At 63.4% G+C, this 113,750-nt stretch carries 106 protein-coding genes, 1 tRNA gene and 1 pseudogene (2 of these 108 running past the window's edge); 52 read left to right on the forward strand and 56 right to left on the reverse strand.

The genetic code is table 11. The annotated features are described in order from the left end of the window. The 3 genes from VIZ63_RS06025 to VIZ63_RS06035 form a co-directional block, all read right to left on the reverse strand. A protein-coding gene (locus tag VIZ63_RS06025; protein WP_331608627.1) for an HD domain-containing phosphohydrolase crosses the window boundary here: on the reverse strand, positions 1–1,618 show its 5' portion. It extends 716 nt beyond the left edge of the window; the window shows 1,618 of its 2,334 coding nt (coding positions 1–1,618); it begins with the start codon at positions 1,616–1,618; its stop codon lies off the left edge, out of view. Positions 1,619–2,043: 425 nt separating this feature from the next. Then, a complete protein-coding gene (locus tag VIZ63_RS06030) occupies positions 2,044–2,478 on the reverse strand; it encodes a response regulator (RefSeq protein ID WP_331608628.1) in 435 nt (144 codons plus the stop codon). After that, positions 2,475–4,625, reverse strand: coding sequence for a S9 family peptidase (locus tag VIZ63_RS06035; protein ID WP_331608629.1), 2,151 nt, complete (start codon positions 4,623–4,625; stop codon positions 2,475–2,477). The genes VIZ63_RS06030 and VIZ63_RS06035 overlap by 4 nt, the downstream gene beginning before the upstream one ends. Positions 4,626–5,103: 478 nt before the next feature. Here VIZ63_RS06035 and VIZ63_RS06040 point away from each other — a divergent pair, with 478 nt between their 5' ends. Beyond that, complete coding sequence (locus VIZ63_RS06040; RefSeq protein WP_331608630.1) at positions 5,104–7,095, forward strand: TonB family protein; 1,992 nt, start codon at positions 5,104–5,106, stop codon at positions 7,093–7,095. 287 nt (positions 7,096–7,382) lie between these two features. Here VIZ63_RS06040 and VIZ63_RS06045 read toward each other — a convergent pair whose 3' ends face one another. Further along, positions 7,383–7,733, reverse strand: a complete 351-nt coding sequence (locus tag VIZ63_RS06045) for a rhodanese-like domain-containing protein (protein ID WP_331608631.1) — start codon at positions 7,731–7,733, stop codon at positions 7,383–7,385. 182 nt (positions 7,734–7,915) lie between these two features. Here VIZ63_RS06045 and VIZ63_RS06050 point away from each other — a divergent pair, with 182 nt between their 5' ends. Next, the gene (locus VIZ63_RS06050; protein ID WP_331608632.1) at positions 7,916–8,836 is read left to right on the forward strand and encodes a LysR family transcriptional regulator; all 921 of its coding nucleotides are present in this window, start codon (positions 7,916–7,918) and stop codon (positions 8,834–8,836) included. Between the two features lie 73 nt (positions 8,837–8,909). On the opposite strand, the gene VIZ63_RS06055 is transcribed toward VIZ63_RS06050, so the two are convergent. The 7 genes from VIZ63_RS06055 to VIZ63_RS06085 form a co-directional block, all read right to left on the reverse strand. Then, positions 8,910–10,586, reverse strand: a complete 1,677-nt coding sequence (locus VIZ63_RS06055) for an MFS transporter (RefSeq protein ID WP_331608633.1) — start codon at positions 10,584–10,586, stop codon at positions 8,910–8,912. 33 nt (positions 10,587–10,619) lie between these two features. Continuing rightward, positions 10,620–11,876 (reverse strand): hypothetical protein, encoded by a 1,257-nt coding sequence (locus VIZ63_RS06060; protein WP_331608634.1) that lies wholly within the window; start codon positions 11,874–11,876, stop codon positions 10,620–10,622. Between the two features lie 203 nt (positions 11,877–12,079). Then, complete coding sequence (locus VIZ63_RS06065) at positions 12,080–12,532, reverse strand: hypothetical protein (protein WP_331608635.1); 453 nt, start codon at positions 12,530–12,532, stop codon at positions 12,080–12,082. Between the two features lie 100 nt (positions 12,533–12,632). Then, complete coding sequence (locus VIZ63_RS06070) at positions 12,633–12,944, reverse strand: hypothetical protein (RefSeq protein WP_331608636.1); 312 nt, start codon at positions 12,942–12,944, stop codon at positions 12,633–12,635. A 207-nt stretch (positions 12,945–13,151) separates the two neighbouring features. Then, positions 13,152–13,751, reverse strand: a complete 600-nt coding sequence (locus VIZ63_RS06075) for a murein L,D-transpeptidase catalytic domain family protein (protein WP_331608637.1) — start codon at positions 13,749–13,751, stop codon at positions 13,152–13,154. Positions 13,752–13,979: 228 nt separating this feature from the next. Then, positions 13,980–14,714 (reverse strand): DUF6250 domain-containing protein, encoded by a 735-nt coding sequence (locus VIZ63_RS06080; protein ID WP_331608638.1) that lies wholly within the window; start codon positions 14,712–14,714, stop codon positions 13,980–13,982. Between the two features lie 83 nt (positions 14,715–14,797). Continuing rightward, the gene (locus VIZ63_RS06085; protein ID WP_331608639.1) at positions 14,798–16,006 is read right to left on the reverse strand and encodes a tetratricopeptide repeat protein; all 1,209 of its coding nucleotides are present in this window, start codon (positions 16,004–16,006) and stop codon (positions 14,798–14,800) included. 754 nt (positions 16,007–16,760) lie between these two features. Between VIZ63_RS06085 and VIZ63_RS06090 the strand changes: the two genes are divergently transcribed. Further along, positions 16,761–17,573 carry a FadR/GntR family transcriptional regulator gene (locus VIZ63_RS06090; protein WP_331608640.1) on the forward strand — a complete coding sequence of 271 codons (813 nt, stop codon included), beginning with the start codon at positions 16,761–16,763 and terminating at the stop codon, positions 17,571–17,573. Positions 17,574–17,616: 43 nt separating this feature from the next. Here VIZ63_RS06090 and VIZ63_RS06095 read toward each other — a convergent pair whose 3' ends face one another. Continuing rightward, on the reverse strand, positions 17,617–18,066 hold the full coding sequence (locus VIZ63_RS06095; RefSeq protein ID WP_331608641.1) for a DUF411 domain-containing protein: 450 nt from the start codon (positions 18,064–18,066) through the stop codon (positions 17,617–17,619). A gap of 595 nt (positions 18,067–18,661) precedes the next feature. On the opposite strand from VIZ63_RS06095, the gene VIZ63_RS06100 reads away from it, so the two are divergent. Next, positions 18,662–20,035 carry a diguanylate cyclase gene (locus tag VIZ63_RS06100; RefSeq protein ID WP_331608642.1) on the forward strand — a complete coding sequence of 458 codons (1,374 nt, stop codon included), beginning with the start codon at positions 18,662–18,664 and terminating at the stop codon, positions 20,033–20,035. A 177-nt stretch (positions 20,036–20,212) separates the two neighbouring features. Here the strand turns inward: VIZ63_RS06100 and VIZ63_RS06105 are convergent, their stop codons facing one another. The 8 genes from VIZ63_RS06105 to VIZ63_RS06140 form a co-directional block, all read right to left on the reverse strand. Continuing rightward, positions 20,213–21,583 carry an FMN-binding glutamate synthase family protein gene (locus VIZ63_RS06105; protein ID WP_331608643.1) on the reverse strand — a complete coding sequence of 457 codons (1,371 nt, stop codon included), beginning with the start codon at positions 21,581–21,583 and terminating at the stop codon, positions 20,213–20,215. A gap of 148 nt (positions 21,584–21,731) precedes the next feature. After that, positions 21,732–22,439 carry a protein glxC gene (locus tag VIZ63_RS06110; protein WP_349261136.1) on the reverse strand — a complete coding sequence of 236 codons (708 nt, stop codon included), beginning with the start codon at positions 22,437–22,439 and terminating at the stop codon, positions 21,732–21,734. 23 nt (positions 22,440–22,462) lie between these two features. Then, positions 22,463–23,359, reverse strand: coding sequence for a glutamine amidotransferase family protein (locus VIZ63_RS06115; protein WP_331608645.1), 897 nt, complete (start codon positions 23,357–23,359; stop codon positions 22,463–22,465). Positions 23,360–23,478: 119 nt separating this feature from the next. Then, positions 23,479–24,825: a type III glutamate--ammonia ligase gene (glnT, locus tag VIZ63_RS06120; RefSeq protein WP_331608646.1), complete on the reverse strand. Its 1,347-nt coding sequence runs from the start codon at positions 24,823–24,825 to the stop codon at positions 23,479–23,481. After that, entirely contained in the window at positions 24,822–25,364 is a 543-nt protein-coding gene (locus VIZ63_RS06125; RefSeq protein ID WP_331608647.1) for a hypothetical protein, read from the reverse strand. The genes glnT and VIZ63_RS06125 overlap by 4 nt, the downstream gene beginning before the upstream one ends. Beyond that, positions 25,361–28,159 carry a glycine cleavage T C-terminal barrel domain-containing protein gene (locus tag VIZ63_RS06130; RefSeq protein ID WP_331608648.1) on the reverse strand — a complete coding sequence of 933 codons (2,799 nt, stop codon included), beginning with the start codon at positions 28,157–28,159 and terminating at the stop codon, positions 25,361–25,363. The genes VIZ63_RS06125 and VIZ63_RS06130 overlap by 4 nt, the downstream gene beginning before the upstream one ends. Further along, positions 28,156–28,428, reverse strand: coding sequence for a sarcosine oxidase subunit delta (locus VIZ63_RS06135; protein ID WP_331608649.1), 273 nt, complete (start codon positions 28,426–28,428; stop codon positions 28,156–28,158). The genes VIZ63_RS06130 and VIZ63_RS06135 overlap by 4 nt, the downstream gene beginning before the upstream one ends. 154 nt (positions 28,429–28,582) lie before the next feature. After that, a complete protein-coding gene (locus VIZ63_RS06140; protein ID WP_331608650.1) occupies positions 28,583–29,770 on the reverse strand; it encodes an FAD-dependent oxidoreductase in 1,188 nt (395 codons plus the stop codon). Positions 29,771–29,910: 140 nt separating this feature from the next. Between VIZ63_RS06140 and VIZ63_RS06145 the strand changes: the two genes are divergently transcribed. Further along, positions 29,911–30,534 carry an XRE family transcriptional regulator gene (locus VIZ63_RS06145; protein ID WP_331608651.1) on the forward strand — a complete coding sequence of 208 codons (624 nt, stop codon included), beginning with the start codon at positions 29,911–29,913 and terminating at the stop codon, positions 30,532–30,534. A gap of 3 nt (positions 30,535–30,537) precedes the next feature. Here VIZ63_RS06145 and VIZ63_RS06150 read toward each other — a convergent pair whose 3' ends face one another. Continuing rightward, positions 30,538–31,371 carry a uroporphyrinogen-III synthase gene (locus VIZ63_RS06150; protein WP_331608652.1) on the reverse strand — a complete coding sequence of 278 codons (834 nt, stop codon included), beginning with the start codon at positions 31,369–31,371 and terminating at the stop codon, positions 30,538–30,540. 539 nt (positions 31,372–31,910) lie between these two features. Here VIZ63_RS06150 and VIZ63_RS06155 point away from each other — a divergent pair. The 4 genes from VIZ63_RS06155 to VIZ63_RS06170 all read left to right on the forward strand — a co-directional run bounded on the left by VIZ63_RS06155 (position 31,911) and on the right by VIZ63_RS06170 (position 35,198). Continuing rightward, entirely contained in the window at positions 31,911–32,318 is a 408-nt protein-coding gene (locus tag VIZ63_RS06155) for a (R)-mandelonitrile lyase (protein WP_331608653.1), read from the forward strand. Positions 32,319–32,443: 125 nt separating this feature from the next. Then, positions 32,444–33,334 carry an aldo/keto reductase gene (locus tag VIZ63_RS06160; RefSeq protein ID WP_331608654.1) on the forward strand — a complete coding sequence of 297 codons (891 nt, stop codon included), beginning with the start codon at positions 32,444–32,446 and terminating at the stop codon, positions 33,332–33,334. Positions 33,335–33,446: 112 nt separating this feature from the next. Beyond that, entirely contained in the window at positions 33,447–34,382 is a 936-nt protein-coding gene (locus VIZ63_RS06165) for an NADP-dependent oxidoreductase (protein WP_331608655.1), read from the forward strand. Between the two features lie 150 nt (positions 34,383–34,532). Continuing rightward, on the forward strand, positions 34,533–35,198 hold the full coding sequence (locus VIZ63_RS06170) for a putative quinol monooxygenase (RefSeq protein WP_331608656.1): 666 nt from the start codon (positions 34,533–34,535) through the stop codon (positions 35,196–35,198). A gap of 166 nt (positions 35,199–35,364) precedes the next feature. On the opposite strand, the gene VIZ63_RS06175 is transcribed toward VIZ63_RS06170, so the two are convergent. After that, positions 35,365–35,441: transfer RNA gene (locus VIZ63_RS06175), tRNA-Arg, on the reverse strand. A gap of 194 nt (positions 35,442–35,635) precedes the next feature. Between VIZ63_RS06175 and VIZ63_RS06180 the strand changes: the two genes are divergently transcribed. Further along, positions 35,636–36,145 carry a c-type cytochrome gene (locus tag VIZ63_RS06180; RefSeq protein ID WP_331608657.1) on the forward strand — a complete coding sequence of 170 codons (510 nt, stop codon included), beginning with the start codon at positions 35,636–35,638 and terminating at the stop codon, positions 36,143–36,145. Positions 36,146–36,148: 3 nt separating this feature from the next. On the opposite strand, the gene VIZ63_RS06185 is transcribed toward VIZ63_RS06180, so the two are convergent. The 3 genes and pseudogenes from VIZ63_RS06185 to ubiK form a co-directional block, all read right to left on the reverse strand. Next, positions 36,149–37,693, reverse strand: coding sequence for a YifB family Mg chelatase-like AAA ATPase (locus VIZ63_RS06185; RefSeq protein ID WP_349261132.1), 1,545 nt, complete (start codon positions 37,691–37,693; stop codon positions 36,149–36,151). Between the two features lie 26 nt (positions 37,694–37,719). Further along, positions 37,720–38,095, reverse strand: a pseudogene (locus VIZ63_RS25370) (GxxExxY protein). A gap of 69 nt (positions 38,096–38,164) precedes the next feature. After that, positions 38,165–38,407 carry a ubiquinone biosynthesis accessory factor UbiK gene (ubiK, locus tag VIZ63_RS06190; protein WP_331608659.1) on the reverse strand — a complete coding sequence of 81 codons (243 nt, stop codon included), beginning with the start codon at positions 38,405–38,407 and terminating at the stop codon, positions 38,165–38,167. 361 nt (positions 38,408–38,768) lie between these two features. Between ubiK and VIZ63_RS06195 the strand changes: the two genes are divergently transcribed. From VIZ63_RS06195 to VIZ63_RS06220, 6 genes are all read left to right on the forward strand, one after another. Continuing rightward, positions 38,769–39,107 (forward strand): P-II family nitrogen regulator, encoded by a 339-nt coding sequence (locus tag VIZ63_RS06195; RefSeq protein WP_324314372.1) that lies wholly within the window; start codon positions 38,769–38,771, stop codon positions 39,105–39,107. A 272-nt stretch (positions 39,108–39,379) separates the two neighbouring features. Beyond that, entirely contained in the window at positions 39,380–40,600 is a 1,221-nt protein-coding gene (locus tag VIZ63_RS06200) for an ammonium transporter (protein ID WP_349261137.1), read from the forward strand. Positions 40,601–41,011: 411 nt separating this feature from the next. Then, on the forward strand, positions 41,012–41,470 hold the full coding sequence (locus tag VIZ63_RS06205; RefSeq protein WP_331608661.1) for a DUF4124 domain-containing protein: 459 nt from the start codon (positions 41,012–41,014) through the stop codon (positions 41,468–41,470). Positions 41,471–41,571: 101 nt separating this feature from the next. Further along, positions 41,572–42,495: an NAD(P)-dependent oxidoreductase gene (locus VIZ63_RS06210; protein ID WP_331608662.1), complete on the forward strand. Its 924-nt coding sequence runs from the start codon at positions 41,572–41,574 to the stop codon at positions 42,493–42,495. A gap of 12 nt (positions 42,496–42,507) precedes the next feature. After that, complete coding sequence (locus tag VIZ63_RS06215) at positions 42,508–43,596, forward strand: sensor histidine kinase (protein WP_331608663.1); 1,089 nt, start codon at positions 42,508–42,510, stop codon at positions 43,594–43,596. 168 nt (positions 43,597–43,764) lie between these two features. After that, on the forward strand, positions 43,765–44,502 hold the full coding sequence (locus tag VIZ63_RS06220) for a LytTR family DNA-binding domain-containing protein (protein ID WP_331608664.1): 738 nt from the start codon (positions 43,765–43,767) through the stop codon (positions 44,500–44,502). A 34-nt stretch (positions 44,503–44,536) separates the two neighbouring features. On the opposite strand, the gene VIZ63_RS06225 is transcribed toward VIZ63_RS06220, so the two are convergent. From VIZ63_RS06225 to VIZ63_RS06235, 3 genes are read right to left on the reverse strand one after another with little or no spacing between them, the layout of a single operon-like run. Then, positions 44,537–44,821, reverse strand: coding sequence for a YqjK family protein (locus VIZ63_RS06225; RefSeq protein ID WP_331608665.1), 285 nt, complete (start codon positions 44,819–44,821; stop codon positions 44,537–44,539). Then, a complete protein-coding gene (locus tag VIZ63_RS06230; RefSeq protein WP_331608666.1) occupies positions 44,818–45,222 on the reverse strand; it encodes a phage holin family protein in 405 nt (134 codons plus the stop codon). Before VIZ63_RS06230 ends, VIZ63_RS06225 begins: the two co-directional genes overlap by 4 nt. A gap of 39 nt (positions 45,223–45,261) precedes the next feature. Beyond that, positions 45,262–45,567, reverse strand: coding sequence for a DUF883 family protein (locus tag VIZ63_RS06235; RefSeq protein ID WP_331608667.1), 306 nt, complete (start codon positions 45,565–45,567; stop codon positions 45,262–45,264). Between the two features lie 241 nt (positions 45,568–45,808). Here VIZ63_RS06235 and VIZ63_RS06240 point away from each other — a divergent pair, with 241 nt between their 5' ends. The 6 genes from VIZ63_RS06240 (at position 45,809) to VIZ63_RS06265 (ending at position 52,207) form a co-directional block, all read left to right on the forward strand. Continuing rightward, entirely contained in the window at positions 45,809–46,978 is a 1,170-nt protein-coding gene (locus VIZ63_RS06240; RefSeq protein WP_331608668.1) for an AI-2E family transporter, read from the forward strand. Beyond that, positions 46,975–47,922, forward strand: a complete 948-nt coding sequence (hemC, locus tag VIZ63_RS06245) for a hydroxymethylbilane synthase (RefSeq protein ID WP_331608669.1) — start codon at positions 46,975–46,977, stop codon at positions 47,920–47,922. Before VIZ63_RS06240 ends, hemC begins: the two co-directional genes overlap by 4 nt. A 41-nt stretch (positions 47,923–47,963) precedes the next feature. Next, positions 47,964–48,692 carry a uroporphyrinogen-III synthase gene (locus VIZ63_RS06250; RefSeq protein ID WP_331608670.1) on the forward strand — a complete coding sequence of 243 codons (729 nt, stop codon included), beginning with the start codon at positions 47,964–47,966 and terminating at the stop codon, positions 48,690–48,692. Positions 48,693–48,774: 82 nt separating this feature from the next. After that, positions 48,775–49,827 (forward strand): uroporphyrinogen-III C-methyltransferase, encoded by a 1,053-nt coding sequence (locus tag VIZ63_RS06255; RefSeq protein WP_331608671.1) that lies wholly within the window; start codon positions 48,775–48,777, stop codon positions 49,825–49,827. After that, complete coding sequence (locus tag VIZ63_RS06260; RefSeq protein WP_331608672.1) at positions 49,824–51,065, forward strand: heme biosynthesis HemY N-terminal domain-containing protein; 1,242 nt, start codon at positions 49,824–49,826, stop codon at positions 51,063–51,065. The genes VIZ63_RS06255 and VIZ63_RS06260 overlap by 4 nt, the downstream gene beginning before the upstream one ends. Before the next feature lie 86 nt (positions 51,066–51,151). Further along, positions 51,152–52,207, forward strand: coding sequence for a 2Fe-2S iron-sulfur cluster-binding protein (locus VIZ63_RS06265; protein ID WP_331608673.1), 1,056 nt, complete (start codon positions 51,152–51,154; stop codon positions 52,205–52,207). A 14-nt stretch (positions 52,208–52,221) separates the two neighbouring features. On the opposite strand, the gene VIZ63_RS06270 is transcribed toward VIZ63_RS06265, so the two are convergent. The 3 genes from VIZ63_RS06270 to VIZ63_RS06280 form a co-directional block, all read right to left on the reverse strand. Next, positions 52,222–53,640, reverse strand: coding sequence for a TIGR01777 family oxidoreductase (locus VIZ63_RS06270; RefSeq protein ID WP_331608674.1), 1,419 nt, complete (start codon positions 53,638–53,640; stop codon positions 52,222–52,224). After that, on the reverse strand, positions 53,637–54,290 hold the full coding sequence (locus VIZ63_RS06275; protein ID WP_331608675.1) for a DUF4166 domain-containing protein: 654 nt from the start codon (positions 54,288–54,290) through the stop codon (positions 53,637–53,639). The genes VIZ63_RS06270 and VIZ63_RS06275 overlap by 4 nt, the downstream gene beginning before the upstream one ends. Positions 54,291–54,365: 75 nt before the next feature. Then, a complete protein-coding gene (locus VIZ63_RS06280; protein WP_331608676.1) occupies positions 54,366–54,887 on the reverse strand; it encodes a GbsR/MarR family transcriptional regulator in 522 nt (173 codons plus the stop codon). 102 nt (positions 54,888–54,989) lie between these two features. Between VIZ63_RS06280 and VIZ63_RS06285 the strand changes: the two genes are divergently transcribed. Continuing rightward, positions 54,990–55,934, forward strand: coding sequence for an NAD-dependent epimerase/dehydratase family protein (locus VIZ63_RS06285; RefSeq protein WP_331608677.1), 945 nt, complete (start codon positions 54,990–54,992; stop codon positions 55,932–55,934). 171 nt (positions 55,935–56,105) lie between these two features. Here the strand turns inward: VIZ63_RS06285 and VIZ63_RS06290 are convergent, their stop codons facing one another. Continuing rightward, positions 56,106–56,747 (reverse strand): AAA family ATPase, encoded by a 642-nt coding sequence (locus VIZ63_RS06290; RefSeq protein WP_331608678.1) that lies wholly within the window; start codon positions 56,745–56,747, stop codon positions 56,106–56,108. Positions 56,748–56,872: 125 nt separating this feature from the next. Between VIZ63_RS06290 and VIZ63_RS06295 the strand changes: the two genes are divergently transcribed. From VIZ63_RS06295 to VIZ63_RS06325, 7 genes are all read left to right on the forward strand, one after another. Further along, on the forward strand, positions 56,873–57,304 hold the full coding sequence (locus VIZ63_RS06295; protein WP_331608679.1) for a CoA-binding protein: 432 nt from the start codon (positions 56,873–56,875) through the stop codon (positions 57,302–57,304). A 43-nt stretch (positions 57,305–57,347) separates the two neighbouring features. After that, entirely contained in the window at positions 57,348–58,172 is an 825-nt protein-coding gene (dapF, locus tag VIZ63_RS06300; protein WP_331608680.1) for a diaminopimelate epimerase, read from the forward strand. An 18-nt stretch (positions 58,173–58,190) separates the two neighbouring features. Beyond that, positions 58,191–58,898, forward strand: a complete 708-nt coding sequence (locus VIZ63_RS06305; RefSeq protein WP_331608681.1) for a DUF484 family protein — start codon at positions 58,191–58,193, stop codon at positions 58,896–58,898. A 118-nt stretch (positions 58,899–59,016) separates the two neighbouring features. Then, positions 59,017–59,931, forward strand: coding sequence for a tyrosine recombinase XerC (xerC, locus tag VIZ63_RS06310; RefSeq protein WP_331608682.1), 915 nt, complete (start codon positions 59,017–59,019; stop codon positions 59,929–59,931). 111 nt (positions 59,932–60,042) lie between these two features. Next, positions 60,043–60,579, forward strand: coding sequence for an ATP-dependent protease subunit HslV (hslV, locus tag VIZ63_RS06315; protein ID WP_331608683.1), 537 nt, complete (start codon positions 60,043–60,045; stop codon positions 60,577–60,579). A gap of 117 nt (positions 60,580–60,696) precedes the next feature. Beyond that, positions 60,697–62,034: an ATP-dependent protease ATPase subunit HslU gene (gene hslU, locus VIZ63_RS06320; protein WP_331608684.1), complete on the forward strand. Its 1,338-nt coding sequence runs from the start codon at positions 60,697–60,699 to the stop codon at positions 62,032–62,034. A gap of 122 nt (positions 62,035–62,156) precedes the next feature. After that, complete coding sequence (locus tag VIZ63_RS06325) at positions 62,157–62,528, forward strand: DUF971 domain-containing protein (protein ID WP_331608685.1); 372 nt, start codon at positions 62,157–62,159, stop codon at positions 62,526–62,528. Between the two features lie 9 nt (positions 62,529–62,537). On the opposite strand, the gene VIZ63_RS06330 is transcribed toward VIZ63_RS06325, so the two are convergent. Next, a complete protein-coding gene (locus tag VIZ63_RS06330; protein WP_331608686.1) occupies positions 62,538–63,662 on the reverse strand; it encodes a saccharopine dehydrogenase NADP-binding domain-containing protein in 1,125 nt (374 codons plus the stop codon). Between the two features lie 22 nt (positions 63,663–63,684). Here VIZ63_RS06330 and ubiE point away from each other — a divergent pair, with 22 nt between their 5' ends. Genes ubiE through ubiB form a run of 3 tightly spaced genes read left to right on the forward strand, consistent with a single transcriptional unit; the run spans position 63,685 to position 66,728 of the window. Beyond that, positions 63,685–64,464: a bifunctional demethylmenaquinone methyltransferase/2-methoxy-6-polyprenyl-1,4-benzoquinol methylase UbiE gene (ubiE, locus tag VIZ63_RS06335; protein ID WP_414703775.1), complete on the forward strand. Its 780-nt coding sequence runs from the start codon at positions 63,685–63,687 to the stop codon at positions 64,462–64,464. 23 nt (positions 64,465–64,487) lie between these two features. After that, a complete protein-coding gene (locus tag VIZ63_RS06340) occupies positions 64,488–65,081 on the forward strand; it encodes a ubiquinone biosynthesis accessory factor UbiJ (RefSeq protein ID WP_331608688.1) in 594 nt (197 codons plus the stop codon). 9 nt (positions 65,082–65,090) lie between these two features. Beyond that, positions 65,091–66,728, forward strand: a complete 1,638-nt coding sequence (ubiB, locus tag VIZ63_RS06345; protein ID WP_331608689.1) for a ubiquinone biosynthesis regulatory protein kinase UbiB — start codon at positions 65,091–65,093, stop codon at positions 66,726–66,728. 153 nt (positions 66,729–66,881) lie between these two features. Here the strand turns inward: ubiB and VIZ63_RS06350 are convergent, their stop codons facing one another. From VIZ63_RS06350 to VIZ63_RS06360, 3 genes are all read right to left on the reverse strand, one after another. After that, entirely contained in the window at positions 66,882–67,589 is a 708-nt protein-coding gene (locus VIZ63_RS06350; RefSeq protein WP_331608690.1) for a hypothetical protein, read from the reverse strand. A gap of 3 nt (positions 67,590–67,592) precedes the next feature. Beyond that, positions 67,593–68,237: a DedA family protein gene (locus VIZ63_RS06355; protein WP_331608691.1), complete on the reverse strand. Its 645-nt coding sequence runs from the start codon at positions 68,235–68,237 to the stop codon at positions 67,593–67,595. Between the two features lie 78 nt (positions 68,238–68,315). After that, a complete protein-coding gene (locus tag VIZ63_RS06360; RefSeq protein WP_331608692.1) occupies positions 68,316–68,876 on the reverse strand; it encodes a TIGR00730 family Rossman fold protein in 561 nt (186 codons plus the stop codon). 265 nt (positions 68,877–69,141) lie between these two features. Between VIZ63_RS06360 and VIZ63_RS06365 the strand changes: the two genes are divergently transcribed. Next, the gene (locus VIZ63_RS06365; RefSeq protein WP_331608693.1) at positions 69,142–71,277 is read left to right on the forward strand and encodes a putative bifunctional diguanylate cyclase/phosphodiesterase; all 2,136 of its coding nucleotides are present in this window, start codon (positions 69,142–69,144) and stop codon (positions 71,275–71,277) included. Between the two features lie 633 nt (positions 71,278–71,910). Here the strand turns inward: VIZ63_RS06365 and trpA are convergent. The 8 genes from trpA to VIZ63_RS06405 all read right to left on the reverse strand — a co-directional run bounded on the left by trpA (position 71,911) and on the right by VIZ63_RS06405 (position 79,232). Beyond that, on the reverse strand, positions 71,911–72,681 hold the full coding sequence (trpA, locus tag VIZ63_RS06370; protein ID WP_331608694.1) for a tryptophan synthase subunit alpha: 771 nt from the start codon (positions 72,679–72,681) through the stop codon (positions 71,911–71,913). Next, positions 72,681–73,874: a tryptophan synthase subunit beta gene (gene trpB / locus VIZ63_RS06375; protein WP_331608786.1), complete on the reverse strand. Its 1,194-nt coding sequence runs from the start codon at positions 73,872–73,874 to the stop codon at positions 72,681–72,683. The genes trpA and trpB overlap by 1 nt, the downstream gene beginning before the upstream one ends. A gap of 47 nt (positions 73,875–73,921) precedes the next feature. Beyond that, positions 73,922–74,524 carry a phosphoribosylanthranilate isomerase gene (locus VIZ63_RS06380; RefSeq protein ID WP_331608695.1) on the reverse strand — a complete coding sequence of 201 codons (603 nt, stop codon included), beginning with the start codon at positions 74,522–74,524 and terminating at the stop codon, positions 73,922–73,924. 37 nt (positions 74,525–74,561) lie between these two features. Next, complete coding sequence (locus VIZ63_RS06385; protein WP_331608696.1) at positions 74,562–75,536, reverse strand: indole-3-glycerol phosphate synthase TrpC; 975 nt, start codon at positions 75,534–75,536, stop codon at positions 74,562–74,564. Continuing rightward, entirely contained in the window at positions 75,469–76,494 is a 1,026-nt protein-coding gene (trpD, locus tag VIZ63_RS06390) for an anthranilate phosphoribosyltransferase (protein ID WP_331608697.1), read from the reverse strand. Before trpD ends, VIZ63_RS06385 begins: the two co-directional genes overlap by 68 nt. After that, positions 76,491–77,093 carry an aminodeoxychorismate/anthranilate synthase component II gene (locus VIZ63_RS06395; RefSeq protein WP_331608698.1) on the reverse strand — a complete coding sequence of 201 codons (603 nt, stop codon included), beginning with the start codon at positions 77,091–77,093 and terminating at the stop codon, positions 76,491–76,493. Before VIZ63_RS06395 ends, trpD begins: the two co-directional genes overlap by 4 nt. Before the next feature lie 8 nt (positions 77,094–77,101). Then, positions 77,102–78,487 (reverse strand): anthranilate synthase component I family protein, encoded by a 1,386-nt coding sequence (locus tag VIZ63_RS06400; protein WP_331608699.1) that lies wholly within the window; start codon positions 78,485–78,487, stop codon positions 77,102–77,104. 382 nt (positions 78,488–78,869) lie between these two features. Beyond that, a complete protein-coding gene (locus VIZ63_RS06405) occupies positions 78,870–79,232 on the reverse strand; it encodes a DUF4870 domain-containing protein (RefSeq protein WP_331608700.1) in 363 nt (120 codons plus the stop codon). A gap of 68 nt (positions 79,233–79,300) precedes the next feature. Here VIZ63_RS06405 and cysB point away from each other — a divergent pair, with 68 nt between their 5' ends. After that, a complete protein-coding gene (gene cysB, locus VIZ63_RS06410) occupies positions 79,301–80,275 on the forward strand; it encodes an HTH-type transcriptional regulator CysB (RefSeq protein WP_331608701.1) in 975 nt (324 codons plus the stop codon). 122 nt (positions 80,276–80,397) lie between these two features. Here the strand turns inward: cysB and VIZ63_RS06415 are convergent, their stop codons facing one another. The 3 genes from VIZ63_RS06415 to VIZ63_RS06425 form a co-directional block, all read right to left on the reverse strand. Next, a complete protein-coding gene (locus VIZ63_RS06415) occupies positions 80,398–81,417 on the reverse strand; it encodes a sulfate ABC transporter substrate-binding protein (RefSeq protein WP_331608702.1) in 1,020 nt (339 codons plus the stop codon). 131 nt (positions 81,418–81,548) lie between these two features. Then, positions 81,549–83,960 (reverse strand): TonB-dependent receptor, encoded by a 2,412-nt coding sequence (locus VIZ63_RS06420; protein WP_331608703.1) that lies wholly within the window; start codon positions 83,958–83,960, stop codon positions 81,549–81,551. Between the two features lie 338 nt (positions 83,961–84,298). Then, positions 84,299–84,814 carry a hypothetical protein gene (locus VIZ63_RS06425; protein WP_331608704.1) on the reverse strand — a complete coding sequence of 172 codons (516 nt, stop codon included), beginning with the start codon at positions 84,812–84,814 and terminating at the stop codon, positions 84,299–84,301. Positions 84,815–84,943: 129 nt separating this feature from the next. Here VIZ63_RS06425 and VIZ63_RS06430 point away from each other — a divergent pair, with 129 nt between their 5' ends. From VIZ63_RS06430 to VIZ63_RS06450, 5 genes are all read left to right on the forward strand, one after another. After that, positions 84,944–86,791, forward strand: coding sequence for an ABC transporter ATP-binding protein (locus VIZ63_RS06430; RefSeq protein ID WP_331608705.1), 1,848 nt, complete (start codon positions 84,944–84,946; stop codon positions 86,789–86,791). Between the two features lie 82 nt (positions 86,792–86,873). Further along, complete coding sequence (locus VIZ63_RS06435; RefSeq protein ID WP_331608706.1) at positions 86,874–87,968, forward strand: PLP-dependent cysteine synthase family protein; 1,095 nt, start codon at positions 86,874–86,876, stop codon at positions 87,966–87,968. Between the two features lie 316 nt (positions 87,969–88,284). Next, complete coding sequence (locus tag VIZ63_RS06440) at positions 88,285–89,280, forward strand: RimK family alpha-L-glutamate ligase (protein ID WP_331608707.1); 996 nt, start codon at positions 88,285–88,287, stop codon at positions 89,278–89,280. 122 nt (positions 89,281–89,402) lie between these two features. Beyond that, on the forward strand, positions 89,403–90,977 hold the full coding sequence (locus tag VIZ63_RS06445) for an ATP-binding protein (protein ID WP_331608708.1): 1,575 nt from the start codon (positions 89,403–89,405) through the stop codon (positions 90,975–90,977). Positions 90,978–91,068: 91 nt separating this feature from the next. After that, positions 91,069–91,464, forward strand: a complete 396-nt coding sequence (locus VIZ63_RS06450; RefSeq protein WP_331608709.1) for a Rid family detoxifying hydrolase — start codon at positions 91,069–91,071, stop codon at positions 91,462–91,464. 64 nt (positions 91,465–91,528) lie between these two features. Here the strand turns inward: VIZ63_RS06450 and VIZ63_RS06455 are convergent, their stop codons facing one another. After that, positions 91,529–93,292 (reverse strand): DUF885 domain-containing protein, encoded by a 1,764-nt coding sequence (locus VIZ63_RS06455; protein WP_331608710.1) that lies wholly within the window; start codon positions 93,290–93,292, stop codon positions 91,529–91,531. A 311-nt stretch (positions 93,293–93,603) separates the two neighbouring features. Between VIZ63_RS06455 and ppa the strand changes: the two genes are divergently transcribed. The 8 genes from ppa to VIZ63_RS06495 all read left to right on the forward strand — a co-directional run bounded on the left by ppa (position 93,604) and on the right by VIZ63_RS06495 (position 102,389). Continuing rightward, positions 93,604–94,152: an inorganic diphosphatase gene (gene ppa, locus VIZ63_RS06460; protein ID WP_331608711.1), complete on the forward strand. Its 549-nt coding sequence runs from the start codon at positions 93,604–93,606 to the stop codon at positions 94,150–94,152. A gap of 8 nt (positions 94,153–94,160) precedes the next feature. Beyond that, the gene (locus VIZ63_RS06465) at positions 94,161–95,015 is read left to right on the forward strand and encodes an AraC family transcriptional regulator (RefSeq protein WP_331608712.1); all 855 of its coding nucleotides are present in this window, start codon (positions 94,161–94,163) and stop codon (positions 95,013–95,015) included. Positions 95,016–95,120: 105 nt separating this feature from the next. Then, positions 95,121–95,918: an ABC transporter ATP-binding protein gene (locus VIZ63_RS06470; protein WP_331608713.1), complete on the forward strand. Its 798-nt coding sequence runs from the start codon at positions 95,121–95,123 to the stop codon at positions 95,916–95,918. Beyond that, positions 95,915–97,456 (forward strand): ABC transporter permease/substrate-binding protein, encoded by a 1,542-nt coding sequence (locus tag VIZ63_RS06475; RefSeq protein ID WP_331608714.1) that lies wholly within the window; start codon positions 95,915–95,917, stop codon positions 97,454–97,456. The genes VIZ63_RS06470 and VIZ63_RS06475 overlap by 4 nt, the downstream gene beginning before the upstream one ends. Positions 97,457–97,710: 254 nt before the next feature. Continuing rightward, positions 97,711–97,965 carry a hypothetical protein gene (locus VIZ63_RS06480; RefSeq protein WP_331608715.1) on the forward strand — a complete coding sequence of 85 codons (255 nt, stop codon included), beginning with the start codon at positions 97,711–97,713 and terminating at the stop codon, positions 97,963–97,965. 95 nt (positions 97,966–98,060) lie between these two features. Further along, positions 98,061–98,996, forward strand: coding sequence for a YcjF family protein (locus tag VIZ63_RS06485; RefSeq protein WP_331608716.1), 936 nt, complete (start codon positions 98,061–98,063; stop codon positions 98,994–98,996). 78 nt (positions 98,997–99,074) lie between these two features. Continuing rightward, positions 99,075–101,438 carry an FHA domain-containing protein gene (locus tag VIZ63_RS06490; protein WP_331608717.1) on the forward strand — a complete coding sequence of 788 codons (2,364 nt, stop codon included), beginning with the start codon at positions 99,075–99,077 and terminating at the stop codon, positions 101,436–101,438. 120 nt (positions 101,439–101,558) lie between these two features. Continuing rightward, a complete protein-coding gene (locus tag VIZ63_RS06495) occupies positions 101,559–102,389 on the forward strand; it encodes a DNA ligase (RefSeq protein WP_331608718.1) in 831 nt (276 codons plus the stop codon). A 102-nt stretch (positions 102,390–102,491) separates the two neighbouring features. Here VIZ63_RS06495 and VIZ63_RS06500 read toward each other — a convergent pair whose 3' ends face one another. Further along, complete coding sequence (locus VIZ63_RS06500; protein ID WP_331608719.1) at positions 102,492–103,010, reverse strand: hypothetical protein; 519 nt, start codon at positions 103,008–103,010, stop codon at positions 102,492–102,494. A gap of 203 nt (positions 103,011–103,213) precedes the next feature. On the opposite strand from VIZ63_RS06500, the gene VIZ63_RS06505 reads away from it, so the two are divergent. The 4 genes from VIZ63_RS06505 (at position 103,214) to VIZ63_RS06520 (ending at position 107,193) form a co-directional block, all read left to right on the forward strand. After that, the gene (locus VIZ63_RS06505; protein ID WP_331608720.1) at positions 103,214–104,134 is read left to right on the forward strand and encodes an AraC family transcriptional regulator; all 921 of its coding nucleotides are present in this window, start codon (positions 103,214–103,216) and stop codon (positions 104,132–104,134) included. A gap of 127 nt (positions 104,135–104,261) precedes the next feature. Then, complete coding sequence (locus VIZ63_RS06510) at positions 104,262–104,798, forward strand: MEDS domain-containing protein (RefSeq protein ID WP_331608721.1); 537 nt, start codon at positions 104,262–104,264, stop codon at positions 104,796–104,798. 131 nt (positions 104,799–104,929) lie between these two features. Then, a complete protein-coding gene (gene purT, locus VIZ63_RS06515; RefSeq protein ID WP_349261139.1) occupies positions 104,930–106,117 on the forward strand; it encodes a formate-dependent phosphoribosylglycinamide formyltransferase in 1,188 nt (395 codons plus the stop codon). A gap of 167 nt (positions 106,118–106,284) precedes the next feature. Next, positions 106,285–107,193 carry a DMT family transporter gene (locus VIZ63_RS06520; protein WP_331608723.1) on the forward strand — a complete coding sequence of 303 codons (909 nt, stop codon included), beginning with the start codon at positions 106,285–106,287 and terminating at the stop codon, positions 107,191–107,193. Between the two features lie 157 nt (positions 107,194–107,350). Here the strand turns inward: VIZ63_RS06520 and VIZ63_RS06525 are convergent, their stop codons facing one another. The 7 genes from VIZ63_RS06525 to VIZ63_RS06555 form a co-directional block, all read right to left on the reverse strand. Then, a complete protein-coding gene (locus VIZ63_RS06525; RefSeq protein WP_331608724.1) occupies positions 107,351–108,163 on the reverse strand; it encodes an arylamine N-acetyltransferase family protein in 813 nt (270 codons plus the stop codon). A gap of 218 nt (positions 108,164–108,381) precedes the next feature. Next, positions 108,382–108,591 (reverse strand): hypothetical protein, encoded by a 210-nt coding sequence (locus VIZ63_RS06530; protein ID WP_331608725.1) that lies wholly within the window; start codon positions 108,589–108,591, stop codon positions 108,382–108,384. Positions 108,592–108,928: 337 nt separating this feature from the next. Further along, on the reverse strand, positions 108,929–109,849 hold the full coding sequence (locus tag VIZ63_RS06535; protein ID WP_331608726.1) for a S1/P1 nuclease: 921 nt from the start codon (positions 109,847–109,849) through the stop codon (positions 108,929–108,931). A gap of 103 nt (positions 109,850–109,952) precedes the next feature. Next, on the reverse strand, positions 109,953–110,660 hold the full coding sequence (locus VIZ63_RS06540) for a response regulator transcription factor (protein WP_331608727.1): 708 nt from the start codon (positions 110,658–110,660) through the stop codon (positions 109,953–109,955). Position 110,661: 1 nt separating this feature from the next. Continuing rightward, on the reverse strand, positions 110,662–112,053 hold the full coding sequence (locus VIZ63_RS06545) for an FAD/NAD(P)-binding protein (RefSeq protein WP_331608728.1): 1,392 nt from the start codon (positions 112,051–112,053) through the stop codon (positions 110,662–110,664). Positions 112,054–112,283: 230 nt separating this feature from the next. Continuing rightward, positions 112,284–112,958, reverse strand: coding sequence for a response regulator transcription factor (locus tag VIZ63_RS06550; RefSeq protein WP_331608729.1), 675 nt, complete (start codon positions 112,956–112,958; stop codon positions 112,284–112,286). 132 nt (positions 112,959–113,090) lie between these two features. Beyond that, positions 113,091–113,750, reverse strand: the end of a protein-coding gene (locus VIZ63_RS06555; protein WP_331608730.1) for a sensor histidine kinase. It continues 1,446 nt past the right edge of the window; the window shows 660 of its 2,106 coding nt (coding positions 1,447–2,106); the start codon falls outside the window, past its right edge; its stop codon occupies positions 113,091–113,093.

Consider the following 113,750-nt stretch of genomic DNA (forward strand, 5'->3'; position numbering starts at 1 on the left):
CCGCCATCGCCTGGCCGTTCTCGATCATGGGCACCGCAAGGTAGCGCTGCAGGTCCGGCAGACCATCGGGCTGCGGCTTCCAGGTCAAATCGTTGCTCGATGTCGCATGACCAGCACGCACGCATTCAGTGAAGACACTCATGCGCGCCAGCGGCCGTGGCTCCGCATTGGCCATCGATGTCCGGGCTTTGTCCTGATCGCGCCAGGCCACCAGCGACATGGTCTTGTCGACGGGCTGGACGAAGAAGAAATACGCGAGCGGACTGCCGGTCACAGCCGCCGCCTGCTCGACCACGCGGCGCACGATGGCGGATTCGTCGAACGTTTCGGCCTGGCGGAACAGGTCAATGAGGAAGTCCTGCTGCTGGCGCTCCTGGCGCTGACTTTCCAGCGCGCGCTGCCGCTGCGAGATGTCGCGGATCACGAGCAGCGTGTCGCCGCGTCCACTGCCTTCGAGCCGGCCGGCGCTGATCTCGACATCCATGAACGACCCGTCGCGGCGCTTGTGGCGCGCTTCGTAACGTCCACCGGCGGCAGGCTTTGCCTCTGCGCCCCGCTCTTCGATCTCGGCGACGGGCTTGTTGCGCAGTTCGTCGGCCGTGTAACCCGACATACCGCAGTAAGCCTGGTTGACCTCGACGATGCGGTTGTCGGCGTCGAGCAGCCAGTAGCCATCTGACAGCGCATTCACCAGCGAGCGGTTGGCCGCCAGGGTTTCGCGCTGCGCGCTTTCTGCCGCGATGCGTTCGGTCAGATCGCAGACGCTGACGACGTCGGCGCTGCGTCCGTCGAATTCGATCGGCCGGCTCGCAATCGTTGCATGGAGTTTCGAACCATCCTTGCGTCGATGCGTGACGATGTCGGTCCCCGCCTCGCCCGACGACGGGTCGAGCAGCGCGGCCGCCTTGAGCGCCAGGAATTCCGCGCGGGTGTAGCCGTAGACAGTCAGCGCCGTGTCATTGACCGCGATGAAACCGCCTGTGGCCTGATCCGCAATCCACATCGGCAGAGGATTGGCTTCGAAAATGCGCCGGAAACGTGCTTCGCCAGCGGCGAGCCGCTGATTCGTCGTTTCGAGTTCGCCGATCTGATTGCGCAGCCGCGCCTGCGCCTGCTGCGCGCGCTCGGTCGCCATCGCCAGGGCCTGCTGGGAACGTTCCAATGCTTCTGAGCGCTGCGCTGCGCCTTCATCCAGCGCCGGCAGCTTCACGGTCGGCGTTGGCCTGGGGACAGATGCTGGTGCAGGCGTCGCTGCGGCAACCAGTTCCTCCAACGCCTGCACCAGCGCATCGGGTTGTTCACTGCGAGCAAGAAAACGCTCAGCTCCCAGTTCGAGCGCGAAGCTTTCGTACTTCGGATTGTCGTGACGGCGCGTGTAGAACAGAAAAGGAATCGACTGCAGCCGCTCGTCCTGCTTCCACTTGCGACACAGCGCGAAACCATCCATGCGCGGCAGCACGATGTCACACACCACCGCATGCGGCGGTTCGCGACGGGCCGCTTCGAGGGCTTCCAGGCCATTGGAGGCGCGGATGACACGATGACCGCGTGGCGTCAGCAACTTCTCCAGCGCCAGCTGCTCGGACTCGCGCTCGTATGCAACCAGAATGAGACCCATGAGCGAAAAACCCTCAAACGGCTAACTTGGCGACTGGCCGGCTGGCCGGCTGGCTTACTGGCCGACTGGCCAACTGGCTTACTGGCCAGAACGGGCTTCTCTGGCCGGTCGGCCAGTAAGCCAGTCGGCCCGTCGATAGTAGTTATGTCAGGGCCGAAGTATGCCGACCAAGTCCTTGATTGGAACAGCCGGCGGCGGGCGCGATTGCGGAAGAGAGAAATGGAGCACAGATGGGGCGGACGCCCCGGCCAACTTGCCAACTGGTCCGCTGGCCAACTGGCCAGACAACTGGCCAGATAAGGGAACTAGAAGAAGGACGGCACGATCACTCGGGCAACGACGCAGGCCCTCCGACTCTGGCCAGCAGACCAGTTGGCCAGTAAGCCAGTTGGCCGAGTAGCCGGCTCCGCCCGGCTACTCCACAGCTACTCCATCGCCCTGTTCACCCGCATCCAGTACTGCCCCAGGATCGAGACCTGGTCGGTGAACTGCTTGAAGTCCACGGGTTTGACGATGTAGCTGTTGGCGAAGCGCTCGTAGCTGCGCAGCATGTCCGACTCCTGATCGGACGAGGACATGATGACCACGGGGATGGAGCGCAGCACCGGATCCGACTTGATGCGGACGAGCACGTCGAGGCCGTCGATCTTCGGCATGTGCAGGTCGAGCAGCATCAGGCGCGGCAGCTCGGAGGAACGTTGTGCGTACGGACCCTTGCGCAACAGAAAGTCGAGGGCCTGCTCGCCGTCCTGCACCCAGACGATGTTGCGACTGATCCCGCCGACGTCCAGCGCGTGAGTCGTCAGCTCGGCGTCGGTCGCATTGTCGTCGGCCAGGAGCACGTAACCGGAATAGATCATGAAACACCCGAAGATCCGGCAGGGGGCTGGGGGCTGGGGGCTGGAGCATGTGATTCCGCCTCTGGCACCGGCCCCCAGGCTCCGGCCGCCAGTCCCGATTTCGCCAGGGCAATCACGAATCCGTACTCACGCGCGACTTCGCGCAGTCGCTCGAAGCGTCCCGACTGTCCGCCATGGCCCGCGTCCAGGTTGGTGTGCAGCAGGATCGGATTCGTATCGGTCTTGAGATCGCGCAGCCGCGCCACCCACTTCGCAGGTTCGTAGTACTGCACCTGGCTGTCCCACAGCCCGGTGGTCACGAGCATCGGCGGATAGGCCTGGGCGCTGACGTTGTCGTAGGGCGAATACGAAAGCATGTACCGATAGAAATCTGCTTCGTTGGGATTGCCCCATTCATCGTATTCGAGCGTCGTCAGCGGAATCGATTCGTCGAGCATGGTCGTGACGATGTCGACGAACGGCACGTTCGCGACGACGCCGCCATATTTCTCCGGCGCCATGTTGATGGCTGTGCCCATGAGCAAGCCGCCGGCGCTGCCGCCGGACGCATAGATCCTGCCCGCCGAGGCGTAGCGCTGCGCGATGAGGAAATCCGTCGCGTCCAGGAAATCGTTGAACGTGTTCCACTTGTGCAGCAGACGGCCGTCGTCGTACCAGCGACGTCCCAGTTCCTGTCCGCCGCGCACGTGTGCGATGGCATAGATGAAGCCGCGGTCGAGCAGCGACAGGCGCGCCGAACTGAAGGCCGGGTCCATGCTGAGCCCGTACGACCCATAGGCGTACAGGAACAGCGGCGCCGAACCGTCCCGCGGCGTGTCCTTGCGGTAGACGACTGACACCGGAATCCGCTCGCCGTCGCGCGCCGGGGCCCAGAGAAACTCGCTGGCATAGTTCGACGAATCGAAATCGCCCAGCACCGGCTCGCGCTTCAGCAGTGTCCGCTCGCCCGAGTGGATGTCGATGTCGTACGTCGAGGCCGGCGTCGTGAGTGACGTGTAGACGTAGCGCAGCCGCGTCGCATCGATCTCTGGATTCGCTCCGAGATGCATCGTGTAGGCCGGATCGTCGGCGAGCAGCAGTTCGGCGCTCTGTCCCCAGCGCTGCACACGGATCTTGCTCAAGCCTCCCGAGCGCTCGCTCACGGCGAGAAAATCGCGGAACAGTTCGAAATCCTGCACCAGGATCTGCGGATCGTGGGCAATTACATCGACCCAGCGATCCGGCTGTCCCTGAGCCTGCCGATCCGCGACCGGTACGGCGACGATGCGGAAATTCTGCGCCTGCGAGTTGGTACGAACCAGGAAGCGATCGTCGAGATGATCGATCTGGTATTCGTGGTCGTCGGCGCGCGGCGCGAACACCGTGAAATCGAACGTCGGGTCGTTGGCGCGCGCATAGCGCCATTCCGACGATGTCGTGCTCTCGGAGCCGATGAACAGATAGTCATCGGACTTGCTGCGCTCGAGCGCGATGCCGAAGCTTTCGTCGAGCTCCTCGTAGATCAGCGCATCGGGTGCCGTCGAGCCGAGCACATGACTGCGCACGCGCCGGCCGAGCAACGTCACGGGATCCTTTTCGACGTACAGCAGCGTGCGGTTGTCATCCGCCCAGGCGAGGTCGGCCTCGGCATTCTCGATGATGTCGGGCAGCAGTTCGCCAGTTGCCAGGTCCTTGATGCGCAGCTGGAACTGCCGTCGCCCGACCGTATCGACCGCGAACGCCAGCAGCCGGTCGTCGGGACTCACCTCGTAGTTCGCGAGCTGGAAGAAGGCATGGCCCTGCGCCATGGCATTGCAGTCCAGCAGCACCACGGCGGCGGCAGGATCATCGCCGTCGCGACGGCGCAGATAGATCGGGTACTGACCGCCGGTCTCGTAATGGGTCCAGTACCAGTGGCCGCGGTAGCGCACCGGGACGGAACTGTCGTCCTGCTTGAGACGACCGACGATCTCCGTGTACAGCCCGTCGATCAGCGGCTGGACCGGCGCCAGCATCGCCGCGGTGTAATCGTTCTCCGCCCGCAGATGGGCCAACACGTCCGGGGACGTTCGTGTGTCATCGCGGAGCCAGTAGTAGGGATCCGTGCGCGAGCCATTCGGCGACTCGACTCGGTACGGGCGCTGCGCGGGTCTGGGCGGTATCGGCACATCGGTCCCCTAAAGACGGCCGACCTGCGGCTTCCATGAAATCTATATCCCCGAACTCGGTGAGGATGTTCGCGGCGTTTTATAGCTGTCGCCACCCGGGCGGTAAATCGTCATCTCCCTCAATTGTCTTGCGGGTCGCAGATGCATACGGCTCCGGACCAGGCCGGCGGCGAAAAAGTGATGCGCTCGAAGGAAACGTCCGCCGTTGATATCGCATCATCCGGACCCGTTGGACTGGCGACCGCGCCGCCGTTTGGACGGTAGCATCCGCATGTAACGCTGCGGTGCAACCAGAGTCGCGAACGTGGCACGGGCGGACCAGGGAGCGAAATATCAAGAACGAACGGGGCGTGGACCGTGCAATTTCTGGAGCCAGTTCACGCGAAATTCCGGGAGAAGCCAGATGCAGGTCTCAGTCGGCCAACTTTGCATAAGTAAGTATTAGGCCCTCAGCGTGAAAACCCCTAGGAGTGGGTCCATGGCGAATGCTCAGCACAACCGTCCGGCGGGCGGTGAGGAAGTCAATCTGGAAATCGACGACACGCAGAGTGCGCGGATTCTGGGCGAATCCGAATCGCATCAGCCGCCGATTCTGGTTCTGAGCCGCGATGCGGCACTGGTGGAGACGGTCCGCAAGGCCACGCCTCGGGGCAGCTCGGTCACCCATGCGCCGGATCTGGACCAGGTCGCCGACCGCCTGCCGAGCCTGAAGCCCGGCGTGCTGGTCGTTGACACCGCCAGTACCTCCGATGTCGCGGCGCTGGTTGCACAGCTCACGCAGCACTTCCCCGAACTGGTCGTCGTCGTCGCCGGCAAGCGCGAAGACAGCGCGTCACTCATGCAGCTCACGGCCGCGGGCCGTATTTTCCGTTTCCTGCTCACGCCTCTGTCCCACGGCCAGACCCGCCTGTCGCTCGAAGCAGCGATCGCTCAGTACAACGATCTGAGCGCGGCCAGCACCCGCCAGGCTTCCGGCGCATCGAGCGGCGGCAGCAGCAAGAATTACGTAGTGACCTACGGCGCCGTCGCCGCGGGTCTGCTGATTCTGATCGGCGGAATCTGGTTCGGTGTATCGCAGTTCACCGGCAAGGAAGCAGCGCCGGAAGTGCCGCAGGCGGCGACGCCAGGCAGCGAACCTGCCAGCCTGCCGCAGCGGCAGGATCCGGTGCAGGCCGAGATCAATCTCGCCAGGGAAGCCTTCGACCAGGGCAAATTCCTTGAGCCGGCGGGCGAAAGCGCGCTGGACTACTACCGCAGCGCCCTGGCGCTCGATCCGGAAAACCAGGCTGCGAAGAACGGCGTGCGTTCCGTGGTCGACAATATCCTGGTCCGCGCCGAAGCCGCGCTGACCGCCGAGAAGCTCGAAGACGCCGTGCGCACCATCGAGCAGGCACGCACGATCGATCCTGCGCATCCGCGCCTCGCTTTCCTCGACACGCAGATCGCCCGCGAACGCGAGCGCCTGAAACTGACGCAGGCACGCGATGTCGGTAATCGCGTCAACGCACTCGTGGCGCAGGCCAACGACCGTATGAGTAACGGCCGCCTCATCTCACCGGCCAGCGGTAACGCGCGCGATGCGCTGCTCGAAGCACGCCGGCTCGACCCGACCGATCCAACGGTCGCACAAAGCATGCGCGACCTGAGCGGCCTGCTGACTGAAGAAGCGCGCAAGTCCCTCGGCGCAGGCCGCACGGACGAAGCGCAGGCATTCGTCAACGCAGCCCGTCAGCTCGGCTCTGCCGACGCGGCACTCGCGCAGATTCAGCGCTCGATCACCGATGCCACTCGCCCCGCGGGCACGGCTGCGGCCGCATCGGCCAGCGCCGCTGCAGCAGGTGCGGCACGGCGACCCGCCACCCCGAACACCGACGGACTGGTGGCGGAGGTTCGTCAGCGCCTGAACGAAGGCAAGTTGATCGATCCAGCCGGCGCGAGCGCAAAGGACTCGCTCAACCAGCTGATCGCGCAGACACCGACCCGCCCGGAAGTCGAAGAACTCTCCCGGGCACTGTCGACCCGCCTGTTGAGCTCGAGCAAGCAGGCATTGGCCGCGAAGGCCTACGACCGCTCTGCGCAGTTGCTCGCCGGCGCCCGCGAAGTCGGCGCCCGCTACGACGCCGCCGCGATCGCACAGGCCGAAGCCGAACTCTCGGCAGCCCGCAGCCAGACGGCGCTGCAGAGCAACGTCGTGTCGGCGGCGGTGCTCAAGCGCACGCGCACCGTCAACCCCGTCTATCCGGAATCGGCCCGCAAGCGCGGCGTCGAAGGCTGGGTGGAAATGGCGTTCACGGTGACGACCGAAGGCAGAGTCGAAGACGTGGAAATCCGCAACGCGAGCCCCGCCGAAGTCTTCGATGAGGCAGCGACGCGCGCGATCCGCCAGTGGCGGTTCGAGCCGGTCGAGCGCAATGGCCAGAAAGTGTCCCAGCGCGCGATGGTGCGTCTGCGCTTCGAACAGCAGCAGTAATACGTCGAGCGGATGATGAAGGAAGGGCTCGTTCAGCGATGGACGGGCCCTTTTTCTTTGCTCAGAAACATCGCGGAAACACAGAGAGGCCGCGAAGACGCGGCAGGGGGCCGGTAGACCGGCAGGAAGGCGACTTCGCCGCAAGAGGGCCTGTCGGCAGGTCAGAGAAGAAGGCAGAGCATTGGCCCTATCTCTTCATCTTCGTCTTCATCTGACCTGCCGCGCCTCGCGGCCTTCCTGCCAGCGGCTTCCCTGCCCACGGCCCTCCTGCCGACGTCCGTCGGCCGTCACCTCACTTCGCGCTGCCACGCCTCAAAACCGCCTTCCATTTCCACGACCGGAAAGCCGGCCGAGGCCAGCTCGAACGCCGCCAGCGCACCGAGCTTGCAGGTCTGGTTGTAGCCATACAGGACGGTCGCGCGATCCTTCGACAGGCCTGCGTGGGTATGCCACTTGCCCTGCGGCAGATTGAGCGCGCCGGGAACGTGGCCGGCGCGGTAATCCTCAGCCCGGCGCACATCGACGATCGTGATTCGTTCCTTGCGCCGTATCTGCCCGTCGAGTTCACAGGGTCCGGTCGTGTACAGCAGCTTCTGGGCGAAGAACTCCCGCGCCTGCCGTGGGTCCTGGTCCAACATCACCGCCACCTCGATACCGTGATTCAGTGGCGGAAAAGATAGGCCCGCGCCGGTCAGGGATCATCGGGGCGGAGGGAATGGGATTTATTCCGAGGAGAGCACCAGGTGCTAGGTTCCAGGCACTAGCCCAGCGGAGAATGGGGAATCAGTACCCATTCCGACTAGCTCCTAGGGCCTTCCAGATGCAATCCCTCACCGACATCGCCATCTTCGTCAAGGTCGTCGAGCTTTCAAGTTTCACGGCGGCAGCGGATGCGCTCGAGATGTCGCAGCCGGTGGTCAGCAAGTCGGTCACGCGTCTCGAGGAAAAACTCGGCGCGCGATTGCTCAATCGCACCACGCGGCGACTGAGCCTCACCGAGGCCGGATCGGAGCTGTATCGCCGCAGCGTACGGGCGCTGGAAGAGATCGAGAACGCGGAGCTGGAAGTAGCGCGCTTTCAGACCGAGCCGCGCGGCACGTTGCGGGTCTCGGCGCCGATGTCGTTCAGCATCCTGCAGCTCGGCTCGAAACTGCAGACGTTTCTGGATCGCTATCCCGGCGTGCACCTGGAACTGAGCCTCGACGATCGCCAGATCGATCTCATCGAGGAAGGTTTCGATGTCGCGATCCGCATCGCCAATCTGCGTGATTCGAGCCTGGTCGCGCGCAAGATCGTGCCCTGCCGCCAGGTGCTGTGCGCATCGCCCGCGTATCTGAAGAAGCACGGCACGCCGGAACGGCCCGAGGATCTGCTCGAACACAACTGCATCCTGTACTCGTTCCTGAGTCACGCGCGCGAATGGCGGCTCGTCGATGAGCAGGGCGAGACGCATGTGGTGCCGCTCAAGGGTTCACTGCAGACCAACAATGGCCTGGTGAATCGGGCCGCGTGCGTGTCGGGCGCCGGCATCGTCATGCTGCCGACGTTCTATGTCGGCGAGCAGCTGCGCTCCGGTGAGCTCGTTCCGCTGCTCTGTAAATTCCGCCCGATCGACATTGCGATCTACGCCGTGTACCCGGAGCGCCGCAATCTCTCGCCGAAGGTGCGCGCCTTCGTGGACTTTCTGGCCGAAACGTTCGGGCCAGAACCGGAGTGGGAGAAAGGTTATCCATTGGATTGACGTGCGACGATATCTCTCACACAGCGCGTGGAGCGTCGTTCCCTGATTCAAACCTGGAACGTGTGCGCCCGGATCAGCGGCCCGGATCGATCATCGGCTCCGCGAGATCGTGTGCGGATGAATCGCTTGCCAGCGGCAGTGAGCCTGTCTGCCTTTCGATCATGCGTCGGACCACGGGCTGCTCCGGCCCCTGATGCAACGCCATCAGCCGTTGCGGGATGAGCGCGTCGTCCTTGGTCATGCGACTGTTGTGACGAACATAGTCGAGCCAGGTCGCCGTGCTGTAACGCTCCAGCCAGAGCTGCGGATCACCCAGATCGCGCAACAGCGCCCAGTTGCGCGCACCGTCGCGGCGACGAATGCGGCGGCGCTCGGCCATGGCCTGCAGGAATTCGAGGACGTCCTCTTCGCGGATGCGATATTCGATGGTGATGACCACTGGGCCGGTACGCGGCTCGACGGGCACGGCGGTCTGCGGCTGATGCAGCGGACGCAACGGATCGAGATCGATCTCCTGCGCCTGCGCGAGCGGCAGCCAGCGCCCCACAATTACACCGGCCAGCATGACGACAGCGGCGGCGACCAGCGCGACGGCGATCGAGTATTCATCGGCTATGACGCCCCACAACCAGCTGCCGCCGGCGAGCCCGGCGAAGACGAACATCTGATACAGCGACAGCGCCCTGGCCACGACCCAACGCGGCGCCGAGAGCTGCACTGCAACGTTGAAGGTCGACAGCGCGAGGATCCACGCCGCGCCGCCGAACAGCATGACGAACATCGTGAGAGCGAGACTCGGGCTCAGGCCGCTCACGGCGCCTACTGCGGCGAACGCCAGCGAACACACGCGCACGAGTTGCTCGGTCGAGAGCCGCTCGCGCAACGGCGCACTCATGAACGCCCCGCCCACTGCGCCGACACCGAACGCACCGAGCAACACGCCGTAGGTCATGGGGCCGCCGCCAACGAGGTGCTTGGCGACGAGGGGCATGAGTGCCACGACGGAACTCGATCCCAGACCGAAGATCAGGCCGCGGATCAGGACCGTGCGGATCGACGGCGACATCGCGACGTAGCGCACGCCGGCCGAGATGGCGATGCCCAACGACTCGCGCGGCAGAAGTTGCGGCGTGGTGGGCGGTCGCCAACGTCGCAGCACGACGATCAGTCCGATGTAGCTCACCGCGTTCATCGCGAATGCCGCCGCCACGCCGGCGGCGGCGACGATCGCACCGCCCAGAGCGGGCCCGAGACTGCGGGCGATGCTGAAGCCCATGGCGTTCAGCGCGACCGCGCCCGGCAGATGTGATCGCGGCACCATGTCGCCCACGGACGCCTGCCATGCCGGCGCATTGAGCGCCGTGCCGCAGCCGATGAGGAACGTGAACGTCAGCAGCAACCAGGGCGTGATCAGCTGCAGCCAGGAACAGACCGACAGGCTGACCGACACGATCAGCAGAAAGGCCTGCGCCGCCAGCATCATTCTGCGTCGATCGAAACTGTCTGCCATCGCACCGGCGATCAGCGACAACAGCACGACTGGCAGCGTCAGCGAAGCCTGCACCAGCGCCACCATGTCCACCGATGTCGCGATCGACGTCATCATCCACGCCGCGCCGACCGACTGAATCAGGCTGCCGAAATTGGAGACGAGACTGGCGAGCCAGATGGAACGGAATACCGGAAAGCTCAGCGGCGCGAGTGCCGCAAGAGGAGTCGATGCCGGCGGTGAAGCAATATCCTGCGCCATCGCCGCACTATAGACGGGTCGTGACGCGGCGCGCTATTCGATGCCGTCGTCGGACGACGTCGCTGGAAACAGCGGAATGAACTCGTCGATGAGCGAAGGCGCTGCACGCACGCCGAAGCCGAACGGACGCTTGTAGGACAGGAACACCGAGGAGCCGAAGTTATCTGCCAGCGAGTGTCCGGCGCTCATGGACAACGAGCCCCGCCCCATGTTGAGACTCTGTTGCAGGGCGATGAAGTTCATGCGCTCGCGCGACCACGTGACCTGCGTTGCGTACGCGACCGACAGACGCGCACCGTCGATGACGTTCACGCCGACGCTTGCCAGGTCGCGCTGCATGATCGGATCGTCGGTGTTCAGCGCGCCGACACTGCGGAACTCGCGGCTCTGCAAGCGCGACCGCAGCGCGATGCTGAACAGATCCCCCTGCCGCTCGAAGCCGAGTTTGGCGAACCAGCCCGTGCCGATGTCGGCCTGGCTCGAAGCGTAGGCGAGCGATGCGACGCCGAGCGATCCGAGACGGCGCGCGACGCCGATGCCGACCGCGGTCACGCTGTCCGCCAGATATTCGCCGTGCCCCTCCACCGTGAAGCCGAGCGGCAAGCCACAGGTGACGGTGGTATTGGCAAAGGTCGGTCCGTACTGATTGCTCGTGATCGCATAGTCGCGACGCACGCGTCCGGCGCCCACCGATACATCGGAACATCCCGGCTCCGCGAGACGGGTGCTCGCAATCAGCGGCGCATCGATGGCCATCGACCGGCCGAGCGCATCGCGCGCGATCAGGTCGCCGGTGCGCCACGCCCGCGTCACCGAGGGATTGTTCTGCGATAGAGACGAGCCCGGATCGCCCGTCATGAGCAGCGCGTCGGCCACGGTGGGCAGAACCGCCAGCCCCCCAGTGGCAAGATCCGGCGTCGTGATCACGTCGCTGCGGGTGGTGGTTCTGGTGCCGTACTGCATGCCGCCGTAGCGAACGGCGGAACCCCACATACCGCTGCTGCTGACGCTGTCCCCGACACGCAGCTGCTCGTGCGAATCTGCAAACCGGTAGGTGTAGGCCGACTCCAGGCGGGTCGCCATCTCCTCTGGGCGTGTCAGCGATGCACGAAAGCTCGTGTCGAGCGCACCCGCATCGCTGAGCACCTGGGCGTTGAATGAGGAATACGCAGCAGAAAACGTCCGGGTCTTGAGCGCCACGGATTCCGGTGCGCGAACCGCAGGCGCCGCACAGCCGGCAACGAGCCATGCTGCCAGGACATACCAGGGCCATCGAATCGAACCGGTCACGCGCTCACTCCCTCGGCCGGCGGCGTGCGCCGCAAGACTCGCCCATGTTCCTTACTTCGTTTTGTTCCGAACAAACGGCCGTACAGGCTAGGACAGACGATCCCCACAGGCGATCGGGCAGACCCTGTCGTCGTCTTCAGTACAACTCCGCCATCCGCCCCATACACCCGTTCAATGACGGAAGACTGCGTGAAAAATTCATCTCAGGCCGTGATCCAGCCGAACTTTCTCGCGTGCATCGCGAGCCACAGCAGTGCCGCGCCGATGGCGAAGATGACGAGCGGGAAAATCACCGCGGCCGCGGGGCCCAGCAGCCCGATCGCATCCATGACGAGAAAGGTGTATCCGAACTGGATGATGATGGCGATCAGCGACACGACGAATGCAGTCACTGCCCAACTTTTGCGCATCAGCAGTCCGATGGCCCCCGCGAGGCCACTGAAGATGGCGATGGCGTAGACGACGAAGATCCATGCGGGACGCGAACGATACAGCTGCTGCTGTACCTCACTCATCTGTGCAATCGCAGCCTCGTCGGTCATGAGATCCATCACCCAGGACATGACACCGATGAGCATCCACACCAGCGCGAGACCGGCAACGATCCGGAACCAGGTGGGTGGTTTGCCGCCGGCTGATTGTGCTTTGACATCCATGCTGCTTCCCCGGTTGTTGTCGAGACAACGATTGTGCCCGCATGAACCGTGAACGGGTAACAACGTCCGCGGAATACGGTGAGCGTGGATGGCTAATCGGCTAAACCGTACTTCCGACGTTGAAGACCGGACCGAGCGTGCCGAGCGCGAACAGCAGGACGGTCGCTGCATCGCCGATCAGCTCGAGCAAAGCCGATACCTGGGCAGCCATTTCCCGGTCACTCACGTGACGACGCACGAGCGCCTGCACCAGCAGCAACGCCAGCTGGACGAGTATCCCGGCGATCAGCAGATTGCGCGCCGAAACCAATCCGTGATCTGCGTGCGGCAGCAGGTACGCACAGGCGATCGTGCCGTATCCGATCAGTGCCGCGCGCAGTGCACCGTAGCTTCGTTGCCCCTCATCCGGCATGGCGTGGCACGCGATTGCGCCTGGCGCGCCACGGAGCATTGGTGCCAGGCAGGACGTAACCAATCATGACGCTTCCCTTTATGGTTTGTTGTCGTTGGCGCGCATTCCAGGGGCGTGTACCCGCTGAATCGCTACTGGCACCAGGAAGTCAGTGCCACTGGGCCATGATCAAAGAGCGAGAGCGCGGGCGCAGAATCCCGAGGTGGATCAGAGCTTGGTCGAGACCAGCAGGCGCCCGGGACCGAGCCGCGTGAGAATGGTGTCGAGCTCGGACTCTGCGAATGCGAAACAGCCCTGACTGCGACCGAGAACACCGCGTTCACGCACGATCAGCGGGCTGACATACCACGCACCGTGTACGACGATGGCACGCTGCTCTGCATTGCAGTTGGTTGGATCGAGGCCGACGAGCCGCATCGAGCGGCCATGCTTGCCGTAATAATGATCGCTGGTGCGGTACGCGCCTTCGGATGAGGCGTTCGAGCCCTCGAGATTCGAGAAGCGCCAGACAAAACCGCTGTGCTGCGGATCAGAGCCGCGGCCGTGCGAGACGAGATGGCTGCTGACCGCACCGCTATTCATGTTCACCAGATGGAAGCGCGGTTGGGCGGACGCCAGCGAATAGTCGGCGACACCGACGACATCATGCAGCGAAATGCTGCTGCCGAGGCGCTGCAATTCACGCCGCGCCAGGTCGAACACCGAGGTTGGGGATACGGCTGCCGCGGACGCCGGGAGCGCAGCAAGCAGCGCGCCGCCGGCTGCCGTTGCTCCGAGGAAAAGTCTGCGTGAAATAAGACGTTGCATGCTTCTTCAGTCTGCCACGAGGCGCCCACAAGCAGAATCGGACCGTCCGGATTCTGCCAAGTTCGACACGGTCGTGCGATAGGGCCGTAGAAAGACCTGCAATTTGCCTCAGGCGGAGGACGAGAACCCTGACTGGAGGTCTCCCGACCCCACCTGCCCTCAAGAGAGAGGCAGTTGCCGGAATTCCTCAAGAACTGCGGTCTGAGTTTCCGTTGCTACAGGCTCACGCTAACGCGCCGGATTGAGCGCATAGATCCGCAGGCGCGCGATCTTGAGGTGGCTCTGGGTCGTGCGGATGGCGAACCATCCTTCCCGATACGGCTCGGCATCGGCGAATTCGAACAGTCGGCGCGAATCGCGCCAGTATTCGATCTGCCTGCCGCTCGCCACCAGCGTGATGAGCTGGCTGCGATTTGCCGGAAGCTGTGCATCCGCCGTGCTGGCCTCATGCTCGGGAAGCGACGGCCGCCGTACCGGTTCGCCGTTGTAGCGCAGAAAAATCGCGCGCGTGTTCTCGTTGCCGCCGAGACTCACATAGTAAGCACGCAGCGTGTCGTATTCGTCGAAACGTCCGTTGCGCCTCCGAGAGAACACCGGCGTGGTTGCGTCGCTGTTGCTGGCCATCCAGAAGCAGTTGAGATCACTCACCCTGTCATTGCGACCGCGAGCCTTCACGGCCGTGGCCTCGAACTCGATGGCAACCGGGCTTCGCAGTGGCTGTTTGAACCAGAGCGTCGCGCCGCCCGGCACATCGATTTCCAGCACACCCATCTGCGCCGTGATTCTTCCGGGACGCTCGGATTCGATGTGCCACTGCGACAGGCCCTCGCGAAAGTCGTCCTGATAGAGCACTGCGCCGTAGCGTTCCGACGGGTGCAGCGGCGCGCCAATGGCGATCTGCGGCACACAAAGCACCGCGAGCAGCACCCGGCAAAAGCCATTCGAGTACCTGCTTGGCTTCATCGGACGCAGCAGCAACTACTTCACGGCCTGGACCCGGACGCAGCCATCAGCGGCGACGCGCAGGCAGAAAGGAGTGCCCCGTGTCATGCGACCGCCGATCCCTGGAGCTGCGCGAGCGCCACGAGTCCCTTCACGTCCTGCATGCGCTCGACACGCAGTGTTTCCAGACCCAGCTGCAACACTTCGAACCCCGCTTCCTGGAGCGACTGAGTCACATAGCTCGGCCGATGCACATAGCGCCCGTGTACTTCGAGCTTGTAAGGTTCCGCCGCGTCCTCGGGCAGCGCTTCCACGGTAAACAGGAACAGACCGCCGGGGCGCAGCGTGATGGCCGCGCTTTCGCAGACTGCCTTGAGGCTGCCGAAGTACTCGAGCGTGTCCGCGGCGACGACGGTATCGAACTGCGCCGGATGCGAGGTCATGAACGCACACAGGTCGCCGACGACCAGCTCGTCGTAGCCACCGCGTTCGCGCGCCAGATCGACCATCTTCGACGACAGATCCACGCCGATCAGCTTGCTCGCGAGCGGCCGCAGCAGCGGGCCGCACAGTCCCGTGCCGCAACCGGCATCGAGGATGTCGAGCTTCGCAGCGGGATCGACCACCGCGGACAGCATGGACGTGACCAGTTCGGGGGCGCGGTAGCCGAGCTCCCGAAGATTTACGTCGAAGTGCCGCGCATATCTGTCGAAAAGCTTCGTGACGTATTCGCCGTCGGCGCGTTCGGGCACGTCGACGCCAGAGGTGGCTGCAACCATGTGGCGGGCCATCGGGTTGTCCGGATCCAGCGCCAGCCATTGGCGATAGGCGCCCGCTGCCTGCACGAAATCGCCCAGACGATAGAACAGTTGCCCGAGGCTTTCGTAGGCGCGCACGAACGTCGGCTGCTGCTGGATCGCCATCTGCAGATGCTTCACGGCCGCCTCATAGTCTCCCGAGTCGCGCAGACTCACGCCGAGGTTGAACCATGCCTCCGCCATCCCCGGCGCGATCGCAATGACGCGCCGCCAGGCCTCGCGCGCTTCGGCGAACTTGTCCTGGAACGTAAGAATGTTGCCGAGGTTGTTCCACGCATGCGGATTGCCCGGCATGAGATCGAGCGAGCGTCCGATCAGCTTCACGGCATCGATGCCACGACCGAGCTGGAAATGCAGCATGCCGAAGAAGTGCAGCGCATCGGGGTCGTCCGGACGCTCACGCAATACCGACTCATAACCGGCGAGCGCTTCCGGGAGTCGACCGCCCTGGTGGGCAGCAATGGCTTCAGCAAGAGCGGATTCGGGAGTGGACACGTGAACTGCGCCTTTGGGACGGGCTGTTGATATCGGCACGATAGTCAGCGCTTGCCCTTAACCGGTCAACCGCCCCGCGAGGCGACCGGGTGATCGTTCAGACCACCCGTGGGCTCTGGCATCAGAACTTGTAGCCGAACGTCATCGAATAGTTCGCTGGCGCGGTGTAGCCGATTTCATGGTTCACGCCTTTGGACAGATCGAGGTAGTTGCCATTGATGTCGTGCTGTCCTGCGGCTCGTCATATCGGAGTACCTTCGACACAGTGCAACACGACTGATTACCGTGTCCAGGATGAATATTGATGCTAATAATTCTTGCTACTATCTAAAACTAATCAATCCTGCGACATTATTAAAGGTGTGGGATACGGGGACGCACCTGGGTCGGGATCGTTCCGGGCTGGCTGGAAGGGTGGACGACACATCGGTCAGTCACCAAGGCATCACAGAACTGCCGAGCCGCCGGGCCTTGCTCAATCTTGCGCAGCATCACGACCTGCGCAGGCCGACCTCACGACTGTTGCATACAGCACTGATGAAAGGTCATCGGGACCCTTTCCTCAGAAGCAGTGAGAACGCTGTTGCCTGGTTCCGTGGCGAAAGACTTCATCTGCAAGATTCCCTGCTTATGGCTGTATACAGAATTGCGTACTAACTAAGTAAACGAGGTGAATCTGGCTGGCACTGTTGAAGCGTGGCAGACTCGCCCCAGCAACGCGCTGGAAGCATCGCGCTGGAAGCATGGAGAACACATGAAAAAATCGGCGACGAGTTCGAAAGCGGTGCAGCGCGTCATCAAACCGAGCGAGCGCATTCAGGCTCCCAAGCTTTCTCACATCGTTGTGGAGCGATTGCGACGCCAGATTGCCGACGGCGAGCTGAACGCCGGCGATACGCTGCCCTCCGAAACCGAACTGCTCCACCAGTTCGGCATCTCCCGTCCCACCTTGCGCGAAGCGCTGCGCGTACTCGAGTCAGAGACGCTGATTCGGCTGGGTCGCGGCGCCCGTTCAGGCGCGACCGTGCTCGGCCCGTCGGTGGACGCCGCTGCGCGCCACAGCATCATGTACCTGGCAAGTCACGGCACCACGCTGACCGACATCCACCAGGCACGCATGCTCATCGAGCCGCCGCTCGCAGGCATGCTCGCGCGCCGGGTCAAAAAAGAACATGTCAGGGCCCTGCAACGTTACGTGACGCTGCACCAGGAAGCACTGCAGCGCAAGGACTACCAGGCGGTGCTGGCCGCTGCCAGCGAATTCCACTCCACCCTGGGTCAGTTGTCGGAGAACCACGTCCTGTCCCTGCTGCTGGGGATACTGAAGGGGATGGTGTCTAATATATTTCCGCGAATATCAGCCTCGGGCAACAGCCCGGAACGTCAGGCGGTGAGGCGTCGCATGGAACAATCGGTGGTCGCACACGCGAAAGTGCTGGACCTCATCGCGCGGAACAAGCCAGCGGATGCCGAGAAATTCTGGCGCGGCTACATGCAGGACACTGCCGTTTTTCTGACGAAATCGGGACTGGGCAAGCTGCGCGTCGAATTGCACGACAGCCCCTGACTGTCATCGCATCGGAGGATGCACATGCCTGGCGGCGACAGCGTCAGTCGCCGTACGTCGCGAATACCGACGTTCCACCTTCCTTGTTCACGAGCAGCACGTCGTAGCGATCCACTCTTCCCGACGGCACTTCCATGCCAGGCGATCCGGCAGGCATACCGGGAACGGTGAGCCCTCTGGCTCGCGGGCGCTCACTCAGCAATCGTTTGATTTCGGCAGCGGGCACGTGCCCTTCAATGAAATAGCCGTCGACCTCGGCCGTGTGACAGGAACTCAGCGACGCCGGTACGCCCAGCCGCTCCTTGATGACGGTGAGATCGTCGAAATCCTTCACCTGCGTCTGCAAGCCGGACTTCTGCAGGTGCGCGACCCATAAGCCACAGCATCCGCACGTCGGAGTCTTGTTGACTGTAATGGTCGGCAGCGACCTGGTGGCCGCCTGCGCGAACAACGGCAAGGCGCCCAGCGCCAGCAATGCGTCTCTGCGGTTCATGTGCGATGCCCCGGCAATCGAAAGGAATCGCGCAGATATACACGAATGCGAAAGGGAGTGCAGGCACCTCGGTCGGGTCGGGACCACAGTGATGCAAGCGCGTCCCCGCGCTGCATCGACCGTCGGTCGATTAATCCGAAGCGACGAGGGACCTTCTGTTGATGCATGGCAGTGAGCGCATCGCACTGCACGCGCGGTCGTCACCGTTGTCCGCAGGCAACGACCACGGCATCCATCGGGATCGCGTCATTGAACGCCGACGGCGTGACGAAGGACTTGAGATGTACCTGACTGCCCACCCATATCCAGCCGATGGCAATGAGTGCGCAACGGGGGCGCCGAGATCCAGGCTGCCGGAAGAGTTCACTGGAAACTTTGCCGAGGGCTTGCATCGGCAGCGCGCGTGCAAACTTTAGCCTCACACGCGTCTTATTCTGGATTCCGGGAATCGACACACCCGACCTGGGCATGCTGTCTGCTGCTCTCGCGCGAAGCGCTGAATGCAGACATGGAATCCTTGACGCACGACTCATCACGCGCGCGTACGACGGTGGATGATTCCGCGCATTCCCACCATCCTCTGTTGGATTGCATTGTGAAGACGGCCGTCCCCGAAGCCGACAACTGGCGCAAGAAATACTTCGCGAGCCTGAGCTCGCTCGAAAGCGAGCATCGTCAGTATCGCGCCATGGAGGCGACGCTGAAGCGTCTTGCCGGACGTCTTTGCACGGCCTCGTTCGGGCAGTCGGCGCAGCTCGATGAGCAGGTGACCAGACTGCAGATCGCGATCAGGCGCGAAGCTCCGCAGGAAGAACTCGACCGGATCACACCCGCGCTGACCGAAGCCATCCAGGCGCTCGATGGACGTATATCCATCACGCCGGTCACAGCGCACGCATCAGTGACGGCCGCCCCCACAGCCAGCGTCGTCGACGAGCGGGTTCGCGTGATTCTCTCGACGCTGCTCATCGAACTGCGTCGCGATACCGCGCTCGCCGGTCGGGCCGACGCCATCGACGCGAAACTGGGCGCGCTGCCACATGATGAACTGCCGGAAATCCTGTCCTCGCTCACCGAGATGGTCGGCCAGAGAATCCGTCGCATCGAACATGCCCGGCAGGAGCTCGAAACCCTGCTGAACCACATGGTGAGCAAACTGGACGAGGTCGGACGCTTCGTTGCCGATCAGAGCCAGACGCAGAGCCAGGCGCAGGCCAGCAGCGAAACGCTGCGCATGCAGCTCACGGGCGAGATGCAAGCCATGGGCGCAAGTGTCGAGTCCGCCGACGATCTGCAACAGATCCGCCGATTGGTTCGCAGCCGTCTGGATTCCATCGACCAGCATCTGCAGGAATTCCGGCTGCGCGAGGCAGCGCTGGCCAATGAGATGCACTCGCGCAGCGACCAGATGCATTCACGAATCGCGGCGCTGGAATCCGAAGCCAGGCTGCTGCACGGCCAGCTGCGGGACGAGCAGCGTCTCGCCACGATCGATCCGCTGACGCAGATTTCCAATCGTCTGGCCTACGACAAGCGCATCAGGGAAGAGCTCGATCGCTGCCAGCGGTTCAATCATCCGGCCTGCATTGCCGTGCTGGACGTGGATCACTTCAAACGTGTCAACGACTCCTATGGGCATCGAGCAGGCGATCGTGTGTTACGCGCCGTCGCCGAATGCCTGTCGGGCCGGGTGCGCCGCACCGACTTCGTCGCCCGCTATGGCGGCGAAGAGTTCGTCATGATCCTGTCCGGTACGAAGCTGGAGGATGCGCTGCAGGTTGTCGAGGAGATGCGTAACGCGGTCAGCCAGATCGGCTTCCATTTCCGCAGCACACCGGTCTCCATCACCATATCGAGCGGCCTGACCGCACTGCTCACGAGCGATTCCGCGGAAGCCGCATTCGATCGCGCGGACAAGGCCTTGTACAAAGCAAAGGAAGGCGGACGCAATCGCTGCGTGGGCGTCTGATCCCGCGGGGCTCTTCTTCACAAACAGTGCACCGCGTTCGCCCTGAGCCTGATTCACAGAAGAGAAGAGCACACAAAGCAGAGCCAGGAATGGTTTCTTCGAGCTGCAGACTTTGCACTCTCTTGTACCCTCCTCTTTGTGCTCCTATGTGTACCGTCTCCCTCCCACTCCTGATCCTCAGGTCCGACCCGGCACCCAGTTCGTTCCTGCCAGCGGCACATTCGCCATCGCTGCCGCCTCGACAGTCAGTGCCACCAGATCTTCGCGCTCGAGGTGATGCACGTCCTGCTTGCCGCAGGCCCGCGCGATGGTGGTCAGTTCCATGCTCATCGTCTTGAGATAGTTCTTCACGCGCTTCGCGCCGACGTCAGGCTGCAAGCGTTTCTCGAGAACCGCATCCTGGGTCGTGACACCGACCGGACACTTGCCCGTATGGCAGTGATGGCAGAAACCCGGCGCTGCGCCGATCGCGTGATAGTCCGCGACCGCAGAGAGATGGCGGCCGTCCTGGACATACGACTGGCTGTTGCAGCCCAGCGAAAACAGAATGCCCTGGCCGATGGACACCGCATCGGCTCCCATGGCGAGCGCCTTGGCAACGTCGGCTCCTGTGCGGATACCGCCTGAAATGATCAATTGCACCTTGCCGCGCATGTTCAGATCTTCGAGCGCATCGACTGCCTGGCGCAGCGCGGCGAGTGTCGGAATGCCTACGTGTTCGATGAATACGATCTGCGTGGCTGCGGTACCGCCCTGCATGCCATCGACGACGATCACATCGGCGCCGGAGTGAACGGCCAGCTTCACGTCATTGAACACGCGCGTGGCGCCGACCTTCACATAGATGGGCTTCTCCCAGTCGGTGATCTCACGCAGTTCGCGAATCTTGATCGCGAGATCGTCCGGCCCCGTCCAGTCCGGATGCCGACACGCGGAGCGTTGATCGACACCTTCGGGCAAGGTACGCATCTTCGCGACGCGCGGATTCACTTTCTGGCCGAGCAACATGCCGCCGCCGCCGGGTTTCGCACCCTGGCCGATCACGATTTCGATCGCATCGGCACGCCGCACATCGTCGGGATCGAAACCGTAGCGGGATGGCAGGCACTGATACACGAGAGTCCTGGAGGAGTCGCGCTCTTCCGACGTCATGCCGCCGTCGCCGGTCGTGGTCGATGTGCCCATCTCCGTCGCGGCGCGACCCAGCGCTTCCTTCACGTTGGCCGACAACGCACCGAAGCTCATGCCGGCCACGGTGATCGGAATCGCCAACTCGATCGGCTTGGTGGCGAAGCGTGTGCCCAGCAGCGTCCTGGTCGCGCACTTCTCCCGATAGCCTTCCAGCGGATAACGCGACAGCGACGCGCCGAGGAACACCAGATCATCGAAATGCGGCACACGACGCTTCGCACCGAGCCCCCTAATCTCATACAGGCCGGTCGCCGATGCGCGCTGCACGTAGTCGATGGTGGCGCGATCGAAGCTCGCAGACTCCTCTCGCGAGAGATTGGAGGGTTCGGCGCTCGATTCCAGGGATTCAACAGTCATGGCTTGTCACCAGAAAAGGCAAAGATGTTTCACACGGAGTTCACGGAGAACACGGAGATCAGGTCGAAGGAACTCACCCGAAGGCGCAGCAAGGAACCGGATTTCTGCAACTCCGTGCGCTCCGTGAACTCCGTATGAACCTTCCATCTCAGTATTCCTGCTCCGCATCCGCATTCCAGTGGTACAGCTTCTTCGCTGACGCCACGCGTTTGAATTCGCTCGGGTCGTGCTTGAAACCGGCAACCGAGAGCAGTTCGGCCACGGCTGCCCGATCGGCATCGGTCATCGGTTCGAACTGGGCGTCGGCGCCGATGGATTTCACTTCGCCGCGCACATAGATCACCGCTTCGTACAGCGAGTCGCCGAGCGCATCGCCGGCGTCGCCGCAGATCACCATGCGACCGGCCTGCGCCATGAAGGCGGAGAAGCTGCCGACGCTGCCGCCGACGACGATGTCACCGCCCTTGAGCGAAATGCCGCAGCGTAGCGATGCATCGCCTTCGATGATCAACACGCCGCCGCGCGCTGACGCACCGGCGCTGGTTGAGGCGAAGCCGCGAATTCGCACGAGTCCGGACATCATGTTCTCGGCCGCGCCGGGACCGGCGTTGCCGTTCACGGTCACGCGCGCGTGCTTGTTCATGCCAGCGACGTAGTAGCCGACGTGACCGTTGATCTCGATGGTGACCAGCGCATTCATGCCGGCGGCAATCGAATGTGCGCCGTCGGGGTTGGCCACGACGATGCGCGGCAGCGAATTCACCGGCAGGTCGCGATGCAGGTACTGATTCAGTTCGCGCACGGTGGTCTTCGCCAGGTCGAATTCCTTGCGCTCGCCGAACTGGCCGGTGGCCAGCCGCCAGTCGGCGATGGCCTTGGTTACACTTTCCACGTGTACACCTCCTGAGGCTTGGGTTCGAACAGCTTTGCCTTGTTGACGCCGGGCAAGTGCGCGAGCGAGCGGAACTCGGAGGCGACGGCGACGTAGTCATCCGTTTCGGCGACGATGGCTGGCTTGCAGGCAAAGGCATCGCGCACGATGGCGAGTTCCTGGTCGGTGCCCATCAGGAAGGTATAGAAGCCATCGAGTTCCTCGAAGCCGCGCTGCACCGCCGTCTTCAGATCGTCGCCTTCCCGCAATCGCCACTCGAAGTAGCGACATGCCGCCTCGGTGTCATTGTCGGTTTCGAACTCGATGCCCAGCGGTTCGAGCTTGCGCCGCACCAGATGCGGGTTCGACAGCGAACCGTTATGCACGAGACAGAAGTCGTGTCCCGCAGTGAAGGGATGCGCGTGCGCCGGCGTCACTGCCGATTCCGTCGCCATGCGCGTATGACCCACGAGGTGCGTGCCTGCGAGCTGCTCGAAGTCGTAGCGCTTGCAGATGTCGCCGGGCGTGCCGATGTCCTTGTAGAGATCGATGCTGCGACCGACCGACAGCACCGCCACCTCGGGCAACTTCTCCGCCAGCCACGCCTCGAGGATCGACGGCGATCCCGTCGTCGTCAGGATCGCGTGATTGCCCGTGGCCTCGATCTCATACCTGGCCTCGGATGCCATCCGCAGTTTCACCAGCAACGACTTCCAGTCGATGAGGTGATCACCGGTATAGAGACTGATCTTGTACGAGCCCGCTTCGACCGGCTCGGTGAACACCGCGAGCCCCGCCGAATCCGGACCGCGCTCGGTCATGCCTATCATCATCGGCACCATGAGCGCGCCGAGCTGTGGCCGCAGCGCAGGATTCTTGAGTAACAGACCGACTATGCCGCACATTGGATGCTCCGCATGGCTGACTGGCCGACTGGCTGACTGGCTGACTGGCTGACTGGCCAGAACACGTTGGACGCGGCGTTCGTGCCGGTTGGCCAGCTAGCCGGTTGGCCGGTGAGCCCTTAAAAAAACTCCAGATACCTCGTCGTCTCCCAATCCGACACGTGCCTCGCGTACTCGACCCATTCCATGCGCTTGAGCGCGATGAACTCTTTGGAGAGGTCGGGGCCGAGGGCTCCGCAGACGACTTCATCGGCTTCCAGTGCGCCGATGGCTTCGAGAAGGTTCTGCGGCAACAGGCCGATGCCCTCTTCGGCGAGTTGCGCGGGCGTGTACTCGTACAGGTTGCGGTTGTTCGGTTTGCCGGGTTCGAGTTTGCGATCGATGCCGTCGAGACCCGCAGCGAGCAGGGCTGCAGTGACGAGGTACGGATTGCAGCCGGAGTCGGGCAAGCGGAATTCGAGGCGACCGCCCGGAATGCGCACACACGCAGTGCGGTTGTTGTCGCCGTAGGCGATGTACGCGGGCGCCCAGGTCGCGCCCGAGAGCGCGCGGCCAACGACCAGACGCTTGTAGGAATTCACGGTCGGTGCGCAGATCGCAGCGAGCGCCCGTGCGTGCTGCAGAACGCCGGCGGTGAAGTGATAACCCGGTTTCGATAGTGACAGGCCGTTGCTGTCGCTCGCGTCGTAGAACAGGTTCCTGGTGTTCGCATCGCCGATGGAGATATGAAAATGTGCACCACTGCCGGTGCGATTGGAGAATGGCTTCGGCATGAAGGTCGCGATCATGCCGTGTTGCCGGGCGATCTCGCTTGCCGCCATCTTCACGAACGTGAAGTTGTCTGCCGACTTCAGTGCATCCGCATAGGTGAAGTTGATTTCAAACTGGCCGTTCGCGTCCTCGTGATCGATCTGGTAGACATCGATGCCGACGCTGCGCAGCGACGACACCATCTGATCGAGGAATGCGGTGGCACGCGAGAGACCCTTGTAGTCATAGCAGGGTTTCTCCAATCCATCGCTGGGATCCGACGGGCCCAACTTGCCGCCGGCACCGCGTGACAACAGCATGAACTCGGGCTCGATGCCGGTGTAGAGCGTCATTCCGCGTGCCGCGAGCTTGTCGAGTTGGCGTTGGAGTGCGACACGGGAGCAGTAAGGATACGGCTCGCCCTTGACCGTGCCGTTACAGACCATGCGCGCGTAACCGGGCATCCAGGGAATCACGCTCAGTGTCGTGAGATCGCCAACAGCCATGTAGTCGGGCCCGTGCGGCCCCATGCCGAAGCCCCAGAGCGCGAAGCCGGCGAATCCGGCACCATCGGTGAGAATCATGTCGAGATGTTCGACCGGCACCGCCTTGGCCTTGGCCGCGCCGTGAATGTCCACGAACTGCGCCAGCACGAAACGAATATCGTTCTTGCGCAGAAACTCTTTTGCCGCCTCTTTTGCCGCCGCCGTATTCATCGGATGCCTCCGAGATCTCTTGTTGTGTCGACCGGATCAGGCTGGACGACGTCCTGCAGCGACGACCACAGATAGTCGCCGTAGCTGGGATCGCACCAGATGCGATAGCGACGGTGGGCGGCATTGCCCTGCGGTACGACGGTGACCGCGACGCCGATCATCAAAGTCATCACAGCCTCGCGCGCTTCGGTGCGCAGGGCCGCAAAATTCACATTGCAGAGTTGCGCGAGCACCTCGTCGGCGCCCGCGCCGGACAGCAGGACGGCGCAGTCTTCGCGCAGCACGGGATAGACACCTGGGAGGTACGTTGCCAGCTCGGCGTTGAGCCTGCGCAGCACGTTGCCGTCCGTCTGTTCCAGAAAGAATTCCGCCGAGCCCAGGCGCACGCAGATGTTCTGCTCATCCTCGTTCGTGACACACCAGGAATTCGCACGCTCCGGAACGGCGATGCCCTGTTGCCGCAGCCAGGCTGCCGCGTTCGGGCCCTTCAGACCAATGCGCGCCAGGTGCGTGACCTGTTGCAGCGTCGCCGCGCTCACGCCGCTACCCCCTGCTTCTGCCGCTGATTGTCGCGATCATAGAAAGGCGTGGGGCAGACGGTAGCGGCCACCATCGATCCGTCGGTCACACGAAACTTCAGCGTCGTGCCGACGTCCGCGAGCGCCGGCTGCACCATCGCCAGGCCAATGGTCTTGCCCAGCGTGGTCGAGTACGCGACGCTGGTGACCCGGCCAGCGATCTCTCCGTCCTGAATCGCCAGATGGCATTCCTTGAGTGCGGGAACGCTTGCTGCGATTTCGAAGCCCACCAGCACCTGACGTGGATTGCGCTGCCCGAGAATCCGCAGGCTGCGCTGACCAACGAAGAATGGCTTCTGCATCCTGATGGCCCAGACCGCCCGTGCATCGAAGGGATTCGTCAGTCCGTCCGTGTCCTGACCGATGATGAAATGTCCTTTCTCCAGGCGCAGCACGCGCTGCGCTTCGACACCAAAAAGGCACAGATCGAACTTGCGACCGTACTCCAGCAACAAGTCCCAGACGTGGGCGGCGGCGGAGTACGGCACGTGAATCTCGTAACCCAGTTCGCCGACGAAGCCGACCCGCAGCAGTCGCGCGCTCGCACCGCCGACGATGCCTTCGCGAACGCCGAGGTACGGAAACGCGCCTTCGTTGAGATTGACGGACGTCATGGCGCTCAGCAGCTCGCGGCTGCGCGGTCCGGCCAGATTGAAGGCGGCGCGATGGCCCGTCACGTTCACGAGCGAGCAGTTCAGGCCCCACAGCGCATTCAATCGCAGCAGCTCGCGATACACACCGGCGGAGCCACCGGTCGTCGTCGTGAAGTAGTAGCACTGCTCATGCAACCGCGCGATCACTCCGTCATCGACGATCGTGCCGGCCTCATCGAGCAGCAGGCCATAGCGTGTGGTGCCGACCTTGAGGTCGGAGTAGCGACCCGCATAGGCGCGATCCAGGAACAGTCCCGCGTCCGGTCCATACACTTCGATCTTGCCGAGCGTACCGACATCGATCAGTCCGACAGCATTGCGAACGGCGGCTACTTCGCGGGCGATACTTTGTTCGCGCGATTCATCGGCACGCGCGTAGTACTCCGGTCGCCGCCAGTTACCCGCCAGCATCCACACCGCACCCGCGCCGCGATGCCGCTGTTCGATCGGCGTTGCGCGCTCCGGTGTGAAGCCGCGTCCGGCGAGATGCTTCATCGGCACCGGGTGGTACATCGGTCGCGCGGTCGTGAGTCCCACATCGTTCAAAGTGAGTCCGCGTTGGTGCGCGAGAATGCGTGCCGCATTGAGATTCGAGTGCTTGCCCTGCGACGGGCCCATGCCGACCGTCGTGTAGCGCTTCAGCAGCTCGATGCTGTCGAACCCTTCCTGGATGGCGTTCTCGATGTCCTTCACCTGGAGGTCTTCGTCGAAATCGATGAAGTCTTTGCCGCGAGGGTCGCAGGGAAGGAGGACGATGGGATTCAGGGCCATCTGGCCAACTGGCTTACCGGTCGGCTGGCCTGAACGGGAGCTGGCAGGGTTTGCCGCAAACGCTGCCGCTGTATTGCCAGCGACTTCACCTTCGATCCGTGCCTTCTCGTCATCGAACGTGCCATTGATCCGTCCCGCGACGAAGCAGCCTTCCGGCAATTCGGATGGCAGATGCATCTGCGTCCGCTCATCGAACGTGACTTTGCCACCCACATGCAGGAGCAGCTGCGTTGCAGCGGCCCAGCCGCCGCTCATCAGCACGGCGTCGCACTCGATACGTCGGTCGCCAATGCGAATTGCCGCGACACAGCCAGCGCTGTTCGCCTCGGCTGCAAGACTGCGAATCCCGGCGAAGCTCTTTACGCCTCGCTGTGCGATGAGATCCGCGCCGACGGGGTTTTCATTCAGGTCAACGACGTGCGTGACATCGATGCCGGCGTCGAGCAGTTCGACCGCAGCCTCGTAGCCACCGAGAGTCGAGGTGATCACGACCACCTTGCTGCCCACGGCGACTGCATGACGCCGCAGCAGCCGCTGCGCTGCCGACGCTATCAGGATGCCGGGCAGGTCATTGTCATGAAATGGAATGGGCTGTTCGATCGCACCGGTGGCGAAAACGATCGCGCCCGCGCGGACCTTCGTCATCCGGTGCGGCTCTATTACCGCAGCCCAGCGGTCCGCGTACACGCCCGCAACATACGAACCCGCCAGTACTTCCACGCGTGTGTCCAGTGACGCAACGCGTGCACTCTCATCCACCAGCAGTACCTTCGCACCCGTGTCCGCTGCCGCGTTCGCCGCACTGACGCCTGCCGACCCGCCGCCAATCACCAGCACGTCGCAGAACGCATAGCGCTTGGGCGTGCGTACGTGCGGCGCGTCGAGGGCGATTCGCCCGAGTCCGCTCATCTCGCGGATGAGTCGCTCCCAACGCGGAAAGAATCGCTTGGAATTAAAGGCCTTGTAGTAGAACCCCACCGGCAGGAAGCGCCCGAGCCGATCCATCCAGCGCGCCCGGTCGTTGCTCAGACCACCGATCGTGTTCACGGCGAGAACGTCCATCCCTGCCGCCAGCGCGGTGACATCGCCGCGGATATTCGGCACGCCGCCGATCTGGAACATCCCGTTCACGTCATGATTCGCAAACGAGAGGATGCCGCGCGGCCGGTGATACTTGAAGCTGCGCCCGAGAATCATCACTCCGGCGGCAGCAAGCGCCGAGGTGATCGTGTCACCCGCGAAGCCTTCGTGGTGCCTGCCTTCGAACGTGAACGCGATCGACTGCGTGCGATCGATCCATTCATCGTTGCGCGGCGGCAGGCGGTACATCATGCGGGACTCGCTTCACGCAGCTTCTCAATGGCGTACGTGTCGATCACGACATCACGCGCCGTGTCGCGTTCCGCAATGAACCAGTAGCCGGAGGCGATGTGGCACCACCACTCGCGTTTCACAGCCGCAACGCCGCTGCGATTGAACACGTAGTCCGTCCACTGCGCGTCCGTGCACGCGTCCGGATCGGGCATCTCACGAACTTCCCCGGCGTAAGCAAACTCGCTCACCGGTCGCACACCGTTCAGTGGGCAGCGCAGGAGTTTCATGAGCGTGGCCGGACGAGGCACGGAGTAACGGCATAGAACGCAAAGAGCGCATAGAAGGAAAATCGAGCGCTGCGAGAAGCGCCTTCAGGCCTGCCTTGTTCGTTCGCCTTCATTTGCGTTCTATGCGTTCTTTGCGGTTACTCATTGTTCTTCATCAGTGCCCCACCGAAGCCGCGCCCTTCTCGCCCGTGAGTTCGAAGCGCGAGAAGCGATCGAAGCCAAAGCCGGTGATAAGAGGATGATCGTGGCCGGTGGCGACCGTGTGGCTCATGGTCTTGCCGCACACCGGCGTTGCCTTGAATCCCCATGTGCCCCAGCCGGCATCCAGGTAGAAACCTTCGATCGGTGTCGTGCCCATGATCGGCGCGAAATCCGGTGTCATGTCGGCGAGGCCGGCCCACTGGCGCACCACCTTGACTTCGGACAGGAACGGAAACAGGTCGAGCATGTGGGCCGACAGCGACTCGGTGAAATCGAGGGTCGAGCGCGATTGATGGACTTCGTAAGGATCGAGGGTCGAACCCATGACGAGTTCGCCGCGCGCGGTCTGCGACACGTAGACGTGCAGTGACCCCGAGACGATGATCGGATCGAGCCAGGGTTTGATCGGCTCGGAAACCATGGCCTGCAGCGGATGAATGTAGATCGGCGTGCGCAGGCCGACCATGCTGAGGAGGCGCGGCGTGAATCCGGCGACCGCGCACAGCACCTTCGGCGTGCTGATGTAGCCCTGCGTCGTGCGAACACCTTTGACGCGCCCGTCGTCGACGTCGATGCCGACGACTTCGGTTTCCTGATGAATCTCGACGCCGCGCCGGTCGGCGCCGCGGCCATAGCCCCAGGCGACGGCATCGTGACGCGCGATGGCACCGGGTTCGTGATACAGCGCGCCGAGCACCGGTGCATGACCGCGGCACTCGATATCCATCATCGGCAACGCCTGCTTCACCTGGGCCGCATCGACGACTTCGGATTTGACGCCGTAATGTTTGTTGACCTCGGCGCGCCAGCGCATCGTGCGCATCGACGCATCGGTATGCGCGAGCGTGAAGTGACCGCGCTGCGAGTAGAACAGGTTGAGATCGAAGTCCGACGACAGGTCCTGCCACAACTTCACGCTCTGGTCGTAGAACTGCACGCCTTCAGGCGTGAGGTAGTTCGAACGGATGATCGTGGTGTTGCGACCGGTGTTGCCGCCGCCGATGTAGCCCTTTTCCAGTACCGCGACGTTGCGAATGCCATGATCTTTCGCGAGGTAGTACGCCGCGGCGAGTCCATGACCGCCGCCGCCGATGATCACCACGTCATAGGACTCGCGCAGCTTCGCGGGCCGGCGAAACATGCGCGGCTCGGGATAGCGTTTGGACAGGCCGATTCTGAGAAGACGCAGCAATGGGCAGTGGCGGTGCTACCAAGAGGACTGGCCGGAAAGATGCCAGAGTGATTTACTACCAGTCAAATGGTTTGCGTACAGGTTAAGTGGTGAAAAAGCAGAAATCGGCTCGGGCCGAACCAGTGCCGGCGACTGCACCGACCTCATTGGCAGCGAGTGTCGGCGCCACGATCAGACGCCTGCGCTCCGCCCAGAGCCTGACACTCGCCGATGTCGCCGAGCGCGCACAGATCAGTCAGGCCATGTTGAGCCGGCTGGAAACGGGCGCGGTCAGTCCGAGTCTCGAAACGGTTGCGGCCGTGGCAGCAGCGCTCGGAGCCGATTTGCCGACGCTGTTCCGCGGCCTGCAGGCGCAGCCGAGCGATGCGCAGCTGGTGCGCAAGGGCGAAGGGCTGGAAGTCGTACGGCGCGGCACGAAGCGCGGTCACACCTATCATCTGCTCGCATCGGATCGCGGTCCGCGCAAGACGTTCGAGCCATTCCTGGTCACGCTCAACGACAAGAGCGAGATCTTCCCGGACTTCGAGCACCCGGGGACGGAGATGATCTACATGCTCGAAGGCTCGCTGCGCTATCGGCACGGCAGCGAAAGCTATCTGTTGAAACCCGGCGACACACTGACCTTCAGCGGCGCGGTACCGCATGGTCCGCAGATGCTGATCAAACTGCCGATCCGCTTTCTGTCGACGATCGTCTACCCCGCGGATCAGTAGCGCTCAGGAGTCGCGGCGCGGACCGAGCCCGTCTTCCATGGCGCTGGTCAGCGGCTTCATGAAAAAAGAATCCTGCGGCATCAGCCGCGCGGTGACATCGTGACGCGCCAGCGCATCGGCGACGACCGGACCGACAGCGGCAATCTCGGTGCGTTCGAGCGCCCGCTTGACCAGATCGGGCGGTCCGACGGCGAATAGTCGTTCGACCTGTGGCGTGCTGGTGAATGCGATGACATCGACGTCGCCATTCGCCATCTGCGTCAGCAGCTGGCGCACGGCAACGTCATCAGCCTTGTCTGCATATATATAGGGCGCGACCGTCGCGACCGTCGCGCCTGCGTCGCGCAAAAAATTCACCAGCGGCAGATTGGGCTCCGTCCCATACAGCTGTACCCCGACGCTGCGGGCCGAAAGACTGCCAGCGGCGCGGAGCGAGGCGATAACGCCCTCCGTCGTCGGCACCTCGGCCGCGATATCCGGCTTCATCCCCAGTTCGCGCAACGCGCGTGCAGGTTTCGGCCCTCGTGTGATCTTGCGCACGCGTGTCAGCGCACGAATGAATTCGTCCCGATGATCAGGTGCGTGCAGATCGATACAGCGCAGGATCCGGCGCAGGCCTTCGCCCGTCAGCAGGATGAGATCGTGAAACGTGCCCGTGCTGAATTGGCGCACCCACTCCAGCACCGGCCGCGGATCGGGCGCATCGAGGATCGTGACCAGCGGACACCGCAGCACGGTGGCGCCGCGACGCTCGAGCATTGCCGAGAAAACGTCGAGTTCGCGCGTTTCGGGCACGGCAACCGTGCGTCCGGCGAGGGTCTGTTCTTGAGTGGACATGAGGTGGGTCAACGCGAATGGCGGCCTGATCCAGGCTGGCTCGTGGGGTCGACTTTAATCGAACATCGGTGGTCAAGGGCGGTCCGGCTACGACCGAAGGAAGTCCCGCAGGAAAGCCGGACCCACAAAAGGAGGCTGCCGGGATGCAAGCGCTTCGTTGCGAAGCGGCGGCAGCCAGCCAACTGGCTTGGCGACTCCGCGCGCCCGAGTGGGTGAAACGACCGGATGCCTTCGCGAGGCCATTTGACGTGTCGGCGCGCCGGACGAACCAGGTGACCCAATGTAGTCACTGCCCGCTCCAGTCGCGACTGCGAACGATCCGGCTCGAAGAGCCGTGTGTGAGTGGCGCCCCGCGCTGAATAAAGATAACGAATATGTATCGCCGTTCGGACTACGATCGCGCCGCCGCTGGGCCCCTGCTGCCGACGCCAGTCGTGCTGCGCCGCCGCTGACAGTTTGGCGGGCATTTATCGGCAATTACTGCCGCTCGCGCTCGCAGCGCTTGTGACTGCTCCGGCGACCCCAAGGAAGGAAGAACGATGGATATCACCCGAAAGGCAGCGATGAAGACGCTGGAAGGGGCCGCCGAGTACTTCCCCGGCAAGGTCACGGTCAGCGGTCAATTCCAGCGACCGGATCCCTCCCGCGTGAATGGCGCGATCGTCCACTTTGACCCCGGTGCGCGCTCGGCATGGCACACGCATCCGGCGGGCCAGACGCTGATCGTCACTGAGGGAGTGGGCTGGACGCAGGTGGAGGGTGGGCCGAAGCTCGAGTTCCGCGCTGGCGACATCGTGTGGTGCCCAGCCGAGCACAAGCATTGGCATGGCGCGACGCAGCATGAGGCCATGACCCACGTCGCCATTCAGGAGTCGGTGAACGGTTCGCCGGTGACCTGGATGGAGAAGGTCACCGAGCAATATCTCGCCCCGGTTGGCGGGGACTGATCCAGTGCCGCACCTGATCGTGAAACTCTGGCCCGACAAGACTCAGGCGCGGAAGCAGGCGCTTTCAGAGGCCATCGTGCGCGATGTCACCCACCTTTAAACTTTAAAATCGAAAGGCTCTAATCATGATTCTGGAAGAGACCTTCACCCTGGCCAACGGGGTTTCCATTCCGAAGCTCGGCTTCGGCACCTGGATGATCGGGGACGACGACGCGGCCCGCGCGGTACGCGACGCCATCGACATCGGATATCGGCACATCGACACCGCCCAGGCCTATGCCAACGAGCGCGGGGTTGGCGAAGGTGTGCGCAGCAGCGGCGTTCCGCGTGACCAGGTTTTCGTCACGACCAAGCTCGCGGCCGAGAGCAAGAGCTATGCCGACGCCCAGGAACGCATCGAAGGATCGCTGCGGGCCCTGGGGCTCGACCACATCGATCTCATGCTGATCCACAGTCCGCAGCCTTGGGCGGAGTTCCGGGAGGGCGAGCACTATTTCGAGGGCAATGCAGAGGCCTGGCGCGCGCTCGAAGGTGCATATCGCGCCGGCAAGCTTCGTGCGATCGGTGTCTCCAACTTCGAGCGGGCCGACATCGACAACCTGCTCGCCACCTGCAGCGTCGCACCGATGGTGAACCAGGTGCTGGCGCATGTCGGCAACACGCCCTTCGACCTTATCGACTATTCCAATTCGAAGGGCATCCTGGTCGAGGCCTATTCGCCGGTTGCGCACGGCGCGGTGCTGAAGGATGCGGGCTTGCGGGCGATGGCCGACCGCTACGGCGTGAGCGTCCCGCAGCTCTGCATCCGCTACTGCCTGCAACTCGAACTCCTGCCGCTGCCCAAGACCGTGAACCCAGCGCACATGCGCGACAACGCCGCTGTCGACTTCGCAATCTCCGATGCGGACATGGATACGCTGCGGAGCGTCCGGGACGGCACCGACTATGGCGAGGCGAGGATGTTCCCTGTGTTCGGCAAGAAGCGTCAGGCCGAAACAACGACCGGGAAGAGCTGAACCACCGCACCGGGCGAGGGACATTCCCCGGGGTCGCGGGCGCGGCTCAGGAATCAGTCCGACGTTACCGGGCGCGGCTGTCCGAGCGCCCTACTCGAGGAGACAAGCCGTCATGAGAGCCATAGGATTGTCCGAGTTCGGAGGCCCCGAGGTGCTGCGGGCTCTCGACCTGCCCCTGCCGGAGGTGCGGTCGGGCGAGATCCGGATTCGCGTGGCCGCCGCAACCGTCAACCCGGTCGATGCGATGGTTCGCAAAGGATTGGCCTTCGTCTCCGACGCCGCGCCACCCTATGTTCCCGGCATGGAGGCGGCGGGCGTGGTCGATCGTATCGGCGACGGCGTCAGCACCGATCTTGTTGTCGGCGACCGCGTCATCGCAATCGCCGTCGTCTCCGGGACACACGGCGCTTACGCCGACTATCTTGTCGTCCCCGCGGACTCGGTCGTACGCGCTCCAGCCAACGCCTCGGACGTCGAAGCCGCCACGCTGCCGATGAACGGACTGACGGCCTGCATGGCGCTCGATCTTCTGAAGCTTCCGACTGGCGGCAGCGTGGCCGTGGTCGGCGGGGCCGGCGCAGTCGGCGGCTACGCCGTGCAGCTGGCCAAGGCGGACGGTTTCCGCGTGATAGCGGACGCGGCTCCCGGCGACCTTCACAGAGTGAAGGAACTCGGTGCCGACATCGTCTTTCCCCGAGGGGAGGACTTCCCTGAGCTCGTGCGCCAGGAGATACCCCAAGGGGTTGATGGACTCGTCGACACTGCGGGGATCGTCGTGTCCGTAGCGCGCGCGGTTCGTGACGGCGGTCGCATCGTGACGTCGGCTCCTGGCGCGCCGCTCGCAACCGAGCGCGGGATCGTCACTGAACGCACTTTCGTGCCCGACTACTCCCGCAATCGAAGCGCGCTCAATCGCCTTCGCGAGTTGACCGACGCGGGCCGCATCACGCTCCGGGTTGCCAGAGCCCTTCCTGCCGAGCAGGCCGTAGAGGCTCACCGGCTGCTCGAGACCGGCGGCCTGTGGGGCCGTATTGTCCTGACCTTCTGATCCGAGCCCGCGATGTACGCAGGTAGAAGCAACGATGCGTCGGCACTGATGCTGGGGCTTCTTGTCATGCTTGGAGTCGCCGTCGCAGCGTGCTCGCAAACTGTCGGGAGATCTGTGGAGCAAAACGCCCCCGCGCCGCGCTCTGAAGGCATGGTGATTCGCCTTTGGGAACTGGAAGTCGATCCCGCGCAGCTCGGCGCGTTCAGGGCAGTCGGCGCCGAAAACCTGGAAGCCTCCACCCGGCTCGAGCCGGGCGTGCTGATGATGCACGCTGTTCAACTCGCCGATGACCCCACGCAAGTCTGCGTGCTCGAGGCCTATGCCAGTCAGGAAGCCTATGAGTCGCACATCAGGACGCCTCACTTCCTCAAGTACAAGGCCGCAGCTCAGCGGATGCTGAGGTCGCAAAGGCTGGTCCCCGTCAACCCGATCCTGCTCTGCGCCAAGGGAGGGACCATCCCTCCGGCCGTCGCGCAGGGCTTGATGGTCCGCATCGCGGTCATTGGTGTCGATCCCACGCAGATGGATGCCTACAAAGCCTTGCTCACCGAGGAACAGGAAGCTTCGGTCCGGCTGGAGCCGGGGGTCCTGATGCTCCACTCGGTCCAATACGCCGAGGACGCTTCGCAGGTTCGGCTGCTGGAGGTCTACGCCGGCCGGGAGGCGTATGAGTCGCACATCCAGACGCCCCACTTCCTCAAGTACAAGAACGGGACTGAAAGGATGGTGAGGTCGCTCGAGCTTCCGCTCGCAAACCCGATCATGCTTGCCGCGCAGCCGCCAGTCCAGGCGGTCGGTTCCGTCACTTGCATGTGAGGCTCGCGGACCGTGTCTGATCCGCTGCCGTGCTTGGCTTGGGAATGACCGCAAAGTCCCACAAATCGTCATTCGGAGACTGGGTCGGGCGCCCGATTCCGCCACAAACGCTACGCTAATTCCGCGTCCAGCCGCCGCTGCCCGCAGCTACTGCGCTTTGAAAAGCTGGTGCGCCCGACTGGATTCGAACCAGTGACCCCTGCCTTCGGAGGGCAGTACTCTATCCAGCTGAGCTACGGGCGCGTGCTGCGGCGGCGGCGAGATATTACGGGTCGACACCCCTCGGGGTCCAACCCGAGAGGGCTTGAGGCATCGATCGGAAGCGCTGAAAAACCCTCGTCGCGGATTTCCTTCATGTTTTTTTGCGGTTTGAGGCCTGCCGGCAGGCCGCTATACTGCGCGCCCCCGTTTGGGCCATCCCCTTTTCTGGAGCCGCTGTGAGCGCTGCGCACGATAAGAAGTTCTTCAATATCTTCACGCTGGTCCTGGGCGTGCTGATTCTGATTGCCCTGGGCATCTATTTCCTGGCGCGCAATGTCGCCGTCGATACGCAGGAAGCGCACGTGCTCCAGGACCCGGCCATGCAGGCCGCGGTCAATGACCGGATTGCCCCGGTCGCCAAGGTGGCCGTCAGCGGTCAGGACAATTCAGCGCTGGCCGCCGCCAAACCGCAGGCCGCCGCCCCCGCTGCCGAACTGCCCGGCGAAGAGGTCTACAACATGGCCTGCATCGCGTGCCATGGCGCCGGCGTGGCCGGAGCACCCAAGAATGGCGACAAGGCTGCCTGGGCCCCGCGCATCGCCAAGGGCTTGGACACATTGCACAAGCATGCGATCGAAGGCTTCCAGGGTCAGGCCGGCTTCATGCCGCCGAAGGGCGGACGCGTCGACCTGGCCGACAAGTCCGTCATCAATGCCGTCGATTTCATGGTCGCGGCAAGCAAGTAACCGTCATCCCCCACTGACCGGCGACGGCGTCACCGCGCCGTTCGCCCGGCTGCGATCGAATCTCCTCAAGGCGATCGCCTCTCCTACCTGGTTCTCCCCGATCTCGTCCGTGCCGGCGAGATCGGCAATCGTTCTCGCCACTCGCAGTATCCGGTGATGCGCCCGTGCCGACAGGCCCAGCGCGGCCGTCGCACGCTCGAGCATGGCTGCTGCCTGACGACTGGCACGGCAATGCATCGTCATCTCGCGGTTACCGAGCCTGGCGTTGGCCTTGCCCTGCCGCGCTGACTGCAGTTCTCTCGCGCAGCGCACCCGTTCGGCAACCACTGCACTCGATTCGATGCCGGCTCCTTCGCCATGGAGCGCATGCGGGGCAACACGCGGCACTTCGACATGCATGTCCAGTCGATCGAGCACCGGTCCGGAGATCCGCGCCCGATATTTCTCGATCTTGTCCAGGCTGCAACGGCAGCGTCCCTGCGAATCGCCGAGGTAGCCGCACGGGCAGGGATTCATAGCCGCGATGAGCTGAAAGCTGGCGGGAAATTCCAGCTGCTGCGCAGCCCGCGACACGGTGATGTAGCCGTTCTCCATGGGTTCGCGCAGCACTTCCAGAACGCGCCGCCCGAATTCCGGCAGTTCGTCGAGAAACAACACACCGTTGTGCGCCAGCGAGATCTCACCGGGTCGTGGCATCGCACCGCCGCCCACTAACGCAATCGCCGAAGCCGTGTGATGCGGTGAACGGAACGGCCGGATCCGCCATTCATCGAGCCGCAAGGCCGCGCCACAGATGCTGCGCACGGCCGCGACCTCGAGCGCCTCCTGCTCGCTCATCGGCGGCAATAGTCCCGGCAAGCGCTGCGCCAGCATGCTTTTGCCGGTACCCGGCGGGCCGATGAACAGCAGGCTGTGTTGCCCGGCGGCGGCAATCTCCAGCGCGCGGCGCGCATGCTGCTGACCGCGCACGTCGCCCAGATCGAGAGCATTCGCTGTCGCGGCCGGCAATGATTCACCGGCCTTGAAGCTCAGAGTCCGCGACTGCGTCGCATGCGCGGCCACTTCGAGAAGATGGGTCGCGACGGCGACGCGACACTGCGTGACGAGCTGTGCCTCCTGCGCGTTCGCCGGCGGCACGATCAATGAGTGCCCGACCCGGGACGCAGCCAGCGCCGAGAGTAATGCGCCCTTCACCGGCCGCACTTCGCCACTGAGGGACAACTCGCCGTACAGCTCGCAGCATTCGAGGTTTGCGCCAGGCAGCTGTCCCGAGGCCAGGAGAATGCCGAGCGCGATCGGCAGATCGAATCGACCTCCCTCCTTCGGCAGATCCGCCGGCGACAGATTCACCGTGATACGACCGGCGGGCATTTCGAAGTTGCAGTTGGCGATCGCAGCGCGCACGCGATCCTTGCTTTCCTTGACCACCGCTTCCGGCAAACCCACGATCGTGAACGCGGGCAGTCCATTGCTGATATCCACCTCAACGCGCACCTGCGGCGCGTCCATGCCGTGCTGCGCACGACTCAGAACCGTTGCCATTGCCATTCCTTGGCGCTCCTTTAAATCAAGATTCAGAAGTCTCCACGGGGATCACGGGGTATCACGGGGGCGGAATCAAACAGAGAAACGCGCCGGATTCCGTCCTTCAGCAGCCGGCGATTGAAGTTCAAAATAGATCCAACGCGTATGTCGCCGAGTCGTAGATACGCCAGCAGCTGCGAAATATGCGACGAGCAGGTCGGCACGAAAGCCAATTCCGAGGTCGACACCCCGATAGATGACTGGAAGCGGTGCCTGTCTTCGCACCGCGATACCTGCCTGCCGCAGTTCGTACACGAGTGCGGATTCGTACAACGACTCGAGCAACGCCGGGCAAAGGTGGCGATGTACGGTTGTGGCTGCCGTCAGCGTACGGTCGATGATGTCGAGCGGGCATTCCTTTGCCACTTGCCGTCCTTCCAATGCTATTCCGAACCCGTGATACCCCGTGTTCCCCGTGGAAACTCTTAGCGTCTCTTAGCTCTTCGGCTTCTCCACCGCCGCCAACCGCGCTTCCAGCGCTTCGAGTTTTTCGCGGGTGCGGCGCAGGACGCCGGCCTGGACATCGAATTCCTGACGGGTCACGAGATCGAGCTTCGACAGGCCCGATTGCAGGACGGCTTTGAAATTCGCTTCGAGGTCCCGGCGCACGGCGCTGAGGCCCTCGGGAACGGAGGATGCGAGCCGGCGGGCGAGATCGTCGATGCTTCTGGGATCCATGGGAAACAACAGCCTTGGCGAGGGAATCGCTGAACTCTAGGGAGCGCATACCGGCAAGGCAAGCTGCGAGCGATTGGCCGTCGCTGCGGGCGCGGTGCACCCTTTTCGCTGGCCTGTCGCCGGCTTCGCACGGCGTTTCAGGCGGAATCCACTTGATTCTGCGCCAACACGAGGCGTCTGCGTCAAAAAAGCGCACTAATCGAGTGCGGTCCTTGTATCCCGCCTAGGCCGCGCCAGTGTTTCATCCCGCCGATTTCGTGGCACAGAAAGTGCATTTCCGATGCGGCGCGAAACGAGTGCTGGAACGTTTGCTACGAATCTTCGCCGCTCGCGCCCATGACCTTCCAGGAGCCGGAATGCGATGAAGTTGATAACCGCGATCATCAAGCCATTCAAGCTGGATGACGTCCGTCAGGCCGTCGCGGATATCGGCGTTCAAGGCATCACGGTCACCGAAGTGCAGGGCTTTGGCCGGCAGCGCGGGCACACCGAGCTGTATCGGGGAGCGGAGTATCGGGTGGATTTTCTCCCCAAGACCAAGATCGAGCTGGCCGTCGACGACTCGATCGCCGAACAGGTGGTCGAGGCAATCACCAACGTCGCACGCACCGGCAAGATCGGCGACGGCAAGATTTTCGTAATCAATCTCGAGCAAGCGGTTCGCATTCGTACTGGCGAGACAGGCGTCGAGGCGGTTTAGTTTTTCGAGCACCTCCTGGCAATCAAATAAATTCTTCCCGTAGGAGAACGACAGTGAAAAGACCTTGGTCCACGAGCCGCGTGCTCACTTACCTGTGGAGCGCAGTGCTACTCGCACTGACGTTCGTCGGGCCCGAAATGGCGCTGGCGCAGGACTCGGCGCCGACAGAAATCACCGCAGCAGAAGCAACAGTGGCGACTGAAGAAGCCGCTCCGGCCGCCGAAGCAGCGGAAGAAGCCGCGCCGACTCTCGACAGCGGCGACACGGCCTGGATGCTGACGGCAACGGCCATCGTTCTTTTCATGTGCATCCCCGGCCTTGCGCTTTTCTACGGCGGCATGGTGCGCTCCAAGAACATTCTTTCAGTGCTGATGCAGTGTATCGGCGCGACGGGCCTGATCACCGTGCTCTGGACGGTCTACGGCTACAGCCTGGCCTTCGATACGACGGGAATGGAGGCTGGCGTATTCGGCCTCAATTCGATCATCGGCGGCTTCGACAAGGTGATGTTCGCCGGCCTCACGACTGAATCCCTCACCGGGACGATTCCTGAGTCGGTGTTCGCCACCTTCCAGATGACCTTCGCCATCATCACCCCGGCGCTGATCGTCGGTGCGTTCGCAGAGCGCATGAAGTTCTCGGCCACGCTGCTGTTCCTCGGCCTCTGGTTCACGTTCTGCTACGCACCCATGACTCACATGGTGTGGAGCGGTGATGGCGCCCTCATGTGGGATTGGGGCGTGCTGGACTTCGCAGGCGGCACGGTCGTGCACATCAATGCGGGTATCGCCGGTCTGGTCGCTGCCATCATGCTCGGCAAGCGCAAGGGCTACCCGACCACGCCGATGCCTCCGCACAACCTCACGCTGACGCTCATCGGTACCGCGATTCTGTGGGTGGGTTGGTTCGGCTTCAACTGCGGCAGTGCACTCGCCGCCGGCCAGACCGCAGGTATGGCGATGCTGGTCACGCAGATCTGCACGGGCACGGCTGCGCTGGCCTGGATGTTCGCCGAGTGGATCAAACACGGTAAACCTTCGTTGCTGGGTATGGCGTCGGGCGCCATTGCAGGCCTGGTAGGTATCACGCCCGCCTGCGGCACCGTTGGTCCTGTCGGTGCGCTGGTCATCGGTGTTTCCGCTGGCCTGCTCTGCTTCTTCTTCGCAACCACGGTCAAGCGGGCCCTGGGCTACGACGACTCGCTGGATGTCTTCGGCGTGCACGGTGTCGGCGGTATCGTCGGTGCGATCCTGACGGGCATCTTCGCCTTCCCGGCCATGGGCGGCGTGTGGGAACCCACCGAAGGCGCCACCATCGCGAGCCAGGTCTGGATTCAGACCAAGAGCGTGCTCTTCACCATCGTGTTCACGGCGGTGGTCTCGTTCATCCTGCTCAAGATCGTCGACCTGATCGTCGGTCTGCGGGTCACAGCGGAGCAGGAGGAAGAAGGCCTCGATCTCACGCTGCACAACGAGCGCGGCTACAACCTCTGACCGTCGATGCCAGCGGCCATCCGGCCGTCAGCACAGGAAACGGGCGCGCAAGCGCCCGTTTCCTTTTGGGGGCCCGGAACGTGACGCACCCCACAATCCCGCATCGTGCAGGCACTTGCCTTAATCCCGCCTGCGACCCTTCCTGATAGACTCGGCCGCGTCGATTCCGATGGGCACTGGACCGCTACAAGCCTCTGTTGTCATTGATGAAACTGGCTTCGGACGTGGCTATAACGACTGCAGCCGGTGGCATGGAACGGCACTGTCGGAGAGGCGGGTAGCGGGTATAACGGTGACCCGCATCAAAGGATTCGACGACCGATGCGAGCACACTCGTGGTCGCGTTGTGTCAGCTGCGCACTGTCGCCAGCGGATTTCGCGGGCGCTTCGAGTCAACGTCTGGAGATGGCGATGCTGCGATATTCATTGACCCTGGCTGCTGCCACGTTCGCGCTGTGCGCCGGTGCTGCCCACGCCGACGTCTACATGTTCAAGGACGCGCAGGGCAACGTGCAGTACACCGACAAGCCCCCGACTCTGCCGGCGGAACGGCTCAACGTTCAGTCGCGCAAGACGGACGTCGTCGAGGTCCAGGCCCGGCAGCAGGCGGAGCTGGCCCAGCTCAACGCCACGGCTCAATCCAGACAGCAAACTTCCGCCGCGCAGGCTGATCAGCGGGCGGCAGCCGATCTCAGCGCCAAGGACAAAGCCGATCGCTGTGTGAAGGCACGCGAGCGCTATGAAAAATATGCGACCTCCCAGCGTCTCTACGAGACGGGCGCCAATGGCGAACGCCGCTACCTGAGCGACGCCGAGCTCGACGGCGCGCGCAACAGCGCGAAGTCGACGATGGACGAGTTCTGCAAGTAATCGGCCGCCGGATCCCATGACCCGGCGGTGAAATTCCGGGTGGCGCAGACGTACAATCCCCAGCCGCGCTACGCCCTTACTTCCCGGAGTTCTGTTCGCCGATGACTACCCCTCTGCCTGTTCTGCGGCGTACCGGCTTCATCGGGCTCGGTGCGATGGGCATGGGGATGGCCCGCAATCTTCACAAGCATCAGTTGCTCACGGCGGTGTGGAATCGCACACCTGCGAAAGCGGAAGCCATGAGTCGCGAATCCGGCTGCGCGATGGTGCAGACCCCGGCCGATCTGGCGCCCCTGTGCGATGCCATCGTGATGTGTGTCTCCGCCGACGACGACGTGCTCGCCATGGTCGACGCGCTGCTGCCGAATCTCCGGCGCGACACGCTCGTCATCGACTGCTCCACCGTCAGCGCCAACACCGCGCGCGCCGCAGCGCATCGGTTGCGCGAACGCGGCGCACACTTCATCGATGCACCGGTGAGCGGCGGCGTCGAAGGTGCCCGTGACGGTACGCTGGCCATCATGTGCGGTGGCGATGCGACGGCTTTCGAGCGCGCGCGACCGGTGCTGGAAGCCATGGGCCGCGCCGTTACGCATTTCGGCGCCACGGGCGCCGGACAGGCCGCGAAGGCCACGAATCAGATCATGTGCGCCGGCGTCATTCAGGCAGTCGCCGAGGCCATGGCGTTCGCCAAAGCCGAGGACCTGCCGCTCGACAAGCTCATCGAAACCCTCGGCAAGGGCGCGGGCTCGAGCTGGTACTTCGTGAACCGTGCGCCGAACATCGTGCGCGACAGCTATCCCGCCGGCTTCCGTGTGCGTCTGCACGAAAAGGACCTCAAGATCTGTCAGGCCATGGCCCAGCGCCACGGCGTGCAGCTGCCGCTGATCGAAATGACGCTGGTCCATTACCGGCGGCTGATCGAGCAGGGACACGGCGACGAAGACATCTCGACGCTGTTCCATCTCAAGGACGCCCTGTTCGCGGCGGCGGCGGCCGACCCCAAACGCGCCGACAAGTCCTGAAGTCAGGTCGCGATGTCCGCGAGCGAATCCAGCACCCGCGGCTCCGCCACCCGATTGTTCCTGCCCGATTTCTGCCAGGGACCCGCGGTCCTGGCCATCGTCCTGATCGCCGAACTGGTCGCGATCATCTTCGCCATCGCACGGCAGGCGCTGCACGAAAACTTCTGGATCGATCTGGCGAGCTCGTCACTGTTCCTGCTGTGGGTGGGACTGATCTGCGCGGCCGTGCTGTGCCGCATCCGGCTGTGGCTGCAACGCCTGCCGGCAGCGCGCGCCGCGATGATCGCAATCGGCCTGCTGGTCGCGACCGTCGGCATCGTGTCGGAAGTGGTCTACCAGATCGGTAGCGCGTGGGGTCCCGGCAATCTGGAATCGAGCCGGCTCTATCCCAATGCGCACGTGAATTTCCTGCTGCGCAATATCGCCGTGGGGTTCATCGTCAGCGCGCTCGCGCTGCGTTACTTCTACGTCAGCGCAGAGTGGAAACGCAGCATCGAAATGGAAGCGCTGGCGCGCATTCGCGCCCTGCAGGCGCGCATCCGCCCGCACTTCCTGTTCAACAGCATGAACACCATCGCGGCGCTGACCCGTACCAATCCCCGCAGCGCCGAACAGGCCGTGGAAGACCTCGCTGATCTGTTTCGCGCGAGTCTCGCGGAGGCGGACACGATGATCATGCTGCGCGAAGAACTGGACATTGCCCGCACTCATCAGCGCATCGAGCAGTTGCGCCTGGACTCGAGGCTGAGGGTCGAGTGGCATCTCGACGATCTGCCGCTGAACACGATGGTGCCCAGCCTGATCGTGCAGCCGCTGCTGGAAAACGCCGTGTATCACGGCATCGAAATGCTGCCTGCAGGCGGAGTCGTAACGATTACGGGATGCCGCAAGGAGCGCAACGTCGAGATCGAGGTACGCAACCCCATCCCGGCACAATCAGGCTACGACGAACGTGAGGGCAACCGGATGGCGCTGGAAAACATCCGTCAGCGCCTGGAGCTGGCCTGGCCGGGCCGTGCCCACATCGAGACACGTCAGACAGAGGGCGAATTTTCCGCACGCCTCGTCTTCCCGTATGCTGACGGGCAAGAGGGAAAATGAACGGGAAGACGCAGATCACGAAGCAAGTACAAAGGAGCACACACGAACACATAGGAACACAAAGCAGGACGTTTTTTAGAATCGCTCCTTCTGTGCTCTTTTGTGTTCCTGTGTGCTCCTTTGTGTACCTGGCTTGTTCGTTCTGGCGTTTCACGCCGCTGATAACACATGAACCTGCTCATCGTTGACGACGAAGCACCGGCCCGCGATCGCCTGCGGCGTCTGCTCGAAGAAATTGGTGACTACCAGTCGATTGCCGAAGCCGGCAATGGCGAGGAGGCGCTGGCGTATTGCAGTGAAAAGCAGCCCGACATCGTGCTGCTCGACGTGCGTATGCCTGGACTCTCGGGCATCGAAGTCGCGCGACACATCGATACGCTGCAGGATCCGCCCGCCGTGATCTTCACGACCGCGTACGACCAGTATGCCGTCGAAGCCTTCGAGACCGAAGCCGTCGGCTATCTGCTGAAACCCGTTCGCAAGGAGAAGCTCGCTCACGCATTGCGGCACGCCGCACGCATTTCACCGTCGCGGTTGGTGAAAGTGGCGCAATCGGCGCGACTCGATCACCGGCGCGAACAGATCTGCGCGCGCCTGGGCGATCAGCTGAAACTGATTCCGCTGACCGATATCTTTTTTTTCACGGCCGACCAGAAGTACGTCACCGTCCGCCACAAAGGCGGCGAAAGTCTGATCGACGAATCCCTGAAGGCGCTGGCGGAAGAATTCGCGGCGGATTTCGTGCGCATTCATCGCAACGCACTGGTCGCCGAAAAATATATCTCCGCGGTCGAACGGACCGACGAAGGCAAGTACCACGTGCGGATGCGGGAGTGTGGTGATGTGCTGGAAGTCAGCCGTCGCCACGCGTCGGAGTTGCTCCGTCGTATTCGCGGCGAAGTCTGAACTCCAAAAGACCGCAATATTTGATCCGGACGTATCAGCGCAGCAGGCGAAAAATCCGCTGGCCTGCCGTGACGAATACGGCGCTGCGGCCAACCCACCGCAGGAGACGACGCGGACCGATCATGGTGAGCAGCGCAAGTCCGCCCACCAGCAGGGCGGGACTGGCCGCGTAGCGGCGAAACATGTTGATGCCGTGATCCACCGAACTCAGCCTGGATTCGATATTGCCGGCAACACGGGCGAGCTCCTCACGCTGTGAGGCACAGTGCGCACGCAGTGCCGTGCGCCGCTGTGCAAGTTTCAGCGTTCGTTCGCTCACATTCGTGCCCGCAGTTGATCACGGTCCTTCGCGAGTTCGGCCAGAGTCGCATCCAGCATCGGCGGCTTGGCCTTGAGTCTGCGCATCAGCATGATGCCGCCGATCGCCGCAATGAGCAGGAAGGCGCCGGTCATGACGATTGCAGCCGTAATCCGGTGCGTATCCCAGAACGCGAAGATGATGGTCAACGCACCGAGGAACAGGGCCATCATCGCGGCAAACAGTGCGATGAAGGACCAGATCAGCAGCTTCGCGACCTCCTGAACCTCTTCCTGGATCTCCGTCGTCAGCAGCTGCAGACGCGTGTGCGTGATCGCGACCAGCGTGGCCACGAAGTTGTTCAGCGACTGGAACAGACCAGTCACCGGCGCCGGGTCGCGATCCTGGGAACTGTCATGCATGCGCGCGATATCCGGTCAGTGGCGTACGCAGGGCGAGCTTCATCGGCGACTGATCAGAATGCCGAGCACCAGGCCAATACCGGCGGCAATACCGATCGATTGCCAGGGATTGTCGCGCACGTATTCTTCGGTAGCGTCGGCGAGTTCCCGCGCGCGGCGCAGGGCTTCCTCTTCGACTTGCGACAAACGCTCACGCGCCTGACGCAGCGACTCTTCGGCACGCGCGCGCACCTCCTGGATTTTTTCGCCAGTCTGCGCCGACGTTGCGCGCAGGAGCGCTTCAGCGTCGTTCATGACTGTCTTGAGATCTTCGACCAATCGATCGGTGGTGACTTCGCTGCTCATTGGGGATCCTCGATTCCGTTTCCTGGTTCGTGACACTTGCTTCGCTCTGCCACGCCCCTGGGCACTTTGGCGGCCTGACTTCGATACGGGCCTGGTGGGCATGGCATGGTATTCCGCTGTTCTGAAATTCAGCAACCCGGGAAGAGGCAACAAAGGTCCATGATTAACTCGGTAGTTGCCGCAGTGATAGCATTGCCGCGCCTGCCGCTCATCAATACATCACCTCGCCGGGGTACTGCCAATGGAGTTGTCGCCCGACGCGACGGACCGCGACCGCTTCTACCGACGGACCTTCATGCTGGTCGCCGTGGCGGTGCTGGCGGTAGCCCTGTACAAAATTCTCGCCCCGTTTCTCGGGCCGATGCTCTGGGCGGCGTTTCTCGCATTCATCCTGATTCCCATCCACATCCGCCTCACCCGTGTACTGCGTGATCGTCCGCAGACCTCGGCCCTGCTGCTGACGTTCATGGTGCTGCTCTTGTTCCTGGGCCCGCTTGCCGCGATGGCCGCAGCCTTTGCAGCGCAGGTCGGCGACCTGGTGCGACACGCGCAAGCCCTCCTCGCGGACCAGACATCGTCCAACGGCTTCGAACTTGCCAATGTTCCATGGCTCAACGCGCCCTGGGTTCAGCAGGGACTGGCGCGGCTCGAGAGGATGTTCGATATCAATCCCACCGAACTGGCCGGATGGGTCAAACAGGGGGCGAACGAGGTCCTGCAGTGGCTGGCTTCCATGGGCGGACGCGTGTTCCTTGGCGCGATCGGTACCGTGGTCGGGTTCATCCTGATGCTGTTCCTGCTGTTCTTCTTCATTCGCGACGGCCGCGAGATGCTGTCGACGGCACGCGAACTGGTGCCAATGCCGGAAGAACAGAAAGCGCGCCTGTTCGATCATCTCGCCGCCGTAACACGCGCCATGGTGCTGGGCACGGGCGTGACCGCCCTGATTCAGGGAACGCTGGTGGGCATTGCATTCGTCATCGTGGGCCTGCCCTCCGCGCTGGTCTTTACCGTCATCGCCGTGCTTGCTTCGCTCCTGCCCTTCGGCGGCACCGCACTGGTGTGGGCGCCTGCGGCCATCGTGCTCGCCGCCCAGGGACGCTGGGGCGCAACCATCTTCATGGTGATCTGGGGTGTATTGCTGGTCTCGCTCGTCGATAATGTCGTGCGGCCCATGCTGGTGTCCGGGCGCGCCAATGTCGGCACGCTCACGGTGTTCATCGGCGTACTGGGCGGACTTGCGGCATTCGGTGCGATCGGGCTGTTCCTTGGCCCGGTAGTGCTGGCGCTGATCATCGCGCTGGTCCGACTGTTCCTCGAAGTACGCCGCACCGAAACCATCACGCCGGCACCCGCCGTCATATCTCCCGTCGCGCCGCAGACTGCACCCCCCGCTCCGAGCCCCGAATGACTGAACGACCATTGCGAATCGCCACCCGCCAGAGCCGGCTCGCGCTATGGCAAGCCGAACACGTCGCTGCGCAGCTGCGTGAACGACATCACGACATGGAGGTCGTGCTGGTGCCGATGACGACGCAGGGCGACCGCGTACTCGACCGTCCGCTCGCGCAAGTGGGCGGCAAGGGACTCTTCATCAAGGAACTGGAAATGGCGATCGCCGAGGATCGTGCCGACATCGCCGTGCACTCGATGAAGGACGTACCCAGTGAACTGCCACCTGGCATGACGCTCGCAGCGATGCTGCCGCGTGCCGACGCGCGTGACGCGTTCGTGTCGCAACGCTTCGCCGATTACCAGTCATTGCCGCAGGGTGCGCGCATCGGCACTTCGAGTCTGCGGCGACAAAGCCAGCTCAAGGCCCTGCGCCCCGATCTGGAGATCCTGCCGCTGCGCGGCAATGTCGAAACGCGGCTGCGCAAGCTGGATGAAGGACACTACGACGCGATCATTCTCGCGGCAGCTGGCCTCACACGGCTCGGCTATATCCAACGCATCACTCAGTATATGGATGTCGGCCAGTCACTTCCCGCGGTAGGCCAGGGCATCGTGGGCATCGAATGCCGCGCCGACGACGCACGCAGTGTGCGATTGGCCAGCGCCCTCGACGATCCAACTTCGCGGCTGTGCTGCGAAGCCGAACGCGCCTTCGCCTTGCGGCTGCAGGGAAGCTGCCAGTCGCCGATCGCAGGCTTCGCACAGCTGCAAGGCAACGAACTCACCCTGCGCGGGGTCGTGGGATCGGAAGACGGCAAGACGATCTATCGCGGCACGTCGACGGGTACATCGCCGCATGCTGTCGGCGTGGAGCTCGCCGAGCGCCTGCTGAGTGCCGGCGCCGATGTGTTGCTGGCCGCACAGCGTGCTCTATCGCCGGATTTCGGAGCTACGCAGTGATTCCAGCAGTCATTCCCCCGCTGACGGGCTTATCCGTTCTCGTGACCCGACCAGCACCGCAGGCTGAGCTGCTTGCGGTCAGCCTGCGCGCCCATGGCGCCGATGCCGTCGTGCTGCCTGCCATCGACATCCAGCCGCGCACGGCCACGACATCGGAGATCTACGATCTGGTGGTGTTTGCGAGCGTGAACGCGGTCGAGCATGGCGCGAAAGGCATCACGCGTTCGGACTCGACGCGCATCGCCGCCATCGGCAAGGCAACGGCCGCTGCGCTGGAAGCTCTCGAGTGGCAGGTCGACATCGTGCCGGAGCGCGGCTTCACCAGCGAATCGCTGCTGGCACATCCGGATCTCGCCCTGGTGGCCGGCTCGCGCGTCCTGATCGTGCGTGGCACGGGCGGGCGTGAAATGCTGCGGCAAACGTTCCAGGAGCAGGGCCTGGTGGTCGACGTGCTGGAAGTCTACGAACGTGCGATGCCGCAGATCGACGCCGCTCGTCGCGACGCGCTCGAGGCCGCGTGGCGCGCCGGTGAAATCCCCGTTGCGACCGCCACGAGCGTGGAAACCCTGACCCACCTGCTCGCGCTGCTCAGCGAGCAGGGCCGTGAATTGCTGAAGCGCGTGCCGCTGGTGGTGCCGAGCCAGCGTGTGCGCGACGCGGCGGTGGAGCTCGGGCTGCAAGGCGACTGCATCGTTGCGCCGGCCGCCGATGACACGTCCATCGTCGGTGCGTTGGCGCAATGGCACGCACGCGCACGCGCGGCTGCCTGACATACCCGCGCCACCCCCTATTTGGCGCGTGCCGGGCGGGCTGCCATACTCGCCGGGCTTAGTCTTGCCCTGCTGCTAGCTCATGGCCGATACCTCTCCCGACAGCATCCCGTCACACACGACTGCACCGGTCGTGCAGCGACGTCCCCATACGTACAGTCGCTTCACGACGGCAATTGCCGTGCTGGCGCTGGCCATCGGCGCCTATGCGCTCTGGCGGCTCGATGGCACGCGCGATCAGCTCGATGACGTGAAGGGACAGCTCGCCCAGACCAACACCCAGCGCCAGGTACTGCAGTCCGAGATCCGCTCGCTCACGGAACGCGAGCAACTGGCCCGCAGCGCCCTGGAGCAACGACTGAACGCATTGAGCGATGCGCCCAGACAGTTGCAGGAATTTTCCGCGGCGCTCGAGGAACTGCAGGGTCGGGCCGAGGGGCCGGAACGCGCCTGGTCCCGCGCCGAGGCGTCGTTCCTGATGGAGCTCGCGCAACAGCGACTCGCGCTCGATCGCGATATCGACACCGCCGTGGCCGCGCTCGAGGCCGCCGATTCCAGGCTGGCATCACTACGCGATCCTGCGGTCGCAACCGTTCGGCAGCAGATCGCACGCGAAGTGCAGGCGCTACGCGCCGTCGTGCGCCCGGACATCACCGGCATCCTGGCGCGTCTCACGAACGCCGAGGAGCAGGCCGCAGGTGCCGCGGTGCTCGGCATCGTCGCGGTCGAACGGACCACACCGGTCACTCAGTTGCCGGAAGGTTTCTTCGCACGCGCGTGGGCCGTGGCGCGCAACGCCATCGCGGGCCTCGTGACCGTGCGCAAGATCGACTCGCGCGGCGGCAACGTAGTGACCCTCGAAGAACAGTCACTGCGCCGCCAGCATCTGCAGCTGCTGCTGTACTCGGCGCGTGCCGCCGTCGTGCGGCGCGACAGCTCCGCTTATCGCAGCGCGTTGGCTGGCGCGCGGCAGTGGCTGGGCGAGTTCTTCGATCTCACGGATGCGAAAGCCGCAGCGCTCGCGCGCGAAGTCCAGGCGCTCGAGCCAGTGAACATCGATCCGCCCCTGCCCGATGTATCCCGGTCGTCGCAGGCGCTGCAGCGGCTGCTGCCCGCACGGCGCTCACCACAATGAAAACCGGATGGTCCATCGCCGCAGCATTGATCGGAGGCGCGCTGCTCGCACACCTGCTGCTCGCCGATCCTGGCTACGTGGCCATCCGCTTCGCCGGCCGTCTCATCGAGATGTCCGCGGTCACGTTCGCACTGCTGCTCATCGGCGCATATTTCCTGTCGCGCTGGATCGTCAAGCTGATCAACGCACGCCGGCTATGGCGTGAAGCCCAGATCATGCGGCGCCAGGACCGCGCACGACGCAGCCTCGCCCGCGGCCTGCTCGAAATGTCGGAAGGCGAATGGCTCGCGTCGGAACAGACGCTCACGAACTCGGCGCAGGAAGCGGAAACGCCTGCAGCGCACTATCTCGTTGCCGCCCGTGCGGCCGATCTGCAGGGCGCCACGCAGCGTCGCGACGAACTGATCGCCAAGGCGCTCGATGCGTCTTCCGACCGGCGTGCGCCCGCGCTCATCATGCAGGCGGAGATGCATCTCAAACACGGGCAGTTTCAAGCCGCGCTGGAGGCGCTGAACCAGCTGGCGGCCACCGGCGAAAGCAATTCGCGCGCTGTCATGCTCACGGCACGCGCTCTGCGGCAGACTGGCGACTGGGAAAAACTGCAGGCCCTCGAACCTCGCCTGCGTACCACGCGCGGTGTCACCCAGGCATTTGCCGATGAGACCGTTGCCCAGATCTACCTGGACCGCCTGCAGGCAGCCGGCAAGAGCCGCGACGACAAGACGCTGGCCCAGGTCTGGAAGGAGCTGCCCAAGACGCTCGCACAGCGCGGCGAGATCGTCGTTGCCTATGCCCGCGCCGCGATGGCTTGCGATCAGGAAGACGTCGCAGAAGCCGAGTTGCGCAAGTTCCTCAGCAAGCAGTGGGACGAGTCTGCGGTACTCGTCTATGGTGAACTCGATACCGACGAGCCGCTGATCACGCTGGAACGTGCCGAGCAATGGCTGCCCGAACACACCGAGGACTCGGCGCTGCTGTTGACCTGTGCGCGGCATGCGATCCGCGCCGAGCTGTACGGCAAGGCTCGCAGCTATCTGGAAACCAGCATTGCGATCCGCCCGCGCTTCGAAGCCTGGCAATTGCTCGCGAACCTCTTCGAGCAACTGGGCGAACGCGACCGCGCCATCAAGGCGTTGAATGACGCGCTGACACACGCCGTCGGTCGTAAAGCGGCGCTACCGAAGATCCGTGCGCGTCGCTGGATCGATCGGCGGCAGTCGGATCGGAGAAGGAATTGACGATGGCGTGATCGACCAGTCACGCAGGTACGGACTACGCCCCTCCTGCCGCTGAATCGATCACTCACTGCATCGCTGCCCAGTCCATGCACTACACACGCCTCACGCTACTGCCCTCCCAGCTGGTACTCGCCGTCGAGGAGGGTGAAACCATCCTCGACGCCGCGTTGCGCGCGGGGCTCAACCTGCCGCACAGCTGCAAGGGCGGTCACTGCGCGTCCTGCATGGCCAAGCTCGTGAGCGGCGAGATCCGCTATCCCTCTGGTCGGCCGCTCGGGATCACCGCCGCCGAAGCGGATCGCGGCTACGCATTGCTGTGCCAGGCGCATGCAGCGAGTCCGGAGCTGACGGTCGAGATTCGCGAGATACGCCCGCCCGTGCCGGAGGAGCGCATCCAGAGTCTGCCGTGTCGCATCGAACGCATGGAGGCCATCGCACCAGGAATCATGGCGGTGCATCTGCGGCTGCCGGCCGCCGAGACCTTCAACTTCGTGGCAGGCCAGTACCTCGACATCATGCTGCCGCAGAACCGGCGCCGCAGCTTTTCCATTGCCAATCCGCCGCACGACGGGCAGCTCATCGAGCTGCACATCCGTCGCGTCGCCGGTGGCGAATTCACGCAGCAGTTGTTCGACGGCATGAAAGAGAAAACGCTGCTGCGGATCGAAGGTCCGCTCGGCCAGTTCTGGTTTCGTGAAGACTCGCCGCGCCCCGCACTGCTGATCGGCGGCGGCACGGGGTATGCGCCGCTGCGTGCGATGCTGCGACATCTGCTCGAACGTGGCGACACACGACCGCTGCATCTCTACTGGGGCGCGCAGACCCCGGCGGATCTTTACGAAGACGCGATGTTGCGCGACATGGCGCGCCGGTTCACGAACCTCACGTACACGCCCGTGTTATCGAATCCGGCCATACTGGATCGCTGGGAGGGGCGAAAGGGATGGGTGCATGAAGCCGCGTTCGCGGATCACCCTCGCCTGAGCGACTACGACGTGTATGCGAGCGGTCCGCCGCTCATGGTCGAAACCATCCGTCAGCAATACCTGGCGCAGGGACTGCCCGCGGAGCAATTGTTCTTCGACTCGTTCGACTTTGCACCGGATGCGCAGGAGAAGCTGCGGCAGACGACGCCGGGCTGAAGCGTCCTCCGCCACTACCGCAAGCCGCTAGCCGCACCGTCCGTCGCTGCGCGACGGCGCTGATTCCAGCGCCAGATGAGCGGCGCGAGAATGACGTCGTAAAACCATTCCGCCGACGGCTTCACGGCCGGCAGGCGAATGAACCATGCGAGTCCACGCCAGTAAGGCAATCCGCTCCAGACGGCGCACAGCGCCTCCATGCCGCTCAGCATCCGGCCCGAATCCGCGAGGACGTACACGCGCTTGCGCGCTGTCGGCAGATCGAGGCGATAGCGACTGATGAGTTCAGGCCGGGTCGCAACGTCATCGAACTGCCAGTTCCGTCCCGCGCGCGTCGCGGCCCGGCAGTAGGTATTCATTTCGCTGTCACAGATCGGACAGAGCGAGTCGTACAGCACGTCGCGCGGCATTTCCTCAGGCGATGACACACACAGGTCCGCGAGGGCTGCATCGAGGTTCGGGTAGCGGAACGTGAATCCCGAGGCCAGCGTTCGCACCGGCAGCACACGCTGGCCATCCAGCAACAATTGCGCGCGTTCGCCCAGGATTCGCCTCAGCAGCTGCTCAGGCGCACGTAGCGTCAGCGCACGGCCGAACTGCGCCGCCAGCGTCTGCGCGAACTCCTGCTGGCGCACGGGTGCAGGCGCTGTGGCATTGAGCGCGCCATCGACATCGTCATGGTCGATGCAGTGATCGATCAGACGCAGCACATCGTCGATGTGTATCCACGACACCCATTGCTGCGCCGTGCCCAGCGGCGTGGCAATGCGCGCGCGCGCAGCCAGCATCTGCTGCGGCAGTGCGCCGCCATCGCGTCCCAGTACGACACCCAGTCGCAGCCGACACACACGCACACCGTGATCCTTCGCGCGTTGCGCCGCCAGCTCCCACACCTGGCACAGCTGCGACTGGAAGAGCGTGCGACCCCGATCCGCTTCGCACAGTTCTTCGTCGCCACGCACGCCGTAGTAGCCGACGGCCGACGCACTGACGAGCACCGCGGGTTTGTGTTGCAGGCGGACGATCAGATCGACCAGCGACTGGGTCACGCTCACACGACTCTCGATGAGCAGTCGGCGACGCGACGCCGTCCAGGGTCGCGAAAAGATCGACTCTCCTGCGAGATTGACGATCGCGTCGATGCGACTGTCGTCGGCTATCTCGGCCAACGAGTTGCAGACAGTGACATGGGGACCGAAGAGATCGACGGCACGCGCCCGATTGCGCGTGAGCACCAGCGGGTGATCGCCGGCGGCGATGAATCGACGACACAGATGCTGACCGATGAAACCGGTCGCACCAGTCATGAGGATGCGTCGCGGACGCGCCTTGATGCCGACGGGCAACGGATCACGCTGCCAGCGCGCGGGGCGCCGTGGTGCGAGCATTGCGGCCAGCACGCCAACGGCAACGATCACGATGAGAATATTCATGTCGATGACCTCACGCCGCCCTGGCGAAAGACTCCATCCTGAAAGAACATGCGGCCGAACCAGTGATGGTTTGTGTCCATGACGAAGCGAAAGCTGTCATTGCCCAGATCGCGATGCACGACGTGTGTCACGCCGGGCAGAAACCAGTCGGGCAGTTGCGCTCGCCATGGGCCAACGCGGAAGAAATAGCCCGTGCTGAGAAAGTGCAGTTCGCCGTCGGTCTCGTAGACCTTGAGACGCATGTGCAGGCGGGCGTTCACTGCCTCGATCAGCGTGCCGTCCTCATCGAGCTGCTTGGTCGAGCGCACGACCACGGGCTCGCGACCGGCGAATTCATAGTGACGTTCCCAGACGATACCTGCCGCGGTATCCATGACCCGGACCGTCATCGGCACGTCTTCGCCGACATGGGGGGCCACCGGTGTGCCGATCAACCGGCACAGTTGCGCGAGCCACCGGCCCGGCAGCGAGGCGTGGACGGTGCAAACACCGCAATAGGTGACTTCGACATGGGTGTCCGCACCAAAGCGAGCACGAACCGCAGCCGGCAAACGCAACCAGGCTGCATGACCGAGCAGCGCATGGAAGTCGGGACGGCGCGGCGCGTGAGGCTCACGCCTGCTGAGATCATGGAGTGCGCTCGTGCTCATGTTGTTCTTCGCCTCCTCGCATCCATCGCCGTCCGTAATTTCAGGAAATACTGAATCCCGGGGGCAAAAAAATGCCTAGCCGACGATCTTTGCGACCTTCGTTCCCATGCGCATCAGCTTGAGCAACGTCGGGCGCGGCATGCCGCGGATCTGGTCGTACCACCCGGTCATTTCTTCGAGAAACTCCAGCATCGTCGCGATACGCTCCTTCACCTGATCGGGCGTCTCGGTGTCGTGCTTCGCTTCCTGGGCGCAGTCGCGCAGCATCTGCACGGTCGGATCGATCTCCCGGCGTTTGCGGCCATCGAGGATCGTCGTGAGCACATCCCAGATATCCTTGCGGGCCAGGAAGTAATCGCGGCGATCGCCGATGACATGCGTGATGCTCACCAGCTCCCAGGTCTGCAGCTCCTTGAGACTGACACTGACGTTCGAGCGGGCGATGGCCAGGGTCTCGGCGATGTGATCGGCGGTCAGCGGCTCGGGAGCCAGGAACAGCAGGGCATGAATCTGGGCAACGGACCGGCTTACGCCCCAGCGACTACCCATCTCGCCCCAGTGGAGAACGCAGCGTTCGACGGTGGGAGTGAGTTTCATATCTGTGGCATCGGTTATTTCAGGAATGTCTGAAATTTACGGAACGATTACGACGACTGTCAATGCGGCCAGTGCTTACCAGACGACCGTCCGGGTGCAGGCGTGACCGTCACGGAAAAGGCCCACGCGCTGATCGTTGGTTGCGGCTACGTGGGCGAGCGCCTCGCCCGCCGACTGGCGGACACCTTTGACATAACCGCGGTGGTAAGGACCCCAACTCGGGTCGGCGAGCTCAGGACCGCGGGCATCAATGCCGTGGGACTGGACCTCGATCGGGTTCGCCTGGGGTCATGGATTCCCGAAAAGCTCGAACAGGCCGCGATTTTCTACCTGGCCCCGCCGCCAGCAACCGGCGAAAGCGATCTGCGGCTCGACCGTTTCCTGCAGCTGGCTACGGTGCCGCCGCGGACATTTGTCTACATCAGCACGACCGGCGTGTATGGCGACACGGAGGGCGCGCCGGTCGATGAAGGCACGCCCGTCCAGCCGATGACCGATCGCGCCCGCCGTCGCGTGAGTGCCGAGGAAATGACCCGGGTGTGGTGTACGGAACGCCGCGTGCGTCGCGTCGTTCTGCGCGTGCCCGGCATCTACGGCCCGGGCCGTCTGCCGCTCGAACGCCTGCGCCGACGCGAGCCGACGTTGCATCCGGATGATGCCGGGATCAGCAATCGCATCCATGTCACCGACCTGGTGGAAGCCTGCGCGGCCGCCGCGCTCAATCCCGAAGCCCGCGGCATCTATAACGTGACCGATGGCAACTCGTGCAGCTCGACTGACTTCCTCGATCGCGTGGCGGCTCTGGCCGGACTGCCCGCCCCGCCCCGCGTATCGATGGACGAAGCCCAGTTGACGTTCAGCCCGGAGCGCCTGTCATTCCTGAACGAGTCGCGACGTGTCAGCAACGATCGCATGCTGAAGCACCTCGGCGTACGGCTGCGCTATGCGGACATCGATGAGGGGATCAGGAGCAGTCTGCTGCAGGAAGAAGACAGTGTGCCGCAGGGTCGGCCGACTTCGTCGGCAGGTGGGCCTGACGGCAGGTAGGCCGCGCCCTTCGACTCCGCTCAGGACAAGTCGCGCGGCAGGAAGGCTGACGCGTCAGCAGGTCAGAGCCTCGCCGCTCTTTGATTCGCTCTTCGTCTGACTTGCCGCACCTCGCGGCCTACTTGCCACGTCCGTGGCCCTCCTGCCGCGCCTCGCGGCCGTCGTCCAAGCCTAACCCGGCTGACTCTTCTTGCTCCCCAGCCATTTGCGGATCGGTGCCCACTGCTCCCAGTCCGGGCCGGCGAGATACTCGGGCAGTTCGAAAATACCCATGCCGCGCTGGAACGCGCGCAGGTAATTGGTCGATTGGCGCAGGGAAGTCAGGTAGGGGACCTTGAGCTTGCCCAGGTATTTGTCGAGTTCCTCGAACATGAGTGTGTTCTCGCGCACTCGATTGGCGACCAGCGCCAGCTTCGCCTGTTCGCGCTGCACCTTGCCGAGCTCGAGCAGCTCGGCCATGAAATGCGCACAGGCCTTCATGTCGATCGGCGAGGGCATGACGGGCACGAGGATCGTCTCTGCGCGACGCACGAGCTCATTCATTTCCGATCCATGCGTGCGGGCCGGCGCATCGATCACGAGCACTTCGGTATCGCGCGGCACGCCGCGAACTCCTTCGTCGTAGGCCGGTACGCCCAGGATTTTCGGCAGATCGTCAGGCCGCGTCTCGAGCCAGTCGAGGCTGGTGCGTTGCGGATCGTAGTCGGCAATGGCGACCTTGAAGCCGTCGATCGCAAACAGGGTCGCGATGTTGGTGGCGAGCGTGCTTTTGCCGCAGCCGCCTTTCGAATTCATAACCATCACGTGGCGCATGCAGTCCTCGCTTCGCAGTCGGGCCGGGATCGGGTATCAGGGCAACTGTTGTTCTTGAAGGAGCCTTTTGCCGCTGGCTACGTTAAGGTGGCCCCGTGGAAATGTCCACGCGTCGGAACAAGTCCATGGCTTTTGCGAACCCTGCGCCTGACGCGATCGAGGCACTGCTGCGTTCGGCACGGGTCATCGCGGTCGTCGGCCTGTCCGACAATCCGCACCGACCCAGTTATGAGGTCGCCGCCACCCTCCTCGATTACGGTTACCGCATCATTCCGGTCAATCCTGCGCTCAGCGTCTGGGAAGGCATTCGTGCCGTGCCCGACCTCGATCACGTCAGCGAGGTGCTGAGCCCCGGCGAGCACGTCGACATCGTCAACGTTTTCCGCCGGCCCGAGCATGTCGACCAGATCGTTGCCGATTGCCTGCACCTGCGCTTCCCTGCGCTATGGCTGCAACTGGGCGTAGTCAATGAAGCAGCAGCGCAGCAGGCCATCGCCGGCGGCATGACCGTGATCATGGATAAGTGCATCAAGGTGGAGAGGATGAGGATGGGTTGAGCATCCTTCCGTATACTGCGCGCATGCTGCTGCACTTCATCCCATGATTCTGCATTTCACCAAGATGCACGGCCTCGGCAACGATTTCATCGTGTTCGAGGCGTCCTGCGACGACGATGTTCCTGGCAGCGAGCGCATGCGCCAGCTTGCCGATCGTCGCACCGGTATCGGTTTCGATCAGGCGCTGGTGCTGTTGCCGCCCCGCCAGGACGGCACCGATGTCTACTACCGGATCTTCAACGCCGACGGCTCGGAAGTGGAGCAATGCGGCAATGGCGCCCGCTGTGTCGGCAAACTGGTTGCGGGCAAGCTCGCGCGGCAGTCGCTGCACATGGACAGCCTCGGCGGTCGTGTCGATGTGCAATTGCGCAATGACGGGCTCGTCAGCGTCGACATGGGCATCCCCGATTTCAATCCCGCCGCCCTGCCCTTCGACGCATCGCGCGAGGCAGATGTGTATCCATTGCGCGTCGGTGAGACGGAGTTGCAGATCACTGCCGTGTCGATGGGCAATCCGCATGCGGTCATTCGCGTACCGTCGGTCAGCAATGCGCCCGTGGACACCATCGGACCAGCGGTAGAGAATCACTCGCGCTTCGCCAAGCGGACCAACGTTGGTTTCATGGAAGTCGTGAACCGCCATCACATTCGCCTGCGCGTATTCGAGCGGGGTGTCGGCGAGACCCAGGCGTGCGGCACCGGCGCGTGTGCGGCAGTGGCCGCCGGACGCAAGCTGGGCCTGCTGGATGAAGAAGTTGCTGTCGACGCGCCGGGTGGACGCATGACGGTGCGCTGGCCGGGCCCCGGCAAACACCTGTGGATGACCGGACCTGCGGTCACGGTGTTCCAGGGCACGGTCGAGATCTGACACTACCATCGAGAGAACATGACCAAGCAACCTGTTCGCGGCGTCGAGATCGACTCTCTGCCTGAAGAAACGATCGCCGCCTACCTGCAGCGCAACCCCGACTTCTTCGAACGCCACGCCTCCCTGCTGACCCGACTCCAGCTGCCTCACAGCCGCGGCGCCTCCACGGTCTCGCTCGTCGAACGTCAGGTGCTGGTGCTCCGCGAAAAAAACGAAAAGGCCGAAGCACAGCTGCACGAACTCATCGCAGTCGCACGCTCCAATGACGCGCTGGTCGACAAGATCCACAAGCTGTCGCGTCGCCTGATCGGCGCGCGCACCGCCACTACGCTGGTCGACTCACTGGAAATTTCGCTGCGCGAGGATTTCGGCGCATCGGAATGGCTGATGCTGCTGGCGCCGCCGGCTGACTCGGGTTTCCATCAGATCAACAGTCGTCACCTGCGCCTCGTCGAAGCGGCAGCACCTGAACTGAAAATGTTCGACACACTGTTCAGCTCCGGCAAACCACGCTGCGGCCAGATCCGCGACAGCCAGCGCGATTTCCTGTTCGGCGCCGGCACGATCGAGATCGGCTCGGCCGCCCTGGTGCCGCTGGGCCCGCAGGCTGCCGCTGGTCTGCTGGCCATCGGCAGTCCCGACACGGAACGCTTCCATCCCGCGATGAGCACGGAATTCCTCGCACGCATCGGCGAACTGGTGAGCGAGGCAGTGCGAGCGGTGTGAGCGGAAGGCCCCAGGCTCTAGCCGGAAAGAGGACGGTGCGCCCCTGGCATCCGCGATCAGTTGCTCCGCCTTCCGGCCTGGCGCCTACAGCCTAGTACCTAGCGCCTTCTTCCTCGTCATGTCCCCCGCAGCTCTCATCTGGCTCCCCCGCTTCCTGACGCATCTGTCGTCCGAGCGCCGACTGTCCGCGCATACGGATGTGAACTATCGGCGCGATCTCGAGTTGTTCGCGAAGTACTGCGAGCAGCAGCAGATCGACGACTGGTCACGACTCGACAGCCAGCACATCCGTGCGTTCGCGGCCACCGAGTTTCGACGCGGTCAGTCACCACGCACGATCCAGCGTCGCTTGTCTGCGCTGCGCAGCTTTTTCAATTTTCTGCTGCGCGAGTTGGCGCTCAAATCCAATCCGGCGGTTGGCGTGCAGGCGCCGAAGGCACCGAAGCGGCTTCCCCAAACGGTGGACGTGGATCAGATGGCGCGGTTGCTCGCGTTTCGCACCGACGATGAACTCGGTGTGCGCGACAAGGCCATCATGGAGCTGTTCTATTCGTCCGGGCTGCGCTTGTCGGAGCTGGTCGATCTCGATCTCGGCGACGTCGACCTTCGCGACCGTACCGTGCGCGTGACCGGCAAGGGCAACAAGACTCGCGTCGTCCCGGTGGGCCGTTTCGCGATCGATGCGATCACGGCATGGCTGCGCGAGCGCGGCGCCATCGCAACCCCTGGCGATTCGGCGCTGTTCGTATCGAAACGCGGCGGCCGCCTGCTGCAGCGGTCGATCCAGGTTCGCATCGGACGCTGGGCGCGTGCGCAAGGCCTGGGCGTCCATATGCATCCGCACATGTTCCGGCATTCCTTCGCCACGCACCTGCTGGAATCAAGCCAGGACTTGCGCGCCGTGCAGGAGCTGCTGGGGCATGCAAATATCTCGACCACTCAGATCTACACGCATCTTGATTTCCAGCACCTCGCCAAAATATACGACCAGGCTCATCCGCGGGCCCGGCGTAAAAGCCGCGGAACGGGATGAGGATCTCCACGGGGAACACAAGGCCGAAGAAGAAATCTCTGCATCGAGATTCGACGTTCGTCTTGTATTCTCGCCCCGTGTCCCCCGTGCAAATTCTCTCTGGTCCTGGTCATGAAGCAATTCGACGGTACAACGATTCTCTCTGTACGCCGCGGTAACACGGTGGTCATCGGCGGCGACGGCCAGGTGTCGCTCGGTAATACGGTGATGAAGGGCAATGCACGCAAGGTGCGGCGGCTCCACGAGGGCAAGGTGCTCGCGGGATTCGCCGGCGGCACGGCTGACGCATTCACGCTCTTCGAGCGTTTCGAAGCGAAGCTGCAGCAGTACGGCAATCTGACGCGCGCCGCGATCGAACTCGCGAAAGACTGGCGCACCGACCGCAGCCTGCGGCGTCTCGAGGCATTGCTCTGCGTCGCCGACGTCAAGACCTCGTTCATCATCTCGGGCAACGGCGACGTCATCGAACCCGAAGACGAGATCATGGCCATCGGCTCCGGCGGTTCCTACGCACTGTCCGCCGCACGCGCGCTGGTGCAGAACACGGACCTCGACGCGCGCACTGTCGTCGAAAAGTCGTTGAACATTGCGGCGGATATCTGCATCTATACGAATCGAAACCTGACCATTGAAGAATTGCGCGCCTGAGCGCGCGGCCAACTGGCTCACCGGCAAACGGGCCAGCTGGCAGCAAGGATGCAACCTTTACACACTCTGAATTCGGGCCAGCGACCTGTTTGCCAGTTGGCCAGTTAGCCTAGATCTATGTCCTCAATGACCCCCCGCGAAATCGTTCAGGAACTCGACAAGCACATCGTCGGCCAGGCCGAGGCGAAGCGTGCCGTTGCCATTGCATTGCGTAATCGCTGGCGGCGCATGCAGGTCAGGGAAGAGCTGCGCGGCGAAATCACGCCGAAGAACATTCTGATGATCGGGCCGACCGGCGTCGGCAAGACCGAGATCGCCCGACGACTCGCCAAACTGGCGCGCGCTCCCTTCATCAAGGTCGAGGCCACGAAGTTCACCGAGGTGGGTTACGTCGGCCGTGAAGTCGATTCGATCATCAAGGATCTGATGGATGTCGCGGTGAAGATGACCCGCGAAATCGAGACCGGGAAAGTCCGGCATCGCGCCATGGACACCGCGGAAGAGCGCGTGCTCGATGCGCTGTTGCCGCGACCCAAGTCCGTCGGGTTCGCGCCGGAGCCCGATCCCGCGCCGCGCGATCAGGAAACGCGGCAGAAATTCCGCAAGATGCTGCGCGAGGGCCAGCTCGACGATCGCGAGATCGAGATCGAGGTTCGCGCCTTGCCGGCAGGCGTGGAAATCATGGCGCCCGCAGGCATGGAGGATCTCTCCAATCAATTGCAGAGCATGTTCTCCAACCTCGGCGGCAATCGCACCAAGATGCGCAAGGTCAAAGTGCGCGAGGCCTTCAAGCTGCTGACCGACGAGGAAGCGGCGAAGATGATCAACGAGGAAGAACTGAAACTGCAGGCGCTGCAGAATGCCGAACAGAACGGCATCGTCTTCATCGACGAGATCGACAAGATCGCGCGCCGCCAGGAAACGCAGGGCGCCGACGTGAGCCGCGAAGGCGTGCAGCGCGATCTGCTGCCGCTGGTCGAAGGCAGCACGGTGTCCACCAAGCACGGCATGGTGAAGACGGATCACATCCTGTTCATCGCGTCCGGCGCCTTCCACATGTCGAAGCCCTCGGACCTGATTCCCGAACTGCAGGGCCGTTTTCCGATCCGCGTCGAATTGCAGGCGCTCAAGGTCGAGGACTTCATCCGTATCCTCACCGAACCTGATGCCTCGCTGTGCACGCAGTACAAGGCGTTGCTCGCGACCGAGGGCGTCAGCCTGGACTTCGCCGCCGATGGCGTGCGACGGCTCGCCGAAGTTGCGTTCCAGGTGAATGAACGCACGGAAAACATCGGCGCACGCCGCCTGCACACCGTGCTGGAACGCATGCTCGAAACCCTGTCCTTCGAAGCCGCCGATCGCAACGGCGCGGCGATCACGGTCGACGCCGCCTATGTCGACAGGTATCTCGGAGAACTGGTGAAGGATGAGGATCTGACACGCTACATTCTGTAGCGCGCCAACTGGCTATAGGGGGCCACTGGCTAACCGGCCAACTGGTAAGCTGGCCAGAGATACGAGCGCTTCGCGTCTGGCCGGTTGGCCAGCAGACCAGTTAGCCAGTTGGCCTTTTATCAATGCCCCCTCCCACCTCCATCAAACTGCGCACCAGGTCCCGGCTGCTCGAAGTCACCTTCGACGACGGTACTCGATTCGAATTGCCGTTCGAGTACCTGCGGGTGTATTCGCCGTCCGCCGAAGTTCGCGGTCATGGACCGGGGCAGGAGACGTTGCAGCTGGGCAAGCACGACGTGGGCATCAAGGCGGTGGAACCGGTCGGCAACTATGCAGTGAAACTCGTGTTCGACGACGGACACGATTCCGGGCTGTATTCCTGGAACTACCTGCACGAGCTGGGGCGCGAGCACGCGCAGAAGTGGGCGAGCTACCTGGCGCGGCTCGAGGATCTCGGCATTCCCTATCCGACGCCGACACCAACGAAGAAATAACGCCGGCGATCACGCCGCCTCTTCCGTCCAACGGATCTCGAGTTCGCGCACGGCAGCGTCGAACTCTGTCAGCGTCATCAGATCGAGGCAGGCAGTGGCGCCTGTCTGCGTAAGCCGGCCCGCGATCAGCTTCCGGGCGATCACGATCGCAGCAACGCAGGGAATCCGCGGCCCGTGACCTGCGAGAGCCGTGAGCGTCCAGCGCAGTCGTAACGGCTGACCCTGTGTCGTTCCTGTCACGACGACGTGCATACCGCCCGCATCGGTGCCGAAGCGCAGCAGCAGATCGCTGGCCGCGCGCAGAAATCGTCCGGCGGTGCGCCAATTGCTGACGAGTCGTGCACGCGCGAGCCACGACATCAGCCACAGACTCCACTGGATCGAACGCAGCTCCAGACCTGCGTGAAACTTCACTGAGTCCGTAACGGCATAGCGCTGCGGGAACAGCGACAGATCGGGGACATCGCAGTTGGCGAACCAGCGCGCACCGAGCTGCGGATAGACCACGCGGTGCTGATCCTGCCACCCGTAGACGCGCTGCCAACGACCCTGCTGCCAGCGTTCGAATGGTCGGCCGCAGTAGCTCAATACGGATTCCACCGTGGACAGGCCACGCGGCGTGCGGTTTCCAGGCGTGATGCCGATGGCAATCGATGCAATGGAATCGAATCGATCCCGATAGTGATCCAGCACAGCCGACGACAATGCCGGCACCGTGCTCGCGCCGCTGATGATGAGGACCTGACGTTCGCGGGCCGCCGCATCGAGCGTCGTTATTCCGGTGACGAACTCGCGGCCATCGGCCAGATCGACGTAGTGCGCACCCGCCTCGATGCAGGCACGCGCCACTTCATACGATTGACCCTGGAAGGGTCCGGCCGTGTGAATCACCAGATCGATACGATGGCGACGCAGACACTCTGCGAGCTGCGGATCATGCACATCGAGGCCCAGACCCTCGACCGTCGCATGCGACCCTTGCAGCTGCGCTGCCGCGTCTCGAGCCCGAGCTGCATCCCTGCCCGCGATCAGCAAATGACAATCTGCCTGTGCGGACAGCGCAACGGCGATGCGAGCGCCGAAGTTCCCGTAGCCACCGAGGACGAGAATTCGATAGGCCGGCTCACGAGTCATGGCTACAATGCGGGCGTCATCGATGCATCCCATGAACACAGGTAACGACAAACGCGACGCCGCCGATACTACCGACTTCGGTTACCAGCAGGTGCCGAAGGCGGAGAAGGCTGCGCGCGTGCGTGCGGTGTTCGAATCGGTTGCGGGCAACTACAACCTGATGAACGACCTGATGTCGGGAGGCGCGCACCGGTTGTGGAAGCGCTTCACGCTGTCGCAGACGGGCCTGCGTCCGGGTCAGCGTGCGCTCGACGTGGCCGGCGGCACTGGCGACATTGCCGCAGGCATGTCGCAGCAAGTGGGCAGCAATGGCCTGGTCATTCTCACGGACATCAACGCGGCCATGCTGGCGGAGGGTCGCGATGCGCTGACCGATCGCGGCATCGCGGGCAATGTCCGTTATTCGCTGGCAAATGCCGAGTGCCTGCCGTTTCCCGATTCGAGTTTCGATTGCGTCACCATCGGTTTCGGACTGCGCAATGTGACCGACAAGGCGAAGGCCCTGCGCGCCATGGCCCGCGTGCTGAAGCCCGGCGGGCAATTGCTGGTGCTCGAGTTCTCGCATCCGGTCGCACCAGGCCTCAAGCCGATCTATGACCGCTACTCGTTCTCCGTCCTGCCGTGGCTCGGCAAGGTCGTGGCCAAGGACGAGGACAGCTATCGCTATCTCGCGGAATCGATCCGCCGCTTCCCGGATCAAAAGACCCTGCAGTCGATGATGCAGGACGCGGGACTCGAGCAATGCCGCTACCACAATCTGAGCGGCGGCATCGTGGCGCTGCACAGAGGCTGGCGCCTCTGAGGCGCGAGTGTGCAAACCCTGACATGCGTCTGACCCCGCTCGAATCCGTTCTCAACCGCAACATTGCAGCGTCCGCGACGGCGCGCAGTCTGTGCAATCGCCTGGCAGGCAAGGTGATGGCCATCAAGTTCACTGGCCTGCCGCTCACCATCCAGTTCGAATCCGATGGCGAGCGCATGAAACTTGAGACGGCGGCGACGGGCACACCGAGCGCCGCACTCACTGGCACACCACTGTCGTTGCTGCAGCTCGCCAGCCCGCGCCCCGAGGCGGCGTTGCGTACGGGCGCCGTGCATATCGAGGGCGACGCCGAAGTGGCGCAGACATTCAGTGAACTGCTGAAACACGCGCGCCCGGATCTCGAAGAAGAACTCTCGCGGGTCATCGGCGATGTGGCCGCGCACCAGGTCGGCAATTTCGCGCGCTCGGCGCTGACTTTCGGTCGTCGTGCGGCGGACACGTTTGCACAGAACGTCGCCGAGTATCTGCAGGAAGAAGGCCGTGATCTGCCGACGCGGGTCGAAGCCGACGAGTTCATCGCCGGCGTCGACAAGCTGCGCGACGATGTCGATCGACTCGAAGCCAGGCTCGCGCGCCTGGAACGACAAGGACTCTGACACCACGTCATGCGATTGCGCGTCATCACCCGACTGCTCGACATTCAACGCGTCCTGGTCCGGCATGGGCTCGACGAGATCATTCTCGCCACGCACCTGTTCCGGCCAGTCCGCTTTGCGTTCTACCTGTCCCCGGCAACCTGGTTCCGACGCGCCAGCAAGGCACCGCGCGCCGAACGCCTGCGGCTGGCCCTCGAAGAACTCGGCCCCATCTTCATGAAGTTCGGACAGACGCTGTCGACGCGTCGCGACCTGTTGCCGCGCGATATTGCGGATGAACTGGAGAAGCTGCAGGACCAGGTACCGCCCTTTCCCGGCGAGCAGGCACGCGCCATCGCCGAGGCCGCATTCGAGAAGCCGCTGAGTGAAGTCTTCGCGCGATTCGATGAGAAGCCGCTGGCGGCCGCCACCATTGCCCAGGTCCACACGGCGCAGCTGCACGACGGCAAGGAAGTCGTGGTCAAGATCGTGCGGCCCGGCATCCGCGATCAGATCGAACTCGACATCGAGGTCATGTACGCGCTGGCGCGTCTGGCGAATCGCTACTGGTCACTGGCGGAGCGCCTGCGACCGGTGGAACTCGTGCGCGAGTACGAGAAGACCATCATCGATGAGCTGAACCTGATGCGCGAGGCCGCCAATGCGGCGCAGCTGCGGCGTAACTTCGCCAGCTCGCATCTGCTGTACGTGCCCGAAGTCCATTGGGATTACTGCCGCAAGAACGTGATGGTGATGGAACGCGTCCATGGCGTGCTCATCAACGACATTCCGGAACTGCAGCGGCGCGGCGCGAACATCAAGCGCCTCGCCGAGAACGGCGTCGAGATCTTCTTCACGCAGGCGTTCCGTCACAACTTCTTCCACGCCGACATGCATCCGGGCAACATCTTCGTGATGCTCGACGACCCGGAGCATCCGCGCTACGCGGCCGTCGACTTCGGCATCGTCGGCACGCTCGATCCGCGCGATCAGCACTATCTGGCCGAAAACTTCCTGGCGTTCTTCGATCACGACTACCGGCGCATCGCGCAGCTGCACATCGATTCGGGCTGGATCCCGTCGCATGTACGCGTCGACGAACTGGAATCCGCCGTGCGGACGGTCTGCGAACCGATCGCCAACAAGCCGCTGCGGGAAATTTCCTTCGGTCAGGTATTGATCAGCTTGTTCGAAGCTGCGCAGCGCTTCGATGCACAGATGCAGCCGCAACTGATGCTGATCCAGAAGACCCTGCTGCAGATCGAGGGCGTGGGCCGGCAGCTCTACCCCGACCTGGATCTTTGGGAGACGGCGCAACCCCTGCTGAAGCAGTGGATGCACGAACGCTACAGCGTCAAATCGATGATCCGCCAGACGCGCCGGCAACTGCCTGGCCTGGTCGACGCATTACGCACCACACCGCAGCTGCTGCAGCAGGTCGTGCAGCGCGCCGCGGACGGCCGTCTGGACATCCCGGTGCGATCGCGCGATCTGGAAATCCTGCGACAGGAAATTCGCGAAGACGCACGCCGCCGCGACACGACCGTGATTGCAGCCATCGGCCTGCTCGGCGGCATCTTCTGGTTCGCCCTGCACCGTGATCCGCTGTGGCCCGGCGTCGTTCTGGTCCTCGCGAGCCTCGCGACACTCTGGTATTCGCGAAGATAGCTGAAGAGAGGAGCAGGATCTCCACGGGGGGCACGGGGATTCACGGGGATCGGAGATGATCTGGACTACCCCGACCAAACACAGGGTCATGGTGGGCTCAGAACTGTAGACGGCGGGTTCTCTGCCTTTACCCCGTGTCCGCTGTGGAGAATCTTATTTCTTCAGTTCGATCCAGGTCGCAACGCCCACAGCGCTGCAGCGACCGTCGGCGTCGAAGAGCGCCGAGCCTGCCGTGTGTTTGCGCCCGTGCGTTGCAATCGGCCACGCGGTGACCACGCAGGATTCGCTGCTGTGCGGTCGATGATCGATGCGCACCGAAAACTCACCCAGTAAGGCGACTGCCGGGCTGCAAGTGGCGAAATAGCCGGGACAATCCAGCGCGGCCCAGATGAATTCGGGACGTACGCGCCCGTCGGCGCCTGCCAGAGACTCATCGGGCTGCCACGGCGCCGCGAACACAGCGGTGCCAGGAACCGAACCGGGAAAAATCCGCAGACCATCGCCTTCGGCACGCAGCGGGCCGCAAACGAAGCACGTCGGAAATCCGTGCTGCGCAAAACCCGAAAAATGCTGCGAGACGCCGCGCGCTTCGATCCATGCGGGCGCGGAAGGAACCTCGGCGCTGGGCTGATGCGGGCTCGCGGTCGCAATGAGCGTTCGACCTTGCGCCAGGTAGGCATGAACGTCCCAACCGCCCGTCGCATTCTTTGCGACCTCCATGGCCGTGCCGATCGGTACCGGCTGCGCCAGCCGAACCCTGACTGGCTCACCGATCGCCTCGGCGATCACACCCGCGCAGTAACCCCCATTGCCTGAATCCGGTGGGCCGATATAGCGCGACGCGATGGTGATGGTAGTCATCGATTACACCTGGGGCGCGGGCTTGAGCATTCCCCACATTACCGGCAGCACGGACACGACGATGATGAGAATGGTCACGATGCCGAAGTTGTTCTTGATCAGCGGGATGTTGCCGAACAGGAATCCTCCCCAGATGAACAGGGTCATCCAGGCGAAGGCCCCGACGAAGTTGTAAGCGGCGAAACGGCGGCGCTGCATCGTGCCGACGCCGGCGACGAATGGCGCGAAGGTGCGGATGATCGGGATGAAGCGTGACAGCACGATGGTCTTGCCGCCGTGCCGCTCGTAGAACGCCTGTGTGCGCAGCAGGTAGTCCTTCTTGAGCCCGGGAATGGTGCCGCTGAAGGCTCGCGGACCGATCGCCCGGCCGATGCGGAAATTCACTTCATTGCCGAGGATGGCAGCGACCATCAGCAACAGCCACAGCCACACGGCATTCAGGGTTCCCGTGCTGTCGATGGCTGCGAGCGCGCCGACGGCGAACAACAGCGAATCGCCCGGCAGGAACGGCGTCACCACCAGTCCGGTCTCGCAGAAAATGATCAGGAACAGGATGCCGTAGATCCAGTAGTGATAGTGCGCAATGAGCTCGGAGAGATGGCGGTCGAGATGCAGGACGAAATCGATGAACCAGTGAATGAGATCCATGGGAGCGCTGCGCGTAGTGCCTTGTGAGGTGGATGAAGCGTGGCCGGGCCGGAACCGTTACACATTACCGCCGTGCTTTCACTGATTTTCTGCCTGGCCGGCCGCAGCCCCCAGCCTGTCGAAGAGTCGCGACAGATCCGTTTCCACGATCAGTGCGGCTGCGTGCCGCGGCCGCAGAAAACCCTCCGACTGACAGTGATCGATGAACGCAACCAGCGAGTCGTAGTAGCCATCCTGATTGAGCAGTCCGCAGGGTTTGCGATGCAGGTCGAGCTGCGTCCAGGTCCAGGCCTCGAACAGCTCATCCATCGTGCCGATGCCGCCCGGCAGAGTCAGGAAGGCATCGGACAGGTCACCCATCAACTGCTTGCGCTGGGCCATGGTCTGGACGACATGCAGCTCGGACAGTCCGGTGTGTCCGACCTCCTTGTCCAGCAGCAGCTGCGGAATGACGCCGACGGCGCGCCCGCCTGCCTGCAGCACTGCGTCCGCGACTGCGCCCATCAATCCCACCCGACCGCCGCCGTACACCAACGTGCAGCGTCGCTCGGCGAGCAACCGGCCCAGATCGCGAGCCACTTCGAGGTAGCGAGGATGGTTGCCAGGGCTCGAGCCACAGAACACACAGACGGATTTCATGGCTGACATTCTAGCGTCATGGTCGTTATGTAACGTGTGAGCGGTGTCGCCCTAAGGCAACCCGGAAAGGGACATTGAGGGGAAATACCGCACCACGCAGCCGCAAAAGCAGCCTGCGTCCGCGCAAGTGAGAGACACCGCGCAGTTTCTTATCTGCGTATGCGGCACAGCAACAGCGCACAACTTTCAGGGCTAAAGCGCATTCGCCCGTGCCCGATACTTCTATCGAATGCAGCGCGCTTTCCGCCAATGATCCATTGAACATATGCAAGGCACTTACTCCCCCTGGCTGGTCTGTCTTTCGATAGCCGTCGCCGTCGTCGTTTCCTACACGGCGCTGAGTCTGGCCTCGCGCGTGGCCGTAGCGCGAGGTCGCTCGGCTATCGCCTGGCTCGTCGGTGGCGCGACCGTCATGGGGATCGGTATCTGGTCGATGCATTTCATCGGCATGCTGGCGTTCTCCCTGCCCATCGCACTCACCTACGACCTTCCGATCACCGCTGCCTCGCTCGGCATCGCGATCGCCGTCTCCGCATTCGCCCTGACCATTGCCGCCCGCGATTCGCTCAGCCTGGCCCGGCTGTCGCTGAGCGCGATCCTGCTCGGCGCTGGCATTGCATCCATGCACTACACGGGAATGGCCGGCATTCTGATGGTGCCGGGCATCACCTACGATTCGGCGCGGTTTGCCGGATCCGTCGGTATCGCGATCACCGCGTCGTTCGTGGCGCTGTGGCTGGTATTCCATCTGCGCCACGGCAACTCCAGACAGGCCACCCTGACTCGCAGCGCCGCCGCCATCGTGATGGGCCTTGCCATCGCGGGCATGCACTACACCGGCATGTCGGCCGCCAACTTCGCCGCCGGATCGTACTGTCTGCCCGGTGCACGCCTCGACAACGCCTGGTTCGGTATCGCGCTCGCCCTGCTGGCCATGGGCGTCATGATCATCACCCTGCTGACCGTGGTGTACGACATCTGGATGCAGCAGCAGAGCGAACGAGTCGATGAATTGCAGACGCAGCGCCTGAACTCGAGCCGCTCCGATGCGCTCACGGGCCTTCCCAACCGGGTCGCGCTGGTGGACGCGGCCGAAGCCGCGATTCTCAAGGCCCGGAAAAAGAACACCCAGCTCGCCCTGCTGGTGCTCGATGTCGATCGCCTCAAGTCCATCAACGATTCGCTTGGTCACCATGCCGGCGACGAAATGCTGCTGGAACTGGCGAGCCGACTGCGCGGTGTCCTGCGGCACAACGACACGCTGGCGCGCCTCGCCGGCGACGAGTTCACGATCCTGGTGACGGAGCTGCGCAGTGCGAGCGACGCCGAAGCGGTCGCGGAGAAGGTACTCGACTCGCTGCGGCAGAACCTCGTCGTCGACGGCGTCGAAGTGCAACCGTCGGTGAGCATCGGCATCAGCACCTTTCCGCTCGATGGCGAAAGTTTCGAAGTGTTGCTGCGTCGTGCGAACGCCGCGATGCGCTACACGAAGGACGCCGCACGGGGCGGCTATCGTTTTTACGCCTCAGAGATGAGCTCGTTCACGGACGATCGTCTGGCGCTCGAAGCGGAATTGCGCCGCGCCATCCACAACGGCGAACTGGAGCTGCACTACCAGCCGAAGGTCGACATCGCGAGCAATCGTGTGCGCAGCTGCGAAGCACTGATCCGCTGGCGGCATCCCACGCGCGGCCTGATCCCGCCAATGGTATTCATCCCGGTGGCAGAAGAAACCGGGCTCATCATGCCGCTCGGCGAATGGGTGCTGCGCGAAGCCTGCCGTCAGGTGCGCCGCTGGATCGACGCTGGCATGCCGCCCGTGCGCGTCGCCGTCAATCTCTCGCCGAAGCAGTTCCGCCAGGCTGACCTCACGTCGATCGTGAAATCCGCACTGGCGGAGGCCAACATCGAACCAAGCTTCATCGAACTGGAACTGACGGAAAGCTCCGTCATGCACAACCCGGAGAAATCTGCGGAAACGCTCGCGGCCCTGAGTGCGATGGGTTCGCACATTTCCATCGACGATTTCGGCACGGGCTATTCGAGCCTGAGTTATCTGCGGCGCTTTCCGCTCGACAAGCTGAAGATCGATCGCAGTTTCATTCGCGACCTGATGAAAAACGCGGACGACGCGTCGATCGTCAAGGCCATCATTTCACTGGCCCACAGCCTGCGTCTGCGCGTGGTCGCTGAAGGCGTGGAGAGCGCGGACCAGCTCGACTTCCTGCGCCAGCTGGGTTGCGATCAGTACCAGGGATTCCACTGCAGTCCGGCCGTGGTGGCGGATGATTTCGCTGCGATGCTCATGCGCCAGCGCGCGGATCGACCCGAACTCACCGAAGCGGACATGCTGCGTACACACAGCCGATTGGCTGTCTTCACGCCGGAGCCGGCCCGCTGAGGGTGAGGAATCTCGGGCATGAGGAGAAAAAAGAATTTCACACAGAGAGTTAAGAACGGCTTTCTGCTCGAATCTCTGTGAACTCTGTGTGAAATCCTGGCTCCGGCCGCCTCTCTCCCCCTCTGCTAGAAATCGTCGTGCCGCCGGCCGCCCCGGTGACGACGCTCCGTGCCGTTCCAGTACGGTTGTATCGTCCCCAGTTCACCGCGACGCCGCGGACCTGCGCGGCGATCCTCATGATGCCGGAATCGACAATCGCACTGCGCCGCGTCGCACGTGGGCAGCGGCAGGCGCGGCGCCTGGCTGGACAGCAGCCGCAATCCTTTGAAAGCCCGCGTGGCTGCACAAGCGTTTTTGCCGGGAATGATGGAGACGGCGCGATACGGACTCGACGGGATGGACGGCCCTGGCTTACCCGCCCGCTTGCGTGGTTTGAACAACGCAAGAAGGGGTCGCCACAGGGACTTGGACGCCATCGATCTACTCGCTGCGGGGATGCGGCCGGCTGCGCGGCGACGCGCGCAGCTGATGAACCCGCCAAGGAGAGACTCAGCGAGAATGGCGCAAGAGTAGCGTTGCGACCATCGGATCAACAGACGACGCCGCATGGCGACGTCATCCAAAAAAGTACGATCAGGCGCGCAGGCTTCGCAGGAAAGCGCCGGGATCTTCACCGCGCTCGATGACTTCGACCAACGCCGACCCCACGATTACGCCGTCGACGTGGGGCGCCATCTTCGCCACCTGCTCGCGGCTGCGAATGCCGAAGCCCGCGCACACGGGAGCCGCGGAAATTTTCTGCACATTCGAAAAATAGTCGAGCACGTCCTGCGGCACAGCAACGTTCTTGCCGGTGGTTCCAGTCATGGTGACGCCGTAGAGAAAGCCACTCGTGTTGCCGGCGAGCAAACGTACACGCTCGATCGGCGTCACCGGTGTCACGAACTGCACCAGCGCAATGCCGTGCGCCTCGAGCGCGCTGCGCAGTTCAGCGCATTCCTCGTAAGGAAGATCCGGCACGATGAAGCCGCTGATGCCTGCTTCGGCTGCGGCCTGCGGCAGCTTGTCGATGCCGTACGCCAGCAGCGGATTGAGATAGCTCATCAGAAGATACGGCGCGCGCGGTCTTGGGTTCATCTGCGTGAGGAACGTGAGAATCCATCTCAGCGACACCCCCTGATCCAGAGCCACCCGGCTGGAGCGCTGAATCGTCGTGCCGTCCGCCATCGGATCGCTGAACGGCACACCGAGCTCGACGACGTCGGCGGCATCGGCCACCTGGTGGAGGAGTTCGGCGAATCCTTCGCGCTGCGGGAACCCGGCGGTGATGTAGGCAATGATGGCGGGATTGCCTTTGGCCTTCGCGGCGCGAATCGCGTCGCTGATCGTGCTGCCCGTGCTCATCAGATCAATCCCTTCAGCAATGTCTTCTGCAACGTCGGCATGTCTTTGTCACCCCGGCCGGAGAGGCATATCAGAATCCGCTTGCCCGGATTTTCTTTCGCATAACGACGGGCGCCCGCCAGTGCATGCGAGGATTCGATTGCCGGCAGAATGCCTTCGGCCGCACAGCACTCCGCCAGCGCATCGAGCGCGTCGTCATCGTTGACGGCTTCGTACTTCACGCGACCGATCGTGGCGAGCAACGCATGCTCTGGTCCGACACCGGGATAATCGAGACCCGCCGACACGGAATGCGTGTCCTGGATCTGGCCGTTCTCGTCCTGGAGCAGCAGCGAATACGTGCCCTGCAATACACCGGGCGTGCCGTGGGAAATCGAGGCCGCGTTCTGACCCAGCCCGCTACCGAGTCCACCGGCTTCCAGACCCAGCAGCTCGACGCTGCGATCCTTGACGAAGGGATGGAACAGGCCGATCGCGTTCGATCCACCGCCGACACAGGCCACGGCGATGTCCGGCAACTTGCCGGTCGCCGACACGATCTGCTCGCGCGCCTCGCGTCCGATCACCGATTGCAGTTCACGCACGATGTACGGATACGGATGCGGACCGATGGCCGAGCCGAGGCAGTAGTACGTGCCGTTCGGATCGGAGACCCAGTCGCGCAGGGCTTCATCGACTGCCGCACGCAGCGTCTTGTCGCCGCTGGTGACCGGCACGACCGTCGCGCCAAGCAACTTCATGCGCCCGACATTCGGTGCCTGCCGCTCCATGTCCACGGCGCCCATGTAAACCGTGCACGGCATACCGAGCCGCGCGCAGGCTGCAGCCGATGCCACGCCGTGCTGGCCCGCACCGGTTTCCGCGATCACCCGCTTCGCGCCGAGCTTTTTCGCGAGCAGCACCTGGCCGATGGAGTTGTTGATCTTGTGCGCGCCGGTGTGGGCGAGATCCTCCCGCTTCAGCCACACATCAGCGCCCCAGCGTTGCGACAGGCCACGTGCATGCGTGAGTGGTGTCGGGCGACCGACCCAGGTCTTGAGCTCCGCATGGAATTCGGCGAGGAAATCGCCGTCGCGCAGGTAGCGATCGACGCCCACCTGCAAACGATCCAGCGCCGGCACCAGCGTCTCGGGGACGAAGCGTCCACCAAATGGACCGAACCGCCCGGCGGCGTCGGGGTACGCATCCTTCATCACGGCAGCCAGCACCGCCTGCACATCGATCGACTTCACGTCCGCTTTCATTGACCTGCTCCGCTCTGCGCGGCTCGCGCCGCACGCACAAATTCCATGATCCTGCCCGCATCCTTGATGCCGGGCGCACTCTCGACGCCGCTACTCACATCGATGCCGTACGGGCGCACCGTACTCACGGCCTGCACGACGTTCGCCGCGTTCAGTCCGCCGGCGAGTACCAACTCGGTACGAATCGCGAGTGCTGCGGCTGCGTTCCAGTCCGCCGCAATGCCGGCGCCGCTCACCGGGCCTTCGAACAGCATTCGTGTCGGCAGCGGCTCGGGGAACGACCGGCCGGCACGTACCACGGGTACCACCTGCAGTCCATCAGGAACGATCAGCCCACGCAGATCCTCGGCGTCGGTCTGCAGGATGTCCGGGCGAAAGACCCGCCACACTTCATCGACCAGCGACTGCACCGGATGCTGCATGACGGCGACTCGCGGAATGCGGATCGACAACCCGTCGATCAACTCCGCCGCGCGCTGGGCCGTCACCTGTCGTTTCGATGGCGCAAATACGAAGCCGATGGCGTCGGCACCGGCTGCGATCGCCGCTTCAATGCTGTCCCGGGAAGTGAGCCCGCAGATCTTGATCCACAGGCTCATGCGCGCGAACAGACAAGCGTTCGCGGGGCGGACCTGCTCATTCGTCGTTCCCGGTGGCGATACGAATCTGCCGGGCTCGTGTGGCCATGGCGCGCTCGCGACCCGCAGCCAGCATGCTGCTCAGCATTTTTTGCGGATTGTCCGAATTCATCAGCGTGGTGCCGACCAGCGCGACCTGGTAGCCGATATCGACCACCGATCGGACATCGCCGAGCGAACCGACGCCGCTCTCCGCGACATGCGCGTAGCCTGGCGGCATCTGATCGATGAGCTCCGCCAGCCGGCCGAGTTCGACCGTGAGTTTCTCCAGGTCGCGGCAATTGAGGCCGACGAGAATGCGCTCGTCATGTGCCTTGCGCAGCGCCAGCACGTCATGCGCGGTCTGGAGATCCATGGCATCGAATGCTTCGAGCAGCACGAACATCTTGAGCATCGCGGCGCAGTCGAGCAGTTCCGTGATGCGGCTGCGATCGAGCATGCGCACGATGACGAGCACGCCACCGGCGCCCGCGGCGCGCGCCTCCATCACCTGGTAGGGATCCACGAGGAAATCCTTGCGCATCGCCGGGATCTTGTGCGGCTCGAGAATCGCCGCGGCCTGCGCCAGATGTTCGAGCTTGCCGCCGAAGCGCGAAGGTTCCGTCAGCACCGACACAGCGCAAGCGCCGCCTTGTGCGTAGCTGTGCACGCGCGCTTCGACGCCGGTCGTGTGCCCCGACAAGTCACCCGCCGACGGCGAGTGCAGTTTGCATTCGGCGATGATGTCGAAGCTTTCAGGGCACAGCTTCAGTCGGGGCGGCGGCGGCAGATCCGACACGCGCGACCACAGCGCCTGTTCGGATTCCTTCGCACGCGCCTGTTCGAGCCGCGCGAGGCTCGTTTGCGTCATTTCTGTCAGCAGACCGGTCATGGGTATGTCACGCGTGAGCAGGAAGGGATGGCATTCATCGGCGTTGACCGAAGGCGGTGATTTTTTCCAGGACGATGCGGCCAGCACCGCTGTCGATTGCATCGCCGGCCATGCGCGCCGCCTCGCGAGGCGACTGTGCCTTGCCGAGCAACTCCAGAACAAGTGCGGCTTGCAACACGATGGCGGCACGGTGCGGCCCGCGATCCCGGCCTTCCAGGACAGCGCGCAGGTGCTGCGCGTTGTGCGTTGCGTCGCCGCCCTTGAGATCTTCTGCGCTGCAGCGAGGCAAGCCAAACTCTTCGGCGCTGCGCTGCTGGCGCGTGACTTGTCCGGGACGCACGTCGAACAGCTCGAACGGACCCACGGGGGTCGCCTCGTCCCAGCCGGAATCACCGTGCACGACGAACGTGCGTTCGATCGGCATGCCGCTCAAGGCGTCCGCCATCAGGGCGGCGGCATCGATGTGATAGGCGCCGATCAGGTGATACGGCGGCGCCGCCGGATTCAACAATGGCCCGAGCACGTTGAAGACCGTACGCACGCCCAACGCCTGCCGGATCGGCATGATGGTTTTCATTGCGGGATGAAAGTGCGGCGCGAAGAAGAACGTGAATCCGGTCGCGGCCAGGCACTCGCCCGAGGCGACTTCATCGAGCGGCAACGCCAGTCCCAGCGCACGGATCACATCGGCGCTGCCGCTGCGACTCGAGATGGAACTCGTGCCGTGCTTGGCGACGCGAATGCCCATGGCTGCTACCAGAAGCGCGGCCCCGGTCGACAGATTGAAACTGCCGGAGCCATCACCTCCGGTACCGACCATGTCGACCAGCGGCGATCCTTCGGGCAGTACCGGCCGACGTGCGAGTCCGCGCATCGTCGTCGCGAAGCCGCGCAGTTCATCAGCCGTCACTCCCTTCATGCGCAGTGCGGTGAGCAATGCACCCGCCATCGCCGCAGGCGTATCGGGATCGGTCAGCGCCACGAGCAACTGCGATGCTTCGCTTTCGCTCAGGTGACGGCGATCGAGCAACTGTTCCAGTGTGTCGCGTAACGTGGTCATGACTGCTGCTCGCGCTTGCCGGAGGTCAGCTTGAGGAAGTTGCCCATCAGCAGCGGGCCCTGCGGCGTGAGCACGCTTTCCGGATGGAACTGCACGCCTTCGATCGCGAGAGTGCGGTGACGAACGCCCATGATCTCGCCTTCCTCCGTGCGGGCCGTCACTTCCAGTATGTCCGGCATGGACTGCGGTTGCGCAATCAACGAATGGTAGCGACCCGCTTCGAACGGCTCCGGCATGTCGGCGAACAACGCATGTCCATCGTGATGGACCAGCGACGTCTTGCCGTGCATCAGTCGGCCGGCGCGCACGACCTTGCCGCCGAAGACTTCGACCAGCGACTGATGTCCGAGGCAGACGCCGAAGATCGGCACGTCACCGGCGAAGGCCTCGATCATCTTCATCGACACGCCCGCCTCGTGCGGCGTGCCAGGCCCTGGCGAAATGCACAGGTGCGAGGGCTCGAGTGCACGGGCTGCTTCGATCGTGATCTGATCGTTGCGATGCACGAGCACGTCCGCGCCGAGCACCATGAACGCCTGCACCAGGTTGTAGGTGAAGGAATCGTAGTTGTCGACGAGCAGCAGGCGCGGCTTGTTCATGGCAGTGCTCACAATCCTTCCTCCGCCATCGCCAGTGCGCCGCGCACGATGGCGCTTTTCGCCAGCACTTCCTGATATTCCATCTGCGGCACGCTGTCGGCGACGATGCCGGCACCGGCCTGATAGCTGTAGGTATCGCCGCGAAACACCACCGTGCGAATGGTGATGGCCTGGTCCATGTCGCCGCCGGCTCCGAAGTAACCGACGGTGCCGCCATAGAAGCCCCGGCGCACGGGTTCGAGTTCATCGATGATTTCCATCGCACGGACTTTCGGCGCACCCACCAGCGTGCCGGCAGGAAAAGCCGCAGCAAACAGATCGAATGCATCCTTGCCCGGCGCCAGCTGACCATTGACGCCGCTGACGATGTGCATCACGTGACTGTAGCGTTCGATGTGTCGATACGGCTTCACGTGCACGCTGCCTGCCTGCGCCACGCGACCGAGATCGTTGCGGGCGAGATCGACCAGCATGACGTGCTCGGCGTTTTCCTTTGGATCCGCCAGCAGTTCCTGCTGCAGCGCCTCGTCCTGCACCGCGTCCTGACCGCGCGGTCGCGTGCCGGCGATCGGCCGCATCTGTGCGACGCCGCTCGACAGTTTCACCAGAGCCTCGGGCGACGAACCGACGATGACGCAGTCACCGAGTTCGCAGTAATACATATAAGGAGAGGGATTCAGCAGCCGCAATGCCCGGTACGCTTCGAACGGCTCGAGACTGCACTGCCCGGCGAAACGCACCGACAGGACGAGCTGGTACACATCACCAGCGGCGATGTATTCCTTCGTGCGTGCGACGTTCTGCAGAAACTCCGCTTCGCTGAGGCTGCCGATGGCCGGCGAATAGCTGATGCGTTTGTCGGAGGCCGGCACCGGGCCACGCAGCGCCCGGATGACTTCCTTGCGCAGCGCGAGGCGCTCGCTTTCCGTTCCTGCGTGCAGCAGCGCGACGCCGCGGGTCAGATGGTCAAAGACCAGCATCGATTGCGGGGCCAGATAGTGCGCATCCGGCGTCGATTCGATCGTGCGGGCGCGGCTGGGCAGCTTCTCGAAGTAACGCACCAGATCGTAGCCCGCCGCACCGACCAGGCCCCCCGGCAGCGGGACACCTGGGATCTGCGGCTGCGGCTGCGGCGCTTTGGCCAGTGCCGCACGCAACGCCTCGAGCAGTTCCTGCTGATTGCGCGGCGTCGCCGTCGTCTTGCCATCCACCGTCAGGCCGCGCTCGTCGAGGCGCACCTCGAGGCAGTCGCCGAAGCCGATGAACGAGTAGCGCGCCAGGCGCTCGCCGCCCTCGACGCTCTCCAGCAGGAAGCGCGGACGGAACGGCTTGAGCTTCATGTAGGCCGACACCGGGGTGTCGAGGTCGGCGGCGATGTCGAACGGGGGTTTCATAACTTCAGGTGAGCGGTGATTCCGTGATCAGGCGATGACAGCAACTGCATTGCTCCTATGCCTTATCCATCCATCACAACATCACTTTCCTCCAGGCAACAAAAAACCCATCCCGGCTATTCGCTCGGAGATGGGTTTGCGGGTTCTTCAGCAGTCTTTTGTTAAGCGCAGCGCGATCCAGCAGCCCTCTCCTAGGAGAGCCGCCACCACCAACCATGAGCACGAGTGCGCGTATACATTGGCCGGGAGTATTACCGGGGGCCCGCGAAGGAGTCAAGGGAAGAGGGAAGGTGACGGGAGTGACGAAAGTCATGCAAGTGACGCGGATTCCAGGCTCCCGGACTTCTGACCTTCGCCTGCCTCCTGACCCTCGACACTTGCGTCACTTTATCAGCCTCAGATTCAGCGGATACCGGTACGCCACGCCTTCGCTCGCCTTCACGGCCGCGATGATGATGAACACCAGGTCGGCGAGACCCAGCACGAGCAGCAGCAGGAAGCCGATGGCCACCAGCATCAGGATCATGCAGACGATGGCGGCGAGGAACACCGTGATCTGGAAGTTGAGCGCTTCCTTGCCCTGATCGTTCACGAAGGGCATTTCGTCTTTCTTGACCAGCCAGACGATCAATGGCCCGAGTATGCAGCCGATGCCAGTGACCAGACCCAGCAGTGCACTGAGATGTGCGCCTACCGCCCAGTTGCGTTCCTGTGCGCTCGGCAAGGAAGCGGGTGCCTGGTTCATAGCGTCTCTCCGTACTGGCCGCCGCGGCAACGTGTGCCAGAATACCTCAAACAAAACGCCGGTCCCCCATGAAACTCCAGCAACTGCGCTATCTCGCGGCCGTCGTCCAGAACGGACTCAACATCACCGCTGCCGCAGAGAAACTGCACACCTCGCAACCGGCCGTGAGCAAGCAGATCAAGCTGCTGGAGGATGAACTGGGATTTCGCATTTTCGTACGCAGCGGCCGCACGCTGACGAAAGTCACGCCCGCCGGCCAGCATGTCGTGGATCGTGCGGTACGCGTGCTGCGCGAAGTGCAGAACATCAAGGGCATTTCCGACGAGCACAAGGACGAAGACCGCGGCACGCTGGCGATCGGCACGACACACACACAGGCCCGTTACGTACTGCCGGCGGTGATCCAGCAGTTCCGTTCGCGTTTTCCCAACGTGAAACTGAATCTGCATCAGGGCACGTCGGAACAGATTGCCGACATGGCAGCGCTCGATCGCGTCGACTTCGCCATTGCCACCGGTTCCGAACAGCTGTTCAGCAACCTGGTGCTGCTACCGGCTTACCACTGGTACCGGCACATCGTCGTGCCGCTCGATCATCCGCTCGCCTCGGTCAAGAAGCCTACGCTGAAGCAGGTCGCGGCCTATCCGATCGTGACGTATGTCTTCAGCTTCACCGGTCCTTCGTCGCTGCAACAGCTGTTCAGCAAGGCGGGATTGACGCTCAACGTCGCGCTGACCGCTCGCGATGCCGACGTGATCAAAACCTATGTCCGGCTCGGACTCGGTGTCGGCATCGTGGCAGACGTCGCCGTCGATGCGCGCGAGGATCGCGACCTGGTCGCGATCGATGCCTCGCATCTGTTTCCCATGCAGACCACATGGATCGGCTTCTCACGCGGCGGCCTGCTGCGCCGGTACATGTACGACTTCCTGCAGCTGTTCGCCCCGCACTTGAATCGCCGCCTGGTCGATCGCGCCATGGCCGCGGATACGCAGCAGGACGTGGCGGCGCTGTTTGCGGATGTCAAAGTGCCTATGAGATGAGGCAGGAGGCAAACTGGCCGACTGGCCAACTGGTCGGCTGGCCAGAGTAGGAGAAGAGCCGCAGCAGGTTGCTTGCCAGTTGGCCGGTTAGCCAGTCGGCCAGTTCGCCGGCGAAGCTTCCCTCACGGCGCATAGATCTGATCGAACATTCCGCCATCCGCGAAGTGGGTCTTCTGGGTTTTGCCCCAACCACCGAAGTCGGCAATCGTCACCAGCTTCAATGCCGGGAACTGGCTGGCGTATTTCGCGGCGACCTGCGGATCGATCGGGCGATAGAAATTCTTCGCGATGATCTCCTGCGCGGCGGGGCTGTACAGATGCTGCAGATATTCGGTTGCCGCATCGCGCGTGCCGCGTCGGAGCACCACCTTGTCGACCACGGCCACCGGCGGTTCCGCGAGGATACTCAGTGACGGCATGACGATCTCGACCTTGTCGGCACCGAGTTCCTTGATCGACAGGTAGGCTTCGTTCTCCCAGGCCAGCAGCACATCGCCGAGTCCGCGCTGGACGAACGTCGTGGTCGCGCCGCGTGCGCCCGTGTCGAGCACCGGTACGTTCCTGTAGAGCTTGCGCACGTAGTCCTTCGCGCTCGCTTCGCTGCCACCCGGCTGTTGCAGTGCCCATGCCCAGGCAGCGAGGTAGTTCCAGCGCGCGCCACCCGAGGTTTTCGGGTTCGGCGTGATGACCGCGATACCGGGCTTCGCCAGATCACCCCAGTCCTTGATGCCCTTGGGGTTGCCCTTGCGGACCAGGAACACGATGGTCGACGTGTACGGCGAGCTGTTGTGAGGCAGACGCGATTGCCAGTTCACCGGCAGCAGCTTGCCGTTGGTCACCATCGCATCGATATCGCCTGCGAGCGCGAGCGTCACCACATCGGCGGGCAGTCCGTCGATCACAGTGCGGGCCTGCTTGCCCGAACCGCCGTGCGATTGCCTGATGGCAATGTCGTCGCCGGTTTTGGCCTTCCAGTACCGCGCAAATTCCTTGTTGTAGTCCTCGTACAGCTCGCGGGTCGGATCGTAGGACACGTTCAGAAGCGTCGTCGTCGCAGCCTGGGCGGCGGTGCCCGCCATCATCGTGGCTGCGAGCGCGAGGCTGGCAAGAAGGGCTCGCCGGGTAAGTGTGCATGAGCTCATGGTGGACTCGGGAATGTTGGCGCAGGACGCGCTGCTTCAGCCTGCAGGAGCTGTGTGATCAGCGTATGACACAAATGGAAAAGGGGCTGCGCCGCGGCAGCCCCTTTTGTTTACCCGGCTGGCGATCGTGATCAGAACGACGCTCGCACGGTCAGTCCGTAAGTACGCGGATCGCCGGGCTGGCCGATCACGAGACCGGTGCTGCCCGATTGCGTCGACAGGTAATCGAAGTACTCCTCATTGAATGCATTGCGGACCCAGCCGTAGATCTGCCACCCCTGGCCGACATTCACGCCTGCACGCAGGTTCGCGAGTGAATAACCATCGATGTCGGTGTAGATCGAGCGCGACGGATTCGACGAGAACTTCGAACGATACAGTCCGTCGAACGCGAAGAAAGCGCTGCCATTGCTGCCCAGCGCCGGGAGCGGCAGTTCGTATTGCACACCGTACGAGGCCGAGATCTTCGAGATACCCGGCAGCCACTGGCCGGAGATATCGCAGGACGGCGGGCTGAAGCCGCCTGGCGTACCCGGTGCGCTCGGCGGATTGGCGACCGACGCCGCGGTTCCGCCCGCGAGCTCCGGCGGGCATGGAGCATCGGGGAAGCTCGTGTATTCATGATCGTTGTAGGCGCCGTTCGCATACAAGGTCAATCCGGCGACAGGCGTCGTCGACAGATCGAGTTCGACGCCGCGCACGCGAACCTGCTGCGCATTGGCGAGATAGCCGCGGATCACATTGGCCTGACTGTTGGTCACCGTCGCCTGGTAGTCGTCGATCTGGGTCCAGAACGCGGCGACGTTGGCGGTGAGCTTGTTGCCGAGCCATTGCGTCTTGAGACCCAGCTCGTAGTGACTCACGGATTCCGGCTTCACGGTCTCGACGGCGGTGATCGGCTGGTTGTTCGCATCGAGGGGCAGGCCCGACAGGTTGATGCCGCCGGACTTGAACGTGCGCGCATACGTGCCGTACGCAAGGATGTTGTCCGCCAGGTCGTAGCCGACCGTGAAATCGCCGGACACGTTGGTGTCGTCGAACTCCGGCGTGTAGTTCTGCGGAGCCAGCACACCGAGCTGCGCGGCCGTCAGCGGCGTATTGGTGGAATTCGTCACTCTCGCGATGTACTTGCCTTCCTTCTTGTCGTAGTTGAAGCGCAGACCGGGCTGCACCCGCAGATCGTCGGTGACGTGCCAGGTGAGCTGGCCGAAGGCCGCAGCGCTGGTGTTCTTGAGGCCGATCTCGTTGTCGGCGCGCAGGCCGTCGAGAATGGCGGGGTTGTTGGCGTTGGCACCGCTCAGCAGCCAACGGCTCGCGTAGGGTCCTTGCACCTGCACGCCCGCCGTATCGACCGTCTGATAGAAGCCATACACGCCGACGACGTAGTCGATCTTGTCGCCCGACGCGGCGTACCTGAGTTCCTGCGACCACTGCCGCTGCTCGGAAGGATTCTCCGAAACCGTCGTGATCGGCAGACCGATGAAGTCGCGATCGTTCTTCGGACCCCAATCCCACTTGCGATAGGCCGACACGGACGTCAGCCGGCCCGGGCCCACATCCCATTCCACCAGCACGGAGCCGCCGCCGAAGCGCTGCTCGGCCGACAATTCCGCATCGACATCGGTGAGGCGGTCGAATGGATCACGGCTCGGTGGAGCGTAATTTCCGGAGGCGGCGGCGAGTGCAGCGTATTGACGGGCGAGCGGACGCTGTGTCGAGCCTTCGCGCACATAGAGCGTGCCGAAACCCAGCGGATCCGAATGGGTGTAGTCGGCCGAGAACGTGATGTTGAGATCGTCGGTCGCCCGCCAGAGCAGCTGACCCTTGAAGCCCAGGTTGTCCTGTTCGTTGATGTGCTTGCCCGTCGTCACGTTGTAGATCGTGCCGTCGCGGTTGGTATAGGACGTACCGATGCGGAACGCGAGCTTGTCGTCGACCAGCGGACCGGAGACCGAGGCCTTGCCCTGTACGAGACCGAGGTTGCCGTACGTCACTTCGGCGCGGGCTTCCGGCGTGAAGCTCGGCTTGCGCGAGGTCACGTTGATGGCGCCGGCCGTCGTGTTCTTGCCGTAGAGCGTGCCCTGCGGTCCGCGCAGGACTTCGATCTGATCGACATCCAGGAAGTCGAACGTCGCCGTGGCGCTGCGTGCGTAGTACACCTGATCGATATAGATGCCGACACCCTGCTCGATGCCGTCATTGGTGAGACCGAATGGCGCACCGAGACCGCGAATCGTGGTGGCGGAGTTGCGCGGGTTGCTCGAATAGAACTGGATCGACGGCTGCAGCTGCTGCAGCTTGCCGACATTGAACGTGCCGGTGTTTTCGAGCGTGGCCGCGTTCACGACCGCGATCGCCAGCGGCACGTCCTGTACCTGTTCTTCGCGGCGACGCGCGGTCACCGTGATGCTTTCCAATGTAACGGACTGAGGAGAGTTCGCACCGTCGGCAGCCGCGTCTGCGAAGGCTGGGGTGCACAGCGCCGTGCTCAGTGCGACCGTAACAGCCGTGGCTACACCACCCCACATTTCTCGCGAACGCATATTGATTGTCCCTTGGATCTTCACGGTTATTGCGACGCCAGGATGCGTCCGCACGGGTGAAATCCTACGCAGAACGCAGTGAGGGTTCAGTCGCGATGGGGTAACAAACCGGTTATCGCAAAATGCGGTTCGGTAGAAGATGAGGACCGGGAGCGAAATTTGAGAGGCGCTCTGGCTAACGGGCTAACCAGCTCACGGGCTAACCGGCTAACTGGCTCACTGGCCGACTGGCCAGAAGAAGATCTCTATCTTCGACCGGCTACTCCTGGCCTGACCAGTTGGCCGGTTGGCCGGTTAGCCAGTGAGCCAGTTAGCCAGTTGGCCCGCCCGCCAGCCTCTCACTCATCGTCCTTGTTCTCTTCCGTCCGCTTCTTGATCTTCATCCACTCGCCCAGCTTCCTGAGATCGACCGGCTTGCGTGGCGCTGGGGGCGTGGGCGCCGTCGTTGGACCGGCCGGAGGACGGATCTTGCTGCCGACCGCGCGGGCGTTGTCGTACGGATTGAAGCCGCCGCTCTTGCCCCCACTTCCGGGCGCGGTTGAATTGTCGTAAGGATTGAAGCCGCCGCCTGGCAGCGCGGGCCGCTGCGCCTCTTCGGCTTGCTTCGGATCGAGCTGCGGGTGTTTCGCGGTCTCGGCGAGGGAGAGTTCGCCCAGGTCCAGTTTGCGCAGTCGCTGAGTCGTCATATCGCGCGTGTACACGCCCGTCTCGAGCTGCCATTCCCAGATCGGATTGCCGCGGGAGTCATAGGCGACGCGACCGGAGCGTTTGTCGCCGCCTTTTTCGCCAACGGCTGTCGGCTCAGTCTGCGTCTGATCGGATCCGGTTGAGTTCGGATCCTTTGGTTTATTCATCTGAAGAAATTCCCCCGTCGAACTCGCTGGATTCTGTTCCCGCGCAAAGGGCATTGCAATTGCGTGAGCCGTACTCAGATCGAGTAAGAGATACTGCGCCTGCAAGTTGCCCACAAGACCAACGATCCGATGAATCCCCGACGAGCCCGCCAACCCTCCGACAAGCCCGAGCTGGCGCGCGGCTTTCTGGGCGTGTTCGCCTACAGCCGGCGTGCGCTCGAACTGGTGTGGACCACCAGCCGCCCGCTCAGCATTGCATTGGCCGTTCTGACACTGCTGGCCGGCATTTTTCCCGCAGCCATCGCCTACGTCGGTGCGCTGATCGTCGATGCGGTGATTGCCGCCATCCAGGCCGCGCCCGCAGATCACGATGCTCTCACCTCGCATGCACTCACGCTCGTCGTGGCGGAAGGCCTGCTGGTGGCCGCACTGGCGGGCGCGCAACGTGGCCTGTCCCTGTGTCAGTCGTTACTGCGCGCCCAGTTGGGTCAGCGTGTAAATGCCATGATTCTCGAGAAGGCGCTCACGCTCGACCTGGCGCATTTCGAGAACTCGGAGTTCTACGACAAGCTGACACGTGCCCGACGCGAAGCATCGAGTCGCCCCCTGTCGCTGGTCATGCGCACGTTCGGCCTCGCGCAGAATGGGGTATCGCTGCTGAGTTACGCAACGTTGCTGATCCAGTTCTCCGGCTGGGCCGTCCTGGTGCTGGTGCTCGCGGGTCTGCCGGCCTTCCTCGCCGAGGCAAAATTCTCCGGCGCCGCGTTCCGCCTGTTCCTGTGGCGCTCACCTGAAACCCGCATGCAGCTGTATCTGGAAACGCTGCTGGCCCGCGAAGATCACGTCAAGGAGATCAAGCTGTTCGGCCTGGGTCCGCTGTTCCTGCAACGCTATCGCGACATCTTCCACAAGCTGTATCGCGAGGATCGCGACCTCACGGTCCGCCGCGATACGTGGGGCTTCTTTCTCGGACTGATCGGCACCGCAGCGTTGTACGGCGCCTATGCCTGGATCGCGCTCTCCGCCATCGCGCGGGCGATCACGCTGGGCCAGATGACGATGTACCTGATGCTGTTCCGCCAGGGGCAGTCGGCCGTGTCGGCCATTCTCTCGGCGGTCGGCGGCATGTACGAAGACAATCTCTACCTGTCGACGCTCTATGACTATCTGGAGACGCCGGTCGAGGAGAATGCCGGCACGACGGTGCGCGGCCCGCAACCGGACGACGGCATCCGCTTCGAGCACGTGGGCTTCACGTATCCCGGCGCGGAAACACCGACATTGGTCGACGTGAACCTGCACATCCGACCGGGCCAGTCGATGGCGCTGGTCGGCGAGAACGGCTCCGGCAAGACGACGCTGATCAAATTGCTCACGCGGCTGTACCAGCCGACTGTCGGCCGTATTCTTCTCGATGGTCAGGATCTGCGCGAGTGGGACGAGACGGCACTGCGCGATCGCATCGGCGTGATCTTCCAGGATTTCACGCGCTATCAGCTGCTGCTCGGCGAGAACATCGGTGCCGGCGATGTGCAGCACTTCAGCGATGAAGCACGCTGGCGCGAGGCCGGCGAAAAGGGCATGGCCACTGCCATCGTCGAATCATTGCCCGCAGGCTATCGCACGCCGCTCGGCAAATGGTTCAACGAGGGACGCGAACTGTCGGGTGGTCAGTGGCAGAAGGTGGCGCTGTCGCGAGCCTTCATGCGCTCGCGCGCCGACATCCTGGTGCTCGACGAACCAACGGCCGCCATGGACGCTGCCGCGGAAGCGACCATCTTCGAACACTTCCGCGCACTGACCCGGGATCGCATCGCCATACTGATCTCGCACCGCTTCTCCACCGTGCGCATGGCGGACCAGATCGTGGTACTGCAGGACGGCCGCATCGCCGAGCACGGCAGTCACGACGAACTGATGCAGCTCAACGGCCACTACGCGCACCTGTTCTCGCTGCAGGCGAAGGGATACAGATGAAGAAGGTTGATAGTGGATAGTTGAAAGTTGATAGTAACGCGCGTCGAAACTATCAACTTTCCACTATCAACTATTCACGAGCATGCGCACCTGGGCCGCTGACGCCATCCACAAGATCGAAGCCGACTTCAATCGCTCGGCCGATACGCACCTGATCCCGCTGCCGTTGCCGGGTTTTCCGGGCATCGATGTGTATCTCAAGGATGAGTCGAGTCATCCGACCGGTAGCCTGAAACATCGCCTGGCGCGGTCGCTGTTCCTGTATTCGCTGGCGAATGGCTGGTTACGGCACGACAGCACGGTGATCGAAGCATCCAGCGGCTCGACCGCCGTATCGGAGGCGTATTTCGCGCGATTGCTCGGCATGCCCTTCATTGCAGTCATGCCGGCGGCCACGTCACCGGAAAAGATCGCAGCCATCGAGTTTCAGGGCGGGCGCTGTCACCTGGTCGACGATCCGATGCAGATCTATGTCGAGTCGGCGCGGCTGGCACGTGAGACCGGCGGGCACTTCATGGATCAGTTCACCTTCGCGGAACGCGCGACGGACTGGCGCGCCAACAACAACATCGCCGAGTCGATCTTCAAGCAGATGGCGGAAGAACCGCAGCCGATTCCCGAGTGGCTCGTCTGCGGCGCGGGCACCGGCGGCACCAGCGCCACGCTCGGCCGTTATGTGCGCTATCGCCGCCATCGCACGCGCGTGCTATGCGCGGATCCGCAGAATTCCGTGTTCTTCGACTACTTCTCCGGCTCCCTGCAAAGTCGGCCGGATGCGTCGCTCACATTGCCTGGTGGCTCGCGCATCGAAGGCATCGGCCGGCCGAGAGTGGAAGCCAGTTTCATCCCGGGCTGCGTGGATGCGATGACGAAAGTGCCCGACGCACTGAGCCTCGCGGCCATGCGCTATATCAGTCGTCGGCTCGATCGACGCGTCGGTGGCTCGACGGGGACCAACTTCATCGGTGTCCTGACCCTTGCTCAGCGCATGCGCGCCGCGGGCGAGTCGGGCTCGATCGTCACGATCCTCTGCGACAGTGGCGACCGCTACTCGCACAGCTACTACAACCCGCAGTGGTACGAGACATGCCGTATCGCCGTCGGGGAGGCCGATGCGGCGCTGCAGGCAGCCCTGTCCGGTACGACCCTGGACACCGTCGATTTCGTCGCACGCTGAACTCAGTCCAGCGAGCGTTCGTATCGCGCGCATGCAGTCTGAGCCGAGCCGCAGCATCCGTCGCTGTCGGTAATTTCCCGCGGCGAGGTGACGCCTCCGTGCTCGCTGCGCCGTTTGTGTGTCACCGATATTTAGCCCGGCTGCGACCGAACCGTTACCGACTCGCTGCTACGCTTGGTGGTCGGTAGCTCCGTATTCAAACCTTTCCGACTCCGGAACTGCCGACAGTTTCACGTCGTTTCTGATCGCTACAAGCAGCGTCTGCGTCAATGCAGGCGGGATCGGCGGGCTTTCATACTCCACAGAGGGACACCCCATGCGCTGCTGGCTATTCTTCCACCGCGAGCTCGCCCCGGATGTGCCGGAGGCGCCGGAAGTGCAGCGCTTTCAGCAGGCTGCGTCACGGGCGGGTATCGACCTCAAGGTGTTGCAGCCGCGGCACTTCGACCTGGTGGTGGATTCGAAGGACAACTGGTCCGCGATCTACCAGGGCAAGGCCCTGCCCAAGCCCGACCTGATCATTCCCCGCACCGGCAGCGAAAGCGATTACTTCACGCTCGCCGTACTGCGGCATTTCGAGAAACAGGGCGTCGCGATGGTGAACGGCCCGGCCGCCGTCGAAGCCGTCGGCGACAAGTTGCAGACGCTGCAGATCCTGGCGGGCGCGGGATTACCCATTCCAAAGACCATTCTCGGCAAGTTTCCCATCGACGTCGACGTGGTCGAGCGCGAACTCGGCTTTCCGGTGGTGGTGAAGACCTTGAAGGGCACACGCGGCGACGGTGTGCTGCTCTGCGCGGATCGCGAGCAGTTCAACGATCTCGCCAAGCTGCTCGACGGGGCGAAGCCGGGTGCCGACTTCATCTTTCAGCAGTACATCAAGTCGAGTCACGGACGCGACGTGCGCGTGCTCGTGATCGATGGCAAAGCGGTCGCGGCCATGGAGCGACGCTCGGCGGACGGCAGCTTCAAATCGAACATCTCGCTCGGCGGGGTCGGTACCTGCTTCGATCCACCGGCGTCGATGGCGCAACTCGCCGGGCGCGTCGCGCAGGCGCTCGGACTCGACGTCGCTGGCATCGACATTCTTTTCGACGGCGACGGCTATCGCATCTGCGAGGCCAACTCATCGCCCGGATTCCAGGGACTGGAGAAAGCCTGTGGCATCAGCGTGCCCGATGCGATCTTCGACAGCATGCGGCACAAACTCGGCTTGCCTGCGCGCCCACGCGGCAGCTCGTGGCGTCGTTTCCTCAGCTCGTTGCGCCGGCCTTCGGCCAGCGTCCGACACTCGCAGTCAGCGAAGACCTGAATCCGCATCGGCCGCTTCCCTTGAGATGTGCTATGGCGCTGCACGTTGCGTGACTGCATCGCTTGTTCGCGCGTGAGTGGTTTGTTATTTGTGCCTCGAACGCCTGAGGGAAGAAGTGCTGAATGAGGATTTTGCATCTGGAGGACAGCGCCGGCGACGCGCTGATCATCGAGCGACGCTTGCACAAGGAAGGCATCCAGGCGGAATTCATTCCGGCGCGATCCCGCGACGAGTTTCTCAGGGCGCTGGATACGGGCGGCTTCGACGTGCTGATCGTGGACAACGGTATGCCGCGCCTCGATGCACGCGACGCGACGTGCCTGTCGAAATCCCGGTACGCCGACCTGCCGGTCATCGTGTGTTCCGGCGCGGCGCGCGATAGCGACGTTGCCGCCTGTCTGGCTGCAGGCGCGGATGACTACGTTCTCAAGGATCACATCTGGCAACTCGCCGCAGCCCTGCGGCGGGCCACCGCGGCGCGTACGGCGTCTACTGTCGACGATGCGCGCCACACTGCGGCCATGTCGCGCCTCGTGAGCGTCGTGCAGGACCTGTCGCTGGCGCGCGGACTGGATGCGATCGTGGAAATCGTCCGCCATGCGGCGCGCGAGCTGACGGGCGCCGATGGCGCGACGTTCGTGCTGCGCGACGGCGAGTGCTGTTACTACGTCGACGAGAATGCCATCTCGCCGCTGTGGAAAGGCCAGCGCTTTCCGCTGCAGGCCTGCATCAGCGGCTGGGCAATGCTGAACAGCCAGTCGGCCTTGATCCCCGACATCTATGAGGACGCGCGCATTCCCTGGGATGCATATCGTCCGACTTTCGTTCGCAGCCTCGTCACGGTTCCCATTCGTACGCACGCGCCGATCGGCGCCATCGGCAACTACTGGGCCTCGCACCACGAATGCACGGCCAACGAACTGATGCTGCTCCAGGCGCTGGCGAACACCACGGCGGTGGCGATCGAAAACGTGCAGGTGTACGCGGATCTCGAGCACAAGGTGCGGATACGGACGCAGGAACTGGAAAGAACCAATCAGGAACTCGAGGCCTTCACCTCGGCGGTTTCGCACGATCTGCGTGCGCCCCTGCGGGCGATCAACGCCGAAGTCGCACGCACGCGCATTCGCCCTGAAACTGCGATCGATGTCGACAAGGTGCAGGATCAGACGCGTCACATGAGCGACCTGATCGACAACCTGCTGCGCCTGTCGCGCTTCAGTCGTGCCGAACTGCAACTGGAGACGGTCGACATCACCGCGATCGTGCAGGCGGCGATCCAGCGCCAGCGCGCTACGGACCCGGAACGGGATGTCGAGGTCATCGTCGACCCGTGCGAACCGGTCATCGCCGACCGCGGTCTGCTGAGCGTGCTGATCGAGAATCTGGTGACCAATGCCTGGAAGTATTCCTCGAAGCAGGCTCACGCACGCATCGAGTTCCGCTCATTTGTCGATGAGCGCGGGCGTCGCGTCTTCTGCATCAACGACAACGGTGCCGGCTTCGACTCACGTTACGCCGACCGCCTGTTCAAGCCTTTCTCGCGCCTGCATGGCGCCAATGAATTCCCCGGCATTGGTATTGGCCTGGCCACCGTGCAGCGCATTGCCGAACGTCATGGCGGCAAGGTGTGGGCCGAGAGCGAAGTCGGTGCTGGCGCGAGGTTCTTCTTCACCCTCGGAACAGTTGATAGTTGATAGTGGAAAGTGGACAGTGGAAGGTGCAGACGGCGGGAGCGCGGAGCGCTTTCCGCTATCAATTTTCCACTATCAACTATCCACTAAACCCATGAGCCGTAACGCAATCAACGCACCCGGCGCCGCCGCGGTCGGTCCGTACTCGCATGCCGTCGAGGCCGCGGGCCTGGTGTTCTTCTCGGGCCAGACCCCGCTCGATCCGTCCACCGGCAAGCTCGTCACCGGCTCCATCGGCGATCAGACCGCCCAGTGCTTCCGCAATCTGTTCAATGTGCTGGAGGCCGCAGGCCTCACGCCGGCCGACGTCGTGAACGTGCAGGTGTATCTCACCGACATGAACGACTTCGCCGCGATGAACGAAGTGTACGCAACCCGATTCGCGAAGCCGTATCCCGCACGCACCACGATCGGTGTCGCGAGCCTGCCCATGGGCGCCCGCATCGAGATCGGCATGACCGCGCTCACACGCGGGGCGTACGCGGTGTAGTTGAAAGTTGAAAGTTGATAGTGGACAGTGGACAGTGGATAGCGAAAGCTCCGGTCCCTATCAACTATCCACTCTTCTTCATTTCGATCCAGCGCCTGATCTTCGCCTCCAGTACATCCATCGGCACTGCGCCGTCGCGCAACACCTGGCTGTGGAATTCCTTGAGATCGAACTTCGCTCCGAGGGCTGCTTCGGCTTCGCTGCGCATTTCGCGTATGCGGATCTGGCCGATCTTGTAACCGAGCGCCTGGCCGGGATTCGCGATGTAGCGCTCGACTTCGGCTTCGACGTCGCTGCGTGCCATCGACGAATTGTCGAGCATGTACTCGACCGCCCGTTCGCGTGACCAGCTGCGTGAATGCAGGCCGGTGTCCACGACCAGACGCATGGCCCGCAGCATTTCGTCACTCAGGCGGCCGTAGTACTGATAGGGATCGGTGAACAGGCCCATCTCCTTGCCGATCGACTCGGCGTACAACGCCCAGCCTTCGACATAGGCGGTGTAGTTGCCGCCGAAGCGGCGAAATTTCGGCAGGGCGGTCAGCTCCTGTTGAATGGAGATCTGGAAGTGATGACCTGGCGCGGCCTCGTGCAGCGACAGCGTTTCCATGCCGAACTTCGGCTGCGCTTTCAGATTGAACGTGTTCACGTAGAAAATGCCGGGGCGCGAGCCATCGGCCGATGGCGGCTGGTACATCGCCCCCGCCGCCGATTCGGCACGGAAAGCTTCGACCGGACGCACCTCGTAGTCCGCCTGCGGAAATAGGGAGAAGAATTTCGGCAGCACTGCGTCGATGCGACGCTTCACGTCCTGGTAGCCGGCAATCAGGTCATCCGGCTTCGTGTAATAAAACCGGGGATCGTCCTGCAGGTGCCGGAAGAAGCCATGCAGATCGCCTTTGAAGCCGACCTGCGTCTTCACCTGTTCCATTTCGCCGCGAATGCGCGCGACTTCCTCGAGACCCAGCTCGTGAATATGGTCCGGCGAGAAGTCCGTGGTGGTATTGGTTTTTACCAGGAAGGCATACCACTTCGCGCCGTCGGGCAATGCCGTCCAGGCCACGGTCGTGCGCGTGTGCGGCAGATAGTCGTCGCGCACGAAATCATGCAGGCGCTGATACGACGGATTGATGCGATTCACGATGGCGTCGCGATACGCCCGTTCGAGCCGCTGGCGATCGGCTGGCGCAAAGCTCTCGGGAAATTTGGCGATCGGCGAATAGAACAGGCTCTTCTGCGGATCGTCGACGATCAGCGCCGCGAGCTGGCCCTGCACTTTCTCCATGACGACGCGTGGCTGCACGATCTTTCTGGCGATGCCCTGCCGCATGTTCACGATCGCCTGATCGGACCAGGCGAGATAGTCGTTCATGCGCGCGAGAAAGCGCTCGTAGTCCTGCACCGTCTCGAAGGGCTGTGCATTGGTGGCGCTGCCGAGCAGGGGCATGAGCGTCGCGATGCTGAACATCTGATCGAGCGGCAGCAGTTCGCTGGGGAAGGCGGCGCCTTCGATGGCGATACGGCGCTCGTGAATGAAGATCTCCAGGCTGAGCCGGTCCTCGGCGGAGAGCGGCTGCGATTCGTACTTGAGCGCGGCGTCCAGATACTTGCGTTCGACATCCAGCGCTTCGGCGAGGTAGGCGGGTGAAAGGTAGTTCGGCAGTTGGTCGTCGTACCGATGATCGCCGATGAAGGTCGCCTGCAACGGATTGAGCTGCAGGGACCGTTCGAAGTAGTCGTCGAACAGTTTGCCCGGCGCCGGCGCGTCTGCCGCTACGGCATCACCGATCAGCCACAGCGAACACAACAGCAGCACGGCTCTGGTCATGGCAGGACTCGACGCAGGATGAGGCGCGAGAGCTTTGCATATCGCTTGCACCGGGAGAAGCCGTGCACCCGTGCGGTCCGTCGCAGCCATCCATCCGTCGGCCGATGCGCCGGCCGCTTGCCGCTTCGTCGCCGCCGCACGACAGCAGAACATCGGAGCCAACGGCCCGCACCGCTTTCGTCCTGATCATGCTGCCCAACAGCCGATGCGCGCGCGAATTACCGCAAGTGCATGAGGCTTGCTGGCGGCGGGCATGGCAAAATGGCCGCCATTCCCCGCTTTTCCCGTCTGACCCTTTCAAGGAGTTTCTGATGCGTCTTGACGCCGTCTCGATCGGCCGTGATCCGCCCCATGAAGTCAATGTGATTGTCGAAGTCCCCGTGGGCGGCGAACCGATCAAGTACGAAATGGACAAGGAGTCCGGCGCACTGGTGGTCGACCGTTTCCTTTATACGTCCATGCGCTATCCGGGCAACTACGGCTTCATTCCGCACACGCTGTCCGACGACGGCGATCCCTGCGACGTGCTGATCGCGAATCAGCGCGGCATCGTTCCCGGCGCGATCGTGGCCTGCCGCCCCGTCGGCGTGCTGCGCATGCAGGACGAAGCCGGCGGCGACGAGAAAATCGTTGCGGTGCCGGTGCCGAGGCTTACGCGACGCTACGAGACGGTCCACAACTACACGGATCTGCCCGACATCACGATCAAGCAGATCGAGCACTTCTTCCAGCACTACAAGGATCTGGAAACCACCAAGTGGGTGAAAGTGCTGGGCTGGGGCGATGCCGTCGAAGCACAGGGGCTGATCCTCGAAGCCATCGCGCGCGCCCAGGCAAAGAACCAGGCCGCCGGGAAATAGCGACGGTCATGGCGATCGCCACCCTGTTGCAGCGGGAGTCGATCAATGTGGTCGACTACCGTTGCAACGCGGGCCCGGACGATCGCCCGTTTCCGGAACAGCATCGGCAGTATTCGATCTCCTTCGTGCGCCGGGGCAGCTTCGGCTGCCACATCGAGGGCGAGCATTACGAACTCGTCGCCGGCTCGGTGTTCATCGGACATCCTGGCGGCGAGTATCTGTGCACGCACGATCACCATGGCTGCGGCGACGAATGCCTGTCATTCGGGCTGTCGGCGGAAGTGGTCGACATGATTGCCGGCCCGCAGCGTCCGCTGTGGCGCACCCGCTGCGTTGCGCCGCTGCCGCAACTGATGATCGTCGGCGAACTCGCGCAGGTCATCGCGGCAGGCAACAGCGACATGGCGCTCGACGAAGCCGGTGTGCTGCTGGCGGCGAAGTACATCGAGGTCGTGTCCGGACAGAGCCGTCGGTCGCTGCGGACTCACGCGCAGGCACGGCGCCGTGCGGTCGAAGCGGCGATGTGGATCGATGCCAACTCGCAGCACGCGATCGACTTCGAGCAGGCGGCGCGGCAGGTCGGCCTGAGCTCCTTCCACTTCCTGCGGCTGTTCGCCGCGATCATCGGCGTCACCCCGCATCAATACCTGGTGCGGTCACGACTGCGACACGCGGCGCGGCTGCTGGCCGATGAGGATCGGCCGATCACCGCCGTGGCGCTCGACGTCGGCTTCAATGACCTGTCCAATTTCGTGCGCACCTTTCATCGTGCCGCCGGCATGTCGCCGCGCGATTTTCGCCGTGCGGCGCGCGGCGACCGCCGGATTTTCCGAGAGATGATGGCGCCCGCCGCGCGAGCATGAGCCGCCTGGAAGCCGACTCGAACGTCGACCGCAAGTCCATGCGCTGACTTGTGACATCGTGCTACGGTCCATCCCGCCACCCCAAGCTCGTCGAGGCAGGGAAAGGTGACTCACTCGCCGATGATCGTCCTGGATCGGGTCAGCAAATCGTTCGACGGCGGCACACAGCTGGCGGTCAGCGACGTGTCGTTCACCGTTCGCACCGGCGAATTCGTCGCCATCGTCGGCGGTTCGGGATCCGGCAAGACCACGACCCTCAAGACCATCAACCGGCTGATCGAAGCCGACGCGGGCTCGATCGGCGTCGACGGCAGCGACGTCCTCACCGTATCACCCTTCGAGTTGCGACGACGCATCGGCTACGTGTTCCAGGGTATCGGCCTGTTCCCGCACCTGAGCGTTGCGGAAAATATTGGCATCACACCGCAACTCCTGGGCTGGTCCGCGGCAGACATCCGCGCGCGCACGCTGGAGTTGCTGGATCTGGTCGACCTGCCGCGCGACTTCGCGCAGCGCATGCCCGCTGCGTTGTCGGGCGGGCAGCGTCAGAGAGTGGGAGTCGCGCGCGCGCTGGCCGCACGTCCCGGCATCCTGCTGATGGACGAACCCTTCGGCGCGCTGGATCCGCTGACACGCGATGCGCTCGGCACCAGCTATCGCCGCCTGCACGAGCAGATGCGACTCACGACATTGATGGTCACGCACGATGTCTTCGAAGCGGTGCTGCTGGCCGATCGCATCCTGGTCATGCGCGACGGACGCATCGTGGCCGACGGCACGCCGCACGATCTTCTCAATGAGCATCCGGATGCCGCCGTGCGCACGCTCATGGACATGCCGAGGCGACAATCGGATCGTGTGCAGTCGCTCTTGCGTAACGGCAATGGAGCATCGCGCGCGTGAGCGATGCCTGGACGGTCGCCTGGCGGTTGCTCCCGGATTATCTGGGCGAACACATCGTCCTGAGCGCGGCGGCCCTGGCGCTGGGACTGGCGATCAGTCTGCCGCTCACTCTGCTGGCGGTGCGCTGCGAGCGCGTCCGCTGGCTGGTCCTCGCCTTCGCCAGCGTCGTGCAGACCATTCCGAGCCTGGCACTGCTGGCGCTGTTCTATCCCTTGCTGCTCATCCTGTCTGCGCTGTCGCAGCGGCTGTTCGGCCAGGGATTCGCCGCCCTGGGATTTCTGCCCTCGCTGTTGGCGCTGACTCTCTATTCGATGCTGCCGATCATTCGCAACGGCGTAGCCGGCATCGTCAATCTGCCAGCGCCGATAATCGACGCGGCGCGCGGCGTTGGCATGACCGACTGGCAGCTGCTCTGGCGCGTCGAACTGCCGCTGGCCGCACCGATGCTCATGGCTGGCATCCGCACGGCCGCGGTCTGGGTCATTGGTGCAGCGACGCTCTCCACACCGGTGGGTCAGACCAGCCTCGGCAACTACATCTTCGCCGGGCTGCAGGTGCAGAACTGGGTGTCGGTGCTGGTCGGCTGCGTCGCCGCGGCCGGGCTGGCGCTGATCGTGGATCAGCTGCTGGCCCTGATCGAAGCGGGCACGGCGCAACGCAGTGGCTGGCGGATCGTTGTCGGCACGACCATCCTGCTGGCAGGCGTGGCCCTGGCTGCCCTCCCCCGTGACCGCACGGGACCTGCGGCCTACGTGATCGGGGCCAAGAATTTTTCGGAGCAGTACATTCTCGCCGACCTGCTGGCCCAGCGCCTGGAGCGCGCTGGATTCAAAACAGCGCAGCGAACCGGCCTCGGTTCCATGATTGCCTTCCAGGCACTGGCCCGCAACGAGCTGGATGTTTACGTCGATTACTCAGGCACGCTCTGGGCCAATGCGATGCGCCGGACAGACCCGGCGCCGCGCGACGTGGTGCTGCGGGAAATGACGGACTGGCTGCGGACGGAGCACGGCATCACTTTGCTGGGCTCGCTCGGATTCGAGAATGCCTATGCGCTCGCCATGCGCCGGGAGCGCGCCCGGGAACTCGGTATCAACAATCTCGACGATCTGGCGCGCGTAGCGCCGCGATTGCGCATGGGTGGCGATCTGGAGTTCTTCGACCGGCCGGAATGGGCGTCGGTGAAGAATGCCTATGGCCTGTCGTTCGCACTCGAGCGGCAGTTTCAACCGACCTTCATGTATCGCGCCGTGAGCAGCGGCGAGGTGGATGTGATTTCCGCCTTCTCCAGCGATGGCCGCATCCTGGCGGACGACCTGGTGGTGCTCGATGATCCGCGCCAGGCGCTGCTGCCCTATGACGCGATCGTGCTGCTGGCGCCGCGCCGGGCCACCGATGCGGTGCTGCGGCAGGTTATCGAGCCCCTGATCGGCGCTATTTCAATCGAAACGATGCGTGAGGCCAACCTGAGCGTCGACAGAGACTCGGACAAGGTGACCACCGATGCTGCAGCGCGCTGGCTGAGCGAACGGCTGTAAGTCCGATTTGCCACAGTGCCGACTTCGCAAATGCGGACGTGGCACAGCGACTTCAGCCAGCGTTCAAGATCAACTCACCACCATCGCGCCTGGATGCGCGTATGCCACAGGCGGCAGCCGACCGGCGATCGTATAGTTCCTGCGACATTTGCCTGCAGCCGGAAACTTTTGTATTCGATCCGCGTTGTCCACGCACGGGCGCGCGACGCCGCACTGCACCTTTGATTGAATTGATTGATTATCCGGAGCTATTCATGCGATTCGCGAGTCTCTTTGCCGCCCTCCTCTGCGCCACCATTGCAAACGCGGAAGACGTGCAAGTCGCCACGGCCACCACCACCGTGTCATTTACCTCGATCGATCGCAACGGCGACAACCGCATCAGCAAGACCGAAGCCGGTACGTACAAATACCTCATCGACCGGTTCGCCTACATCGACACCGATGGCGACGGCTTCATCTCGCAGGACGAACTCATCGCGAGTCTGACGCAGGCTGCTGCCCGCTGACGAATCCGGTTCCTGTAGACGGCCCCCTTCGTCGAGTCTCCGGTCTGTCTGTGGCACCCTGCTGCCGCCGCCACTAGCGAAATCACCCTCGAGCCATGCCCACCGCCGAACAACAGGCCATTTTGACGATCGCACTGCTGGCCGCCTTTGCCGATGGCTCGGGGGATGATCGCGAGCGCGAAGCCATCAAGGGCATAGCCGCATCGCTGGCTGGCGAATTCGACGCGCCGCAACTCACGCGCCTGTACCAGGATGTGCTGCTGAAGCGCGTGGACCTGCGGCAGGCCGCTGCGGCGCTCACCGATCACTCACAACGCCAGCTCGCCTATGAGATGGCGGTCTGCGTCTGCGATGCCGATGGCGCCCCGAATGCCGCAGAGCGCATGTTCCTGGATCAGCTGAAAGTCGCGCTGTCGCTCGACGCGACACAGGCCGGCGCTATCGACCGCGAGGCGAGCGCACTGGTCGAAGCGCCACTCGCTGCGGCAACCCTGCCACAGACCGCAGCGCCCGCGCCGTCGGACGCCGATCTCGATCAGTACATTTTCAATCACTCGATCGTGAACGGGGCGATCGAACTGCTGCCGCAATCGCTGGCCTCCATGGCCATCATTCCGTTGCAGATGAAGATGGTCTACCGCATCGGCCAGCGCTACGGACACGATCTGGACCGCAATCACATCAAGGAATTCATTGCCACGGCCGGCATAGGCATCACCTCGCAGTACCTCGAACAGTTCGGTCGCAAGCTGCTGGGAGGACTGCTCGGCAGCGTCGCGGGCGGACTGGGCCGCGGACTCGGCAGTGTCGCCACGGGGGCGGCCTTCTCGTTCGCCACCACGTACGCGCTGGGTCATCTGGCGAAGCGCTACTACGCCGGTGGCCGGCAGATGAATACCGCCTTGTTGCAGAGCACGTATCAATCATTGCTCGGCGATGCCAGGCAGCTGCAGCAGCAGAACATCGGGCTGATCCGGGAGAAGGCCCGGACCCTCGATGCGAGTCAGATCATGTCGATGGTCCGGAACTGACCGTCAGAAAGTACCGCTGCCATTGGTCGCACGCTCAGGTAGGCTGCGAACATTAGTACCGCCAGCGGCGGCCACCTGATGTCGACCCACCCTCACTCCGAAGATCTCGACCGCACTGACGAGCTGCCGCAGCTCGATGTCGTTGCCTACGAGGCGTCCAATTCGCAGGAAGCCACGGATCCGCTGTCGACCACCGACACCTGGCTGGTCGAAAGCTTCGGCGAACCGGAAACGGAAACGATCGTGCGCAGCAGCCAGGCCGGTTTTCCGGCACCGGGCGGCGTCGATCTGTCGATCAACGTCGAGCGCCTGCGCCAGCGCATCGACACCCTGGAGGCCGAACTGGCCGCGGCGCGGCGCGCACAGCGCGAAACCGAAGAAGCCGCAACGCGCATTCCCAATACCGAGCGCAATGAACTGCACGCGCGTGTCGCGGCCCTCGAAGCGCAGGGCGAATATCTACGACAGCAGCACGAGATTTCCGAGGCGCTGACCCAGCGCCTGCAGCAGCAGCTGCGTGAACAGGTCGAAACCCACAAGACGCAGCTTGCCAGGACGGACGAGACTCGCGAAGCCGAACGCCTCGCGGCCGAGCAGCAGCGCATTGCGCTCGAGCAACAGCTCGAGCGCAGCATGGCCAACTTCACCAGCACTGCCGACGAATATGCGCGGATGCGCGAGGCGCTGGAAGAGACGCGTGAACTGGCCTCCTCGCGCGCGCGCCAGATCGACGAACTGCAGCGCGTCGTCATCTCCGAACACGGCAAGGCGCATGCGCTGGGTCGCAATCTCGCGGCCAAGCTCGCCGACTACGACATCATGTCTTCGATGGTGTCGCAGCGAAACGCGTCCATTGCGGCGCTGGAACGTTCGCGCGAAGAACTGAACGAACAGTTGCAGAAAGCCTTTGCCGATGCCCATCGACTCAGCGCCCTGCGCGACGCCGCGAATCACCGCGCGGCCTCCAGCGATCGGCTCGCTGCCGAGATTGCAGCACGCGATGAGCAGCTCACCCAACTGGGCCTGGAGCTGGAGGCGCTGCGCCATCAGGCGCAGCAATCGCAGCTGACGCACCAGGCCCTCGAAGAGAATCTGCGCGACGCCGCAGCGCGAGCCGCGGCAGACCAGGAACGCTACGACGAATTGCAGTCGCAGATGCGGCAGCTCGAGTCCGCACTGAACGCGCTCGCGCAGGAACGCGACGGTCTACTTGCCGAGCGACGCACGCTCGACGAACGACTGCACGAGGCAGCGTCGGGGTCTGCGGCCGACCAGGACCGTCAGGATCGACTGCTCGCGCAGATCCGCGAGCTCGAATCCACGGTGGCGTCGCTGACGCAGGAGCGCGATGGACTGCTGGGCCTGCGCCAATCCCTGGAATCGAATCTGACGGAAGCCACGTCGCGTTCCGCGGCGGATCAGGAGCGGTATTCATCGCTGCTGACGCAGATCGCGGACCTGGAGTCGACACTGCTGTCCGTCTCGAAGGAACGCGACCGACTGGCAGGCACGGCGCAGGAGCTGGCGGCCCGGACGGCCGAACTGGCGCAGGTCGCCACTGAACTTGCGGACGTGAAACGCGATGCAGTCGCGGTCTGGTCAGAACTCGAAGCCCAATCCAGCGTGGCGAACGCCCGGCTGCAGGAACTGCACGTCGCGCACACCAGCATCGAGGAGCTGCAGCGATCCAACGAGGACCTGCGCCGCAAGATCGAACGCCTGCATGCCGTATCGAACGACGACACGCAGCTGCTCAACGAACGCAATGTCGAGCTGGCGCGGATGCGCACCGAAGTGCAGGAACTCGGTTCGATGCTGCAGGGACTGGAGTCGTCGCTGCGCGCACGCGACACGCTGATCGACACCCTGCGCGCCGAGATCCGCACCGCACAGGACGAACGCGGCATCATGTCCGAACAGCTCAGCAAGGCGCGCGGACGGGTCAAGACCATGACCCAGCAGCTCTTCAATCGCGACAATCGCATCGCGACACTGAAGGCCGATCTCGCCGTGCATATCGAAGCGCTGGCAGCGATCCGTCAGGACGTGGATGGCATGGCCCTGAACCCGGAGGCGGACGCCGCCGACGCGCTGCCGATCGAACGCGTCCTCGAGCCTGTCAATCACGAGGGCGAGACGCTGCTGCTGAACAGACGCGTCATGACCATCGGCCGCACCAACGACAACGATATCTTCATTCCATCGAAAATGATCAGCCGCCACCACGCGCGGCTGCTGGTCGGGCCCAATGCCGTCATCGTCGAGGACGCCGGCAGCACGAACGGCTGCTACGTGAACGATCAGCTCGTCAAGCAACACGTGCTGCACGAAGGCGACATCCTCGCCATCGGCGATCTGAAGTTCCGCCTCAGCGCGCGCCCCGTTGCTCCCAGCGGTGGCGAAGTCATTTCGTTCCCGCCCGGAGGGCGTCGCGAGGACTGACTGCCGCGCGACTCCAGCAGCGATGACGCGTGAGTTTCTGCGTCCTCTGCCAAGAAATTCGCGCGACGAACGGCGGCAGCCTGCGTTCTGATGCCGGCATTCCCTCACCGAGGACGCGGCATGGAACGCCGATACTTCATCACCTCATTGCTGTTGCTGAGCGCCGATGCGCTCGCGTCGAACGCCGCGCCGCTGCTGCTCGCAAAACGCTTTCATGATCGCGTCTTCGTCGCCGACTACTGGCTCAGCGAGAAATACGACGGCGTTCGCGCGCTCTGGAATGGCCGTGAGTTGCTCAGCCGGACCGGCAATCCCATCCACGCACCGCACTGGTTCCTGATGGGCCTGCCGGCCAGCCCCCTCGACGGCGAACTGTGGATCGATCGAGGCCAGTTCGAACAGGTAGTAGCGACGGTGCGCGACGCCGAGCCGGACGATGCGGCGTGGCGCCGGATCCGCTTCATGGTGTTCGATCTGCCGCAGCACGGCGGCACGTTCGATCAGCGACTCACGGAACTGCGCCAGCTGATTGCGTCGCTGCCGCACCCCTGGCTGCGACTGGTTCCGCAGTTCCGGGCCCGCGACCAGGACGAACTGTTCGCGATGCTCCATCGCATCATCGCCGCTGGTGGCGAAGGTGTGATGCTGCATCGGGGCAGCTCGTTGTATCGGGCGGGGCGCAGCGATGACCTGCTGAAGCTGAAGCAGCATGACGACGCCGAAGCGCGGGTCGTCGGCTACCTGCCCGGCAAGGGCAAGTACGCAACCCTGCTCGGTGCGCTGCGCGTGGAGCGGCCGGATGGCATGCAGTTCAACCTCGGTACGGGGTTCACCGACGCGCAACGCCGCCATCCACCTGCGATCGGTGTGTGGGTGACCTACAGCTATCACGGCCTCACGGACAACGGCGTCCCGCGATTCGCAAGCTTCGTGCGCGTGCGTGAACAATGAACAATTGATGTTTGACAGTGGAGTGTCGAAATAAACCATCGAGACCCGGGCTCTGAATCATCCATACCGCAATCTGGAAGCCGGCTCCGCAACTACCAACTGTCAATTATCAATTCTCCGATAGTAGCCATCGAACCACTCCGTCCAGGTCTTGCCGCCATCCGTGGATTCGACGAAGTGCTGACGGACTCGGCCGTCTGGCAGCGGCGTCCAGGTACCCCGCAGCAGTGTCGTCTTCTCCTTGCCGAGGTACTGCATCGGGCCTTCCATGATCAGGGAGTCGCCCCGCATACCGCCGCTCATCTCCAGTATCCCGCCCGGACTGAGCCAGTTCTGTTTCCAGCGTCCGGATTGCGGCTCGTAGTAGCTCATGCTCATGCCGCCGTTGCCCGCCACGCTTTGCCATTTCTCCACGATGACGCAGCCACCCTGTTCCGCCGTGATGGTGTTGCGACCGGCAAGTTCGCCGGCGGGATTGCGCACGTCCCAGTCGCCGATCCAGAAATCGAACTGACGAAATAACGGAGACAGGCAAGCAGGCATGGGGCTGGGATCGGACTGCGATTGCGCGGCACTGCACATCAGGAGTACGACCGACAGCATCCGGTAAAAGCGTGTCATCGCGGATCTCCCGCACCGGTAGTCGGGCGACTCTACTCGCCCCCACCGGGCGACCTGTCGCAACGGCTGCGAATTTTCTCCAACGCATCAGAGCGCGCCTGGTGCGGCTTGACGGCACGCAGGTCAGTTCGCAGTCTAGGAGCAGAGGCACTCGACCAGCCCGCCACTGCTTGCTCAACCGGGTGCCACTGAGCTCAGGAGGCATGATGCTGCTGCGTTCGATGCCGGACCTGTCGCCGGGAAATACCGCATTCCGTCAGTGGTTCTATTCACGCTGGGGCCAGGAAAACTGCGTGATTCTGGGTCGCAGCCGGCGCGCGGAGTACGCCACGTTCCAGCAGCGCCTGTCGATCAAGATGGCGCTGGGCGGGGCTGAACGCTATTTCGTCGACGGACGTTCCGTCGCAGTCGATGACGACGCCTACCTGATGCTGAACGATGGCCGCCGCTATGGCTCGCTGATCGCCTCGGAACGCGAAGTCGAGTCGTTTTCGATCTTCTTCCGGCCGGGGCTGGTGGAAGATGTGCGGCATGCCATGACGGCGAACGACACCGTCGTTCTCGAAGGCAAACCATCCATCGACACGACCATCGAATTTCCGGAGCGGCTGCATCCTCACGACAGCGCAGTGACACCGATCATGCGGTTCATCCGACATTACATCCTCGCGGGAGTCGATGATGAACGCTGGTACGAAGAACAGCTGCAGGTGCTGGCCGAGCGTCTGCTGCAACAGCAACACCGCATCCACGGGAGCGGCTGGAATCTCGATTGCGTGAAGGCATCGACGCGTACGGAACTGACCCGGCGCCTGGCGCTGGCCGCCGATTTCATCCAGTCGAACTACGACCACGACATCGGACTGCAGCAGATGGCATCGGCGGCCTGTCTGTCGGTGCATCACTTCATGCGTCTGTTCCGCAGCGTCTATGGCATGACGCCCACGCAATTCCTGTACCGCAAGCGCATCCAGACGGCGTTGCGTATACAACGCGGTAGCACCCTGACTGGACAGCAAATCTCCGATCGGGTCGGATTCAATTCCCGGGCGACGTTCTATCGGCAACTGCAGCGCTGGCAGGCAAGCGTGTCGACATCGTTTACAACCACGGCCATTATGTGAATCACCGCAACGGCATTGCGTTTTACGTGCGATCCATTTGCCGTACGCGCAATAAGGAGAACACCAGCGTCACATCCGGGTAATCGGCGCATGGACAATCCGCAGCGCTTCTCTATGCTGGTAACGCATGAGAGGTCCCTTTCCCGCAGGTCATGTAGCCAGTTTTTTTTCCAGCGAAACTGATCGCGTACAGACAGTCGTCGATTTCATCCGCGACGGCATCGCCTGTGGTGATACCTGCCTGATCGTCGCGACACCCGAGCATCGCGACGTCATTCGTACGCAGCTGTGTCAGCGAAGCATCGATGTCCCCGCGTTGACGGCACGCTACCAGTACATCGAGCTCGATACCCGAACGCTGTTGTCCCAGTTCATGAACGGCTCGCGCTGCGATCGTCCGCGCTTCCATGCGCTCCTCGACACGCTGATGCGCCAGGCCGCGTCGCGCGGTCAGCCCGTGCGCGCACACAGCGAGACCGCGAATGTGCTGATCCAGGACGGTCTGCCGGACACGGCGATGGAACTCGAAGAACTCTGGAACGAGTTCAGCCGCGAGCATCGATTCACCCTGCTCTGCGGCTATTCGACAGCTGCCATCGACACCACCCGCAATCCGGGACGCCTTACCGAGCTCATTCGCGCACTGCACAGCCACGAGGTGTAACGACCCGCGGTGCGTGTGCTGGTGGGAAAGTCCCTGCTGCGGGCTTTGGATCGCCATTGTCAGAGCTCATCGGGACAGCCGATACTCGCGGCCCTTCCGCACGCCACTGGATGCCTGTGACCACGACCTCGATCATTCTGGGAACGCCGCTATCCGCCTCAGGCACCCGCGTCATGCTGCTGGGCGCCGGCGAACTGGGCAAGGAAGTGGCGATCGAGCTGCAACGCTTCGGCTGCGAAGTGATTGCAGTGGACCGCTATGCAAATGCGCCAGCGATGCAGGTGGCGCACCGCTCGCATGTGATCAATATGCTGGATGGTGCGGCGCTGCGCGCAGTGGTCGAACAGGAGCGGCCGCGGCTCATCGTGCCGGAGATCGAAGCGATCGCCACACCGACGCTGCTGGAACTGGAGGCGGAAGGATTCACCGTGATTCCCACCGCCCGCGCTGCGCGACTGACGATGGATCGTGAAGGCATCCGCCGGCTCGCGGCCGAGCAACTCCAGGTGCGAACCTCGCCCTATCGCTTCGCCGATACGCGCGAGGAATACGACGCTGCCGTGCGCGCGCTCGGCATGCCCTGCGTGGTCAAGCCGGTAATGAGTTCGTCCGGCAAGGGACAGAGCGTCGTGCGCACCGCGGCGGATATCCACCGGGCCTGGGAATACGCGCAGCAGGGCGGACGTGCCGGCAGCGGACGGATCATCGTCGAGGGCTTCGTCGCGTTCGACTACGAGATCACGCTGCTGACCGTGCGGCACAACGGTCAGACGAGTTTCTGTGATCCGATCGGACATCTGCAGATCGATGGCGACTACCGCGAATCCTGGCAACCGCAGCCGATGAGCGCCGCTGCGCTTGCAGAGTCGAAGCGCATTGCCGACGCAGTCACGACCGCACTCGGCGGCAACGGCCTGTTCGGGGTCGAACTCTTCGTTGCCGGCGATACGATCTATTTCAGCGAGGTGTCGCCGCGCCCGCATGACACGGGGCTCGTCACGCTGATCTCGCAGGATCTGTCGCAGTTCGCTCTGCACGCCCGCGCGATCCTCGGATTGCCGATTCCCGCGATCCGGCAGCGCGGACCGGCAGCCTCCTGTGCCCTGCTGGTCAGCGGCGACTCGAATGACATCGAGTTCGACAACGTCGCGGCTGCGCTGCGCGAGCCGGACACGGCGGTGCGGCTGTTCGGCAAGCCCGAAGTCCGCGGCCACCGCCGCATGGGCGTGTCGCTGGCACTCGGCGACAGCATCGATGCGGCGCGTGCCAAAGCCCGTGCAATGACCGGGACATTGCTGGCGGGTGTGCGGCTGAAGTGAGCAGCGCGTAGAAATCCCGATCGCCGCTGCACAAATTGTTGTCGATGAGCCGAGCTGAGGCGCACTCGACGCACCTCGCCCGGCGAGTTCGTATCTTTGTCCGATTTCGGACTTGCTCCTGACCGATCCCGCGCGACAATCGAGCGCCCTTCACAGACAGGATCGTCATGGCCATCGCTTCCGGGACCACCTCGAGCGCCGTCAGCGCCGAATCCGCTTACGCATGGCTCACTCCGGTGGAACTCCTGGCGCTCGGCGCCATCTGGGGCGCCTCCTTCATGTTCATGCGCATCGCGGCGCCGGACTTCGGCGCGCTGGCGCTCGTCGAAGTGCGACTGGTTCTCGGTGGCCTGATCCTGGCGCCGTTTCTCTGGCGCGAGCGCCGACATTTCTCGCGCAACCTCTGGTGGAAGATCGCCGGCATCGGCGCCATCAACTCCGCCATTCCTTTCGTCCTGTTCGCCTGGGCCGCACAACGCGCGCCCGCCGGCATCGGTGCCATCAGCAATGCGACCGCCGCGATGTTCACTGCGGTGATCGCCTTCGCATTCTTCGGCGAACGCATCAATTCGCGTCGTGCCATCGGCCTGGTTGCCGGATTCGCCGGCGTGGTGGTGCTGGCCAGCGGCAAGACCAGCGGGGAGAGCGTCTGGCCGGCCGCACTCGCGGGCACATTCGCGGCATTTCTTTACGGAGTCGGCGGCAATCTGCTGCGCAAGCATCTGTCGGGCATTCCTGCCGGCGCCAACGCGTCGGCAACACTGCTATGCGCCAGCCTGCTGCTCGCACCGCTGGCTATCACCCATTGGCCCGATCACGCGATCTCCGCCAGATCGTGGTTCAGCGCCGGCATGCTCGGCGTGGTCTGCACCGGCATCGCCTACATGCTGTTCTATCGCCTGATCTACCGCATCGGCGCACCGCGTGCATCGACTGTCACATACCTGATTCCGCTTTTCGGTGTGGCCTGGGCGTGGTTGCTGCTGGACGAGCCCGTCACCGCCAGCATGGCGCTGGCCTGCACATTGATCCTCGGCGGAGTGGCACTCAGTCAGCAGCGCACTGCGAAGAGTTAGTGGCTGAAGCACCGGATCAAGAGATAAAGATTTTCGACGGGGTAAACGGGCAATCCCGCGGATGGGGCGGACGAATTGTATTCGTCGCCCTCTCCTGCCGCCGTGTCACCTCGTGGAGATCTTCCGCTTTTCTGGCCTGACGCCGCTGCGATGCTCATCAGACGGACGATTGCCCGAACAGCGTCTCGTGACGCACGCAGATCGCCGGCCACAATGACGCGGCTTCGGGAACGTCGAGATCGAACTTCACACGCAGACACTCGACGAGTTCCTCCGCGGAGCTCAACACGGTCTTGTCGCCGCTTCCGGCGTTCATGCGAGTCAACACCCGACCGCGCAATCCCATGTGCGTGTCGCCGCGACGACGCTGCACGACCAGGTTCTGGACGAACGGCGACGCCGGATTCGTCTGCTGCCAATCGCATTTACTTGCCAGCAGCGCCTCGTCGGCCGGCACCGCCCGAAAGTCGAAACTGAAGGGCTCGCCATGCGCCTGCTCGAGGAAGCGCCAGTAGCCGTGCTCGATCTCCACCAGGTCGATACGGTACGGAGCATCCAGACGGCTGCCCGCGTGCAGCAATAGCGGACCCGCCAGACTGCCGCCGAAACCCACATCGGCCAGCCACGGTTGCTCCAGCCGCACGAGCAGACAGAGATGACCTCCGAGCTGGATGTCACCCATTGCTTCACGCATGACGCCGGCACTGAGACGCACGACATCAAAGCCGAGCTGCGTCAGCGCCCATCCGAACAATCCATTCTGCTCATAGCACCAGCCGCCCCGACGCTGCAGCACCAGCTTGTCGTAGATAGCCGGAAGATCGAGCGAGACCGGACGCCGCAATTGCACATCGAGGTTCTCGAACGGCACGGCCTCGCTATGCGCACGATGCAGCGCGCGCAGCGTGGCGAGGTCAGGCAGGCACGCTTCGCGAAAACCGATTCGATGCAGGTAGTGATCGATGTTCAAGGAGGAAGGGCCGGCCGCTGACAGCGGCGATCATATAAGGGCCGCGTGCGTAGTGCGTGAGAGGGAAGAACGGAGCCACACAAACCGCATACAGGATGTAGTGGTCCGAAGATCATTCTTCCCGCGGTCTTTTACCCGCGGGATTCCCGTTCGGTCAGGGCCGCGTTGCGTTCCGAGCGTCCGATTCCGTCCTTCGTTCGAACCGGATGCGATGCGCTTCAGACTTCCACAGTACGCAGGAACGCGTCGTCGACAGCCTGTTGCGGAGAACGACCTCGATCGTAGTAAGCCCGCCAGGCGTCCCAATCGATGTCGTTCTCGCCGATGTCCTGCAGCACTTCCGGGAAGTCGCTGCGGATCGCCGCTACCACATCACGCCGCCACAGTGTCCAGGTGTCGTCCACACCCTTTGAAATTGCGTAAGCCATCGTCGTCCTTCCGGGGATGATGCCGAGACTCATCCTGCCAACTGTTCATTGAGATCGCGTTACATTGGTGCCTTGTAACGCAACGACGCTTTCGGTGTTCCCGCACCGAGCGAGAATCGTTCGACCGCGCGGGGGCGCGAGATTCCATGATTTTTCGGTATACATCCATTACTTCTTCCCGACGCGAATTCATTCCTGAGATCTTTCCCTACAGGGGCGGGCACTTTTCGCGATCAATCCAGAGCGTCGTTGTGGTGACAACGTCAATCACGCGGCAGTCACGAGGCGGTAGCCTCGCTGCTGCGGCAGTGCAGCGAACGACAGCACCGCTGCAACCTCAGGAAAACAGCGCGCGCAGCAGATCGCTCAGACGATATCCCGCCAGGACAATTCGCAGCTCACCGGTCGAACGAGCATCACTGACGTAGTCGGGTGTCAATACCGTCGCATTCTGCGGCGACGCACCGGTGCGAAGATCACTGCGATAGACCTTGGCCGCGGCCAGATCGACACTCTCACTGCTCCATACTGCGATGTTCGTTGTCGCGCGCGCTGCCAATTGCGGAAATGCGGAGCGCGTCGATCTGGCACGCAGTGCGTTGGCGGTATCCAGGACGTCCGACGCCTCGCCCGTCCCCGGAACGATGCCGTCCCAGAAACCATGCAGCGTCTGCGGTTCGCTATCCGCTGTCTCGCGCACGAACTGCAACCCACCACCACGATCGCCTTCCGGAAATCGCAAGGAAAACAGATCGACCGCATGCAGTGGCTGATGCATGTCGCCAACGAGGTGGAAAATCCAGCACAGCGCCACCGCTCGCTCGGCAGCAGAGGCATTGCGATCTCCGGCCAGGCGCAGATTGAGCGCAAAGGCTTCGAGTGCCGCTCCCGACAGATGATTCCGCACGGCAGTGGTCGGCGGTTCGCGCGGATCGATCAGCGGCTTTCCGGAGTAGTGCCAGGTCGGATGATCGAACGGCGAGTTGCGGATATCGTCCGGCCAGCGCGCCATCTCCATGAACAGCCGACGGGTGCGCGCCTCGCCGGTGGCAGCGCCGAGCGCGACTTCGAACGTCCCGCGATCCGGGTGTTTCTCGAGGATGTCGGCGACCTGCGCTATGACGCGGGCATCGCTGCCTAGCAAATCCTCGTGGGCGATGGCACCCGTGACCATGTGGCCGGATCGCGACCAGGCATGCGACAGCGGCCCAGTACCCAGCAGCACCAGACCGAGCAGCAGGCCAAACAAGGGTTTCATGGGTATCGATATTGAAAGCGGGAGGAGGACCGAGAGTAACCGCATAGAACGCAAAGAGCGCATAGAAGTCGGATCTATGCGTTCTTTGCGGTCACCCCCGTTCTTACTCCGCGACGAGCTTGTAGCCCGCACCCGGCGTGGTCTGCAGCACCCGCGGCGACGCCGGATCGTCTTCCAGTTTCTTGCGCAGTCGATAGATGAGCTGCTTCAGCGTGCGGCGCTCGCGCAACGTGGCGCGTCCCCATACGTGATTGAGCAGTCGTTCGGCCGTCACAGTGCGACCCGGACTGGTCGCGAGCAGTTGCAGCGCCTTCACTTCCAGCGGCGTCAGGCTCAAGGGCGGCGCAGCGCCGATCCGCAGGGTGTGTTGTTCGAGATCGAGACGAATGTTGCCCGCATCGATCGAAGCCGGATTGATATTCGTACCGCGGCGGACGAGCGCGCGAACCCTGGCGATCAGCGCGCGTGGACTGAATGGCTTGCGCACGTAGTCGTCGGCGCCCGCGTCGATGGCGGCAACCAGGTCGTCTTCCTGATCGCGCACGCTCAGCATCATGATGGGAACGGTCGACGATTGGCGGATCGTGACGCAGACCTCGAGCCCGTTCGGCGGCGGCATGTTGACGTCGAGCAATACCAGATCGGGGCGCTGGGTCGCGAATGCCTGCAGCGCCGAGCGACCATCCGCCGCCGAGCACACGTTGAATCCGGCCTGGCGCAGCGAAAAGCCAATCAGTGCCCGCAGATCGGCGTCGTCATCCGCAATGAGGATGTTCAGGGATCGCGACGGTGGTTCGGTATCGACATCCATGTCAGGAACGCTCGCTTGCCAGTAGCGCCGCCAGCGCCTCGGCATGCGTGCGCAGCTCGCCGACGGCTGTTGCCTCCCAATGATCCGCCCGCAGCATCGGTCCCACATAGAACAGGTGCGGACCCGGCCAGCCGTCGGCATCGATCACCGCACCCTTCGGTCCGGTACGCAATCCGAGCCCCAGGTTGTCGGGTACGCACAGACCGCGTTGCAGCAGACTGCGCCACAACGGTTCGGACGAGCGCGCGATGGAATAGTCGGGTCCGGTGCAATTGATGACCTTGTCGACGGTCAACGATGTCGACTGCGAGCCATGACGCGGACGCCAGGTGACCTCGATGCTGCCGGCCCGTGGTTCGAAGCGCTGAATGCGGCCGGCGTGGATCTGCAGCTGACCCGCGTTGCGCAAGCCATCGATGCGTTGCAGGATTTCCGGCGGTAGTCGATGCCGATGTACGTCCCACTGCGCGCGCAGATGGCGCAGGAAGCGTTCGCGATCCCGCTCCGGCATGCGCTGCCAGATCGTCGGCGCCATATGACGCACGAACGTGATGGCTTCACGCCAGTCGCCGCCGCACTTCTCCGCTTCGGTCGCGAGCAGACGCACTGCACTCGCCAGACCGCGCAGCGAACGCGAGGCCGCCAGCAGCAACGCATTGCCATCACCGCGAAATGCTTCAGGTCGAAATGGTGTCTGACGTGGCGGCAACAGTCCGTGCCGCGACAACGCATGGATCTTCGGCGTTGACTGTCGGTCGACGGATGCAATGTTGACGATGTCCGCCATCGTCAGACCCGTGCCGATCAGCAGCACTGTCTCGTGTCGCGCGAACCGCAGCTCCTTCGACCACGGGTCGGCCACGTAGCCCGGATGATCGGCAATGGCGGCGGCGGCCGGTAACGATGCGGGCTTGGGATTGCCGAGTGCCAGCACGACATCGTCGGCGGTGAGCTTGCGCCCATCGGTGAGTTCCAGCTGCAGCGGTAAATGGCGTTCGAGTCGACGAACGCCGCTGACATCGCCGCGCCAGACTTCCAGCCGGATGTGGCGCGGCGCACTCAGATCAGCTGCCAGCAGGACCTGCTGCAGGTACTCGCCATACAACGCGCGCGGCAGGAAATCCTCGGCCGTGGCCGCAGGAACGCGTTCCTGCGCGAACTGCAGAAACTCGCGCGGCGCGAGAGAATTCGCCGACATACGGCCGGCCGGCACATTCAACAGAAACGGAAAGCCCCGGTCCGCGTACGCCGCGCCACGACCGACGACCTCATTCCGCTCGATGAGTACCAGACGCGTCGGCCCGCTCGGCGGGCGGCGCAGCAAATTCGCTGCAAGCAACGTCCCGCTGAATCCGCCGCCAACTATCGCAATCGTGCGCAACAATCCCGCCAATCAAAATCTCCACCAGCCTGTTACCGACAGGTTAGGCGAAGGACGGTATCAAGTAAGTAACGCGGCGGTGAAAGGTCGGTTGGAAGAACGAAGAGAAAACGAAGAGAAGGAGATGTACACAAAGGAGCACAAGAAAGCACCAGACGCTCCGGTTGGATCGGATCAAGCAATTGGCCCGTTTCCTGTGTGTCCTTTGTGCTCTTTTTGCGCTCTCTTGTGTACCGCCTGATTTACTCCACGACCAGCTTGTATCCCGCGCCGGGTGCGGTCTGGAGCATGTCGGGATTCGTCGGATCGACTTCGATTTTCTGGCGCAGGCGGTGCACGAGCTGCTTGAGAAGCTGACGATCGCCGGAGCCTTTGTGTCCCCACACCTGCATCAGCAGGCGATCGGAACTGACGGTATGACCTGCGTTGGCGATCAGCATCTGCAACAGGCGCAGTTCGAGCTTGGTCAGGCGCACCGGCGAATTGCCGCCGACCTGCACGGTATGTTCTTCGACATCGAGTTTGACGCGGCCGGCGGCGAGCGGCGCAGAGTTCTCCATCCCGGCGCGGCGCAGCAATGCTTTTACGCGCGCCAGAAGCGTGCGCGGGCTGAACGGTTTCGTCAGATAGTCATCAGCGCCGAGTTCCAGCGCCTTGACCAGGTCTTCTTCCTCGCCACGCACGGTCAGCATCATCACCGGGACGCGCGACTTGGAGCGTACGGCCTCGCACACCTGGAAGCCGCTGGCGCCCGGCATGTTGATGTCGAGAATCACGAGGTCCGGCGATTCGGCATCGAAGGCTTTGATCGCCGCCTGGCCATCGCTGGCCTTGACCACGAGATAGCCGGCCTGCGACAGCGTGAATGCGATCAGCGCCAGCAGGTCCTTGTCGTCGTCGGCGGAGAGAATTTTCATGGCTGCAGAGTCACGAGGGTGACGAAAGTGACGAAGGTAGCGAGGGACCAGAGTAATGAAGACGACGCAGCCACCGCATTCGCAAATGGCATATAGGTGTAACCGTATTGTCTCCGGCTTTCGCCACCTGCGTCACTCCGCTTTGGCCTGCGGCAGCTCGACCACGAAGCGCGTCCTGCCATCGCGGCGTTCCGCATGGATCGAACCTTCATGCCGGTTGATGATGGACTTGACGATCCACAGACCGAGACCCAGGCCACCGGGCTCGGGCTCCTCATCGGCGCCGCGATAGAAGCGCTCGAAAATCGAACCGGTTTCGATCTCGGGCACACCCGTACCTTCGTCTTCCACCCATACGGTCACGACGCCGTCTGCCGCCGATGCGCCGATGCGCACCACGCTGTCTTCGGGCGCGTACTTGCTGGCATTTGCCATCAGGTTCACGAACACCTGGGTGAGCCGCGGTCCGTCGCCATCGACGTTCGGCAGATCGTCGGGAAGCGCCAGCTCCAGCGTCTGCCGACGCTGCCTGAGCAGGGCGCCGATCAATATGTCCGCGTCCTCGATGATTTCGCTGATCGAGACATCCTGATGACGGATGCCGAGCTGGCCGGATTCGATGCGCACGCTTTCGAGCAGGTTGTCGATGAGACGTGTCAGCCGCAGCGCGCCACGCTCCAGCGACAGCACCAGTTCCTTCTGATCGTCGCCCGACATCGTGTCCATGCCCTCGCGCAGCAGCTCGATCGATGCCAGCTGCGCCGCCAGCGGCGTGCGGAACTCGTGCGAGAT

It is taken from the genome of Povalibacter sp. (assembly GCF_036520495.1).
GTDB lineage: Bacteria > Pseudomonadota > Gammaproteobacteria > Steroidobacterales > Steroidobacteraceae > Steroidobacter.

What these genes read in the sequence shown, in the direction of transcription:
- VIZ63_RS06030 (WP_331608628.1), bottom strand. Translation starts at nt 2,478, where the DNA reads ATGATCTATTCCGGTTACGTGCTCCTGGCCGACGACAATGCGACCGAC.
- VIZ63_RS06040 (WP_331608630.1), top strand. Translation starts at nt 5,104, where the DNA reads ATGGCGAATGCTCAGCACAACCGTCCGGCGGGCGGTGAGGAAGTCAAT.
- VIZ63_RS06045 (WP_331608631.1), bottom strand. Translation starts at nt 7,733, where the DNA reads ATGTTGGACCAGGACCCACGGCAGGCGCGGGAGTTCTTCGCCCAGAAG.
- VIZ63_RS06050 (WP_331608632.1), top strand. Translation starts at nt 7,916, where the DNA reads ATGCAATCCCTCACCGACATCGCCATCTTCGTCAAGGTCGTCGAGCTT.
- VIZ63_RS06055 (WP_331608633.1), bottom strand. Translation starts at nt 10,586, where the DNA reads ATGGCGCAGGATATTGCTTCACCGCCGGCATCGACTCCTCTTGCGGCA.
- VIZ63_RS06065 (WP_331608635.1), bottom strand. Translation starts at nt 12,532, where the DNA reads ATGGATGTCAAAGCACAATCAGCCGGCGGCAAACCACCCACCTGGTTC.
- VIZ63_RS06070 (WP_331608636.1), bottom strand. Translation starts at nt 12,944, where the DNA reads ATGCCGGATGAGGGGCAACGAAGCTACGGTGCACTGCGCGCGGCACTG.
- VIZ63_RS06075 (WP_331608637.1), bottom strand. Translation starts at nt 13,751, where the DNA reads ATGCAACGTCTTATTTCACGCAGACTTTTCCTCGGAGCAACGGCAGCC.
- VIZ63_RS06080 (WP_331608638.1), bottom strand. Translation starts at nt 14,714, where the DNA reads ATGAAGCCAAGCAGGTACTCGAATGGCTTTTGCCGGGTGCTGCTCGCG.
- VIZ63_RS06090 (WP_331608640.1), top strand. Translation starts at nt 16,761, where the DNA reads ATGAAAAAATCGGCGACGAGTTCGAAAGCGGTGCAGCGCGTCATCAAA.
- VIZ63_RS06095 (WP_331608641.1), bottom strand. Translation starts at nt 18,066, where the DNA reads ATGAACCGCAGAGACGCATTGCTGGCGCTGGGCGCCTTGCCGTTGTTC.
- VIZ63_RS06105 (WP_331608643.1), bottom strand. Translation starts at nt 21,583, where the DNA reads ATGACTGTTGAATCCCTGGAATCGAGCGCCGAACCCTCCAATCTCTCG.
- VIZ63_RS06115 (WP_331608645.1), bottom strand. Translation starts at nt 23,359, where the DNA reads ATGTGCGGCATAGTCGGTCTGTTACTCAAGAATCCTGCGCTGCGGCCA.
- glnT (WP_331608646.1), bottom strand. Translation starts at nt 24,825, where the DNA reads ATGAATACGGCGGCGGCAAAAGAGGCGGCAAAAGAGTTTCTGCGCAAG.
- VIZ63_RS06130 (WP_331608648.1), bottom strand. Translation starts at nt 28,159, where the DNA reads ATGATGTACCGCCTGCCGCCGCGCAACGATGAATGGATCGATCGCACG.
- VIZ63_RS06135 (WP_331608649.1), bottom strand. Translation starts at nt 28,428, where the DNA reads ATGAAACTCCTGCGCTGCCCACTGAACGGTGTGCGACCGGTGAGCGAG.
- VIZ63_RS06140 (WP_331608650.1), bottom strand. Translation starts at nt 29,770, where the DNA reads ATGTTTCGCCGGCCCGCGAAGCTGCGCGAGTCCTATGACGTGGTGATC.
- VIZ63_RS06150 (WP_331608652.1), bottom strand. Translation starts at nt 31,371, where the DNA reads ATGTCCACTCAAGAACAGACCCTCGCCGGACGCACGGTTGCCGTGCCC.
- VIZ63_RS06155 (WP_331608653.1), top strand. Translation starts at nt 31,911, where the DNA reads ATGGATATCACCCGAAAGGCAGCGATGAAGACGCTGGAAGGGGCCGCC.
- VIZ63_RS06160 (WP_331608654.1), top strand. Translation starts at nt 32,444, where the DNA reads ATGATTCTGGAAGAGACCTTCACCCTGGCCAACGGGGTTTCCATTCCG.
- VIZ63_RS06165 (WP_331608655.1), top strand. Translation starts at nt 33,447, where the DNA reads ATGAGAGCCATAGGATTGTCCGAGTTCGGAGGCCCCGAGGTGCTGCGG.
- VIZ63_RS06170 (WP_331608656.1), top strand. Translation starts at nt 34,533, where the DNA reads ATGGTGATTCGCCTTTGGGAACTGGAAGTCGATCCCGCGCAGCTCGGC.
- VIZ63_RS06185 (WP_349261132.1), bottom strand. Translation starts at nt 37,693, where the DNA reads ATGGCAATGGCAACGGTTCTGAGTCGTGCGCAGCACGGCATGGACGCG.
- ubiK (WP_331608659.1), bottom strand. Translation starts at nt 38,407, where the DNA reads ATGGATCCCAGAAGCATCGACGATCTCGCCCGCCGGCTCGCATCCTCC.
- VIZ63_RS06195 (WP_324314372.1), top strand. Translation starts at nt 38,769, where the DNA reads ATGAAGTTGATAACCGCGATCATCAAGCCATTCAAGCTGGATGACGTC.
- VIZ63_RS06200 (WP_349261137.1), top strand. Translation starts at nt 39,380, where the DNA reads ATGCTGACGGCAACGGCCATCGTTCTTTTCATGTGCATCCCCGGCCTT.
- VIZ63_RS06205 (WP_331608661.1), top strand. Translation starts at nt 41,012, where the DNA reads ATGCTGCGATATTCATTGACCCTGGCTGCTGCCACGTTCGCGCTGTGC.
- VIZ63_RS06210 (WP_331608662.1), top strand. Translation starts at nt 41,572, where the DNA reads ATGACTACCCCTCTGCCTGTTCTGCGGCGTACCGGCTTCATCGGGCTC.
- VIZ63_RS06215 (WP_331608663.1), top strand. Translation starts at nt 42,508, where the DNA reads ATGTCCGCGAGCGAATCCAGCACCCGCGGCTCCGCCACCCGATTGTTC.
- VIZ63_RS06220 (WP_331608664.1), top strand. Translation starts at nt 43,765, where the DNA reads ATGAACCTGCTCATCGTTGACGACGAAGCACCGGCCCGCGATCGCCTG.
- VIZ63_RS06230 (WP_331608666.1), bottom strand. Translation starts at nt 45,222, where the DNA reads ATGCATGACAGTTCCCAGGATCGCGACCCGGCGCCGGTGACTGGTCTG.
- VIZ63_RS06235 (WP_331608667.1), bottom strand. Translation starts at nt 45,567, where the DNA reads ATGAGCAGCGAAGTCACCACCGATCGATTGGTCGAAGATCTCAAGACA.
- VIZ63_RS06240 (WP_331608668.1), top strand. Translation starts at nt 45,809, where the DNA reads ATGGAGTTGTCGCCCGACGCGACGGACCGCGACCGCTTCTACCGACGG.
- hemC (WP_331608669.1), top strand. Translation starts at nt 46,975, where the DNA reads ATGACTGAACGACCATTGCGAATCGCCACCCGCCAGAGCCGGCTCGCG.
- VIZ63_RS06255 (WP_331608671.1), top strand. Translation starts at nt 48,775, where the DNA reads ATGGCCGATACCTCTCCCGACAGCATCCCGTCACACACGACTGCACCG.
- VIZ63_RS06260 (WP_331608672.1), top strand. Translation starts at nt 49,824, where the DNA reads ATGAAAACCGGATGGTCCATCGCCGCAGCATTGATCGGAGGCGCGCTG.
- VIZ63_RS06265 (WP_331608673.1), top strand. Translation starts at nt 51,152, where the DNA reads ATGCACTACACACGCCTCACGCTACTGCCCTCCCAGCTGGTACTCGCC.
- VIZ63_RS06270 (WP_331608674.1), bottom strand. Translation starts at nt 53,640, where the DNA reads ATGAATATTCTCATCGTGATCGTTGCCGTTGGCGTGCTGGCCGCAATG.
- VIZ63_RS06275 (WP_331608675.1), bottom strand. Translation starts at nt 54,290, where the DNA reads ATGAGCACGAGCGCACTCCATGATCTCAGCAGGCGTGAGCCTCACGCG.
- VIZ63_RS06280 (WP_331608676.1), bottom strand. Translation starts at nt 54,887, where the DNA reads ATGAAACTCACTCCCACCGTCGAACGCTGCGTTCTCCACTGGGGCGAG.
- VIZ63_RS06290 (WP_331608678.1), bottom strand. Translation starts at nt 56,747, where the DNA reads ATGCGCCACGTGATGGTTATGAATTCGAAAGGCGGCTGCGGCAAAAGC.
- VIZ63_RS06295 (WP_331608679.1), top strand. Translation starts at nt 56,873, where the DNA reads ATGGCTTTTGCGAACCCTGCGCCTGACGCGATCGAGGCACTGCTGCGT.
- dapF (WP_331608680.1), top strand. Translation starts at nt 57,348, where the DNA reads ATGATTCTGCATTTCACCAAGATGCACGGCCTCGGCAACGATTTCATC.
- VIZ63_RS06305 (WP_331608681.1), top strand. Translation starts at nt 58,191, where the DNA reads ATGACCAAGCAACCTGTTCGCGGCGTCGAGATCGACTCTCTGCCTGAA.
- xerC (WP_331608682.1), top strand. Translation starts at nt 59,017, where the DNA reads ATGTCCCCCGCAGCTCTCATCTGGCTCCCCCGCTTCCTGACGCATCTG.
- hslV (WP_331608683.1), top strand. Translation starts at nt 60,043, where the DNA reads ATGAAGCAATTCGACGGTACAACGATTCTCTCTGTACGCCGCGGTAAC.
- hslU (WP_331608684.1), top strand. Translation starts at nt 60,697, where the DNA reads ATGTCCTCAATGACCCCCCGCGAAATCGTTCAGGAACTCGACAAGCAC.
- VIZ63_RS06325 (WP_331608685.1), top strand. Translation starts at nt 62,157, where the DNA reads ATGCCCCCTCCCACCTCCATCAAACTGCGCACCAGGTCCCGGCTGCTC.
- VIZ63_RS06330 (WP_331608686.1), bottom strand. Translation starts at nt 63,662, where the DNA reads ATGACTCGTGAGCCGGCCTATCGAATTCTCGTCCTCGGTGGCTACGGG.
- ubiE (WP_414703775.1), top strand. Translation starts at nt 63,685, where the DNA reads ATGCATCCCATGAACACAGGTAACGACAAACGCGACGCCGCCGATACT.
- VIZ63_RS06340 (WP_331608688.1), top strand. Translation starts at nt 64,488, where the DNA reads ATGCGTCTGACCCCGCTCGAATCCGTTCTCAACCGCAACATTGCAGCG.
- ubiB (WP_331608689.1), top strand. Translation starts at nt 65,091, where the DNA reads ATGCGATTGCGCGTCATCACCCGACTGCTCGACATTCAACGCGTCCTG.
- VIZ63_RS06350 (WP_331608690.1), bottom strand. Translation starts at nt 67,589, where the DNA reads ATGACTACCATCACCATCGCGTCGCGCTATATCGGCCCACCGGATTCA.
- VIZ63_RS06355 (WP_331608691.1), bottom strand. Translation starts at nt 68,237, where the DNA reads ATGGATCTCATTCACTGGTTCATCGATTTCGTCCTGCATCTCGACCGC.
- VIZ63_RS06360 (WP_331608692.1), bottom strand. Translation starts at nt 68,876, where the DNA reads ATGAAATCCGTCTGTGTGTTCTGTGGCTCGAGCCCTGGCAACCATCCT.
- VIZ63_RS06365 (WP_331608693.1), top strand. Translation starts at nt 69,142, where the DNA reads ATGCAAGGCACTTACTCCCCCTGGCTGGTCTGTCTTTCGATAGCCGTC.
- trpA (WP_331608694.1), bottom strand. Translation starts at nt 72,681, where the DNA reads ATGAGCACGGGCAGCACGATCAGCGACGCGATTCGCGCCGCGAAGGCC.
- trpB (WP_331608786.1), bottom strand. Translation starts at nt 73,874, where the DNA reads ATGAAGGATGCGTACCCCGACGCCGCCGGGCGGTTCGGTCCATTTGGT.
- VIZ63_RS06380 (WP_331608695.1), bottom strand. Translation starts at nt 74,524, where the DNA reads ATGAGCCTGTGGATCAAGATCTGCGGGCTCACTTCCCGGGACAGCATT.
- VIZ63_RS06385 (WP_331608696.1), bottom strand. Translation starts at nt 75,536, where the DNA reads ATGCAATCGACAGCGGTGCTGGCCGCATCGTCCTGGAAAAAATCACCG.
- trpD (WP_331608697.1), bottom strand. Translation starts at nt 76,494, where the DNA reads ATGACCACGTTACGCGACACACTGGAACAGTTGCTCGATCGCCGTCAC.
- VIZ63_RS06395 (WP_331608698.1), bottom strand. Translation starts at nt 77,093, where the DNA reads ATGAACAAGCCGCGCCTGCTGCTCGTCGACAACTACGATTCCTTCACC.
- VIZ63_RS06400 (WP_331608699.1), bottom strand. Translation starts at nt 78,487, where the DNA reads ATGAAACCCCCGTTCGACATCGCCGCCGACCTCGACACCCCGGTGTCG.
- VIZ63_RS06405 (WP_331608700.1), bottom strand. Translation starts at nt 79,232, where the DNA reads ATGAACCAGGCACCCGCTTCCTTGCCGAGCGCACAGGAACGCAACTGG.
- cysB (WP_331608701.1), top strand. Translation starts at nt 79,301, where the DNA reads ATGAAACTCCAGCAACTGCGCTATCTCGCGGCCGTCGTCCAGAACGGA.
- VIZ63_RS06415 (WP_331608702.1), bottom strand. Translation starts at nt 81,417, where the DNA reads ATGAGCTCATGCACACTTACCCGGCGAGCCCTTCTTGCCAGCCTCGCG.
- VIZ63_RS06420 (WP_331608703.1), bottom strand. Translation starts at nt 83,960, where the DNA reads ATGCGTTCGCGAGAAATGTGGGGTGGTGTAGCCACGGCTGTTACGGTC.
- VIZ63_RS06425 (WP_331608704.1), bottom strand. Translation starts at nt 84,814, where the DNA reads ATGAATAAACCAAAGGATCCGAACTCAACCGGATCCGATCAGACGCAG.
- VIZ63_RS06430 (WP_331608705.1), top strand. Translation starts at nt 84,944, where the DNA reads ATGAATCCCCGACGAGCCCGCCAACCCTCCGACAAGCCCGAGCTGGCG.
- VIZ63_RS06435 (WP_331608706.1), top strand. Translation starts at nt 86,874, where the DNA reads ATGCGCACCTGGGCCGCTGACGCCATCCACAAGATCGAAGCCGACTTC.
- VIZ63_RS06440 (WP_331608707.1), top strand. Translation starts at nt 88,285, where the DNA reads ATGCGCTGCTGGCTATTCTTCCACCGCGAGCTCGCCCCGGATGTGCCG.
- VIZ63_RS06445 (WP_331608708.1), top strand. Translation starts at nt 89,403, where the DNA reads ATGAGGATTTTGCATCTGGAGGACAGCGCCGGCGACGCGCTGATCATC.
- VIZ63_RS06450 (WP_331608709.1), top strand. Translation starts at nt 91,069, where the DNA reads ATGAGCCGTAACGCAATCAACGCACCCGGCGCCGCCGCGGTCGGTCCG.
- VIZ63_RS06455 (WP_331608710.1), bottom strand. Translation starts at nt 93,292, where the DNA reads ATGACCAGAGCCGTGCTGCTGTTGTGTTCGCTGTGGCTGATCGGTGAT.
- ppa (WP_331608711.1), top strand. Translation starts at nt 93,604, where the DNA reads ATGCGTCTTGACGCCGTCTCGATCGGCCGTGATCCGCCCCATGAAGTC.
- VIZ63_RS06465 (WP_331608712.1), top strand. Translation starts at nt 94,161, where the DNA reads ATGGCGATCGCCACCCTGTTGCAGCGGGAGTCGATCAATGTGGTCGAC.
- VIZ63_RS06480 (WP_331608715.1), top strand. Translation starts at nt 97,711, where the DNA reads ATGCGATTCGCGAGTCTCTTTGCCGCCCTCCTCTGCGCCACCATTGCA.
- VIZ63_RS06485 (WP_331608716.1), top strand. Translation starts at nt 98,061, where the DNA reads ATGCCCACCGCCGAACAACAGGCCATTTTGACGATCGCACTGCTGGCC.
- VIZ63_RS06490 (WP_331608717.1), top strand. Translation starts at nt 99,075, where the DNA reads ATGTCGACCCACCCTCACTCCGAAGATCTCGACCGCACTGACGAGCTG.
- VIZ63_RS06495 (WP_331608718.1), top strand. Translation starts at nt 101,559, where the DNA reads ATGGAACGCCGATACTTCATCACCTCATTGCTGTTGCTGAGCGCCGAT.
- VIZ63_RS06500 (WP_331608719.1), bottom strand. Translation starts at nt 103,010, where the DNA reads ATGACACGCTTTTACCGGATGCTGTCGGTCGTACTCCTGATGTGCAGT.
- VIZ63_RS06505 (WP_331608720.1), top strand. Translation starts at nt 103,214, where the DNA reads ATGATGCTGCTGCGTTCGATGCCGGACCTGTCGCCGGGAAATACCGCA.
- VIZ63_RS06510 (WP_331608721.1), top strand. Translation starts at nt 104,262, where the DNA reads ATGAGAGGTCCCTTTCCCGCAGGTCATGTAGCCAGTTTTTTTTCCAGC.
- VIZ63_RS06520 (WP_331608723.1), top strand. Translation starts at nt 106,285, where the DNA reads ATGGCCATCGCTTCCGGGACCACCTCGAGCGCCGTCAGCGCCGAATCC.
- VIZ63_RS06530 (WP_331608725.1), bottom strand. Translation starts at nt 108,591, where the DNA reads ATGGCTTACGCAATTTCAAAGGGTGTGGACGACACCTGGACACTGTGG.
- VIZ63_RS06535 (WP_331608726.1), bottom strand. Translation starts at nt 109,849, where the DNA reads ATGAAACCCTTGTTTGGCCTGCTGCTCGGTCTGGTGCTGCTGGGTACT.
- VIZ63_RS06540 (WP_331608727.1), bottom strand. Translation starts at nt 110,660, where the DNA reads ATGGATGTCGATACCGAACCACCGTCGCGATCCCTGAACATCCTCATT.
- VIZ63_RS06550 (WP_331608729.1), bottom strand. Translation starts at nt 112,958, where the DNA reads ATGAAAATTCTCTCCGCCGACGACGACAAGGACCTGCTGGCGCTGATC.